This window comes from Streptomyces sp. CA-210063 (assembly GCF_024612015.1).
Classification (GTDB): Bacteria; Actinomycetota; Actinomycetes; order Streptomycetales; family Streptomycetaceae; genus Streptomyces.
In genome coordinates this window covers 4,944,038-5,059,380 of sequence record NZ_CP102512.1, presented here as the reverse complement: position 1 = coordinate 5,059,380, position 115,343 = coordinate 4,944,038, and the positions used below count along the sequence as shown (strand labels likewise).

The window sequence follows — 115,343 nt, the reverse complement described above, 5'->3', positions numbered from 1 at the left end:
CAGCCGGGCCCGGCCGGGCGCTCCGGGCGCGGTGAGCGAGGGGTGCAGGACGGAGGCGACCGTGTCGAAGAGCCCGCCGCCGCCCTGGTGCGGGGCGGCGGTGTCGGAGACGGCGACCGGGGCCATGGAGTCGGCGAGCGAGACGCGCCGGGCGGTGTCCGCCGGGACGGGCCGCGGCGCGCGGGGTGCCTGCGTGCCGGCCGGGACCAGGTGTTCGGTCGGCACGCGCTGGGTGAGGGTGCCCGAGCCGGCGAAGGTCTGCGCGTCCGCCCGGTCGGGTCCGCGCTTCTTGACCCGTACGCCGTAGCGCACCTTGCGTGGCACCTCGACCGAGCCCTTGTCGCTGCGCAGCACGCGCGGTTCGGCCACGTTCCGCTGGCTGCGGGACTCCCGTGAGGACTGCCAGGGCTGCACGTTGGCCATGCCCGCGGCGCCCGCCCAGAAGCCGGGCACGACGGGCGCGAGCCCGAAGGCCACGCCGCCCAGGCCCTTGCTCGACGAACCGCCGGCGGTGGTCGCCACGGTCGCGGCGGTGTTGTGGTGGGCGTCGACCTTGGTCTCCATGCCCTCGGCCTCGTCCACCTCGGCGAGCGGCGCCCCGCCCGGGTCCACGGTGTTCGCGAGCACGTCCTTGGGATGGAAGACCGGCGGCCTGTCGTCGGAGGCCCGGGAGAGGGTGACGGTGACGTCGAACCACTCCTTGCCGTCCTTGCCCTGGACCGCGAAGGCGCGGCCCTGCCCGTAGAAGGACTCGGGACGTCCGGCCAGTTCACCGGCGATGTCGGCGACCGTGCCGTCGCCGTGCCCGACGACCGCGGCCACCGCGTTCCGGACGAACTCGTGCCCCGTCAGCCCGTACACCGTGGACAGCCCGGCGGCCTCCAGGTCCATCAGGTACGGCGGCAGGACGAGCCCCGGCTCGGTGCGCTCCTCCTCGATGCGGGGCGGTGGCGCGGAGAGCTGTCTCCGTCCGGCCGGCGGCCGGGAGATCCCTTCCCCGCGCCCCAGTGCCCGCGTGGTGGCCGCGTTCCCCGCGGCCTGCTGCATGGCGAGCAGGGCGTGCGGAGCGGGGTTGCTCCCGGAGACGGGCGGCCTGCCGGTACGGGGTACCCGGGAGCCCTCCTGAGAGGCGCCGGTTCTGCCGTCCCCTGCCTGCCGCTGCGTCCGCACGGATTCAACCTACGCACGGACGGGGCCGCCGGAGGACCGTACGCCCCCTCCGTTTCCTTTCGTCGCTCCTGCCACATCGGAACGCCAACTCCCGTACATCCGGAGGTCGCTCGTCCCTTCGGGTTCTCCTGCGCGGGACACGTCCGCCTCGGGGCGGCGCGGGTGGCTAGGCGGTGTCGTTCCAGTCGTACGGTCCGCCGCCGCGCCACTCGATCAGTTCCGGGTCGTCGACGGCCCGGCCCTGGACCGGCAGGTCCGCGTCGTGCAGGAGGTCCAGGACGTCGAAGAGGCTGTAGGCCGTACCGACGTGCTCACCGTGGATCGTCACCCGCCGTCCACCGTCCGACGCGGGCGGCAGCACCACCACAGGAGGCCGCGTGTCCATGGCACCACGATGCCCTTACGACGGTGGACGCGCAGCTCCACCCTCCCTGAGCGGCCCTCCCGGTGCCCTCCCCGTGCCCTGTTCGGTCAGACCAGCTGGGCTTCGGGGGCCGGCTGGTCCGTGGTGCCCCGGCGGAGGCCGCGCCGGTCGGCGATGAGGATCAGGGCGAGGCCGAGCAGGACCCAGCAGCCCAGGGTGAGGGCGGGGCTGCCGGCGCCGGTGCCGTCGAAGAACGCGTTGGCGCGCAGGAGGCTGCCGGAGGCGCCGGGCGGGAGGAACTGGCCGAGGGTGGCCCAGCCGTCGGGCAGCCAGTGAGGTCCGCCGGCGAGGCCGGAGAGCGGGTTGCCCAGCAGCATGATCACTGCCGCGCCGAGACCGAAGCCGGCCATTCCCCTGAGGGACTCCAGGCCGAGGAGGGTGAGGGCGAGGGCCGCCATGCCCAGCGACAGGCCGAGGCTGGTGAGCCAGTAGGTGCCGCTCAGCGATCCCGTGCCGTACTGGAGCATGGCGGTGACGGCGAAGCCCGCCACGACGGCGAAGGCGACACCGCCTGCCAGGCGCAGTCGCAGTCCGGCGTGGCCCGGGAAGAGGCGCGAGAGGATCACGGCGGGGATCATGCCGCCGAAGATCATGGGCAGGGCGGCGGAGGAGAATCCCGCGCCCTTGGGGTCGTCGGCGGGGAACGGCTTGAGGTCGGTGACGGTGACCTCGGCCTGTTGCTGCTTGGCCAGGGCAGTGACCACGCCGGTCAGGGAGGCCGCGGACTGTGCTCCTGCGGCGGTGGCCGTGTAGACGGTGATGCGGCCTTGGGCCAGCACGATGCCTCCCATGACGTCGCGATCCTCGATCGCGGTCTTCAGGGCCTTCTCGTCGTCGTACGTGGTGACGTCCCACTCCTCGCCCGCCAGGGCCTTGCCCACGGCCGCGGTGGCGGCCTGCGGACCGGTGGCCCCGACGGGGATGTCGTGAGGGCCGCTGTGGATCGAGGGCAGGGCGAAGGCGCACAGCATGGCGACGACGACGGCGGCCAGGCCCACCACGACGACCGCGAGTGTGCGGCCCTGTCCGGCCCGGTCGGGTGTGATGGCGCTTTGGGTCATGAGGGGGTTCCTCGCAGGTGTGTGAGTCCGGGACTGGGGCTCGGACGCCGACGTCAGGACGGGGGAGGGGGCCGACTCGGATTCCTCAGGGCATGAGGTGTGCCGCGGTCGCGGGGAGGCGCCACGGGCGTGGCAGCCTCCGATCCAGTGGCTTGATACACGATTACAGGGTAGATTGAATCGCGTGTCAAACAGTGAGTATCCCGACCCGGTTCCCTCCGACCCCGTTCCCTCCGAGCTCGTTCCCTCCGAGCTCGTCCAGGCCGCGCTGCGTGTGGCCCGGGCCCGTGAAGCCGCCGTCGCGGATGTGCCCCTGCAGGCCATCGCGCGGGAAGCGGGCATCTCCCGCAGCACGCTGCTGCGCCGCCTGGGCGGTGGCCGCCGCGCTCTCGACGACGCGGTACGAGCCGCCGGCGTCGACCCGGGCGGCCAGAAACCCGTGCGCGAACGCGCCATCGAAGCCGGAGCCGCACTGATCAGCGGCCACGGACTGGCATCACTGTCCCTCGAGCGCGTCGCCTCGTCCGCCCAGTGCTCGGTCCACAGCCTCTACGCCGCGTTCGGCGGCCGGGAGGAGATGCTCCAGGCCATCTTCCTGCGCTACAGCCCGATGGTGGACGTCGAAGCGGTCGTGGCGACGCAGCCGGCCGACCTGGACAGCACGGTCCGGAAGATCTACGCGCTCATGGCCACGGCCATCGGACGCGAACCCCGCGTCATGCCGGCCATCCTCGCTGAACTCCTGGCCCGCCCGCAGGACGAGTCCCTCCAGCCCCTCGTCCAGTACATCTACCCCCGCCTGTTCGCGGGCGTCGGAAAGTGGCTCACCGCCGAAATCGCGGCAGGCCGTATCCGCGACCTGCCGCCGCTGCTGCTCCTCCAGCAGATGTCGAGCCCCCTCGTGATGCACCTCCTCCTCCGGCCGGCCACGCGACAGGTCCCCGACCTGCCGTCCCCGTCCATCGAAGAGGTCTGCGACACGTTCGCCGACGCCTTCCTCCGCGCCGTCGCCCTTCCGGCCCCATGAGGGCCGCCGCTGGGACAGCCGCACCGGCCGGGTGGTGACCGTGGCGTGCGAGGCGCCGTAAGGACCCTCCCACGCGCCAGGAGCAGAGGCTCGGCGTGACCCGTAGGTGACCCACGTCACATCCGGTTCCTGTCAGCAATCGGGGCGCCGTCTCGTTCAAGGGGTCCGCGAACGAGATGGGAGCAACGCCATGAAGCACCGCATCGTCGTCCTCGGCGCCGGATACGCCGGGGCCTTCGCCGCCGGGAACCTGGCCCGTCGGCTCTCCCCCGCCGACACCGAGATCACCGTCGTCAACGCCGTGCCCGACTTCGTCGAGCGGATGCGGCTGCACCAGCTCGCGAGCGGCCAGGACCTGGCGTTCCGCAAGCTCGCCGACGTATTCGCGGGCACGGGGGTGCGGCTGCGCCTGGCGCGCGTCACCGGCGTCGACCCCGAGCGCAGGACCGTCGCCGTGACCGGTGAGGACGGTGACGGCGAACTCGCGTACGACACGCTTCTCTACGCACTCGGCAGCTCGGTCGCCCACCACGGCGTCCCCGGCGTGGCCGAGTACGCCTTCGATGTGACCGGCAGGTCCTCGGCGCTGCGTCTGCGCGAGCGTCTGGCCGGCCTGGGCGGGGGCGGCACCGTGCTGGTCGTCGGTGAGGGGCTGACCGGCATCGAGACCGCCACCGAGTTCGCCGAGTCCCGGCCCGACCTCTCGGTGGCGCTCGCCGCCCGCGGTGAGCTGGGCGCCTGGCTCTCCCCGAAGGCCCGCCGCCACCTGCGCCGGGCCTTCGACCGGCTCGGCATCACCGTCCATGAGCACACCGGCATCGACGCCGTCGAGCCGACACGGGCGATCGCCGCCGACGGCAGGTCCATCCCGGCCGACGTGACCGTGTGGTCGGCCGGGTTCGCCGTGCACCCCATCGCGGCCGCGAGCGGCCTGGAGGTCGCCGAGACCGGCCAGATCGTCGTCGACCGCACCATGCGCTCGGTCTCGCACCCGGACGTCTACGCCGCCGGTGACTGCGCCTACGCGATCGGCGAGAACGGCAGGCCGCTGCCGATGTCCTGCGCCTCGGCCGGCTTCACCAACATGCAGGCGACCGCCGCGATCATCGCGCGCCTGACGGGCGGCGAGATCCCGACCGTCGGGCTGAAGTACTACGGCAACCACATCAGCCTCGGGCGGCGGGACGCGATCTTCCAGATGGTGGACGGGGACGCCCGGTCGAAGCCCTGGTACCTGGGCGGCCGGAGTGCCGCGCGGCTCAAGGCGGGCATCCTCAAGGGAGCCGAGTGGGGCATCGCCTACCCGACCTTCGGCATGCCGAAGCGCAGGCGCCGCCTGGCCACCGCACCGGACCCGGCCGGTGTACGGGTCGCCGCATAGCCTGTTCCGCATGGACAGCGTCGCCATCGATCGGTTCGAGGCCGGCCGGGGCCGGCTGGCCTCGCTCGCGTACCGTCTGCTCGGCTCGGCGGCCGACGCCGAGGACGCCGTGCAGGACGCGTTCCTGCGCTGGCAGGCCGCGGACCGGGAACGTATCGAGGTGCCGGAGGCCTGGCTGACCAAGGTCGTCACCCATCTCTGCCTCGACCGGCTCCGCTCGGCGCGGGCACGCCACGAGCGCGCTGCCGGAGACTGGCTGCCCGAGCCGCTCCTCGAGGGCGACCCCATGCTCGGCCCCGCCGACACCTTCGAGCAGCGTGAATCCGTGTCCCTGGCCGTACTGACCCTCATGGAGCGCCTCGCGCCGGTCGAGCGGGCCGTCTACGTCCTGCGTGAGGCCTTCTCGTACAGCCACGCCGAGATCGCCGGGATCCTCGACATCACCGAGTCCGCGAGCCAGCAGCATGCCCACCGGGCCCGACGCCGGGTCGCCGCCGAGCGCCGCGGCGGCGACGAGGTGGACCCCGCGTCCGCGCGCCGGGTCGTCGAGGAGTTCCTCGCCGCCGCCACGTCGGGGCGCACCGAACGGCTGGTGGCGCTGCTCACCGCCGACGTGACGATGGTCTCGGACGGCGCCGGACTGGCCAGGCGGCTGCTGCGGTACGACACGCCCGAGCGGGTCGCCTCCTATGTGCGGGCCGGCTTCAAGCCCACGCCGGCGAAGCGGCGGCTGGCCGGCGGCTCGCCCGCGCTCCACATCGCGCTGGTCAACGGCTCCCCGGCCGTCCTCGCCGTGGTCGAGGACCGGGTCGTGGGAGCCGTGGCGTTCGAGGTCAGCGACGGCAAGGTCGCGTCGCTGCGCGGCATCGCCGCGGCGGACCGGCTCACGCGCGTCAACGAGGCCTGGCGGCGGCACGAGCCCGACGCGCCGGTCATCGACGCGTGGTGACCGTGAACCACCGGAATCCAGTGACGTGGAAGTGACGTAGAGGGGCCAGGCCACGGCGACGTAAGCGTTCCGTCATCTTTCGCGGGGTTCATGACACCTTCCCGGCCCGTTGAATGGGGAGCGACCGGAAATCCTCTGGAGACGGGGCGGGCGGGCATGGGACGCGTGCGGAAGGTGCTGGGCAGGCCGTTGGCCATCGGCGTACTGGTGATGGCGGTCGTCGGCGCCGGTCTCGGGCTGTACTGGTTCCAGCCGTGGAAGCTGTGGCAGGACGAGACGGTCCGGGAGGCGCTGCCCGGGGCCACGGGGACGTCCGCTCCTCCCACGACGGTGCCGTCCCCGTCGGCGTCCCCGGCATCCGGGCCGCGGACGCTGGCGAGCGGGCAGTTGATCAGCCATGAGCACGCCACCTCGGGCACGGTGAGGCTCGTACGGCTCGCCGACGGCTCCCACGTCGTACGGCTGGAGAACCTCGACACCAGCAACGGCCCGGACCTGCGCGTGTGGCTGAGCGACGCGCCGGTGAAGGAGGGCACGGCCGGCTGGCGCGTCTTCGACGACGGCGAGTACGTCAGCCTCGGCAGGCTCAAGGGCAACAAGGGAAGCCAGAACTACACCGTGCCCGCCGACGTCGACCTTTCCCGCTACACCAGCGTCAGCATCTGGTGCGACCGCTTCGACGTGTCCTTCGGCGCCGCCCGGCTCGCCCGCACCTGACGGCGGTCCGGGCGCATGATGCCGCGCGCCCGTCGACCCTTTCCGTAGCCGCAGGTGAGCGCCGACCGGGCGGTATTCGGGCGCGCTGCGCGTCGCCTACCGGACGGGCGGCCATCGATGAGCGACGCTGTGGGCGCTCCATGCGTTCCGCTTTCGGGTGGACCGCCCACCCCTTCATCGAGGTGCGCCGACGGAGAGTGGCGATTCGGCAGTTCAGATGATCCTTCCGCGACGATCAACCGTTCGACGGCGTCTTGCGCATCACGTGTTCACGCGTGGTCGGATCGGTCCAAGGGTCAGAACGGCGCGCACTGCGCACCTCATCCACACGGCCGGGTAACTCCGGCGGACATGAGGATCGAGAGTCACGTGAACATTCCCCCTACGGCGCGCCGGGGCAAGGCCCCTCTGGCACTGACGGCGGCGCTGCTGCTGGCCGTGAGCGCGTGCGGCGGCGATTCCGACGCGAGTTCGAACAGCGGCAGCGGCAGCGAGGACCTGTCCGGCTCGGTCCGGGTGGACGGCTCCAGCACGGTGGCCCCCTTGACCACGGCGGCGGCGGAGATCTTCGCCGAGGAACAGCCCAGGGTCCGGGTCACCGTGGGTACGTCGGGCACCGGCGGTGGCTTCGAGAAGTTCTGCAACGGCGAGACCGACATCTCCGACGCCTCCCGGCCCATCGACGACGAGGAGAAGAAGGCCTGCGACAGCAAGGGCGTCGAGTACAGAGAGTTCGTGGTCGCCAACGACGCGCTGACCGTCGTCGTCCCCAAGTCGAACGACTGGGTGGAGTGTCTGACCACCCGGCAGCTGAAGCAGATCTGGGACGAGGGTTCCCAGGTCGACAACTGGAACGAGATCGACCCGAAGTTCCCCGACGAGCCGCTGAAGCTCTTCGGACCCGGCACGGACTCGGGCACCTTCGACTACTTCACCGACGAGATCAACGGTGAGGAGGGCAGGTCCCGCACCGACTACAGCCCCAGCGAGGACGACAACGTGATCGTCCAGGGCGTCGCCGGGTCCCCGGGCGGCCTCGGCTACTTCGGCTTCACGTACTACGAGGAGAACACCGACAAGCTGAAGGCGCTGAAGATCGACAGCGGCGGGGGCTGTGTCGCGCCGAGCGTCAAGGCCGCGCAGGATGGGACGTACACGCCGTTGGCCCGTCCGCTGTACCTCTACCCGTCGGTCGAGGCGGCCGGGCGGCCCGAGGTGATGGGCTTCCTCGAGTTCTACGTCGACAACCACAAGAGCATCGCCGAGGACGCCCAGTTCATTCCCCTCAACTCCGAGCAGGAGAGCAGGCTCAAGACCGCCCTCGACGACCTGAAGGCCGCAGCGGGATGATCTCCCCGACTCATCAGGCCCCCGGAGGGACCGTGGACCGGTCCCTCCGGCGGGCCAGGCCGCGTTACGCCGAACGGGTGATCCAGGGGCTGCTGCTGGTGGCCGCCCTCGTGTCCGTCGTCACCACGGTCGGCATCGTGGTCTCGCTGATCCCGCCCACCGTCGACTTCTTCGAACGGGTGAGCTTCGGCGAGTTCCTCGGCGGCACGGAGTGGACGGCACTGTTCAGCTCCCCGAGCTACGGCGTGCTGCCGTTGCTCGGCGCCACCATGCTGATCACCGTGATCGCGCTGGTCGTGGCCGTTCCGGTGGGCCTCGGCGCGGCGATCCACCTCAGCGAGTACGCCGACCGGCGCGTGCGGGCGTTCCTCAAGCCCACGCTGGAGGTGCTCGCCGGGGTGCCGACGGTCGTCTACGGCTTCTTCGCGCTCAACTTCGTCACCCCGCGCCTGAGGGAGTGGTGGCCGGGCGGGACGGGACCGGACTTCCAGAACGCCCTGTCCGCGGGCCTGGTGATGGGCGTCATGATCATCCCGACGATCGCCTCGCTGTCCGAGGACGCGATGTCCGCCGTGCCACAGTCGCTCAGGGACGGGGCGTACGCGCTCGGCTCGGGCAAGCGGGTCGTGTCCGTCCGTGTCGTCGTGCCGGCCGCGCTCTCCGGCATCGTCGCCGCCTGCGTCCTCGGTGTCTCCCGGGCCGTCGGCGAGACGATGATCGTCGCCATCGCGTCCGGCAACCAGGCCGTGCTCAGCTGGAACCCGCTGGACGCGATGCAGACCATGACGGGCTTCATCGCCCAGGCCGGCTCCGGTGACGTGCCGGTCCAGTCGTTCGAGTACAAGACCATCTTCGCCGTCGGCGCCCTGCTGTTCGTCATCACCTTCGTGATGAACCTCATCAGCATCCGCCTGGTGCGCAGGTACCGGGAGGTCTACGAATGACCGGCATCCGGGTCACCGAGCCGCCGGCGCCGGCCGCGCCCCGCAAGCTCTCCGGGCCACGCTTCCGGCCGGGGGAGACCGCCTTCCAGGTGCTGCTGCTGTGCTGTCTGGCGGTGGGGATCGTCTTCCTCGGCGTGCTCCTCACGTACATCGTCGTCGAGGCCTGGCCGCGTCTGGACTCCCGGCTGTGGGAGAACTTCCCGTCCATCCGCCGTCCCGAGCGGGCCGGCGCCCAGTCGGCGATCTTCGGCACGATCTGGGTGATCGCCTTCACCGCCCTGTTCTGCCTGCCCACGGGCATCATGGCGGCGATCTACCTGGAGGAGTACGCCAGACCGGACCGCTGGTACAACCGGCTGATCGAACTGAACATCCAGAACCTGGCCGCCGTGCCCTCGATCATCTACGGCATCCTCGGACTGGGCCTGCTGGCAAGAGAACTCGCCCTCGGCACCACGGTGCTGACGGCCTCGCTCACCCTGTCGCTGCTGGTGCTCCCCGTGGTCATCATCGCGTCGAGGGAGGCCATCAGGGCCGTACCGCAGTCGATCCGGCAGGCGTCCCTCGCGCTCGGCGCCACGCGGTGGCAGACGATCTGGCGCCAGATCCTTCCCGCCGCCATCCCGGGCATCGCGACCGGCTCGATCCTCGCGCTGTCCCGGGCGATCGGTGAGGCCGCGCCGCTGCTGCTGCTCGGCGCGGTGACCTATGTGGCGTTCAACCCGGAGGGCCTGGACAGCCTGTACACCGTGCTGCCCATCCAGATCTTCGGTTGGACCAGTCAGTCCCGCGAGGAGTTCCGCCACCTCGCCGCGGCCGCGATCGTCATCCTGATGGCCATTCTCCTGATCATGAACGCGGCCGCGATCTGGCTGCGCAACCGCTTCACTAAGCGCTGGTGATCCCATGACCGACGACATGACCGACGACATGACCGATGACATGACCGACGACAGCATCCCCTCCGGCTCTCACGACGAGGCCCGCTCCCTGGGCCTTTCGATCGGTGACCGCCGCCGTCCCGGCAGGCCCGTACCCTCCCTGGGCGATCCGGTGTTCCACGTCTCCGACCTGGACATCTGGTACGGCGACCACCAGGCCGTCCGTGATGTGAACCTGACCATCGGCCGTCGCCAGATCACCGCGATGATCGGCCCGTCCGGCTGCGGCAAGTCCACGGTGATCCGCTGCTTCAACCGGATGAACGACCTCATCCCCGGCGCCCGCGTCACCGGCAAGGTCGTCTACCTGGGGGAGAACCTCTACGACCCGGTGATCGACCCGATCGAGGTGCGCCGCCGTATCGGCATGGTCTTCCAGAAACCCAACCCGTTCCCCAAGTCGATCTACGACAACATCGCCTACGGGCCGCGGGTGAACGGCATGAAGGGCACCATGGACGACCTCGTCGAAGAGGCACTGACAGGCGCCGCGCTGTGGGACGAGGTCAAGGACAAGCTGAAGGCGAGCGCGCTGGCGCTGTCGGGCGGGCAGCAGCAGCGGCTGTGCATCGCGCGGGCCATCGCCGTCAAACCCGAGGTGATCCTGATGGACGAGCCCTGCTCGTCGCTCGACCCCATCGCCACCGCCCGCATCGAGGACCTGATGGCGGACCTGGCGACCGACTTCACCATCGTCATCGTCACCCACAACATGCAGCAGGCGGCCCGCATCTCCGACTACACCGCCTTCTACACCTCGGACATCGACGAACAGGGCGTACGACACGGCCGCCTGGTCGAGTACGACATCACCGAGAAGATCTTCGAGAACCCCGCCGACCAGCGCACGGAGGACTACATCACCGGCCGCTTCGGCTAGCGTGGGCCCGGCACTCGGGGCCACCCGTTGACGCCCGACAAGGCGTGCGACTCCTTCCTGACCAACGTCCACATGCCGCAGAGTTACGAACTGCGGCTCACCTCCGCCTTCACCGGGGCACCAACGTCATGTTCCCTTCCGCCCGCACCCTGTGGGACGCCCTGTCGGGGCTGACGCCGTGACCGCACGCTGGAAGAGCCTGCCCAGCGCCGTCATCCCGGACGTGGTCGAGGCCGAGCCGCTCGCCGGCGGCGCGGTGAACGACGTCTGGCGGCTGACCCTCGCCGACGGGACGGCGTACGTCCTGAAGGGATCCCTCGACGCGCCGGCGGACCTGTTCCCGCTGGAGGCGGCCGGCCTCGGGGTGCTCCATGAGCGGGCGGGCATCCGGACTCCCCGGGTGTTCGAGGTGAGTGCGCACCACGTCCTCATGGAGGCGCTGCGACCACGGCCCGACACCGACGCGTTCTGGGAGGCGGCGGGCCGGGCCTTCGCCGCACTGCACGCGGTGCGCGGCGACCGGTTCGGCTGGGACACCGACGGACGGCTGGGCCTGCTTCCCCAGGAGAACGGCTGGGCCGACGACGGCCACGCGTTCTTCGCCGAGCACCGTATCCGCCGCTACCTGCGCGAACCCAAGGTCCGCCGCGCCCTCGAACCGGCGGACCTGGCGGGCCTGGAGCGGATCTGCGAGCGCCTTCCGCGGCTCGTCCCGGCGGCCCCGAGCGTGCTCAACCACGGCGACCTCTGGCGCGCCAACATCGTCGCGGACCCGGCCGGCGAACCCGTGTTCCTCGACCCGGCGGTGTGCTGGGCGTGGGCCGAGTCCGACCTCAGCATGACGTACTGCTGCGACCCTCCGCCGGACCGCTTCTTCCGCGCCTACGAGGAGATCTCCCCCCTGGCCGACGGCTGGCGGGACCGCATGCCGCTTCTGCATCTGCGCGAACACCTCAGTGTGCTGGCCCACTTCGGCTCGTACGGCGACACCGTGGCGCGCGTCCGGGACGTCGTCCGTACCTTCTCCTGAATTCCAGGGGCTTCGGCCCCGGCCGCCTCGTCCGCGCACTCCAGGACCACCTCTCCGGTACGCCCGGCGCGGCCCAGGACACCGACACCTGGTGGTCCGCTCCAGGCTGCGGCTGCTCTTCGTCCCGCCCGAGCAGGCCGCCCATGAGGCCGCGCGGGGCCTGGAGTTCCCGGCCCGGGTGCGGGAGACCGAGACCCGGCTGCTGGAACAGGTGGTGCGGACCGTCGGGTTCGGGTGACGAGAAGCGCACCCGCGCACTCAGCTCCGTTCGCGTTGTGGACGTCTTTCCTCCGGGACGGCGCGGCCGAGGGCGGTGCGATGCCGTCTCGGTCGTACGGATTTCCGCTCGGCCTGTAATAACTCGGCTGTCACGCGCATTCCTCGGTGACAGAGCCGATACGAGGAGACGGCGCGTGACCCAAGCACAACGCTTCCGGGATGTCTACGAGGAGTGCTATCCGCGCGTACTCGCCTATGCCACGAGCCAGGTGGGACGGCAGGTCGGTGAGGACATCACCAGCGAGACCTTCACCGTCGCGTGGCGGCGGATGCGGGACGTTCCGCAGCCCGCGCTGCCCTGGCTCCTCGGCGTGGCCCGCAACCTGGTGCGGGAGCTGCGTCGCCGGGACAGCCACCAGTACGCCCTCGCCGCACAGGAGGCACAGCGCATCATCACCGGCGCCCGGACCGAGGCGCAGGACGTGGCCACGGGCGTGACCGACCGGGAGGCGGCGCTCCAGGCCCTGGCGAGCCTGTCCGGCGCCGACCGGGAACTGCTGACCCTGATCGCCTGGCACGGGCTGAGCCCCAAGCAGGCCGCACGCGTCCTGGGCTGCACCACCGCGACCCTGACCGTCCGGCTGCACCGGGCCCGCCGCCGGCTGGAACGGGCCGTGGAGGCCGCGTCCGTACCCCCCGCACCGGCAGTGCGCCGCACTGATGGCCGCACCGACCGCGAAGGAGCACTCACATGAGCAGGAAGAAGACATACGGAGGGGCCGCGCGGCGGCGCGACGTCATGGAGACGCTCGCGGACGCCCGGCCCGCCGAGCTGGACCCGTCCCTGTTGGCGGGCTCCCGGCGGCAGCGCGAGGACCTGGCCCGGATCACGGCCGCCACGCGGGAGAGGCCCATGGGCGGCCCCCTGGCATGGCTGCGTCCCCGGCTCCTGCCGCTCGGGGCCGTCGCGACCGTCGCGGCGTCCGCGATCGTGGCGGGCACCCTCGTCCAGCAGGACTCCCGCGGAACCACCGGCGCACAGCCGGGCAACCGCCCGCCGTCGGCCACCGCCACGCGGCTGGACGGCCGTATGGAACTGCTCGGCGCGGCGAAGGCGGCGGAGGCTTCGGCCGCCGAGGGAACGTACTGGCAGGTGACCACGCGGTCGGAGAACGTGGACGTCGTCGGTGAGCCGGGACGGCGCTTCGCCGTGCGGAGCACCGAGACGCAGGAGTGGTCGGTGGGTGTGCGCCCGGGAACCCGGAGCCTGATGGTCACCGGCCTGGACGCCGGGACCGAGCCCCGCACCCCGGCGGACGAGGCACGCTGGCGGGCCGCCGGCTCACCGCGGCAGGTGGAGAGCCCGGCAGACACCGAAGGCCGGATGAGGGTCGCGATCACGATCGGAGCCCCCGGGCGGCCCACGGTCATGCGCACCGACAGCGACAACAAGATCTACGCCCTCGGCCCGGACAACGTCTCCTACCAGGATGTGCGGAAACTGCCCACCGACAGCGCGCGGTTGCGCCAACAGTTCGAGCGGCTGTACGAGCGGGACAGCGGCTCCGAGATCAGCGGCGACCGTACGGCCTGGATGCTGCGCCAGGCGGCCAACGTCATCACCATGCCGGTGAAGCCCGGCACCCGTGCCGCCGCGTACCGCCTGCTCGCGGACCTGCCGGGCATCCGCGTCCAGGGCTCCGTCACCGACCCGCTGGGCCGCGAGGGCATCGGCATCACGCTCCCCGACCACGCGGAGACCCCGCTGGGGAGTGTGGAGCAGCGGCTGGTCGTGGACCCGTCCACCGGCGCGCTCCTCGCCGAGCTCGTCGTCCTGGCCGAACCGTCGGCCGCCGCGCGGGAGGCGGGGCTGGACGCGGGCACGACGGTGTCCTCCTCGGCGACCACCCGGATGGAGTGGGCGCAGCGGCAGATCACCGTGCCGGAGAACGCCCGGCACTGAAGTCCCCCGTGACGGGCCCGGCACGGCCGGGCCCGTCACGGAAACACCACCGCTGGAAACACCCCCTGGAAACACACCCCTAGAAGGAGCGACTCGATGAGAACCCCCGCACAAGGCTCCACTTCACGCGGCATCCGCGTGGCCACCGCACTCGCGGCCTGCGCCCTCGCCCTCATCCCGTGGGCGGCCCAGGCGCAGACCGGGACGAAAACCCAGGCGCAGACCGGGACGGCGGCCCAGGCCGCGACGAAGGCACGGGCCCAGACGCCCTGGAAGCTCGCGTTACCGCTCTCCGAGGCGGCTTCGATCGACTTCATGGATGTCGACGCGAGGAACAGGACCGACGCCTGGGCGGTCGGCAGGAAGACGGATGACTCCTTCTCGGCGGTCCCGCTGGCCAAACGCTGGGACGGCAAGCGGTGGAGCGACGTCCGGCTCGCGGCGACCGGAGGCAGGCCCGCGCAGTTGGAGGCGGTGGCCGCCTCCGGCCCCGACGACGTCTGGGCCGCCGGGACATACACCGACGTGGAGATCCCCTCCGCCGCCTCGGCCCGGCTGCCGGACCGCCTCGCGGACCGTCTGCCCGACTCCCCGTCGGCCCGGTCCCGCGACGGCGCCGCGCGTCCCGCGACGGCCAGCCCGATCGTGCTCCAGCACTGGGACGGCACCCGATGGAAGCAGGTGCAGCGTCCGGCACCCGCCGAGGGCTGGATCCGCTTCATCGGTGAACTGACCTCGGTGGGCCGGGACTCCGTATGGCTGACCACCGTGGACTGGAACCCGGTGACCGGCGCGTACACCGGTCAACTGGAGCAGTGGGACGGCCGCACATGGCGGCGGACGGCCCTTCCTCCGGCGCCGGACGGCAGCCCGGTGGAGCCCTGGGACATCACCGGCACCGGCCCCGACGACGTATGGGTCACCGCCGAGTCCGGCACCGACGGCACCGCGACGCCCCTGCTCTACCACTTCGACGGCCGGCGCTGGACGGTGGACACCATCCCCGTCCCGGACGAGTACGACGCCGGCTGGGTGGCCAACCGCATCGTGACGACGAAGCGCGGCACGGTCCATGTGTTCGGCAAGACCAACGACCCCGGGGTGCCCGGCGCGCTGCTCGCCGCGCGATGGGACGGCCGCACATGGCAGCCGGTCCCCACGCCCGACATCGAAGAGGTGAACGCCGCGGGCGTGGACGGCTCGGGAGCGGTGTGGATCGCGGGCTGGCCCGCGGGCGGCAACCACGCGGTGCTCTCCCGCTGGGACGGCGCCTCCTGGACCGAGGAGGAACTTCCGGAGGAGATCTCCACCACCGTGGGCAGTTCACTCCTCGGCGTCGACGGCGTTCCCGGCACGCGCGCCGTACTGGCCGCGGGAAACGTCGCCTGTGACAGCACGACGGGCGCGTGCGGTCTGGTGGTCTCGCGCGGGATCGGCTGACGGCGAGTGGTTTCGCGCGGGACCGGCTGACAGCGAGCTGATCGGCTGTGGGGGCTGCCCGGCACGCTGACCGGGCGTCACCGAGTGCGCGACGGGCCGGTCTGGCACTCGGCGGCGTCGCCTCGCTGGCCACCGTCACGCTGGTCGCCTGGGCGGGTGCCGCACCCGCCCAGGCGTAGGTCCTCGGGTTGAACGCGCACTCCGCGTCGGCCGTTGTGTCCACCGAGCGGGCATCCCTGCCCTCGACGGACGACCCCAGCTCGTGGATCGATGAGTTCTTCAAGCCCGGTAAGCACCACAAGCACGACGGCACGCCTGTGCCGCCGAACGGCGGTGACGGCTGCTTCGAGATCGACACCGTTCTTCAGGAGGGTGGCAACGCCTTCTACGCGGCGACCGCGGAGGGCCAGACGTTCGTCGGAGAGGACGAGGGTCCCGAGACGAACATCTACTGGCGGAACCTCTCGGGCGAGCCCGGCTACCCCGGTAACGCCTGTGGGGTGTCCATCGACGTCCAGGACCCCGACATCAACGTCGACATCATCACCACGGAAGGCGAGGTGTTCGGCATCGTCTGCACCCGCGAGATGGGCGACGAAATCGGTGACTGCGGCAGCTGGACGGACCGCGGGGCGGACCTCCCGTAAACCGGTGGCGGATGCCCACCGGAAAACGCTCCTGACTCCCTCGAGAGCGTGAAAGCGATTGCCGTGCCCCGCCTTTGGCCGGGCACGGCAATCCTGCGTTCGGCCGCCGTTCCCTGGGGCTCCGAAAGGCAACGTCCACATCGTGGAACGGTTGCCGTATCCGCCGGTCAAGCACCCGGGTGCGGTGCCGTCTTGACACGCTGGGGAGGCGCGAGTAAGGCTTGATATTTGTAGGAGTTCGGGCGAACGCCCGATACTCGGAGTGGGTGTATACCCCCCTACCCCGTACCGGGGATCAAACGACCGATGCACTTCTCGTGGCATCCGCGTTCCGCGCCCATCGTTCATCGGGCGGTGCATTCACTGCCGATTCCGCCAGAGGTTCTGATGGGCAATCAGGTGGTTTCCTGAGGCCCACATGACTTCCGTCATTCAGGGGCGCGGCACAGCGTCTCCCGACGGTGGTGAATCCCACGGTCGAAAAGGCAATACGAGGAAGACAGGGAGAGCCTCATGAGCCTCCGCAAGATTGTCCGGGCCTGGGAGGACCCGAAGTACCGTGACAGCCTGAGCGGCCCGGAGCTGGCCGACCTGCCGGACAACCCGGCGGGCGTCATAGAGCTCACCGATGCCGAGCTGGGGCAGGTTCTGGGCGGCGCCCAGAGCGGAAACAGCTTCGGCTGTAACACGAAGACCTGCGTCTCGACTCGCGGCAACTCGGCAAACCCCTGCCGCAACTGCTGACGGCGAAGTGCCGGGGGGAGAACCGCCGCCGAGGCACGTACGGCGACGAGGCGAAGCCCTGACGCCGGAGGTCAGGAATCGACGCAACGAGGAACCAACGCAACTAGGCGAAGGCTGCTAGGCGCTGTCCAGCAGCCCTCGCCGAGTTGGCTGAGCAGAGGGGGAAAATCGAGGGGACGGCCAGGACATGAGAGCGGAAGAGGTGTGGCAGGCTCCCGAGTGGTACCGGGCCTTTTCCCTCCTCGAACGCGATGGCACACGGAGCGCCCGCCCGACGGAGATGTCCTTCGGCGCGGACCTTTTTCTTGAAGAAGCGTCAGGTCGTCTGGAAGACTGGAAGAGTCAGACGCCCTTCGGGCGGCGGCCGTTGTTCGCTCAGCGGCTGGCTCTGGACTCTCTCTCGGAAAGTGATCTGCTGGCTCTGCTGGCGGAGCCCGCGGAAAGTCTGAAGGCCCGCATCCAGGCCACCCCCGACTGGCTGGTTACTCTCCGGCAAGCGTTCGCGCATCCCGATCCCTCCGACGATTTGGCGCCTCTGCTGGAGAGGACCGAGGCCGATCACCCCCTCGCTGGAAGCCTGTTGGCGATCAGCCCTCTTCTGGGACACTTTTGCGATCGTCTCCGGGAAAGGGTCCGTGGACTGCGCGGAGAATCCGAGTTCCTTCCCTTCGAAACGAAAATGCTCCCAGGCGTGTTCCTGGCCAATCTCGCACCCCTCATCCTCTTCCAGCTCAGCAAACCGCTCCTGCTCGAGTTGCATATCGCCCGCTTGGAAGGACACTTGAGAGGCGAGACAGCGGAGGAACGCTTCGAAGACTTCATCCGGCGACTTCGGCAGGAAGGCTCGATCGTGGCCCTTCTCGCCAAGTACCCCGTGCTCGCACGCCAACTGGTGCTCACGACGGAACAGTGGGCCGACTACCTGTACGAGTTCCTGACGCATCTGTGCGCGGACTGGCAGTCCATCCGCACGACCTTCGCCCCGGGCGGCGATCCTGGACCGCTGGTCGACGTGGAGGCCGAAAAGGGCGACCGGCATCGCCGGGGCCGCAGTGTGCTGCTGCTGCGGTTCGGTTCGGGGATGAAGCTGCTGTACAAGCCGAGGTCGCTGGGTGTGGACGCGCACTTCCAGGAGTTGCTGTCGTGGTTGAACCACCGGGGGGCTGAGCCCGGTCTGCGGCCGCTGAAGGTGGTCGACCGCGGCGACCACGGCTGGTCGGAGTTCGTCGACGCGGCCCCCTGCACCTGCGAGGAGGAGGTCGTGCGTTTCTACGAGCGTCAGGGAAGCTACCTGGCGCTGTTGTACGTCCTGGACGCCGCCGACCTGCACAACGAGAACCTGCTCGCTGCCGGTGAGTATCCGATGCTCGTGGACCTGGAAGCCCTGTTCCACCCTCACGTCCACGCCGAGGAACCGGCCCTCGTGAACCTTGGCGTGGGAGAGCTGGATCGTTCCGTGTGGCAGGTCGGGTTGTTGCCGCGGCGCGTGTGGTCCGACCGGGACTCCATCGGCGTGGACATGAGCGGCCTGGGCGGGCAACCGGGGCAGACGAACCCGCATCGGCTTGTCAGCTGGGAAAGACTGGGGACGGATGAGATGCGGGTGGGCCGACGGCGTGCCGAGCTACCCGTGAGCGAGAACCGGCCCCGTCTGGGTGACCAGGACGTCGAGGTCTTGAAGTACCAGGACGCCGTCCTCGCGGGTTTCACCGGAATGTACCGTCTGATCTGCGAGAACAAGGCGGCTCTGCTGGCGGAACAGCTCCCGCGCTTCGCATGTGACGAGACACGCGTCGTCCTCCGCTCGACGAACGTGTACGGCCTCCTGTGGTACGAGAGCTTCCATCCGGATCTGCTGCGTGACGCGCTCGAACGTGATCGCTTCTTCGACCACCTGTGGATCGAGGCGGCACAGCGTCCCGGTCTCGTTCCCCTCATCCCGGTGGAGCGGCGGGATCTGTGGCACGGTGACATCCCGCTGTTCCACACCAGCCCGGGCAGTCGGGCGGTCCTCACCGCGGAGGGGGAGCGTTTCGAGGACTTCCTCGACGCGCCCAGCCTCGATCTGGTGCGGCAACGAGTGGAACGGCTCGGTGATGACGACCTGGCCAAGCAGAGCTGGATCATCAAGGCGTCGCTGGCCACGCTGCTGATGGATTCCGAGGACAGGATCAGCCGGCCGGCACAGGCTCCGTCGGTGAGCCGGCCTTCCCTGGCGCCCCGGCGGGTGGCGCGCGAACAGTTGCTGGCACTGGCGAGGTCCGTCGGGAGGCGTCTCGACGAGCTGTCTCTGCGGAACGAAGCCGGACAGAACCAGGGCGGACAGAACGAAGGCGGACAGAACGAAGGCGGACAGAACGAAGGCGGCGCGTACTGGCTCGGCGTGGGCCCTCTGGACGAATCGACCTGGGGCCTCTTCCCTTCGGGCAGCGACCTCTATTCCGGGACCAGCGGAATCGCACTCTTCCTGGGCCACCTCGGGGCGATCACCGGCGAGCCCTCCGCCACGCTCCTCGCACGCCGGGCACTGACATCGGCGCGCACCCAAGCGCGGGAGTGGCTCCGGGAGCAGCCGGATACGAGCGGATCTCCTCCGCCGGTCGGAGCGTTCGACGGCCTGGCCTCGGTCGTGTACGCCCTCACCAGCCTGGGCGTCCTGTGGGCGGAGCGGGACCTCCTCGACGAGGCGGCCGAACTGGTCGAGAGACTGCCACCCCTCATCTCCAGGGACCTGTCGCTGGATGTCGTCCACGGTTCGGCCGGGTGCCTCCTCGTGCTGCTCAGCCTGCACACGGTCCGTCCCTCCCCACGGACCTTGGACGTGGCGATCCGCTGCGGCGAGCGGCTCCTGGCCACGGCGCAGCCCGTGCATCGAGGGATCGCCTGGACCACGCTCGACGACCAACCGCCGCTGGGCGGGTTCTCGCACGGCACCGCCGGCATCACGTTGAGCCTTCTGCGGTTGGCCGCCCGCAGCGGCGACAACCGCTTTCACCAGGCTGCCCTCAGCGCTCTCGACTACGACCGCAGCCTCTTCGTCCCCGACCTGAACAACTGGGCCGACCTGCGTGTCTTCCCACCCCGGAGCATCGAGGCCGACCCGTTCGACCCGGCCGCCGGGCCACCTCGAAAGAGCATGGTGGCCTGGTGCCACGGCGCCCCGGGGATCGGCCTGGCACGCCTCGCCGCCCTGGATCTGCTGGCCGACGCGACGGTACGGGAGGAGATCGACATCGCCCTGAGCGCCACGGAACAGTACGGCTTCGACATGGGCCACTCGCTCTGTCACGGCGCGCTCGGCAACCTCGAGCTTCTCCTGACGGCAACGCGGATCCTCGACAGATCCGAAGACCATGACGCTCTGGAACGAGCGACGGCGTCGGTCGTGGCGAGTATCGAGGCCGATGGCTTCCTGACGGGAGTGCCGCTCGGGGTGGAGACGCCCGGACTCATGACCGGACTGGCGGGGATCGGGTACGAGCTGCTCAGACTGGCCGAGCCCGACAAGGTGCCGTCCCTTCTTCTCCTGGCTCCTCCACGGTGGCAGGCCCAGAGCTGAGAGAAAGGATCATCGGCCGTGGCCCAACGTGTGATCTTCCGGGAGACCGCCGTCCAGGCCTACCAGCGAGGTACGGCGAAGGACATCGTGCCCCGCCTCACGCGGCGGCCGGTCATCGTCTGCCTCTGGCTGCTGCTGGCCGTGCTGATCGCCACCGCGGCAGTGGCCTGGTCCGTACGGGTCCCGGCCTACGTCGGCGCCCAGGGCACGATCCTCTCGGACGGCGCCCGGGCCGGACCCGGCGGCGGAACGACGGATGCCGCACTGTTCCTGCCGGCCGATCAATCCGCGCACGTGCGCGCCGGCCAGCCGGTCCACGCCCGGATCGGCTCCTCGGACCTGCCCGCGTCAGGTGCTGTCAGCAGGGTCGAGCCCGGCATGATCGGCCCGGACACGGCACGAGCCGAGTATGGATTCGAGCCCGCGGCCGGCACCGTTCGGCAGCCCTGGACCGTCGTGATCGTACGGCTCGAACAGTCGCTGCCGCCGGCCGCCTACGACGGGAGCTCGCTGACCGCCCGGGTCGAGGCCGGGTCACAGCGGCTTCTGACGCTCTTCCCCGGACTGGGCTCGTCCGCCGGCGGTGCCTCGTGATCAACCCGTTCTCCTGGCTCGGCAACCACCGATCGCCGACCCGCAAGAGGCACCGCAGGAGGGTTCCCGACGTCAGACAGCTGAGCGAGATGGAATGCGGCCTCGCCTGCCTGACGATGATCCTCAACTACTTCGGCTCCGGGACCTCCTTGGCGGAGCTGCGGGCGCGCGTCGGCGTCGGCCGCGACGGCCTCTCCGCACTGGAGATCGTCAAGACCGCCCGCGACCACGGCATGCGGGTCAGGACGCTCTCGCTGCCACGGAACGATCTCCGTTTCGTCCGCCTCCCCGCGATCGTCCACTGGGAGTTCACACACTTCCTCGTCGTCGAACGGTGGAAGAGCAAACACGTCGATGTGGTGGATCCCGCCAGGGGACGCTGCCGGCTGACGGAGGACGAGTTCGACGCCGGGTTCACCGGGGTGGTCATGCTCCTCGAACCGGGCGCCACGTTCGAGCGTCGTGCGGTCGCCCCGCCTCGCGCGACCTTCCGGGGGTACGTCGGGCAGTTCGTCCGGCAGTCGCCGGGAACCTCACTGCAACTGCTCGGGGTCTCCCTGCTGCTGATCCTGCTCGGGCTGGTCCTGCCGGTGCTGACCGCGGTGGTGCTGGACCAGGTCCTCCCCTACCGGATGAGCAACGTCCTGCCGGTCCTCGGGATCGGCATCGTCGCGACCTTTCTCGCCCAGACCGTCGCGACGCTGCTGCGGGAATGGCTGCTGGTGTTTCTCCGGGCCCGCATCGACGTGAGCATGATGCTCGGCTTCGTCGAGCACCTGCTCGCACTGCCCTACAAGTACTTCCAGCAGCGGTCGACCGGTGACCTGCTGGCCCGGGCGGCCAGCAACGCCATGCTGCGCGACCTGCTGAGCAACCAGCTCCTGTCCAGCGTCATGGACAGCGGGCTGGTGATGCTCTACCTGCTCCTCCTCTTCTGGCAGTCCCCGCCGTTCGGCCTGCTCACCCTGGGCGTCGGCATGCTGGGCGCCATCGTGCTCCTGCTCACCAAGGGCATGATCCGCACGTTGTCGGGCCGGGAGCTGACCGCGTTCGGAAAATCCCAGGGGTATCTGGGCGAGGCGATCGTCGGCATCGGCACGCTGAAGGCGGCCGGCGCCGAAGCACAGGCCTTCGACCGCTGGTCGAACCTGTTCTTCGACCACCTCAACATCTCGCTGCGCCACAACTACGTCTCCGGCACCGTGGCCTCGGTCCTGGGCTCACTGCCGCTCTTCGGACAGCTCGGGCTGCTGTGGGTGGGCGCCACTCAGGTCCTCGACGGATCGATCAGCATCGGCACGATGGTGGCCCTCCTGGCGCTGGCCGCCGCTTTCTTCGCCCCGCTCAGCACGCTCGTGGACAGCGCCCAGCAGTTCCAGCTCGTCGGTGCCAACCTCGACCGCATACGTGACGTGACCGAGGCCGACCCGGAGCAGCCGCGGCAGGTGTCCCGGCCGACGCCGCGGCTGTCGGGGCACCTGCGGCTGGACGGGGTCGGTTTCCGGTATGCGAAGGCGGCCCCCCAGGTACTGCATGACGTCGACCTGACCGCACGCCCCGGAGAGAGGATCGCGATCGTCGGCCTCTCCGGCTCGGGCAAGAGCACGCTGGGGAAACTGCTGCTCGGGCTGTACCTCCCCACACAGGGGGACATCTTCTACGACGGCGTCTCGCTGCGGAACGTCACCTGGCAGGAGCTGAGACGTCAGTTCGGCGTCGTCCTGCAGGAGAGCGCCCTGTTCAGCGGGTCGATACTGTCGAACATCGCGCTCAGTAACCCGTCGATCGAGCGCGCGCGAGTGGTCGAGGCCGCCGAGTTGGCCGCCATCCACGACGACATCATGGCCATGCCGATGCAGTACGACACCTTCGTCTCCGAGGGCGGGAGCGCCCTGTCCGGCGGTCAGCGACAGCGGCTGGCCATCGCACGGGCGATCGCGCACAGACCGGCCATCATCATGCTCGACGAGGCCACGAGTCATCTGGACGTCGAGACCGAGCGGAGAGTCGCGGAGAACCTGCGCACCCTGGCCTGCACCCAGATCATCATCGCCCATCGCCTGAGCACGATCCGCGACGCGGACGTCATCCTGGTGCTCGACCAGGGAACCATCGTGGAGCGGGGAAGCCACCACGACCTGCTTCGGCGAGCCGGTCACTACGCGAGACTCGTCCGCCAGCAACTCGAGTCGGGCGACGAGGCCCAGCCGCTCCCCGGTGCCCCTGACCACTGATGAACCGCGGGCACGAGGTGATCGTCGACGAGCGGCATGTCACGCCGGGCCGGGACTGGGCGACCGGATACACCAAACTCCAGTGCCGCGACGGCCACTTCCTGACCGGCTACAGCGTCCGTGGCGCGGCCGTCTCCGCCGCCCTGTGCGTAGCCGCCCCGCCCGGCTCGATCGTCGGCACGAACGGCCGCACCGTCTGGTTCGACCGCGGCGACAACAGGGGTTCGGCTCCCAAGGGCGGCGACTTCGTGCACGGCCACCACAAGGGCCAGTGCGCCAACGACGAGTACGCGGCCGGGATCGCCTTCACGGCCCGGGTGGGCTCGTCGCGCACCCCCGACGCGCTCTACTGCCGGCAGCGGAGCTGATCCGCCGCGCACCTCGCTCCGGCCTGGCGGTGTCGTGTCGAACGGCAGGCTGCGCGCGGTGTTCACCGGCGCGGAGGTCGGCACGAACCCTTCCGGGACCGCGCCGACCTCCTGCCGACCGGTGTCATCCGCCTGTCGGCATGGGCGTCGTGGTGGAGTTCCGGCGTCAGGCGGGGCGGAGGGCCTGATGCCCGTCTCGAGTGCCGAGTGGTTCGTCACCCCCGTCACCCCCGGCTCCATGCCGGGCGCGTCGGCGGTGACGGACCAGAGCGAGGGCCCGGGCGGTGATGACCGCGATGGAGGCGATCCCCCCGGTTGCCGCGCACACGACAAGGGCCGGCCAGGCGTAGGTGGTCTGTGCCAAGGTTCCGGAGCGGTTCATCAGCAGGCCGAGCAGCGAGGCGAGTTGGGTGAGGAGGAGGATCGGGAGCGCCTGGGGCAGCAACCGCAGGGCCGTACGCCACCATGGTCGCCGTGCGGTGTGCCGCGCCCATCGGGGCGCGCGCAGGACACCACGGATGCCGAGGCCCGCCGCCAGCAGGGTCAGTGCCGCCAGGACCCAGTCGGCCGTCATCGAGAAGGGCTTCGCCACCTCGGCGTTCTTGCCCCGCGCGAGGTCGACGAGGCCCGTCGAGATCTGGGCGGCGTCGTCCCCGGAGATCAGGCCGGTGTTGGTGACGACCGCGATGCCGATCCCGCTGTCGGGCAGCAGGACGGCCATGGAGTTGTGGGTCAGGAGTTGGCCGCTGTGCTGGATCTGCTCGGGCCCGTCCCCCTGCTGGTGCCGCCACCAGCCCATCGCGTAGTCCGTGTCCTTCGGCGCCTTCGGTGGGGTGTGCGTGAGCTCGATGGTGCGTGCGGTGGCGATACGGCGGCCCTCGGCGGACACACCCTGGTTGTTCTGGGCGATGAGCCACTGGGAGAGGTCGTCGGCCGTGGTGACGACACCGTGGCCGCCCGCGGTGAACCAGCGGGGGTGCGGACGGGAGAAGACCGTGCCGTAGGCGCGGACGTAGCCGCGGGCCCGGTCGGGCATCTCGGCGGTCGTGTCGACGGACGCGGTGCGCGTCATACGCAGAGGCTTGAAGAGCTCGGCTGACAGGTAGTCGGCGAAGGGCTGTCCGCTGACCACCTCGACCAGGCGGGCCGCGACGAAGTAGTTGGGGTTGTGGTAGCGGTGCCGGGCGCCCGGCGCGGTGGCGAGGGGCGCCTCGCGCATCGCGGCGACGGCCTCTTCGAGGGTGTGCGGTTGCGCGCGGGTCAGATCCGGGTAGGCGGAGTCGGCCATACCGGAGGTCTGGGTCAGGACCTGCCGGACGGTGATCTCCCGGGAACGCCGGTCGGCCAGGGTGAACTCGGGCAGGTAGCGGTGCACGGGCTGGTCCAGGTCGACTTCGCCCGCCTCGACCAGTTGCATGACGGCGAGTGCGGTCATGGACTTCGACAGCGACGCCACGGGCAGGCGCGTCCGCTCCGTCATGGCCTGCCCGGACGCGGTGTGCCCGTACCCCGCGGTGTGGACGACCCGGTCGCCCTTGGTCACGGCGACCACCGCACCCGGCAGACGGGTCTGCTCCAGGTAGTCGCGTACGAATCGGTCGATCGAGGCCGGATCCAGGGCGGCGTTGGACCGCGGGGCCGAGGAGGCCGATACGGCCGGTACGGCGGTGGCCGCGACCGCGATACCGAGCGCGGCCAGCACAGTGCCGAGTCGGCGACGCGTGCCGGTGGGGACGGTGATCAGCTTCATGGAGCCCAGTGCACCGGTCCCGCCCCCGTCGGCGCACTGGCGCACACGCGAGTTCGGAGGTAGTGCATGCACTACTGCCCCGAGATCCCCGGCTCGGTAGGTTCGAGGGATGCGACATCGGACCGCCTGGCAGGCGCTCGGTCAGAACCCGCTGAAGGTGCTCGGCTCCAGCTGGCCCTGGCGGTCCTTCGCCTATCTGCTGTCCGGAGTGGTCTTCGGTGCCGTCGCCGGCGCTGTCCTCGTGGTCGCGCTGGCCGCCGGGGTCGTCTCGCTGGTGGTGTTGGTGGGCGTGCCGATCCTGCTCGGTGTGGCACTGTCCGGCGTCGCCGTCACCCGCTTCGAGCGGTGGCGCCTGCGCCTGGTGGACCTCGACCCGGTGCCGGACCCGCACCGGGCCCCCGCACGCGCGGGACTTCTCGGATGGGTACGAACCCGGCTGCGAGAGCCCGCGACCTGGCGTGAGCTGGGCTTCACGGCGGTGTCGGCGACCGCTCTGTGGTGGATGGACTTCCTGGTCCTGGGCTTCGCCCTGGTCGTCCCCGTGCTGGTGATCATGTCGCCCCTCGACGACCCCGGGGCCTGGCCGCTGGTGATCGTCGGTCTCAGCCTGCTCGCCGCCGCGCCGTACACCATCACTGCCTGGGCCGGCGCCAGAGCGGCCGTCACACGTCTCATGCTGGCGCCGCGCGACAACGAACTCGGCCGTGAACTCACCGACGTACGGGCCTCCAGGGTGCGGCTCGTCGATGCCTTCGACGCGGAGCGGCGCCGGATCGAGCGGGACCTGCACGACGGGGCGCAGCAGCGGCTGGTCTCCCTCAACGTGATGCTCGGGCTGGCCGCCCTGGACACCGAGCCGGACTCACCGCTGGCCGACCGGCTCGCCATGGCGCAGGAACAGGTCGGGCTCGCTGTCGACGAGCTGCGGGAGCTCAGCCGGGGTGTCCATCCGAAGGCTCTCACCGATCACGGTCTGGCCGCCGCGGTCGAGAACCTGGCGGGGCGCTCCGCGTTGCCCGTCACGGTCGACATCCGCCTGCCTCGTCGCCTTCCCCTTTCCGTGGAGACCGCGGCGTACTTCGTGGTCGCCGAGGCTCTGACCAACGCCGTCAAGCACAGCAGGGCAACCCGGGTCGAGGTGCACGCCCGCCTGCACACCGACGTGCTGGCTCTGTCGGTCAGCGACGACGGCATCGGCGGTGCCGCACCGCAGGCGGGTACCGGCCTCGTAGGCCTGGCCGACCGCGTCGCCGTGGCGGACGGCAGACTCCGTATATCCAGCCCTCAGGGCGGGCCCACCCTGATGCACGTGGAGCTGCCGTGCCGCTGACCGTCGTACTCGCCGAGGACTCCCCGCTGATGCGGGACGGCCTGGTCGGCGTGCTCACCCGCTTCGGTCACCAGGTGCTCGCCGCCGTCGGCGACGCGGACGCCCTGACGGCCGCCGTTCGGGAACACCGTCCCGACATCGTCGTCACCGACGTCCGCATGCCACCGGACAACACCGACGACGGCCTGCGCGCCGCCGTCACCCTGCGCCGACAGCACCCCAGCCTGCCGGTCCTGGTGCTCAGCCAGTACATCGAGCAGTCCTACGCCGCGCATCTGCTCGACCTGGGCAGCGACACCGGGGTCGGCTACCTCCTCAAGGACCGCGTCAGCGCCGTCAGCGAGTTCGTCGACGCGGTCGCCCAGGTCGCCGCGGGCGCGACGGTCGTGGATCCCGAGGTGGTCCGCCAACTCCTCAACCGCCGCCGCGATCCCCTGCGACGCCTCACCCCCCGAGAGCGCGAGGTCCTCGCCCTGATGGCCGAGGGGCGCGCCAACGCCGCCATCGCCCGCGAGCTGTACGTCACCGAGGCCGCGGTCAACAAGCACGTCAGCAACATCCTTCAGAAACTGGAGCTCCACCTCGACGGCCACGGCCACCGCCGCGTCCTCGCCGTCCTCACCTACCTCCGCGGATGACCGGCGACGGGCGGTCGCCAGACGTTCGGTGAGCGAAGGCGCCTGCCGTCGTTCGGCCTTGAGCCCGGGTCATCGCGACAGCGCTTCGCCTCTCGTGGACGTTGGGGACTCCACGGCGGCAGCTGTGCTGTGAAGGTTGAGGCGCACGATCACCGGTGCAGGGTCGCTTCCCCGTGGACCCGGATGCCGGTCCGCTCACCGGGCCGTACGGAGAGGGGCCCGGCCGCGCGGATGTCGACGGGGTCGTCCAGGCCGTCGACCGCCACGGTCACCATGGCGTCGTGGCCGTAGAAGCGGACGTCGGTGACGGTACCGCCGGCCGCGCTCGAAGCGGGCTCGGTGAGTTCCAGCTGCTCCGGGCGCAGCAGCACCGTGCCGGAACCCGCGCCCGCGCCCACGTCCGCGTCCGCGTCCGCCTCCGCTTTCGCGCCCGCGTCCGTGACGAGCGGGATGATCCCCAGGGCGGTGTCCGCGGTGGTGCCGTGGTGCGCGGTCGCCGGGAGCAGGACGGCGTCGCCGACGAAGCCGGCGACCCAGGGGTCGGCCGGGCGCCGGTAGACCTGCTGCGGGGTGTCGCACTGGGCCACGCGGCCGTCGCGTACGACGGCGACGAGGTCGGCGGTGGACAGGGCTTCCTGCTGGTCGTGGGTGACCAGGACGGCGGTGGCGCCGCTGAGTCGCAGGGCCGTGCGGACATCGGCTCGGACTCCCGCGCGCAGGGCGCTGTCCAGGGCGTTGAACGGCTCGTCCAGCAGGACCAGTGCCGGACGCGGTGCCAAGGCGCGGGCGAGGGCGATGCGTTGCTGCTGTCCGCCGGACAGCTCGTGGGGCATCCGGTCGCCGTAGCCGGCCAGCCCGACCAGGTCCAGCATCTCCTGCGTACGGCGTCGGCGGGCGGTCCGGTCGAGGCCGGTGAGGCCGAAGGCGACGTTCCGGGCGACGCTCAAGTGCGGGAACAGGGCGCCTTCTTGGGGGACGATGCCGATGCGCCGCCGCTCGGGAGGCAGGTGCACTCCGGGACCGGTCAGCGGGCGTCCGCCGACGGTCACGCTGCCCGCGTCGGCGCGCAGGAAGCCCGCGATGACGCGCAGCAGGGTGGTCTTGCCGCAGCCGGAGGGGCCGAGCACCGCGGCCAGGGCGCCGCCGGGGACGGTCAGGTCGAGCCCGTCGAGGACGGGCGGCGTGTGCGGGCCGTAGGACTTGGCCAGCCCTTCGACGCGCAGTTCGGTCATGTGAGGTTCGGCCGTGTGCGGCTCGGTCATGTGCGGTGCCTCCCGAGGAGGTAGGAGGGGATCGCGGCCAGCAGGATCAGCGCGGCGGCGTACGGCGCGGCGGCGGCGTAGGAGCCGGTTCCGGTCTCCGTCCACAGGCGGGTGGCCAGCGTGTCCATGCCGGTGGGGCGCAGCAGCAGGGTGGCGGGCAGTTCCTTCATGCACACCACGAAGGTCAGCGCGGCGCCCGCCGCCACACCGGGCGCCGCCAGCGGCACGGTGACTTCCCGCACGACCTGCCAGGGCCTGCGGCCCAGCGAACGCGCCACGTCCTCAAGGCCGGGCGGCGCCTGGAGTACGGCGGCGCGCGTGGCGGCGACCGCGACGGGCAGGAACAGCACGGCGTACGCGCCGACCAGCAGGGGGAGTTCCTGGTACAGCGGGTGGGCGTAGCGCACGGCGAAGAAGACGAGCGACAGGGCGATGGTGATGCCGGGCAGGGCGTGTCCCGCGTAGGCGGCCTGTTCGAGCAGATGGGCGGCCCGGCCCCGGTGCCGGGCGGCGATCACTCCGATGGGCAGGGCGAGCACGGTCGTCAGCGCGGCGCCCGCGGCGGCGACGCCGAGGGTGGCCGTGGCGGTCTCGGTGAGGCGGGCGGGGTCCCAGGTCGCGGAGTTGCCGACGGTCAGCCAGTAGCCGAGCGTGGCGAGCGGGAACGCGACGGCGGCGGCGGTGACCGCGCCGCACCAGCTCAGCGACGGCACCAGCCACTTGCCCAGGGGGGCGGGGTCCGCCGGGCGTGCGGTGCCGGTGCCGGTCCGCGCGTATCCCGCCCTCCCCCTGGTGCGCGCCTCGGCGGCGACCAGGGCCACGGTGAGCACCACCAGGACGACGCTGAGCGCGGCGGCCGGGGTCCGGTCGAAGGACGCCCGGTAGGAGGTGTAGATGCCTCGGGTGAAGGTGTCGTAGCGCATCAGGGAGACCGCGCCGAAGTCGGAGAACACGTACAGCGCCACCAGGACCGCGCCACCGGCCGCCGCCGGGCGCAGTTGGGGAAGGGTGACGCGCCAGAAGGTGCGCAGCGGTCCGACGCCGAGCGAGCGGGCCGCTTCCTCCTGGGCGGGGTCGGTGCGGCGCAGCGCGGCGGCGACGGGCAGATGGACGTACGGGAAGCTCACCAGGATCAGTGACAGGGCGGACCCGGTGAACCCGGCCAGTCGCGGGGCGGCGGACAGCCAGGCGAAGGCGGCGACATAGCTCGGCACGGCCAGCGGCAGCGTCACCAGCACCGCCCAGCCGCGCGCCCACGGCAGGGCGGTCCGGGTGGTCAGCCACGCCAGTGAGACGCCGAGGACCAGGCAGGCCGCCACGACGACCGCGGCGAGGGCGATGCTGCGGCCGAGCAGCATCGCGGCGCGCTCGGTGGTGACGATGTCCCAGGCGTAGCCCGGCCCGTGTTCGAGGGCGCGCACGCAGAGGTACACGAGTGGAAGCAGTGCGAACACGGCGGCGACCGCCGCCGGAAGGCCCAGCACCCAGGGGACCCGCCCGGCGGGCGGGAGCCGTGGAGCCGGGCGGGTGCCGGGGCTTTGGCTGACGGACGTGCCCGTCTTCATGACTGACCGGGCCTCAGACCAGTCCGGCTTCCTGGAGCATGGTCAGCGTCTCCTTGAGCGAGTCGAGCTCGCCGAGGTTGATCTCGGGCGCCTGAAGCGAGTCGAGCGCGGGCAGGCCCTCCGCCGGAGCGACGCCCGCGGACAGCGGGTACTCCTTGGTCTCCTCGGCGAAGTAGGTCTGGGCCTCCTCGCCGAGCAGGAAGTCCGCCGCCTGCTGCGCGTAGTCGGCTTCCTTCTTGTCGGCGCCCTTCAGCAGGCCCACACCGGCGACGTTGACCAGACCGCCCGGGTCGCCGGCGGGCAGGAAGTGGAGCTTGGCGGTGAGCTTGTCCTCGCCCTCCTCCGCGGCCTTCTCGTACCAGTAGTAGTGGTTGATGAGCCCGACCGAGACCTCCCCGGAGTCCACGGCTTCGAGGATCTCGGTGTTCTTCTCGTACGACTTCGGGGAGTTGGCCTTCAGGCCCTTCAGCCAGTCGCGGGTGGCGTCGTCGCCCTCCAGGACGCGCATACCGGTGACGAACGCCTGGAAGGAGGCGTTGTTCGGCGCGTACCCGATCTTCCCCTTCCACTCCGGCTCGGTCAGCTCGTGGACGCTGTCCGGGGGCGTGGAGACCTTGCCCGGGTGGTAGGCGAGGACGCGGACCCGCCCGGAGACGCCGACCCAGTCGCTCTCGCCGCCCCGGTAGGCCGCGTCGACCTTGTCGAGCGTCGGCTGCGGGAGCGCCGTCAGCACGCCTTCCTTCGACAGGGCACCGAGGGCACCCGCGTCCTGCGAGAAGAACAGACCGGCCTCGGTCTTGTCGCCCTCCTCCAGGATCTGGGCGGCCAGTTCGGCGCTGTCGCCGTAGCGGACCTCGACGTTGGCGTCGAGGTGCTTCTCCAGCTTCTCCAGCAGCGGTTCCACCAGGTCCTCATTGCGCCCGGAGTAGATGACCAGGTCGGCCGGCTCGTCGCTGCACGCCGCGAGGGCCGGGGCGAGCAGGCCCAGAGCGAGGAGCGGTACGGCGAGACGTCTGGCCGAGGGGCGTCGCATGGTGAAGCCTTCCTGACATGGCTCAACTCCGGTGCCGGAGAACGCGCCGTGGGACGGCGAAGGAGAGCGAGCGGGGGAGCGGTGCCGCGAAGTAACCTGTGAACGTCCTATGAATAAGGTAAAGCTAACCTCATCGTCAAGAACGGCTTGATAACGGGTGGCGCTTACCGCTCCGGGCGCACTCCAGTGAGCCTGCCACGCACCCCTTGTGATGTTTCTGTGTCTTTCCTTTGAGGTTAGGCATACCTAATACTGCGCCTGTGCTCACCCCCTCTGACCTGCTCTCCGGCGTGCCCGGCGCCACCTCGCCGCTGTTCGCCGGACGCCTCGCCACGCACGGCGACCGCGCCGCCCTGCTGACCGCCGACGGCGAACTGTCCTACCGCGAGCTGGCTGAAAAGGTCGCCCAGGTGGCCGCCCGCCTGGGCGTCCGGCGGCGACTGGTGCTGCTCGCCGGCACCAACACGGCCGACGCCCTCATCGCCTATCTCGCCGCACTCGCGGCCGGCCACCCGATCCTGCTGGTCCCCGGCGACAACGACGAGGCCGTACGGTCCCTGACCGCCGCCTACGACCCGGACGTCGTGATCGGCGCCGACCGCTCAGGACGGTGGCGCCTCGACGAACGACGGGCCGTCTCGGTACACGAACTCCACCCGGACCTCGCCCTGCTGCTGAGCACCTCCGGCTCGACCGGATCGCCCAAACTCGTGCGCCTGTCGTACGAGAACCTCCAGGCCAACGCCGAGTCCATCGCCACGTACCTGGAGATCGGCGAAGCCGACCGCGCCGCCACCACCCTGCCCATGCACTACTGCTACGGCCTGTCGGTCATCAACAGTCATCTGCTGCGGGGCGCCGGCCTGATCCTCACCGACCTCTCCGTCGCCGACGACGGCTTCTGGGACCTGTTCCGCTCCGCACGCGGCACCACCTTCGCGGCGGTCCCCTACACCTTCGACCTGCTCGACCGGACCGGCTTCGCCGAACTGCACCTGCCCCACCTGCGCTACATCACGCAGGCGGGCGGCCGACTCGCCCCCGAACGGGTCAGCCACTACGCGGAGTCGGGACGGCGCGACGGCTGGGACCTGTACGTGATGTACGGCCAGACCGAGGCCACCGCCCGCATGGCCTACCTGCCCCCGCACCTCGCCGCGACCCGCCCCGAGTCGATCGGCCTCCCCATCCCCGGCGGCTCCTTCCACCTGGAGCCCCACCCCGACTGGCCGGACCAGGACACCGGTGAACTCGTCTACTCGGGCCCGAACGTCATGCTCGGCTACGCCGAACACCCCTCGGACCTCGCACTGGGCCGCACCACCGAGGACCTGCGCACCGGTGACATCGCCCGGCGCGCCCCGGACGGACTGTACGAGATCGTGGGCCGCAGCAGCCGGTTCGCGAAGATCCTCGGCCTTCGCATCGATCCGCAACGCGCCGAGGCACTGCTGCACCGTCACGGCTTCACGGCTCTCTGCGCGGGCGCCGACGACGAACTCAGGGTGGCCGTGGTGGGCGACGGCGACACCGACGCGGACCGGGTGCGGCGCCTCGTGACCGGCGAGTACGGGCTCCCGCCCCGAGCGGTCACCGTCCACGTCCTGCCCGAACTGCCCCGGCTGGCCACGGGCAAGCCCGACTACGAGGCCGTACGGAAGCTCGGCCCCGGACGGGTGCCGAGTGAACAACCGTCGGATCTGTGCCAGTTGTACGCCGCGATACTCGACCGCACGGACGTCACCGAAGACAGCAGTTTCGTCTCGCTGGGCGGCGACTCGCTGTCGTACGTGGAGATGTCGCTCAACCTGGAGCGGACGCTCGGCCGGCTGCCGCCGGACTGGCACACCAGACCCATCCGCGACCTCCGCCGACCGGAGCCCGACGGGCCGGCGCCAGGGAAGGACTCGCGTCGGCGACGCACCCTGGAGACCGGCATCGCGCTGCGCGCCGCCGCGATCGTCCTCATCGTCGGCTCGCACATCCACATCTTCTACGTCAAGGGCGGCGCCCATCTGCTGCTGGCGGTCGCGGGCTACAACCTCGCCCGTTTCCACCTCACCCCCTCCGCCGAACGCCGCGAACGCGTCCGCCACGGACTGCGCGGCATCGCCCGGATCGCCCTGCCCAGCCTGGCCTGGATCGCCCTGGTCGTTCCGCTCACCGACGACTACGGCCTCACCAACCTCGTCCTGCTGCACAGCGTCCTCGGACCGCACGACAGCGAAACGGCCATGCACTTCTGGTTCGTCGAGGCGCTCACCTACATCCTGGTCGCCGCCGTCGCCCTGCTCGGCCTGCGGACCGTGGACCGCGCGGAGAGGCGTTTCCCGTTCGCCCTCCCCATGACGATCGCGGCCCTGGGGCTCCTCACCCGCTACGACCTCCTCGGCCTGCGCGACCGGATCCACATCCCGTCGGCGGCCGTGGTCTTCTGGTTGTTCGCGCTGGGCTGGGCCGCGGCGAAGGCGGACACCACCCGACAGCGCGTGCTGGTGACCGTGGCGGCGGTGGCCACGATCCCTGGTTTCTTCCCGGGCGAACCGTTCCGTGACGCGGTCGTCACGGCCGGCTTCGTGCTCCTGGTATGGGTACGCACCCTGCCGACCCTGGGCCCCGTCAACAGCGTGGCCGGCGTACTGGCGAGCAGCTCGCTCTACATCTACCTGACCCACTGGCAGATCTACCCCCTGATCGACGGCTTCTCCGGCTGGCTGGCACTGCCCGCCTCGCTTCTGTTCGGCATCGGGTACGCCGCGGTGGTCAACCGGGGGATGCGGCACCTGTCCGGTCTGCGAGCGCGGCGCCGACACCGAGGAGCTGCCTGAGCCGGCACGCACGGTCGCGTGGGCCAGGCCCGCGAGTAGGGTTCGATCATGCCTCTGAACCGCCATATCCTCCGATGCTCGATATGCGGCGCGAAGCTGGAGGGCAACAACCTCGAACTGGTCAAGGACGAGGTCAGAAGACACAAGTTACGGAATCACCCCCCGTCTTTGTCCGGGAGTCGCGCGTTCTCCCACGACAAGGCCAAGCCACAAGGTGTGCGTTCCACCAGGCAGGCGAGTGCCGGCCCCGCATCCTCGTCGTCCGGCCGAAACCGGAAGACCCGCATCGCGCCCATCGTTGCTTACGCCGTGGCCAGTACCGCGATCGTCGCCGCATCGCTCTTCGCCGCGGCCTCCGCCGATCCCGGATCCGGCCCCAGCACCTCCCTCGGCGTCGGTCCCACTCTCCACACGCCCACCCCCACCTCGACTCCGTCCCCGTTCGAGCTGCGCAGCCTCGTGGGCGACAACTGGGATCACGCCTTACGCACGCTGGACGCGGAGACCACCGCGGGGGGAGAAGTCCTCCCCGAATCCGTCGCGTTCGGCACCACTCTGAAGTTCCTCGGCCTGAACGACCCTCGTTACGACGACTGGACGGTGTGCGGCGCCGAGCTGACCAAGGGGACCCTGAGCGAGCCCGGATGGGTGGTGACCATCGCCTTGGCCGACCCCGCGGACGGCTGCGACGGCACCACCGTCCCGAGTGACGAGCCCACAGCCGAAGAGGAGGCCCCGACCTGGGATACCGGCGACACCGAAAGCCCGGACCCGGGAGGGAGCGGGTACACCTCAGGTGACACCACGAGCCAGGAAGTGCGGCCCGGGGCATGGTGCAGCGGCTCCGGAACACTGGGGAGGACCAGCGCCGGGACTCTCATGGAATGCAGGTACGGAGCGGGTCAGGACCTCCGTTGGCGCCGCGCCTCCTGACAACTCCGGTGTCGTCGCTGCCCCTTGGTCACATTGAGCCTCGTTCGACGGTCACCTTCGAACCACAGGTCATCGGGGCTGTTGTGAGTCAGCGATCTCTCGTTCTTCGGCACGACGGCGAAGTGCCCGAGGACGCTGCGATACCCTGGGTGGGTATTGCATCATCGTCGTGTCCACTCCGATGGCGCCCAGGACACAGGGGACCCATGATCCGTGCCTACGATGAGGCGGTGACCCGCCTCGGACAGCGCAAGCGACCGCGACCGCGGTCCTTTGGGCTGCTCGTGTGCGCGCTGCTGCTGGGTCTGCTCGGCATGCACGGCCTCGGACCGGTCCCCGCGCTCCATGAGCCTGTCGGGCACGATCGCCCAACGGCGACCTCTCACGCGGGTGTCGTGGTGTCGATGCCGGGCGAGTGCGGCCACGACGCGGGCGGTGGATCCGGGCACGTGCATCACGCGGACCCGACCTGCGCCTCGGCATCCGTTGCCGGGGCCCCTGCCGTGGTGCCGGTGCTGGTGCCCGACGTGGTGTCCTCGGCCGAGCCGACGGACGTACGTACGCCCTCGGCCGGCAGCGGCCCCGACGGCGGCCGCGCGCCACCCTCACTCTCCGAACTCCAACTCCTGCGGATCTAGAGCGGCCCGCACGCCGCCGCACACCCCTCAAGCGGGCGCGGCGCCGTGCTTCGGCATGCCCTTCTCCAGATCCGAACGCAGGAGTTCCACCATGACCGCACACCGCAGGTTGTTCCGTCGTACCGCCCTCACCGCCACCGCCGTCGCGGCCGCCCTCGTCCTGACCGCATGTGGCGGCGACAGCGACAGCGGCGGCCACGACATGGGGTCGATGAACTCCGACTCCAGCCCGTCCGCGTCCGCCTCGGCGAAGGCCGGCGACCACAACGACGCGGATGTCTCCTTCGCCACGGAGATGATCCAGCACCACCGCCAGGCCGTCGACATGGCCGAACTGGCTGACGGCCGTGCCGCTTCGCAGGAGGTCGAGGACCTCGCCACGAAGATCAAGGGCGCTCAGGACCCGGAGATCAAGACGATGTCCGGCTGGCTCACCTCGTGGGGTGAGGAAGTCCCCGAGGCCGCGGCCGACATGGGCCACGACATGTCGTCCGACATGCCCGGCATGATGAGCGGCGAGGACATGGCCGAGCTGGAGAAAGCCTCCGGTACCGAGTTCGACAAGATGTTCCTCGAGATGATGGTCGAGCACCACGAGGGCGCCATCGAGATGGCCAAGACTGAGAAGGCGGACGGCAAGTACGGTCCCGCCACCAAGCTCGCGGACGACGTCATCACCGCCCAGACCGCCGAGATCGAGCAGATGAACAAGCTGCTCGGCAAGGGCTGACACATGTGCCGGGAGGTGGTGCGGTCGTCGGCGCGCCACCTCCCGGTGGCCCGGGGTCGGCGCTCAGATGGTGGGGATGGCCGCGGTCCGCTCGCGTCGGTCGCCGTGCTCACGCCCGGGGTTCCGGCGAGATCTCCTTGATCAGGCCCTCGACCAGCACCTTGATCTCGTCACGGATCGGGCGGACGGCCTCGACGCCCTGGCCCGCCGGGTCCTCCAGCTGCCAGTCCAGGTACCGCTTGCCGGGGAAGACGGGGCAGGTGTCGCCGCAGCCCATGGTGATGCAGACGTCGGACTCCTTGACGGCGTCGACGGTGAGCATCTTGGGGACCTCGGCGGAGATGTCGATGCCGACCTCGGCCATGGCCTCGACGGCGGCCGGGTTGACGCCCGCGCCCGGGTTGGAGCCGGCGGAGCGGACCTCGACACGGTCCCCGGCCAGGTGGGTCAGCCACGCGGCGGCCATCTGCGAACGGCCGGCGTTGTGGACACAGACAAACAGCACGGAGGGCTTGTCGGACATCAGAGGTCTCTCTTGTCTCACGACGGCATCAGGTATGAATGACTTCAGTACCCGGTGGTGTCAGCCACCACTGATGTGAGAGTATCAGCCCATGATGACGTCAGTCGACAGTGATTTGATCCGGGTCCTGGCCGACCCGCTCAGGCTCCAGATCGTGACCCTGCTCGCCCGCGAGACGCTGTGTACCACCCACCTCGTGGAGGAGACCGGTGCCAAGCAGACCAACCTCTCCAACCACCTGAGAGTGCTGCGGGAAGCCGGTGTGGTGGAGACGGAGCCGTGCGGCCGGTACACCTACTACCGGCTGCTCCCGGACGTCGTCGCCCAGCTCGCCGGCCAGTTCGCCGACCTGGCCGAGTCCGCTCGTACCGCAGCCGAGAACAAGAGGGCCTGCCCATGACCCCCGCCGAAGCCCCCGCGACCGCGGAGTCCGTGACATCCGCCGCCGAGCCCGGGTCCGCCGGGTCCGGGCGGTCCGCCGGGTCCGTCGAACCGGCGCCGGGTGCCACCCCGCCGCGTACGCCCCTGGTCGCCAGGGCCGCCGCCGAGCTCGTCGGTACGGCCGCCCTGGTGGCGGTCGTGGTGGGCTCCGGCATCCAGGCCACCGAGCTGACCCAGGACGTCGGCGTGCAGCTGCTGGCCAACTCCCTCGCCACCGTCTTCGGCCTCGGCGTCCTCATCCTCCTGCTCGGCCCGGTCTCGGGCGCGCACTTCAACCCGGTCGTCACGCTGGCCGAGTGGTGGAACGCCCGGCGGGGCGGCGCCGGAGTCACCGCGCGCGAGGTGGCCGTGTACGTCTCGGTCCAGGTCGTGGGAGCGATCGCGGGGGCGGTGCTGGCCGACGCGATGTTCGCAAAGCCGCTCGTGGAGTGGTCCACGCACGACCGCTCGGCCGGGCATCTGCTGCTCGGTGAGGTCGTCGCCACGGCCGGGCTGATCCTGCTGATCTTCGGCCTGGCCCGCGCCGACCAGCTGCGCTTCGCGCCCGTCGCCGTCGCGTCGTACATCGGTGCCGCGTACTGGTTCACCTCGTCCACGTCGTTCGCCAACCCGGCGGTGACCATCGGCCGTGCCTTCACCGACACCTTCGCGGGCATCGCGCCGGGATCGGTCGCGGGGTTCATCGGCATGCAACTCATCGGCGCGGTGGTCGGGTTGGCGCTGGTGGCGCTGATCTTCATGCCGAGCCGGTCCGCTGAATGACCCGCAGGACGCAGGTGGTGGTGATCGGCGCAGGCCGGTCCGGGCTCGCCGCCGGCTTCCATCTGCGCCGCTCGGGCCTGGAGTTCGTCATACCCGACGCCCGCACCGAGCCCGGCGGCGCCTGACGACACGCCTGGGAATCGCTGCACTTGTTCCTGCGGGTCGGGACCGTGCACGCAGTGGTTCAGCCCTTGCCGCCGAGGATCCCGCCGAGCGCGGCCACGACGGACGGCTCGACCTTGTAGTACACCCAGGTCCCGCGCCGCTCGGAGGTGAGCAGCCCGGCTTCCCTGAGCTTCTTCAGATGGTGGGAGACGGTCGGCTGGGAGACGCCGACGTCGGAGATGTCGCACACGCACGCCTCGCCCCCCTCGTGCGAGGCGACCAGCGAGAACAGTCGCAGCCGTACCGGGTCGCCCAGAGCCTTGAACATACGGGCCGTCCGCTCGGCTTCTTCGGCGGTGAAGGGGCGCTCGGTCAGCGGCGGGCAGCAGGGCACCGCGGACTCCGGGGCTTCGGGCTCCAGCAGCGGCAGTACCTCGACATTCGACATGCATCTATGTTGACACACGTCGAACCAGTGGCCCAGGGGTGCCGGCCGCGGGGCATCTCCAAGGTCACCGGACGTGGATGTGCTCCACGCTCGACCTCTTTCGTGCCTTCTGATTCGATGAATGTCTATGTTGAAGTTCGTCGAATCAGGTGCCATGCTGGCATTCAAGAGATTGACGGATGTCGAAACAAAGGGGATCCCCGTGAGCGCGTCCACCATCGACCCCGGCCGGCTGCCCGTCGTGGTCATCGGCGCCGGCCCGGTCGGCCTGGCCGCCGCCGCCCACCTCGTCGAGCGCGGCATCGAACCACTGGTCCTGGAGGCCGGCCCCGCAGCGGGCACCGCCGTGCGCGACTGGTCGCACGTGCGGCTGTTCTCCACCTGGGCCGAGCTGGTCGACCCGGCCGCCGAGAAGCTGCTGGCTCCCACGGGCTGGGCCCGCCCGGACGGTTCCACGTACCCCACCGGCGGCGACTGGGCCGAGCGGTACCTCCAGCCCCTCGCCGACGCCCTGGGCGACCAGGTCCGCTACGGCGCCACGGTGACCGGCGTCGCCCGCGCCGGCCGGGACCGGATCGTCGACTCCGGCCGCGACGAGCAGCCCTTCACCGTCCACCTCCGGACCATGGACGGCCGCGAGGAACGCCTCACCGCCCGCGCCGTCATCGACGCCTCCGGCACCTGGACCGTCCCCAGCCCGATGGGCGCCGACGGCCTGCCCGCCCTCGGCGAGAAGACCGCCGCCGACCGCGTCACCTACCGCGTCCCCGACCTCGACGACCCGGCCGTACGCGCCCGTTACGCGGGCAGGCGCACCGCCGTCATCGGCTCCGGGGCCTCCGCCTTCACCGCCCTCGCCCTCCTCGCCGGCCTGGCCAAGGACGAGGACGGCACACACGCGGTGTGGATCCTGCGCCGGGGCATCGGCGCCGGCACCTACGGCGGCGGCGAGGCCGACGAGCTCCCCGCCCGCGGCGCCCTCGGCCTGCGCGCCAAGGCCGCCGTGGAGGCCGGCCACGCGAGCGCGGTCACGGGATTTCGTACACAGGCTGTGGAGCACGACGGCGAGCGGCTCGTCCTGGTCGCGGAGGACGGCCGCCGCCTGGACCCGGTCGACGAGATCATCGTCCTCACCGGCCTCCGCCCGGACCTGTCCTTCCTCTCCGAACTCCGCCTCGGCCTCGACGAACGCCTCCAGGCCCCGACCGCCCTCGCCCCGCTCATCGACCCCAACGTCCACTCCTGCGGAAGCGTCTACCCGCACGGCGTGAACGAGCTCTCCCACCCCGAGAAGGACGTCTACCTCGTCGGCATGAAGTCCTACGGCCGCGCCCCGACCTTCCTCGCGATGACCGGCTACGAGCAGGTCCGCTCCATCGCCGCCGCGCTCGCCGGCGACCGGGAGGCCGCCGAACGCGTCGAGCTGACCCTCCCGGAGACGGGTGTGTGCGGCGGAGCGGGCCTCTTCGACGACCCCGACGCCGCACAGTCCGGCGAAGGCGGCGGCTGCTGCGCCGCACCCGCCACCCTCCAGATCGGCATCGGCGCCCCGGCCTCGTCCGGCGGCTGCTGACCCCGCGACCGACGTCGACCCTCGCGGCGGCGCGACCGGAACCGCAGGGAACCGGCCGCGCCCTCATGTCGCTCTGCCCGCCCTGTGCGCGACGCCAGATCACCAGCTGGGGCGTCGTCCACTACGCCTTCCCGGTCCTGAGCGCCCGCGTCACCGCTGACACGGGCTGGTCCGCGATCGCCACGACGGCTGCTTTCTCCGGAGCCCTCCTGGTCTCCGCCCTCGCAGGCATCCCGGCCGACCGCATCCTTGACGAACGCGGCCCACGCGCCGTGATGACGACCGGTTCCCTGCTCGGCGTCGGGGCCGTACTACATCCGCAGCACCAACTCCCCCTGTCACAGCAGTTGGAGGGGCATGCGAACAGACGACTGCGCCGTTGTCGACCGGTACCCATCCGAAGCGTCGGTTTTGGCTTGGATCGGCGCCCGGCGCGGGTGATGACGACTGGCGGGGCTTCGTGTTCCCGTTGGCGTTCTCGACGTCGGTCACGGGGCCAGGGCGGCGGTCAACGCATTGACGAGCTGGGCGAATTCGGTACGTTGCCGGTCGCCCAGCGTGGCGTAGAGCGGCGCCTGCAGCTCGTCGGTGAGGTGCTCGGCACGCCGCCATCGCGGGATCAGAGTTTCGGCAACGGGATGTGGCTCTTGCCAGCCGTAGTGGGTCGCCGGCCCGACGCCGAGGTTGATGACCATTGCCTCTCGGGCGCTCAGCCCGCTCAGGCGCACCGCCGCCAGATGGCAGGCGCCACGGTGTTCGCGCAGTACGTGTATGCGCTGCATGGCCGCACCGACCGGGTCGTCGGTGGGGCAGGGCTGTGCGCGCCAGCCGGCGAACAGAGGCAGCGCGTCGGCGTCGGCGGCGTCGATCAGCCGCTGCGCCAGGCGGTTGAAGTGTTCCACGTCGACGTCTGCGGGGATGTGGGCGTGCCCCCACGTCCGGACGGCCTGTGCGTACCAGCCGGCGGCTTCCTCCGCCGGCATCACGGGCCGTCCCGCCAGCCAGCCCGCGGCGACCAGGCCGGGCCCGAGGAAGCCCTGCACCGCTTGGACCACGTCGACCGATGCCTCGCCGAGCACCCCGAACCGGCCGCGGCAGTAGAAGCCGCGCCCTGCGGGAAAGCCGGCACGCAGACCGACGGCGGCGGTCGCCTCGTCGGACATGAACTCGTCACCGAAATCGTGAAGGGGCCGGGCAACCGCGGCGATGCAGTCGAAGATCTCCATGGGCTGAAGGTCGCTCACCATGACTCAACAGGTCAAGGGGGTGATTTCTGACGGAACCCTTTAGGTAATCTATCGAGTCATGCTGGATGTCCGCCGTCTGCACATGCTCAAGACCGTCGCCGCTCGCGGCTCCATCACCGCGGCCGCCCAGTCTCTGGCGCTGTCCCCCGGGGCCGTGTCCCAGCAGCTGTCCGCGCTGCGCCACGACGTGGGAGTCGAGCTGCTGCGCCCCGACGGGCGAACCGTGGCACTGACGGAGGCGGGCCGGGTGCTCCTCGAACACGCCGACCGGATCCTCGCCGCCGTGCAGGAGGCCGAGAGTGCCGTCGCGGCGGTCAAGGGCACGGTCGGCGCCACCGCCACGCTCGCCGCGTTGCCCTCGACCGTCGCCCGGATCGTGGCCCCCGCACTGACCGCGCTGGGATCGGACCACCCGCAGCTCACCGTGACCTGTCTCGTCACCGACCAGGCGCAACTGCGGGAACTCACCCTCGGCACCGTCGACGTGGTGCTGGGACAGCGGTATCACCACCTGCCCGATGCCACACCCCGGGGCATCGAGGTCTCCCCGCTGCTCGACGATCCGCTGCTCGTCGTCACCGCGGCCGGCCAGGGCGACGAGCGGCCCGTCGCCCTGCGGGAACTGGCCGTGCACAGCCTCGCCGTGCCGCCGCCGACCACGGACTGCGGACAGGCCATCCTGCACGCCTGTCACCAGGCCGGCTTCACCCCCACGCCGCGCTACGTCACCGCCGACATCGCCGCCCAGCTCGCCGTCGCACGGGCCGGCCTCGCCACCGCGCTCGTCCCCCGGACGGCCATCGACCCGGCCACACCCGGAATCCGCACGGCGCCCATCGAGGACCGCCCTGTCCGGCGCCTGCTGTTCGCCGCGACGCGTCGCACCGAGACCGCGAACCCGACGACCACGGCCGTCGTCGCAGCGCTGCGCGCAGCCGCCGCGCGGGAGAACCGCACCCCGCGCCTTCGGCCGGCCTAGGACACGCCGTCGAGCGGTCGCAGGAAGCGGCGCTCGTACCGCTTGATGCAGCGGGTGTCACGGGCCAGTTGGAATGCTTCCTGGCACTCCGGGTCGGACATGCTGTCCGTGCGGTACTGCTCGTACGCGGCCAGGCTGGGAAAGGAGAACAGGGCGTAGGCGATGTCGCTGTCGCCCTCACTCGGCAGGAAGTAGCCGTGGTGCGTCCCGCCGAAACGGTTGACGAGTCGGACCCAGCGGCGGCCGTATTCCTCGAAATCCTCGAGCTTGTCGGCGTCGATCTCATACTTCAGATGAATGGTGATCACGCCTGCATGATGCCGTGCGACGGTTCGGGCTCGATGAGGGGCTGAGACCGGGATCGTCCGGGAGCAGCGAGATCCGGCACGCACTCGTGCTGGAGGGTGGGCCGGCCGAGGTCCCTCAACCATGGCGGGGACCGCAGGCCGTTGTGCCCGCGGTCCCGCCCGGGTGTGGGGTCAGGACGGGTCGCCGTACTGGAGGCCGCGTCCGTTGGTGCCGACATAGACGCGCCCGTAGGTGTCGGGGTCGCCGGTGATGACGCCGCCGCCGCCGATGGCGCCCCACTGGTGGGCGTCGTCGTTGACGCGGAGCCAGGTGGCGCCCTTGTCGGTGGAGCGGAAGACGCCGGTGACGTCCTTGACGGTCCCGATCAGGTACAGGGCCTGGTAGGAGGCGCCCGGCGCGGCCTTGCCGAAGCCGAGGGCGGAGGCGGACTTCACCGTGGTGAGCGTGGTGAAGGTGCGGCCGCCGTCGGTGGAGTGCAGCAGCCCCTTGCCACCGTCGGCGATCCACAGGTCCCCGGCGATGCCGGGGACGGCCGTCAGCCGGCCGGTGGGCAGGTTGGTGGCGCGGGCGGTGAAGGTCGCGCCGCCGTCGGTGCTGGCGTAGAGCGTGCCGCCGGACAGTGAGTAGAAGGTCCTGGCCGAGGAGCGGTCGGCGACGACCACGGCGCCGTTGCCCAGGCCGCTGACCTTCGACCAGCTCGCCCCCTTGTCGGTCGAGCGGTACGGGGCCTGACCCTCCTCGGTCCAGACGATGGCGGAGCCGTCCGCCGCGAGCGCGACCTGGCCGCTGTCGGCGCTGCCCACCGGCTCGGCCCTGAAGCCGCTCCAGCTGCTGCCGCCGTCGGTGGAGTAGGCGCCGTCCTGATCGCCGCCACGGCCGACGCGGACCATCACCGACGGGTTGGACTGGGCGAAATCGATGTCGGTGCTGGTGATCATCATCGGGTTCTTCAGCCGCCCGGCGGGCACCTCGGTCAGGGAGCTGGAGGAGCTGTAGTGGAAACCGCCGAGGTCACCCATGGAGGAGATGACGGTGGCACCGCCGGGCGGGGCGACCGCGTCCAGCACCGCGGTCTCCTCCAGCCCTCGGGCCCCCACGGTCCAGTGGCTGGTGCCGCCGCTGTCGGTGGCGCCCGCGTCCTTGCTGCGCCAGATGCCGCTGCCGGTGCCGTACAGCACGTGCCCGGAGTCGAAGGGATCGATGGCCAGGGCGGTCATCCAGTGCCCGGTGCCGGTACCGACGTAAGGAGCGCCGGAGGCGTCCCGCTCCGACTTCGAGGCCAGTGCCTTCCAGGTCGTGCCGCCGTCGGTGCTCCGGTAGATCTCGTCCTCGGGCCACCAGCGGTCGAGGGTGGTCACCATCACCGTGGACGGCTTCCGCGGGTCGACGGCCAGACCGGAGAACCCGTAACTGCCCTGGGACGGCGAGACGTTCTTCCACGCCCCGCCGGACGGCGTGTACTTCCACACCGAGCCCGCGGTCACGCCGTTGGGTCCGACGACGTCGGTGTACGTCAGGTACAGCGAGCCGTCACCGGAGAGCACGCCGTGCTGCGGCATCTGGCCGGTGGGCTGCCCGGAGACGGCCTTCCAGGTGCTGCCGCCATCGGTGGAGCGGTACAGGGAGGTGGACCTGTCGGCGACGCCGACATAGACCGTCTTGCTGCCGGCCGGGCCGTACGTCACGAAGGAGATGCCCGCGCCGCTGCTCGCCCCGTCCTTGACGGGGAACGAGGAGACCTGACTCCATGTCGCGCCGTGGTCGGTGCTGCGCCACAGGCCGTTCTTGCGGGTGCCAAGGAGCAGGGTGCCGGGGTCTTCGGGGTTGATCACCAGCCGTTCGCCCGCCCCGCGGCCGTCCTCGTTGGCGCCCAGCTTGAAAGGCAGGTCGGTGCGCTTGAAGGTGCGGCCACGGTCCGTGGAGCGCAGGATCGCGCCGTTGCCGGCCCAGCTGTTGGTGTAGGTGCCCGCCCCGAGGTAGAGCCGGTCGGGGTCGACGGGGTCGGTGGCCACCGAGTCGATGCCCAGCAGGTTCCAGTCCTTCTCGCCGGCCCAGTCGGTCAGCGGGATCCACTGCTCGGCCGCCACGTCCCAGCGGTAGGCGCCGCCCATGTCGGTGCGCGCGTACAGCAGGCCCTTCTCGCGCGGGTTGAACACCAGCCCGGTGACATAACCGCCGCCCACCACCTGGGCGTTCTTCCACATGTACGGTCCGGCCGCGGCCGTGGTCTGCGCGGTGCCGGTCCCGGCCGCCTGGGTCTCGGCCGTCTTCACCAGCTTCCACTGCTGGTTGGTGCTGCCCCTGCCGGGATACTGGATGACTGCCGCGCCCTCGGCCGTGGAGCCTCCGGAGACGTCCAGGACCTGGCCGCTCCTGCGGGAGGTCAAGGTGACGGCATCGGAACCGCTCACCTCGTCGATCCGCCACTCCTGGGCGGCGGAGGAGCTGTCGGTCTGCTGCTCGGCGGCAGCCGCCCGGGCGGTCGAATTACCCGCTATGCCCAGCACTTTGCCGCTGTTGCGGTTGACCAGCTCGTAGTAGCCGTCCCCGGCGGGTCTCAGCTTCCACTGCTGGTTGGCGGTGCTCTGGTCGGTCCACTGCTGGATGCGGGTGCCGTCGGCGGTGGAGAACGCGTTGACGTCCATCACCTTGCCGCTGCGTACGGAAACCAGCCGGTAGTAGGCATTGCCGTCGACCGTCGCCGCCTGCGAGTCCTCCTGCGCGAACAGCAGATACGGCACGACGATGGCGGGCACGCCGAGCAGCAGACCGGTCGCGGTCCAGCGACGACGGTGACGTCCGCGGCGCCCGCCGTTCGTGGGGTTGTTCATGGGGAGGTGCTCTCCTTGCATGCCGTTCACCAGAGGAAAGGGGGATCCAGCTACCGATTGGCCGGATCCGACTCCTTGTGGTCACAGGAAACGCAAAGGGTTGCCTTGAGCCGGGAACTTTCTTCAGATCACCTCGTGGTGCGGCAGGCGTTGATCAGCGGCGTCCCGGCGTCCCGGCGTCCCGGCGTCCCGGCGTCCCGGCGTCCCGGCGTCCCGATGTCCCGATGTCCCGGCGTCCCGGCGACCGGGGCGGCGACCACAGTCGTTCGTGTACGGCTGATCGACCCCCGCCCATCGGCGGGGGTCGATCAGCCGACCGGCGGGGCACCTCCCGAAGCTCGTCGGATGGTGTGCCGCCCCTGCCTGGGCAACGTTGGCACAGTGACTGACGTCGAAAGCGCCAAGAAGGCGCATCCCCGGCCCGCACCCGCACTCGCACCCGCACCCGCACTCGCACCCGCACCCGCACCCGCACCCGAGGCCGCCACCACAGCGACGGAACGCCCAGCGCCGATGGCGCGGCTGGTCGGGGTGGACTTAGCCCGGGCACTGGCCGTGTTCGGAATGTTCGCCGTGCATGTGGGCCCCTTCCCCACACCCGGGGGCGGCGTCGGCGACTGGTTCCTGGGCCTGGCGAGCGGCCGGGCTTCGGCATTGTTCGCCACCCTCGCCGGGTTCTCGTTGATGCTGATCGCCGGCCGCCGCGAGCCGAGGACCGGCCTGGCCGGCCGGCAGGCGAAGGCCAGGATCGTGATCCGGGCCGTGATCCTGCTGGTGCTGGGCACCGCGTTGGCGATGACCAGCTTCGGCGGCGCCGTGATCCTCAGCTTCTACGGGGTGTACTTCCTGCTGGCCCTGCCCCTGCTGCGGTTGCGGGCCCGGACGCTCGCGATCATCGCGGTCGCGCTCGCGGTCGTCACGCCGCAGGTGGCGTTCGGCCTCCGGGCACTGCTCACCGAGCCGATCGTGAACACCATCGACACGTACGACCCGATCGCGCGAATCTCCGACGTGGGCGTGCTCGACCTCCTGCTCACCGGCCTCTACCCGGCGATCACCTGGATGACGTTCGTGGTCACCGGCATGACGTTGGGCCGGCTGGATCTGACCTCCGGCGCGGTGCGGCGGCGGCTGGCCGTGGTCGGTCCCGCGCTGATCGCGTTCGGATACGGCGTCTCGTGGCTGGCGCTCCGGTTGTCCGGCGGCGCTCAGAAGATCGTGGTCCGGTCGCCTGAGATGAAGGACCCCGGTGCCATGAAGGACCCCGGCATGACATCGGGATCCTTCGACATGCCGGTCGGTGGTGGGCTGGGGAGCCCCGAGGCATGGGGTTTGCTGGCAGCCGAGCCGCACAGCGGTTCCACGTTCGACCTCATCGGCAGCATCGGGATCGCGATCACCGTGCTCCTGTGCCTGACCGTGGCGATGGACCGACTGCCGTGGCTGCGGCGGCCGGCAACTCCGATCATCACCGTCGGGACCATGTCCCTGACCATCTACGTGGGTCACATCCTGGCCATCCTCGCCCAGCCCGGCGAAGCGGCCGCCCCGCCGCAGTCCGCCTCCGCCGCGCTGCTGCTCTGGTTCGTCCTCGGGGCCATCCTGTTCGCGGTGATCTGGTCCCGCTTCTTCCGCCGCGGACCCCTGGAGTACCTGCTCAACGGCGCCACCAAACTGGCGAATTCCGTCCGATGAGCCTCGGGCGGCGCTGCGGTGTTGTCCGCGCTGGGTGAGGACCTCCTCGGCAGCGCCAGCGCCGTGCCCCTACGCCACCTGTCGCGCGGGCACGCCGCCGTACCCGCCACTCCGGGGGAGTGAACAACCCTCGCGGGCGCGGACGTTGGCTCACCGACAGGCCAACTGCCCCTGGCTGCACGTGTTCTGTTGTCCAGAAGGGACGGGAGTTGTGCGAATGCTGTGCGAGGGGGTGACAAGGTGATCGGACGTGCTGCATTTGATGCGTCGGGGGAGCCCGGGGCCCGTGGGGTTCTCGGGGCACTGACCATGAGGAGGAACAGAAGTGATCCGTGTCTCGCGCGTGACGGCCGCTGTGGCAGCGGCCCTCGCGCTGGCGCTGGCGTCGCCGGGGGCGGCGCAGGCCGCGCCAAAACCGGACCCCGGGCGGCCGTCCGCTCCCGCGTCCGCAGGGCTTCCCGAAGGCTGGCGGACCACCGGTTCCGGGGAGTCGGCGGAGCTGGTGTGGCGCTCGCCCGAGAAGGTGCCGGTGGGCGATGCCCAGGTCGAGTTCCGCAGCGGGGAACGCCTGTTGGGCACCCCCAGACCCGCCGCGGACGGGCGCACCTTCCGGCTGCCGCTCGACGGGGTGCGCCTCGGAAGGACGGACGACCTGCGGGTCGAGGCCGCAGGGCGCCGTCTGGACGCGGCCGGAGCGAACGCCGCAGCCCGTGAACGCCGCGGACCCGACAGCTCATCGGATCCGTCGCGCCTGCCGCAGACGGCGACCGTGAACAAGGTCGACCCCGGCGTGGCCGGCTCGTTCCGCACGACCAGCGGCGAGTACTCCCTGCCATCGGTCCACCTGCCCGGTTACGACACCGAGGTGGAGATGAAGGCCGTGGTGGTCGCACCGGAGGGCGCCACGGGAAGCCGCCCGCTGGCACTGTTCCTCCACGGGCGCCACGCGACCTGCTTCAAGGGCGACGACCTGACCCTGGAGTGGCCGTGCCCGGCCGATCACGAGCCGGTGCCGAGCTACCGCGGTTACCTGCACGACCAGCGACTCCTCGCCTCCCAGGGCTATGTGACGGTCTCTATCTCGGCCAACTCCGTCAACGCCCAGGACTGGCAGGCCGACGACGCCGGCGCGCAGGCCCGCTCCTCGCTGATACGGCTGCACCTGGCCCACTGGGCGGACTGGGCCGCCGACCCGTCCACGGCCCCCGAGGTCGTACGACGGGCACCCCGCGCCGACCTCGGCCGGGTGCTGCTGGTGGGCCACTCCCGTGGTGGTGAGGGCGCCGACAGGGCCGCGCTGGACAGCCTCACCCCGCCGCCCGCCGACCAGGACGGCTACCACGGAGAAACCCGCTGGACGATACGCGGAACCGTCCTCATAGGCCCCACGATCTTCGGCCAGAACCCCGCACCCGACGTGCCGTCCGTGACGATCCTGCCGGGCTGCGACGGAGACGTCATCGACCTGCAGGGCGAGTACTACGTCGACGGCACCCGAGGGGTCAGCCGCGGCAAGGCCCTGCACAGCGCGGTCTACATGACCGGCGCGAACCACAACTACTTCAACAGCGAGTGGACCCCCGGCCAGGCCACGGCACCGGCCGACGACGACTTCTCCTACGGCGGCGACGAGCACGACCCCCTCTGCTCGCCGGGCACCGCCACCCGGCTCACCGCCGAGCAGCAGCAGAAGGCGGGCTCGACGTACATAGCCACCGCGGCCCGGCTGTTCGTCGCCGGTGACGACCGGGCCCGCCCGCTGCTCGACGGGTCCCCCGCGCGCGCCGCCTCCGCCGGACCCGCCCGCGTCCTCACCCACGCCGTCGGCGCCGCCCGCTCGGGGGCGTTCCTCCCCGCTCCCTCCGCCACGGTCAGTGGCGGCCGGCTGTGCGCCCAGGTGGACCCGGACCCGAACGTCTCCTGCCTGGACCCCGACCTCACCACCGCTTCCCCGCACTTCACCCAGTGGCGCAGGGTGACCCCCGGCAAGGAGCCGGACCGGTACGCGCTGGCCATGACCTGGAGCCGCTCCGGCACCGCCACCGAGCTCAGCCCCGCCCGCCCGGTCTCCCTGTCCGGCGCGAAGTCGCTGAGCCTGCGCGTGATCGTCCCGCCGAACACCACCGGCACCGAGCTGGACGTCGCCCTCACCGACACCTCCGGCAAGCGGGCGGACCTCGGCCGGGTCCGCGTCGACGGCCTGCCGGGCACCTCCCGCACCTCCTCCTACTGGGCGCGTGAAGTCCGCGTACCCCTGTCCGCCGAGACCCGGGAGCGCATCGACCTCGGCCACGTCAAGACCCTGCGCCTTACCCCTCGTACCGGGTCCGGGACGGCATGGCTGATGGACGCTCACGGCTGGCGCCCCGGCACCCCCGTCGTCGAGCCCGCGCGGCTGGCGCGCGTGGACGTCGGCCACCTGACCGTCAAGGAAGGCGACTCCGGCACGCGCACCTACCAGGTGCCGGTACGGGTCTCCGGGTCGGGCGGCGGCGAGGTCCGGCTGTTCGTGGACGAGCCGGGCAGCGACCACCCGGTCGCGCGCACGCTGAAGGTCCGGCCGGGCACCCGCGTCGACGTGCCGGTGACGGTCGAGGGCAACACCCGCTACGGCTCCGACGAGGCCCACCGGGTGGCCGTCAAGACCGTACGCGGCGCGGTGGTCGGCTCCTACCTGGGCGGCGTCACCGCGCAGAACGACGACCCCCAGCCCACGGTGACCGTGACGCCGGTCGCCGACCAGGTCACCGAGGGCCGGCCGCTGGTCTGGCGGATCAGCCTCTCCACGGTCGCCGATGTCGTCATGTGGACGGACCTGCGACTGCTGCCCGTCTCCGACGGCACCGAACTGTCCACCAAGGACGTCCCCGCGACATGGCTGGACGAGACCCTCGGGACCTCGCCGGATCCCGAGCGACCACTGTCCGCACTGCCGGACGGCGCGCTGCTCATGTCCGAAGTGCCCGCGGGTGGCCTGAGCGTCGACGTGTCCGTGCCCACCGTCACCGATCAACTGAACGAGGACTCGGAGTCGCTGCGCCTGCGCCTGTTGACCTACGACGCCGACGGAGCGCCCGTCGAGGGCCCGGAGTTCACCGGCACGGTACGTGACGCCTCCTAGCGGAGCGCCCGTACCGTACGAGGCTCCATGAGGTGCCGTCGGCCCTCCCGCTCCCCGCGGGAGGGCCGACGGCACCGCTCGGGGCCGGCTCACTTGCCGGCTTCGGGCCCGTACCACTGGTGTGCCTGGCCGGGGACGGCGGCGACGCACTCGAAGTCCCGGTCACGGTGCGGGAGGGCGGACGGCCGCTCCCGGCCCGCGCTCAGCCGGTTCGCCAGGCCGACCCGAGGGCCGCCCGGTTGGCGCGCAGAAGATCGTCCAGATCCGTCTCGTACAGCGAGTCCGGCACGTTGTCGGAGAAGATCTCCAGGACGCAAGGGCCGCGGTAGCCGACGCTGTGGGCGGCGTGCAGCAGTCGGCCGACCGGGATGTCGCCGGTGCCGACACCGCGCCGGTCCATCCGCGAGCGGGGTGTGCGCCAGTCGCTGACCTGGAGCAGGAACAGGCGGTCGGGAGCGTCGGCGAGGCGGGGGACGAGATCCGGGTCCTGCCACAGGTTCCACAGGTCGAGGCAGACGCCCACGTTCTCGCGGTCGACCTCCTGGACGATGTCGAGCGCCTGCCGGTAGGTCCAGATGGCGGTCTCCGCGTTGAGCAGGACGGGGTTGAGGGGCTCCAGCGCGATCCGTACGCCGTGGTCGGCGGCGATCTCCGCCAGTTCGCGGTGATGGGTGACGACCTGGCGGATCGCCTCGTGCAGGTTCCCGTCGGGCGCCGGCCCGGTGTTCGTGACGAAGGCCGCGCCCGGGGCGAAGGGTGCGATGAGTTCCACGCTGCGGCGGAAGCGGTCCAGCCGGTCGCGCCGGCCGGCCGGGTCCGGCTGGGTCTCGCTGGGGAACACGGTCCGTACGACGGGCTGGACCGAGCTGACCGGCAGTCCCGCCTCGGCGACCGAGGCGAGTTGCGCCTTGGCGCGGTCTTGGTCGTCGTGGAGCTTGGTCTCACACAGCTCGATCGCTTCGACACCGAGGCCGGAGTAGTGCGTCAGGTCCTCCTCGAAGGACCAGGGCATGGTGGTGAACTGGTTGACGCCGTAGGGGAAGGGGAACGGAGGTGTGGGACTGCTCATACGAGTACTTTCGTGTCGTTCCTGCTGTCGTTCCTGCTGTCGGTCAGGAAGCCGGTGACCGTGCGGTGGAACTTCTCCGGCTCGTCGAAGAACAGCGCGTGGCCGCTGTGCTCGAAGAAGACGGTCCGGGCGTCCGGGAGCACCTCGCCGACCCAGGCGGGGCCCTGCCAGGGGAACACCTGATCCTGACGTGCCACCAGGACCAGGCTGGGCAGCCGGGTCGTGGGCAGCAGGTCCCGCCAGTCGTGGCGGGTGTGATCGGCCATCAGGGCGTTGCGTGCGTACGGGGGTGACTTGGCCATCTCGGCCAGCAGCAACTCCCGCTCCTGCGGGGTGGGTTCGGTGGCGAAGACGGTGCGGATCTGGTCCTCGTCGAAGGCCGGGGGATCGCAGGTGAGCTGCGTCTGCAGGGCGGCCAGGGAGGGTTCGTCGTAGCAAGTGGCGTGTGCGTGCGGCCAGTCCGGTGCGTAGTACTGGCGGGGTGCCTGCTCGACGTACACCGCGCGGGCCAGGCGGTGGCTGCCGAACAGTTCCAGATGGCTCCAGATGACCGGGCAGCCGAGTGACCAGCCCAGGACGGTGACCTCGCGCAGGTCGAGTGCTTCGAGGAGGTCGAACAGGTCCTTGGCCAGCCTCGACACGCGATAGCCGTGACGGGGTTTGCCGGAGTCGCCGTGGCCGCGCAGATCGACGGTGATGACGCGGGCGTGTTCGGCGAGGGCGTCCACGTTGCGGGTGAAGAAGCGGCCGCTGAAGCCCCAGCCGTGGATCAGGACGAGAGGAGGGCCGGTGCCCTGTTCCTCGTAGTGGAGGGTGACGTCGTCGCTGGTGGTGATGGTGCCCATGGATCTCCTTCTACGTGCCTTCTACGTGCCTTCTACGTGCCTTCTGCGTGCCTTCTACGTGAGGGGGCCGGCGAGGCCCTCGCCGAGCGCGGCCACGGCGGCGGCCCCGTGCCCGGCCGCGAGCAGCGGCGTGCGGATGTCGTGTTCCAGGTCGGGCAGGTAGCCGAGGAGGACATCGGCGGGTCCCGGGATCCGTACGCGGCCCAGCGCGGCCGGCAGCAGCAGGCTCCGCGCGCGCCCGAGCCGCTCGGACCGGCCACCGGACTCCACGGTGACCGGGGCACCGGTGTTGCTGACGACCAGCGCGGTGGAGAAGTCGTGCACCAGTGGGGCCGTGGTGCCCGCCTGCCACCGCTCCAGGGCGAAGTACGGGCCGGCGCACAGCACGGTGCGTTCCACCCCGCCCCCACGTTCCCGGACCGCGCACCGGATGCGCGCCGCCGGGTCGTGGAGCGAAAGCGGGGGACCAGGGTGTCCAACACCGTTCGGGGCACCCGGCTGAGCAAGGGTTCTGGCAACAGGACTCACTCCCGCTCAGTCTGTAGGACCGGTACCAGTCCACGGTCACTCCTAATTCCTGACGTAGTGTCAGAGAATGGGCTGGCCGCCGGTGACGGCGATGCGCGCACCCGAGACGTACGCGGCCTCGTCCGAGGCGAGCATGACGTACACGGGAGCGAGTTCGGCCGGCTGCCCGGCCCGCCCCAGCGGTGTCCGGCCGCCGAAGTCCTCGACCTGCTCGGGCGGCATGGTGGAGGGGATCAGCGGCGTCCAAATGGGCCCCGGGGCGACGCTGTTGACCCGGATGCCCCGCTCGGCGAGCGACTGGGACAGCGAGCCGACCATGTTGGCCAGGCCCGCCTTCGTCGCGTTGTAGGCCAGCAGGCCCGGCGGCGGCGTGTCGGAGTTCACCGAGCTGGACGCGATGATCGACGCACCCGGCTTCATGTGCGGCACCGCCGCCTTGCAGAGGTGGAACATGGCGCTGAGGTTGGTCGCCAGCGTGTGGTCCCACTCCTCGTCGGGGATCTCCTCGATCGAGTCGCGGAACATCTGGAAGGCCGCGTTGCTGACCAGGACGTCGATGCCGCCGAACGCCTCGACGGCCCGCGCCACCACCTCCCGGCAGTGGGCGGGATCGGACAGGTCGCCCCGCACCAGGACCGCCTTGCGGCCGGCCTTCTCCACCCAGCGCGCCGTGTCGCGGGCGTCGTCCTCCTCCTCGTTCAGGTGCGAGACGAGGACATCGGCGCCCTCGCGGGCGTAGGCGATCGCGACGGCCTTGCCGATGCCGCTGTCGCCCCCGGTGATCACGGCTGCCTTCCCGGCCAGTCGGCCCGATCCGCGGTAGCTGTGCTCACCGTGGTCGGCCTGGGGCCGCAGGGCCGCCTCGGTACCCGGAGGCTGTTGCTGCTGCGCGGGCGTGGGCATGGGGAAATCCCCCTCTTTTCTCTCATCGTGGGGATCGCTGCACCAGCTGGAGGCGGTAGCGCCGCCGTACCCGAACGAAGGGCCGCGTCAAAGTGCGGCAAAGGGGTGGGCGCCGGTGCGCCTGTCACGCCGACCGGGGTACCCGGGGTGCCTGGCAGGAAACCATCCCTACGACAGTCGTACGACGCAAGGAGAGCCGATGGCCCCGCCCCGCAACCGTGCACAGGACGACCACCAGGGGAGGGGGAAGGGACACACCGCGAAGGGCCACCGCGGGCAACCGGACGGGCGCGCGCTGCTCGCGGACCCGTTGAGCAACAAGGGCGTCGCCTTCACCCAGGAGGAGCGGGAACGGCACGGCCTGGTCGGGATGCTGCCGCCCGCGGTGCTGTCCCTGGAGCTCCAGGCACGGCGAGCCTGGGAGCAACTGCGCGCGCAGCCGGACGACTTGGCGAAGAACGTGTACCTGGAGCAGCTCCACGACCGCAATGAGGTCCTCTATTTCCGGCTGCTCTGCGACCACCTCCCGGAGCTGCTGCCGATCGTGTACGACCCGACCGTGGGCGAGGCGATCAAGCGCTACAGCCACGAATACCGGCGGCCGCGCGGTGTCTACCTGTCCATCGACCGCCCGCAGGACGTCCGCCCCGCGTTCGAGGCGCTCGGCCTCGGCCCCGACGACGTCGACCTGGTGGTGGCGACCGATGCGGAGCAGCTCCTCGGCATCGGCGACTGGGGTGTCGGCGGCATGCAGATCTCGGTCGGCAAGCTGGCGGTCTACACCGCCGCCGCGGGAATCCACCCGGGGCGGGCCATCCCGGTGATGCTCGACGTCGGCACCGGAAACCAGGCGCTGCTCAACGACCCGCTGTACGTCGGCAACCGGCACAGCAGGGTGCGCGGCGAGGCGTACGACGCGTTCGTCGCCGCCTTCGTGGAGGTGGTGGGCGAGCTGTTCCCGCGGGCGCTGCTGCACTGGGAGGACTTCGGCCCCGGCAACGGCCGCCGTATCCTCCAGCGGTACGGCGAGAAGATCCGCACGTTCAACGACGACATGCAGGGTACCGGCGCGATCACGCTGGCCTGCGTCATGAACGCGGTACGGGTCACCGGCACGCCCATGCGGGATCAGCGGATCGTGGTCTTCGGCGCCGGGACGGCGGGCGTGGGCATCGCCGACCAGTTGCGTGACGCCATGGTCCGCGACGGACTGGACCACGAGGAGGCCACCCGGCGCATCTGGTGCGTGGACCGCCAGGGTCTGCTGCGGCAGTCCACCGAGGGACTCCGCGACTACCAGCAGCCCTACGCGCGGCCCGACGACGAGTGGCCCGACGACAGGCCGGCCGACCTGCCGGGCGTGGTGGACCAGGCGCGGCCGACCGTGCTGGTGGGAACGTCCACCCAGCACGGGGCCTTCACCCGGGACGTGGTGCGTTCCATGGCCCGCCACGTGGACCGGCCGGTCGTCCTGCCGCTGTCCAACCCCACGGAGAAGATCGAGGCCATGCCGGCGGACGTGCTGCGGTGGACCGGCGGCAAGGCCCTGGTCGCCACCGGCATCCCGGTACCTCCGGTGGAACTGGACGGCACCACGTACGTCATCGGCCAGGCCAACAACGCCCTGCTCTACCCGGGGCTGGGGCTGGGCGCCGTGGTGGCTCGCGCCGAGCGGATCACCGACGGCATGCTCCAGGCCGCGGCGGAAGCCGTAGCCGGCCTCGCCGACCTGTCGGAGCCCGGCGCCGCCCTGCTGCCGGAGGTGGAGAACCTGCGCACCTCCTCGGCCGTGGTCGCCGCGGCCGTCGCCCGCCGCGCGGCTGAGGAGGGCGTCGCCCGGGCCCGTCTTGACGACGTGACACAGCAGATCCAGGACGCCATGTGGCAGCCCGAGTACGGCTGACAGGAGGAGGCGGCGTATGCGACGCACGCGGCGTATGCGACGCACGCGGCGTATGCGACGCACGCGGCGTATGCGACGCACGCGGCGTATGCGACGCATGTGGGGAGATCGCCAAAAAGAACTGTTTCTCCCGCTCTCCCGCTCTCCCGCTCTTCCGCTCTCCCGCTCTTCCGCACAGTGCTCGGATGCGTTGCCACCAGTGCGGCCGATCAACCGTCTTAATCCTGCGAGCTCAACCTCTTGATCTGACGAAGCTGGAAGGACGACGTGTGAGCGGGAATTTAGTCCGGGAATTCGTGGTGGCCTCTGCCGCCGCGGTCACCACTGTCGGTGCCGTTGCGGGAGTTGGCCAGAGCAGCACCGGCCAGGCGGTGAACGACGCTGAAACGACGGCGAGCGGCTCGACGCTCCTCGCAGACATACCCATGGGGCAGCAGGCTCGGATACAGACGGCCTCCTTGACCCAACAGGCCGACGCGCAGTCCATCGCCGCGGACAACAGCGCGAGGGAAACCGCGGCGGAGGCGGCCCGTAAGCAGGCCGCCAAGGACGCGACCGCCAAGCAGAAGGAGGCCGAACGGAAAGCCCTTCAGGACGCCAGGGATCGCCAGGAGGCGCAGCAGAAAGCCGAACGCTCGTCGACGATCTCCTCCGGTGTCGCGCCGCAGTCCTCGTACACCGTTGCCCAGGTCCAGGCCATCGCACGGCAGATGGTGCCCGGCGATCAGTTCCAGTGCTTCAGCAACATCGTGGACCACGAGTCCGGCTGGAACCACAAGGCGGTCAACCCCTCTTCCGGGGCCTACGGTCTCGTACAGGCCTATCCCGGCTCCAAGATGTCGTCTGCCGGAGCCGACTGGCAGACCAATCCGGCCACGCAGATCAAGTGGGGCCTGAACTACATGAACGACCGCTATGGCAGCCCCTGCGACGCATGGGCTTTCTGGCAGGCCAACGGCTCCTACTGAGCCGACGCCGGGCGCGCTGAGGCCGCTCGACCCTGCGCGGTTCCTCACCGTTCCACGGTGAGGAACCGCCCCGTGCGGGTCGTGCGGATCTCACTCCGGCCGGACGGCCGATTCGGCGCGGGGCAGGTCGGCTTCGGCCGACCCACCGGTCGGCCGTTCTTCCCTAACCTTCGACCGTGAACACCAAAACACCGTTACCCGCACGGCGTGCCCGGGTCCCGCGCCTGCAACGGGAGCTGCCCGCCGACGACCAGGAGATGGTCCGCCACCGGATTCCGCCTGATCCTGAACACTCAGCCCGGCATCGAGGTCGTCGGCGAGGCGCAGGACGGCGCCGAGTGCGTGGAAATGGCTCGCCGGCTGCGCCCTGACCTGTCTGGTCGACATCCGGATGCCGAAGCCGGACGGCCTGGACGTCACCCGGGCGCCGGCCGGACCCGGTGTGCTGGACCCGCTCCGGGTCGTGGTGGTGACCACGTTCGACCAGGACAACTACGTCCACACCGCACTGAGCAACGGCGCCTGCGGCTTCCTGCTCAAGGACGCCGGTTCCGCGCTGCTCATCGAGGCGGCACGAGGCGCCGCACTGCTCTCACCCGCCGTGACCCTGCGCCTGCTGGAGCAACTGCAGGACCGGCGGCCGCCCTCGGCGCACGGCGCCGGCGCGGGGTCCCACCCGCTGACCGACCGAGAGCTGGATGTCGCGCGACTGGTGGCGGTCGGCCGGACCAACCAGGAGATCCGCGCGGAGCTGGTCCTGTCCCTGTCCACGGTGAAGGCGCACCTCACGAACATCCAGACCGAACCGGGCGTGCGCAACCGCGTCGAGATCGCCGCCTGGGCCTGGGAGAACGGCGCGGTCCGACCACCCCGCTGACGCCTGGCCATTTCGGCCGTCGCCGCGGCGGGCGGTTTGATCAGCCGTGTACGCTGACGGCCATGGTGCGCCCGTTACTGCCGCAACCGTGGATGCACAGGGCCTACGACCTGGCACTCGCGGTGCTGGTGGCCTACACGACGTTGTTCTATGACACGGGCTACGACCAACTCATCGGGCTCTCCATGGCGTTGGCCGTGGTCTTTCGCCGTCGCCACCCCCTGACCGTCATGACGGTCGTCGCCGTCCTTGCCCTGACGCAGTATCTGCTGGCGTCCCTGGCCGAGCCGTTGGCGGGTGAACTCACCGGGTACGACATCGCCCTCCTCATCGCGATGGTGACGGTGGTGATCCATGCCGAGGAGACGTGGAAGGCGTACACCGCCGGGGGCATCGTCGTCGTGGGCAACGTGCTGGCCTTCGGCGGGATCTCCTCGCTCAGCTCGGCGGCCGACTGGGACGAGTTCAACGAGAACCTGACCTTCACCGGCATCTGCGCGGCGGTGTGGCTGACCGCGTACGTACTACGGACCCGTCGGCTGTTGGTGGCGGCCTTGGAGGAGCGTGCCGCCGGCGCCGAGCGGGAGCGTGCCCACCTCGTCCGGCTGGCCGCCGTCGAAGAGCGCGCGGCGATCGCCCGTGAGCTGCATGACGTGGTGGCGCACAGCCTGGCCGTGATGATCATCCAGGCGGACGGGGCCAGTTACGCGATCGCCGCGGATCAGGACAAGGCGCGCAAGGCGATGCGGACGATCGCGGGCACCGGCCGGGACGCGCTCGAGGACATGCGCGGCATCGTGGAGGTGCTGCGCGGCACGAAGAGGTCCGGCACCGACGGCGATGGCGATGGCGACGGTGCCGATGACCGCCGCCGGGTCGGGCTGGCCCATCTCGAACCGCTGGTGGAGCGGGCCCGCGCCGCCGGACTCCGGGTGGACCTGCGCGTGGAGGGGGAGCCGCAGGGGCTTTCGGCCGCCGAAGAGCTGACCCTCTTCCGCATCGCACAAGAAAGCATGACCAACGCGCTGCGGCACGCCGGACCCGAGGCCCACGTCACCGTCACGCTGGAGTTCCGCGACGGCACCGCCGTACTGGAGGTCCTCGACGACGGGGCCGGGAAGCTGGCCGGCTCCGCTCCGGTGCTGCCAGGGTCGGGTGGCAACGGCCTGGTGGGCATGCGGGAGCGGGTGGATGTGCACGGCGGCCGGTTCACCGCGGGCCCCCGGCTCGGCCCGGGCTGGCAGATCAAGGTCGAACTTCCGGCGAAGGCGGCGGCATGAACGGCGGCATGAACGGCGGCGCGAACGGCGGCACGAACGGTTCGGGTGCTGCGGCGGGACCGATCCGGGTGGTGGTCGTGGACGACCAGCCCCTGGTGCGCGCCGGGTTCGCCATGGTGCTGGACGCACAGCCCGACATCGAGGTCGTCGGAGAGGCGGGGGACGGGGCGGCGGCGCTGACGCTGCTGGACAGCACCACGGCCGATGTCGTCGTCATGGACATCCGCATGCCCGTCATGGACGGGGTGGAGGCCACCGAGCGGATCGGCGAGCGCCCGAACCCGCCCAAGATCCTTGTCCTCACCACGTTCGACACCGACAACGACGCGTTCGCCGCGCTCCAGGCCGGTGCGAGCGGCTACCTGCTGAAGGACGTGCCGCCCGAGGATTTCCTCGCCGCGATCCGCGTGGTGGCGGCGGGCGACTCCGTCGTGGCCCCCCGGGTGACCCGTCGGCTGCTCGAACGGTTCGCCGGACAACTGGTACCCGCCCCGGAGCCGCAACGGGAGGACGACCGGCTCGCCGTCCTGACCGAGCGGGAGCGGGACGTACTGGAACTGGTCGGCCAAGGGCTGTCCAACTCCGAGATCGCGGCTCGCCTGCACGTCGCGGAGACGACCGTGAAGACGCACCTCGGGCGGATCCTCACCAAGCTGGAGCTGCGCGACCGGGTGCAGGCCGTGGTACTGGCGTACCAGACCGGGCTGGTCCGGCCGACCGGCTGATCCTTCCGGTGTAGGAGGCGGTCGCGCATCGGCGTACGACCCGGGTCGTACGAGCGGGTGCACGGAGGTCGTTTCCCGATCGGATGTGCGTGAAAGCCGCCTCCGCAAGGATTGTTGACGAACCGAAAGCACGTTTCGCCGACAATTCTCCGGGGGCATCCGATGGTTATCACCGTTCAGAGCGACAGCCGCAGCAAGAAAGCGCTGGTATTCGGGATCTCCCTCGCGGTCGTGGTGATGGCGGCCGTGGGAATCGGCGGCGCCTATTGGTGGCAGCAGCGCGATGCGCCGAGCCAGGCGTCGGCGGCCGACTGCGCTCTCGCCCAGAAGATCATCGACGAGGCGCAGGAGCTTCCCGCGGACGAGGCCGCGGTGGCGAAGTGGCGGAAGGACACGCGTGACCTGCGCATCGCGGAGATGAAGGACGGCTACCTCGGGCTGCGGATCGCCACGTACGAGCAGTGGGCCGCCGATCACGCGACGGGTACGGCCGAGGCGCCGACGAAGCAGGAACTGGCCGACATGACGAAGACGGCCAATTCGCATTGCACCGAGGCCGAACGCACCCTCGTGGTTCCGCCGATCGCGTCCTGACGTATTTCAACGCCACGCGGCAACTCCACGCGTCAAAGCCACGCGGCAACGCGGCCGAAACAGCTACACAGGGGAATCAGACCATGGGTATCCGCGCCAGCGCGCACAGAACTGAAAGCATTTCCGGCCACGTCGGCGATGACACCGCCGTCGGCGCGGAAGACCTCGTCAAGGTCTACGGCCATGGTGACACCGGAGTACGAGCCCTGGACGGAGTGACCGTCGGCTTCGCACGCGCCCGCTTCACCGCCATCATGGGCCCGTCAGGTTCCGGCAAGTCCACCCTCATGCACTGCCTGGCCGGCCTCGAAACCGCCACCTCCGGGCGGATGCTGATCGACGGTACGGACCTGACCGGCCTGTCCGAACGGGCGCTGACCACCGTACGGCGCGACAGGATCGGCTTCGTCTTCCAGTCGTTCAACCTGCTGCCACAGCTGACCGCGAGGCAGAACATCACCCTGCCGCTCGACCTGGCCGGCCGGCCCGTCGACCGGGAGCTGCTCGACCATCTCATCGGCGTCCTCGGCATCGGCGACCGGATGACCCACCGGCCCGGTGAGCTGTCCGGCGGCCAGCAGCAGCGGGTCGCGCTGGCCCGGGCCCTGGTGGCACGGCCCGCCGTGGTGTTCGCCGACGAGCCCACCGGCAATCTCGACTCCCGCTCCGGTGCCGAAGTGCTGGGCTTCCTGCGGGACTCGGCGCGCGACCTCGGGCAGACGGTCGTCATGGTGACCCACGACCCGGGCGCCGCCGCCTACGCCGACCGCGTCATCGTCCTCGCCGACGGCCGCGTCGTCGAGGACCTGGACAGCCCCGGCCCGGCGTCGGTCACCGACGCGCTGCAGAACCTGGTGGTCACCCGATGAGCCGGGAACCGCGTCCGCGTACGGTCCCGGGACCGCGTCCTGAAAAGCATCCGGGACCGCTGGCCGCCGTGCTGCGCACCCAGCTCGCCGGGGCGCCGGCCCGGCCCGGCCGACTCCTCATGACCGGACTGTCGGTGCTCGTCGCCGCGTTCGTCGTGTTCGGCACCGTGATGGCCCAGCAGATCACCGAACAGACCACCGTCGACCGGTTCCGCGGCACCCCCGAGGCCGTCGACCTGGTCGTGCTGGGGGACGACGACGTCATCACCGACGCGCAGACCAAAGCCGTCCAGGCGGTACCGGGAGTGGCCGAGGTCGCCACCCGTACGGAGAACGGGGTGTCACTCGCCGAGGTCTCCCGACGCTATCTGGAGCTTCAGGGCGACCCCGGCAGCGGACCGCTGTCGCGGGTGCGGCTCGTGGCGGGCGGTTACCCGGACGGCCCCCTCGAGCTGGCCGTGAACCGGCAGGCCTCGCAGCGGCTGGACATCGAGCCGGGCGACCGGGTCGGCCTGCTGGTCCCGGTGGCCGAGGATGCCGAGACCGCCGAGGGGACTGGGGAGACCGAGGGGACACAGACGGTCACCGTGACCGTCACGGGCGTGGTCGAGGTGAACTCCGACCGGGAGGCCACCGGTTACGCCCCCGCCGCCGCCCTCAACGCGATGGGACACATCGAGGGCTATCCGCGGCTCGACGTCCGCGCGGAACCCGGTGTGTCCGCCGAGGCCCTGACCGAGCGGCTGTCCGCGGTGCTCCAGCGCACTTCCGGTGCGGAATTCGACTTCGTTCCCGGTGACACCGTGCGCGGCGAGGAGGCCCGGGCCGCGGTGGACCAGTACGCGGACGTCTTCCGGCTCATCGCGATGTTCCTGGCGATCGCCGTGGTGGCCGCCGCCCTCGTCGCGACCTCGACGTTCCGCGTCGTCTTCGCCCAGCGGCTGCGCCAACTGGCGCTCCTGCGCACCATCGGCGCCCACCGCGGACAGCTCGTCCGGGCGCTCGCCGTCGAGGGAGCACTGGTGGGCCTCGTCGCCGGTACGGCCGGCGTCCTGCTGGCGCTCGGCGCCGGATACGCCGCCCCGGTGATCGCCGACGCGGCCGGACTGAGCCTCTCGGCGCCCGCGGTGCCCGTGGCCGCGGCTGTGGCGGTGGTGCTCGGCGCCGTACTGGTGACCGTCGGCGCGGTGCTCGCTCCCGCGTCGTCCGCCGCCGGGGTCTCCCCGCTGCAGACACTGCGCAGCGCCGGCACCCTGGCGGGCGAACGCGGCATCGGCCGTGCGCGCCTCGGCGTCGGCCTGCTCCTCGCTGCCGGTGCCGTCGGACTGGCCGGTGTGCTCCTCAGGGACCTGCCCGAACCGGGCGACCTGAACTACGACTCGGTCGCGGGCCTGATGCTGACGGTCCTCTCGGGCACCCTGGCGTTCCTCGCGCTGATCACCCTCGGCCCGCTGCTCGTACGCCCGCTGCTGGCGGTCGCCGGGTGGCCGCTGCGCCGGCTCGGGCCCACCGGGACACTCGCCGTCGGCGGCATCGGCGGTGCCCCGCGTCGCGCGGCGGCCGTGTCGGTCGTCGTCGCGCTCGGCGTCACCCTGGTCTCCGGCACCCTCGTCGGCATCGCGACCCTGCGGGGCCACATGGACCGGGAACTCGCCGTCCAGGCCCCCGCGGACTTCGATATGAGCGGCACCGTGAGCACCGGCGAAACCCCGAACGGCACCATCAGCGGCCTCAGCGCCGACCTCGTACGCCGCCTCAAGGCCGTACCCCAGCTCACCGACGCGACCGCATACCGGCAGACCGATGTCGCCGTCGGCAGCATGGAAGCGTCCGCCATCGACCTGGACCTGACCGCTCTGCCCTCCTCACGGCTGCTTCGCCCGATGACCGGCACACTGAGCGAACTCGGTCCGGGTGAAGTGATCGTGAGCAGCAGACTCGCCAGGGGCCTCGGCATGGCGGCCGGCGACAGCATCACCTTCTCCACGGCGAAGAAGGGCACCCTCCGGATGTCCGTCGCGGCCACGCTGCCCGACGAAGGACCCCTGGGCGCCGACGCGATCGTCACGCCGGGCGACCTGGACAGGATGGGCGCCTCGCCGCTGCCGGCCGGTGTCCTGGCGAATGCCGCCGAGCCAGGACAGGCGGCCCGCAACGCGGCGGAGCAGGCGATTCGCGAGACCGTCGGCCCGGGCAGCGCGATGGAGCTGAGGATCCTCGCGGAGGAGCGCGACGACAGCGACGCCGACATCGAGATGGTGGCCACCCTGTCGCTCGGTCTGCTCGGGCTCACCGTACTCATCGCCGTCGTCGGCGTCGGCACCACGACCGGCCTCACCGTGCTGGAGCGCACCCGCGAGTCAGGACTGCTGCGTGCGCTGGGACTCGGCCGGTCCGGACTCCGCTTCCTGATCGGCATGGAGGCCGCTTTGTACGGCGTCCTCGGCGGCCTCCTCGGTCTGGCTCTCGGCGTGCCCTACGCCTGGCTGGCGGTCCGGCTGCTGAACATCGGAGCGCCGCTGCTCCTGCCGTACGGCCAACTGCTGACGGTCTTCCTGGGACTGGTGCTCGTCACCGCGCTCGCCGGACTGCTGCCCGCCCGCCGCGCGGCCCGGGTCAGCCCGGTGGTGGCGCTGGGCGCCACCGAATGAGTCCGGAGCACCACCGCATGAGTCCGGAGCGCCACCGCATGAGTCCGGAGCGCCACCGAATGAGTCCGGAGCGCCACCGAATGAGTCCGGAGCCGAGAGAGAAACGAACCCATGCCGACGAGCGAACTCAACCACTGGATCCAGTACGCGATGGATCTCCTGGGAATCTTCGCCTTCGCGCTCTCCGGAGCACTGCTTTCCGTCCGCAAGGACTTCGACATCTTCGGAACGATCGCTCTCGCCGAGGCGGCCGGCCTGGGCGGCGGGCTCTTCCGCGACCTCGTCATCGGTGTCACCCCCGTGGCGTTCGCCGACCTCGGCTACTACCTGGCGCCCCTCGGCGCGGCCCTGATCGTCTTCTTCGGCGCGACCAGCCACCACGACGGCTCCCTGTTCGACGGGTTCGACGCGGCGGCACTGGGACTGTTCAGCGTCACAGGAACGATCAAGGCCCTCACCCATGGCTTCGGCCTCACCGCGGCGGCAACGCTCGGGGTGGCCACGGCCGTCGGCGGCGGTGTCATCAGCAGCCTGCTGGCGCTCGAAGTGCCGCCCCTCCTCCGCTGGAACCGTGATCTGTACGCACTGCCCGCCCTCGTCGGCGCCGGCGCCGTGGCACTGCTGCACGCCGTCGAGGTGCTGAACGTCTTCACCGCGGTCGGTGCCGCCCTGGCGGCCTTCCTCTTGAGACTGCTCGCCCTCCGCCGCCGCTGGCGCACCCCTCGCTCGCGTATGTGGCGCGATCCCTTTGCCGGCATGCGACAGCAGCCAGGCTCCGCGCAGTTGGAGGGTGCGGCCGCGGTCGACGGTCAATACGCGCCGCTGGAGGACACCCTCCGCATCCGGCTCCCCCATCGGCACACGCGGTCAAGGCAGCCGAAGTGATCAGAACCGGATCCGCCCGCCAGGCAGAACGGCCGAGCGGTGTGTCGGCCGAATGGCCGAGATGCGGTGCCCGGAACCGGCTCCCGGGCCGAGGGAAGGACCTGCCGTCGGGCGGGATCGTCAAGGCGGATGCCGACCGGCGTGACCGTGGCAGCGGCGGCCATGGCGGTAGTACTGAGCGGCCGCCGCTGCCCACCCGCCGCCCGGGCGCGGCTTTCCCCGAGCAGTGCTGACCGAGGGCCGCCCCGTCGAGAAGACCCCTCGCACCGGAGAAGAACGAAGAGACATGGAAGAACACGGAGGTCTCATGAGGTCTGCCACGCCGACGGCCGCCCGCCGGCCCGCGGGCGGGGACAACCCGGCCGGACAGGCCGGCGCCGCCGGCATGGACACGCCCTCCGGGCCGTGTGTGATGATCTCCCTCGACCGGGCGCGCAGCGGGCCACTGTTGCGCGAGGCGCGCAGAACTCAGCTGCTCCCTCCAGTGGTCCACCCCTGGGGGGCACTCCACGCCTACGGAGAACTGCTGACCGGACGACCGCGACCGCTGGCGGTTCTCGACGTGCCGGACGAGAGATGCGCCTACGTTCTCGGACACCGCGTCGCGCTGCTGCGGCGGCTGGCACCCGTGACCGTCCTCGTGCCCGAGGACACCTGCCCTGCGGCGCTGCTCGAAGCGGGTGCCACCAACGTTCTGGCGCGCAGCATGCCGGTCGAGGAACTGACCGCCCGGCTGGTGGCGGATCAGCGCTGGCTGGCCAGGAAGGAAGCACGCACGCCCCGGTACCAGGGGCAGGAGCAGGGCCAGGAGCTGTCGTCGTCCCACCTGCCTGCCCACCAGGCTTCGCAGAAGGTTCTTCTCGGTCTCTTTCTCACCGATACCCAGCCCTGGTGCTGCCACGATCTGACACGTCTGCTGGGCTCAGCCGAACAGCCGCTGGCCCGGGCCGCCCTCCGCGCCCGGATGCTGCGGCTGACCCCTCTCCTCGACCGCCTGGGACTGGCTCTGTGCAGGACCGGCCGCTGGGGCCGTTTCTCCTACACGGTCGTGTCCTCGGCCAGGCTCAGCCAGGACACGCGACGCGCGGCCTGAAGCGCCACAGCGCTCACCCTGCCGCCCCTGCCCGTGCACGGGCTTCCGCCCGCTTGAAGGGTCACGGGCGAACAGAAGGGAAATTCCACAGTTCACTCACGCGACGATTGAATATTCAGATCGGATTCTCACCTTGCGCATCAATAGGCGAGGCCGGACGGGTGACGGTGACAAGGTATTTTGTCCGCCATGAGTTCGACCTCCGAACATGAGCAGCCCGCTCGGCGTCTCGCAGGCAAAGTCGTCGTCGTCACGGGAGCGGCCCGCGGGCAAGGGGCGGCCGAGGCTCGGGCGCTGGCCCGAGCCGGTGCCACCGTGGTGGCCACCGACGCGCGTCCCGAAGGCGAAGGATGCCGACGACTCGACATCAGCGGTGAGAGCGACTGGGACGAACTGGCCGCCGAACTGAAGGAGACGTACGGCCAGGTCCACGGGCTGGTCAATAACGCGGGGATCATCGAGAGGAAGCGGCTCGCAGACGTACGCCCCGAGGACATGGCACACGTGCAGGCGGTGAACACCACCGGCCCACTGCTGGGTATCCAGCGCCTGTCCCCGCTCATGCCACCCGGCTCGTCCATCGTGAACATCGGGTCGGCCACCGCGCTCACCGGCTATTACCCCGTCGCCTACACCGCGAGTAAATGGGCCCTGCGTGCCGTGTCGAAAATCGCGGCCACGGAACTGGGACCGAAGGGGATCCGGGTCAACACGGTGCTCCCCGGTTACATCGAGACCGAGATGACCGCCCAGGCCACGAAGGCTTTTCGTGACGCGACCATCGCAGAGACACCGCTGGGCAGGAGCGGGACGGTCGATGACATCGCCCCGCTCGTGGTGTTCTTGCTGTCCGACGAGTCGTCGTTCATCAGCGGTGCGGAGATTCCGGTGGACGGGGGACTCACTGCGCACGGCGGCGTCAAGTCCATCTCGGACGCCCTGAAGCATTGAGCGATCTGACGCCCGACAGCAGCCAGGGGCGGGTGACGAGAATCGAACTCGCGCTCTCAGCTTGGAAGCGACGGCGCTTGGTGGTACCTGCCGGACTCGGGGTTGTCCTACTTGCCTCTGGATGGCTGGGCGCGGCCGCCCGGTCGTCCGCTGGGCGGGAAGACGCGGGCGGTGCCGCGGACGCGCACGGCGACCTCGTCCCCGACGGCGGGTGGAAGGGCGGCCGGGTCGAAGACCCGCGCGGCCACCAGCGTGCCGTCGCTCAGACGCAGGGCGAGCACCGCGTCGTGGCCGTAGAAGTCGCGCCGCACCACGGTCGCGGCGACCGCGTCCCGGGCCCCCGGCGCGGCGAGCGTGATCTGTTCGGGCCGTAGCAGCACGCGCGTCGGGCCGATCGGCGCACCGCCTTCGTGCGGTGTGAGTCCTACCGTGCCCAGAGGGGTGCGAGCCCGGTCGCCGTCCATCACACCGGGCAGCCATACCGCCTCGCCGACGAACCCGGCCACCCACGGGTCGGCCGGTGAGGCGTAGAGGAATTCCGGGGGGCCCATCTGGACGATACGGCCGTCCCGCATGACCGCGATCTCCTCGGCCATCGACAGCGCCTCCGCCTGATCGTGGGTGACGAGGACCGCCGTGGCGCCGTCGGCGTGCAGTGCCTGCCAGACGTCCCGTCGCACTTCGGCGCGCAGCGCGGCATCGAGAGCGTTGAACGGCTCGTCGAGCAGCACGACCGGCGGGCGCGGCGCGAGTGCTCGGGCGACCGCGACGCGCTGCTGCTGCCCGCCGGAGAGGTGGTGCGGCATCCGGTCCTCGAAGCCTGCCAGCCCCACCAGGTCCAGTACGGCAGCCGCTCGGCCGGCCCGCCGGGCCGCCCGGCCGAGCCCGTAGGCGACGTTGCCGAGGACGGACAGGTGCGGGAAGAGCGCGCCCTCCTGGGGGACCACCGCGATCCGCCGCCGCTCCGGCGGCACCGAGGCGTCGGGGGTGGCGACACGGCGGCCGTCGATCCGGATCTCTCCGGCGTCCGGCGCCTCGAAGCCCGCGATGCAGCGCAGCAGCGTGGTCTTGCCCGAGCCGGAGGGGCCGAGGACGGCGACGAGCGCTCCGGAGCGGACTCTGAGGTCCACGCCGGACAGTGCCTGGACGCGGCCGTAGGCTTTGTGGACGTCGGCGATGCGCAGTTCCGCCATGTCAGCCGCCTGTACGGGTGAGGACGCCGGTGCGTGCCGACAGCCACCACGTGGGCACGGCGGCGATGAGCACCAACAGGGCCGCGTAGGGTGCGGCGGCCGCGTACGCGGCGACCGAGGTGTGCTTCCACAAACCGGTGGCGAGGGTGTCCATTCCTGTGGGGCGCAGCAGCAGCGTGGCGGGCAGTTCCTTCATACAGGTGAGGAAGACCAGTGCGGCGCCGGCGCCGATGCCGGGCGCCGCCAGTGGCAGGGTCACCGTGCGGAGTACGTACGCCCGTCGCCGCCCGAGTGAGCGGGCCACCTCCTCCAGGCCGGGTGGGGCCTGTGACGCAGCCGCGCCGACGGCCGCGACCGCGAGGGGCAGGAACAGGGCCGCGTACGCGAGTGCGAGCAGCCACACGCTCTGGTACAGCGGGTAGGCCACGTTGATGCCGAAGAACACCAGCGACAGCCCGATGACCAGACCGGGCAGCGCGTGCGAGAGATACGCCAGGCGGTCCAGAGCCACGGAGAGCAGGCCAGGAGCGCGGGCGGACAGCAGTCCGACCGGCATCGCCAGCACCATGGTCAGGCCCGTGCCGAGCAGGGCGACCTGCAGCGAGTTCCCGGCTGCGGAGGCGAGTTCGCCGAGCGACCCGGGCCGTGAGACGCCCTCCCCGAACCACCGGCCCAGACTCAGCGCCGGCACGCCGAGAGCCGCCCCGATCACACCGGTGAGCCCGAGCACGGCCGGCCACCGCGACCGGCCCAGGCGCAGTCGGATCGGCGGCCGGGGTGCCCCGCCGCCGAGGCGGGCGTAGCGGGCCGCACGCCGTCGACTGAGCTGCTCGGCGAGAAGCACCAGCGCCGTGAGGGCGACGAGGGCCGTGGCGAGCACGAGCGCCCCGGTGCGGTCGAAGCCCAGGTTGATCGAGGTGAAGACGGCACGGGTGAGGACCTCCACCCGCAGGATCGAGACGGCGCCGAAGTCGGAGAGCACGTAGAGCGCGACGAGCAGCGCTCCCGCCGCCACCGCCGGCCGTACCTGGCGCAGCGTCACGCCGACAGTCGTGTGCCACGGGCCGCGTCCCAGGGACCTGGCCACCTCCTCCTGCGCCGGATCCACACCGACCAGCGCGGCGGCGACCGGCAGGTAGACGTACGGGTACGAGACCAGCGTGAGCACGAGGGCCGCGGCCCAGAAGCCCTCGAAGTCCTCCACCGTGGACACCCAGGCGAAGGCGGCGACGTAGCTGGGAACCGCGAGGGGAAGCGCGGCGAGCACCCCGAACAGCCGCCGGGCCGGTAGGTCGGTGCGGGTGACCAAGAACGCCGCGACCACGCCCAGGACCGCGCAGGCCGCGGTGACGACCGCCGCCAGCGCCACGCTCCGGACGATCAGTTCCCCGGTGCGCTCAGTGAACAGTTCGTCGGCGATCCGGTCCCAGCCCGCCTCGCCGACCCGTATCCCCAGATAGGCCAGCGGAACGAGGGCGACGCCGATGGCGAGCATCGCCGCGCAGGCCAGTGCCGGACGCGGCACCAGCCGCCGCGCCCGGCGCAGCACGAGGAGCGGCGTGATGGTCAGACGAGCCCCGATTCCCTGATCATTTGGACGGTGGCCGCCAGGTCGTCCAGGTCGTTGAGGTCGATGTCCGGTGTGTTCAGCGAGGAGAGCCGGGGCAGGCCGGGGGCGGTGGCGACGCCGTCGATCAGCGGGTACTCGTACGTCTGCTCGGCGAAGTAGGTCTGGGCCTGGGTGCCCAGCAGATAGTCGACGAACTCGCGGACGTCGGCATCGTCGTCGGCCTTGTCCAGCACGCCCACACCGGAGACGTTGACGAGGCTGCCGATGTCCTTGTCCGGGAAGAAGTGGTTCTTCGCCTTCAGCGCGTCGACGGTGGCGCCTTCCTCCTTGGCCAGCTCGTACACGTAGTAGTGGTTGACCAGCCCGGAAGCGAGTTCGCCGGAGTCGACGTCGGCGACGATCGGCGCGTTCCCCTCGCGGATCTGCGCGTCATTGGCCTTCAGCCCCGCGAGGAAGTCCTCGGTCTTCTCGTCGCCGTGCTCCACCCGCATCGCGGTGATGAACGCCTGGAACGAGCCGTTGGTCGGTGCGATGCCGACCTTGCCCTTCCATTCGGGCTCGGTCAGCTCGAACACCGACTTGGGCAGATCGGCCTCGGAGACCTGGTCCGTGTCGTAGACCATCGTGCGCACGCGGCCCGTCACACCGACCCACTCGCCGTCCTCGTCCCGATAGGCGGTCGGCACCTTGTCCAGCACCTCGTCGGGCAGCTCGGCGAAGAGACCCTTCTCGGCCACGGCCCCCAGGGCCCCGGCATCTTGGGCGAGCAAGACATCCGCCGGGCTCCGGCTGCCCTCTTCCTGCAACTGGGCGGCCATCTGCGCGGTATCGCCGTAGCGCACCTCGACGGTGATACCGCTGGCCTCCTGGAAGTCCTCCAGCACCGGCTCGACGAGCGACTCGCTCCGACCGCTGTACACGGTGATCTTCTTGTCCGAGCCCGCTTGGGCCTCGGCCCGACCCGCCTCGGTCTGCGCGGCCTCGGTCCGCGCGGCCTGTTCCGAGCCGCAGGCCGTGGCTCCCAGGGCCAGCAACCCGCCGAGGGCCGACGCCAGCAGGGGCCTCATCCCGGGGATACTCACGATGCCGCTCCTCCGTCGCCGGTCATGCCGGGGCCATGGTTAGGTCAGGCTAAGCTTCTTTAAGTATGCCCACTTTTATCCGGCATTCGGGTCGACGCCCGTGATGAGTAGACGCCCGTGAGTAGAGGCCGTCGGTGACAAGTCGCACACGCGGCTCAGCCGCCGGGCAGGCCGTGCCCGGCAGCGGGCGTTTCGCCGTCAGCTCGCCGTCAGCTCGCGATCAGCTCTCCGGCTGCTCGACCACCTGGGCGATGTAGAGCGGCTCGCCCAGCTTCTCGATCAGTCCGAGCTGCGTGTCGAGGTAGTCGATGTGGTGCTCCTCGTCGGCGAGGATCGACTCGAAGATGTTCGCCGAGGTGATGTCGCCCTTGGAGCGCATGACCTCGATGCCGCGCCGGAGACGGTCGATCGCCTCGACCTCGACCTCGCGGTCCGCCTGGAACATCTCGGTGACGGACTGCCCCACGCGCACATGGAAGAGCCGCTGGTAGTTGGGCAGGCCGTTGAGCAACAGGATTCGGTCGGTGAGGGTCTCCGCGTGGTTCATCTCGTCGAACGACTCGTGTCGCGTGTACTGCGCGAGCTTCGGCCAGCCGTTGCTCTCCTGCATCTTGGCGTGCAGGAAGTACTGGTTGATCGCCGTCAGCTCCGCGGTCAGTTGCTCATTGAGGAACTCAAGCACCTCGGGGTCGCTCTGCATGGCAAGCCGTCCTTCCCGAGACAGGCAGACTCGACGCCACGCATCCATTGCCACCAGTGGCCGACCCAGTAAGCGAACGCTTACCGCACACACACGCTCTTCGCGGCCGGACGACCCATCCGATGCGGTCAGGACCTGTCGATGGCGCCCGTTTCTTCGACGATAGCGCGCTTTCGCGTGTGGTGATCGGGTCGCGATATCCGCAGTCGGCCTCGCTTTCCCTCGGAACGCCAAGCCCCAGTCGGCGCCCATGCCGGCAATCCTCGGCCTGCTTGTCACAGAGGCCCACTTGCCCGACGTCCCCGCCCGCGCGGCGGCGAGGCCGGTGCCCCGGGCGTCGGCGCGGACGGCCAACTCGTCTGTCTCTCGGGCCCCGCACAGCAAGTCGACGGTGCGTTCGGGGCCGAGGCCCGCGGCGGCCTGGGGGTACAGCCGTCGGTGGGGAAGGGGGAGAGGGTGGTCCAGGCGGTGACGAAGCCGATGCCCTCCGGACCAGTGGCCTCGGTCCCGGCGAAGGCGAGCGCGGCGGTGAAGCCCGGCCGCTGCACGTTGGGCACCAAGCGCCTCACGAACTCGACCGCCTTCGCCTCGTCCTCGCTCCAGGGCGGGCAAGCCGGGCACCGGCAGGCGGCCGGCAAGTCGCCCTCCGTGTACACGACTTCATCGCTATTCGCTCAGGGCATGACGCAGGTCACCGATAACGCGTCCGGGCACGCGAAGGGCACGCCACCCTCAAGTTGGACTGGACAACAAACAACCCCAGGCCATCGACCTGGGGTTTCAATGTGGAGCGGGTGACGAGAATCGAACTCGCGCTCTCAGCTTGGGAAGCGACGGCGCTTCGGCACCCATGCGGCTTGTGACCTGCATAGATTCGTCATGCCAGAGCAGGCGTGAGTGCTTGGTGGCACCTTTGTTGACCGTGGTTGTCCGCTCTGAAGGGCACGCTATGGGCACGGCGCCGTGAGGTGGGCGCGTGGCGTGCCTGTGCCGTTTCCTTCCGAGCTGGGGGCCGCGTCGACGTGAAGGCCGACGGAGGAGGCGTTTCGGCTGCACATGGATGCGCTCCCGGCTCTGGTCTGCGAGATCACTCAATGCCGGTTCTGCGCCGCGGGCTTCGATTTCCATGACGGGGGGCGGGTGTGCAAGGCGGTGCGCGCGGCGCGATGCGGCCACTTGGGACGAGGGATCTGCCTTTGCATGCAAAGACTTCAGCCCTCGCGGTGAGGACCCTGCTGTCCGGGGCGAGGAGGCAGCTCACTCGCAAGCGATGACCGCTCCCCGCCCCGGCAGTGGTGCAGCCGGGGCGGGGAGCGGTCGGTTGTGGTGCGAGCTCCGCAGAGTCAGTCCTCGTGGACGCGGAGCGAGCCGCAGATCACGAAACCGTCGTCCGAGCCGTCCGAGACGAGCAACGTGGTGAATTTGGACCGATGTCTGGCCGGGATGGCCACGAACTCGTCGATGCCGGTGGTGACCGTGTCGGGGGCGGCGGAGACCCGGAGCTCGGAGTACTGGGACTTCAGCTTCATGCCCAGGACGTCCAGAAACTCGATCTCCACCGTCCCGTCCACTCCGCCTCCCGGGCTTGCCCGCAACACGAGGCGGCGATGGGACGCTTGGTAGGACCAGACCAGGAAGGGCCGCTTGAAGTGGAGAGGAAGCTCCTCCCGGCCCACGACTTGCGGTTGCACAGCGTTCACCCTCCGAAAGGACTGGAGACGACGTCCCCATATTCGTCGTACCAGGTGACCCGGGCCTGCACGGAGGCCGGGGCGTTCTTGATCTGTGACAGTTCCCATGCGGTGTAGTCGCCGCCACTCGGGGAGGCCACACCGTCCATGGAACGGGCGAGTCCTACCGGGTCGTCGATGCCTTCGAGGTTGAAGTGGATCTGCACGGTGCTTTTCGGATCGTTGGCTTCCTTAAGGGTGGATGTCCAGTTTCCGTCGCTCCAGTCCCGGTACATCTTGGCCCCGGTCCGGTCGGCGAAGTCCGCGAGCGCGAAAGGGTTGTCCGCCGTCTCCGCGAACCCGAGCGCGATGGACGGGGGCACTCGTTGTGCACCAGGTCGGGTGTCGAGCCCGCCAGCACGTAGTACGTGTGCAGGTCGTCGACCGTGACCGAGGCTTTTCCGCTCTTACGGGCACACTGTGGGCACGGCACCACGAGCAGTCGGGCGATACGGGCGGGTGACGCTTGCGCCGACCGAACCGCAGCGTCTCGCAGGCTGATCTGGAGTGTCCGTTGCCACTGCACATACCTGGATTCGGCATGCGGACGTGGACCTACGAATGTTGGTAGCGTATTCTTCTATGTACATCACCAACATGCGAGCGGGAGGTGCCGGATGTCAGTGACCCAGATCGACATCGACGACGACGCCCTGGAGCGCGCCATGGCCCTGTCAAAGGTCAGGACCAAGAAAGAGGCGGTCAATCTCGCTCTGCACTTCTACGCCGAGCAGCAGGAGCGTGCGGCGCGCATCAGCCGTCACTTCGAGCGTGCGCGTGAGTGGGGTGCCGTCGAGGACGCCGAGCGTCTGCACGAGGCGGAGAAGCGCAGCCGGTGATCTACTTGCTCGACACGTCCGGCCTGGTGCGGCTGCTCCGTGATCCCAAACTGCAATCGGCCTGGTACGACGCGATCGATGCCGGGGCCATCGCATCCTGCTACGTGCAACGCGCCGAGTTTCTTCACAGCGCCCGGAACGGTCGCGAGTACGACGAGATCATGGAGATGTTCACCGACCTCTACCCAGATGTGTCGGTGCCGAAGAACGCGGGGCGCTGGATCGGCACGGTGCAGCACCGCATGGCCCGGGCCGGGGAGCATCGCAGCGCCTCAGCGGTCGACCTCGTCATCGCTGCCACCGCGGCTCACCATGGCCTGACTGTCCTCCATGACGATGCCGAATACCGTGCCGTCGCTCGGCACGCATCCGACTTGACCGAGCACAGCGTCCACGACATCGCCTGAGAGATTTCCGCCGAGCCTGCGTCAGGCGAGGGTGGAGGCCCGCGTCGTCATACCGGAGATGGCGGAGCATCACCTCGGTGCCGCCGGGTCCCTCCGTGTCCACCGCGGCGCACTCGTTGAAGTCTTGTCTCGTCGGTAGGAGTTGGGCAACCAATAGTGCTGCGGCGTCCGCAAACGCCATACGTCTCTCCGAGGGGAAGGGCAGGCTGAGGGCTCACGTGTGTGACCGATGTGGTTGATACAGCGAAACCGCAGGTCACAGGCACCGTTCGATGCCAGGGCCGGGGAGCCTGCCACGGCCGCCGAGAACTCGTGCCCTCCACGTGCCCCATCTTCGTGCGCCTCGGAGGGCGGATCCTGCGGAAAAATCCCCGCCAATGTACAAGCCCCAGGCCGCTGACCTGGGGCTTCAAGAAGAGCGGGTGACGAGAATCGAACTCGCGCTCTCAGCTTGGGAAGCTACGGCGCTTGGGCCGCCGGGTAGCTTCTGACCTGGGCATATATAGCCGGGCGCTGCGCCCGAAAGTGCAGGATCGTACCGCTGTTGACCGTGGTTCACCGGTCTTACGGGCACGCTATGGGCACGCCGTCCGATCGGAGTTGCAGGGAGCCCCTCTTGGCGGCTGAGGAGTTGCCGAGCCCTGGAAGTGAGCGCTGGGCGGAAGGGCGCCATTGCAGGAGCGCACGGAGGAGGGTTCAGCGGCGGCCGAACAACTCGGGGCGGAGAGGGGTCGGAGAGGCTTTAGCAACGCGGGCCTGCTCGGGGTGGACACCGCCGAGGCGGAAAAGCGGGCCGACTTCAGGGAGGGGTATCGAGAGGAGGTGTCGGTCATCCGGTCAGGCCGCAGTGGCGGGGCGTGGAGTGCCGTGGAAGACCTGGCTGGTGTGCCAGGCGCGGTGGTCGGCTGCGACTGGGCGTATGCCTGGTTGTGGGCCGATGAGGGGACGGCCCGCGAGGGCGACGACGTGTTCGCGGGCGGCGGGGCTGTGGCCGACGAAGTGCTGGGAGACGAGTATGCGGTGGCCGTCGTCGACTCCGAGGACGCCCTTGTCGAAGAGCTTGTGGTGCAGCGAGCAGAGGCACAGCCCGTTGTCGACGTCGTCCGGTCCGCCGAAGGCCCACCAGCGTACGTGTGCGGCTTCCAGTCCGACCGGGACCGTGCCGATCCTGCCGTCGTAGCCGCAGAAGGCGCACCGGTACTCGTAGGCGGTGAGGACCAGTTCGCGCATGCGCCGGTCCCGCTGTCTGCGCGCGGGCACGAGGTGCCCGGTGTGCGCGGGTTCCAGTTCCAGGCCGGCGGCTTCGCACAACTCGCTGTGGAGCGAGGGCGGGAAGTGCAGGTCGAGCAGTAACCGCGCCATCTGTCCCAGCAGTTCGGGTTCGCCGCGCAGGGCGGTTCGGAGTTCCGGTGTGAGCCGGCCGGTGGCGCCCGTCTCCCGGAGAACCCGTACCCCGGTCCCGGGGCTGCCGGGCCCGAGGTCGGTACGCACTTCCCACACCCCGTCGCTGACGAGGTGGTGGAACGGGTAGGCGGGCGTTGTCCTGTTGGGCGGGCCGTACTCGGTCAACAGACTCTGCAGGTCCTTCTCCACCGCGCTGTAGCGGAGTTCGCTGTCGGCGTCCTGCTGGAACCGGCCGAGGGCGTGCAGGAGCAACAGCGGCTTGTGAGGGGCGCGCGTTCCGCTCCTGGTCCACTGCCTGAGCTTCGCGATCCGCCCGAGCCAGTCCATGGCCGGTGATCGTAGTGAGGTTTTGAGTTGAGTGTGTCGGAGTCCCGATCGAGTGTCGCTGGAGCACGTGGGCCGAGGACGAGGCAGGGGAGGAGGCCAAGCCGGCGTACTCCTTAGAGCCTGTGTCTGAAGTCAGGCAGTTCGCGAGTGAGGTGGTCGTGCGCGTGCAGCATGGTGACTCGTTGGTGAACCTCTCAGCCACGGGCTGACAGGGAATCGGTCATTCCCCACCAATCGCTATCGAAAGTAATCACCCCATGCCTACCGTTGCGTCGCTCAGGTCACTTCGATGCAAGGGACAGGAGAACGATGAAACACGGCAGTAGAGCAAGGATGCTGGCTCGTACGGGCGCCGTCGTCCTGTTGGCTCCCGCGTTTGCTCTGGCGATAGGCAGCGGGGCCATGGCCGAACCGGCTCCGCCGTCCGAACAGATCGGCAACCCTGAGGTCACTCTTCGCGTGGAAGAGAGCCCGGACGCCGCTGAAGCGATCACGTGCCAGATATTCGCCAACAAACCGAACTACAGTGGTGGAAAGATCACCGGCACAGGAGGCTTATCCTCCTGTGCCGGTGGCACACCGCTGGCCTGCAACAGCGAGGTGGACCTCCAGATCTATCTGTCGGGTCCTGGCTGGACCACTGCGGGGGCGAGCCCGCGCCAGCACAGGTGCCCGCCTCCCGCCCGGTCGACCACCGCTTCGGTGAGCTGCGAATCCACATCTCAGACGTACTCCTACCGTTCGCAGACGCTCGGCACCATCACTGCGGGAAGTACAGACTCCGACACCGCCACCAGCTCCACACTCAACGTCAAGTGCCTGTGATCCGGCGCTGACCGGGTGCCTCCGGCGGCACCCTGTATTCCCTCACTGCGCCGGAGGCGCCCATGCCCACTCTTCGCTTGCGGGACCAGATCGAACAAGCCCGCCGACTCATCACCGACCACCTGAGTGACCCAGCTGTCCAGCGACGCCAGGAGCAACGCTTCGTCACCTGGAACGAATCGGCCGAAGAATTCCTCGAAACTGCCGGTCTCGTTCTGGCTCTCGCGATGTATCAAGCGCGGCGCGAGGCCATCGGTAAGCCTGGCCCGGAATCCGGCTCGGAATTCTGGGAAAAAGTCACTCAACTTCTTGCCGCTGACGCTGCTTCGGAGAATCTCTTTGCTGGGCTACCGGCCGATCTGGGGCCAGAGTCCCAACACCAGATCCAGGCCCTGCGTCTCATATCCGTCGGCATCGCTCCGACCACAGGCATCCGCTGGCTTCGCCTGCGGCAGACAGCACGCGACGTTGCCGGACTTCAGCCATAGTCTGCCCTTCACCTGACCTGGTCGCCGCGCGATTCGATGCATCGCAGCATGGCCGGAGCGTCGACGCATTGCTGGGGGAGGGCGGATCAGGCGGCCTGCGCCAGGTAGTAGGGGGTGATGTCGCGCCGTTCGGCGGGGCGGGCCTTGCGGCGGGTGAGCCGCCTGGTCATCAGTGTGATGGCGGCCCACGTGATGAGGGATTCACTCATCACGGGCAGGCGTTCATGGTCACGGCAGTGGCGCCGCGCGCGCATGATCCACGACCAGGAACGCTCCACCACCCACCTGCGTGGCAGGACCACGAAGCCCTTGGCGTCCGGCGGGCGCCGCACCGTCTTGATGGTGATGTCGAGGTACTTCTTCGCCCAGGTCACCAGCTTCCCGCCGTAGGCGGAGTCGGCCCAGACGATGGAGATCTCGGGGTGAGTGAGCGCGAGCCGGAACAGCAATTCCTTCGCGGGAACGCTGTCGTGGACGCCGGCGGTGGTGACCATCACCATCAGCACCAGGCCGCGGTTGTCCACGATGAGATGTCTCTTCCTCCCGTTGATCAGTTTGCCGCCGTCCCAGCCGCGGCTTTCCTTGCCGACGGTCTCGGACGCCTTGACGCTCTGGGAGTCCACGACGACCGACGCGGCGCGGGGTGTTTTCCCGGCGGCGAGTCGGATCTGGCGGCGGAGCTGGTCGCGGATGATTCCGACGGCGCCGGCGGCGGCCCAGCGCCGGGCGAAGCCGTAGATCGTCCGCCAGGGCGGGAAGTCGGACGGCATCGCGCGCCATTTGATGCCGTTATCGACGAGATAGCGTATGCCGTCGACGATCTCCCGCCGGGGATGGGCTTCCGGACGGCCGCCGGAAGGTGTCTGGCAGGCGGGGACCGGGAGAAGGGGTTCGAGCAGTGCCCATTCGGCGTCCGTCGTGTCGGACGGATAGCGGCGCTGGCGCATGGCAGAGACAGACCGGCCCGATAGCCCGGGTTGTCCGGGGCGCCGGGCCGGTCCCGGCCTCCTGCTCTGGCGGTGGGCGCCCCGGCCCAGAGCTGTCAGCGCGGTGGCCGGGCGGCCAGCGCCAGGTTCGACTCGATCGCTTTCATCTGGTCGCTGAGGTAGCCGGCCCAGACGCTCTTGGGGAACAGGGCCAGGTGCGGGCCGATGGTGCCGGTGAGCATCCGGCGGAACTGGGTGAGTTTCTCACTCAGCCACGCCCGCTCCCATTCCTCCAGTTCGTCCTCGCTCGCGCAGAAGTGATAGCCGAGGTCACGGTTGTAGATGACCGGCGGCCAGCTGCGTTCGGCGCATAGATCGCGCAGCGTGGCCAGTCCCCGCCTGGTCTGCCAGCGGCTGAGCTCGCACGAGGCCATCAGGCGGATCAGCGTCATGCCGGCGGGCGCGACTTCGAACAGGGCGGTACGGATCAGGTCGGCGTGGCGCTCCGCGGTCGGGGAGCGCTTGGCCACGGCTACTCACCCCGCAGGAGGCGGGCGAGCTCCTCGTCCACGTCGACCTCGCCGGTTTCGGCGGCAGTCTCGATCCAGTCCAGCGTGGCCCGGCAGCGGGCGACGTTCTGCGCGAGGACGGCCTGTTCGTCATCCGACAGGTGCCGGTCGCGCAGTTTGGGCACGGTCTTTCCGCAGGCCGCCACGAAGCGGTGGCAGGCACCGACGAGGTCCAGGAACTCCGCGGTCCGCTCGATCTTCTTCACCGCCCGCCCTGCGGGTGTCTCCCGGCGGAAGTGTTCGGCCTGCTGACGGGAACGGTCGGTCTGGGCCCGGTTGACCGCGTGCCGGGCGGTGTCGTCGGCGACCACCCTGGCCGCAACCTCCGGACGGCGCAGCACATCGGAGGCGACCTGGGCCGCCACCGTGTCGTCGTCGATGAGGTCGTGGACGACCTCGGTCCGGTGCTGCGTGGTCTGCGCCTTGTTGACCATGTGCCGGGCGGTGTCGTCGGCGACCACTTTGGCCGCGACCTGCGGACGGCGCAGCACGTCCGTGGCGATCTGCGCCGCGACCTCGTCGTCGTCGGCCAGGCGGTGAATGGCCGCCACTTTCTGCGCCGGCGTCTCGGGACGGTCCGGGCGCTGCCCGACGTGCTTCTTGGCGAGGTCCGTCGTCCAGCGCCGGGCCCGGGCGCGCTCGTCCAGCGGAGGGGCGTCGATCGCCTCGAAGCGTTCGGTGTCGTCCGGGATGGACGCGAGGATGTAGTGGACCTTGTGGGAGATACCGTGCCGACGCTGGCCGGCGGGCCAGCGGTGGGCGGCGAACCGGTAGCTGCGGACCGTGCTCAGTGACAGCCCCAGGTCGTCGGCGTAGATCTGTAACGAGACGTCGACGCCGAACAGGTCCTCGCCGGGGGCCGGGCGGGCGCCTCCGATCTGCTGCATCGGCTCGATCTCCAGCGCGTGGTCCCCGATGGTGAACTGGATGCGCTGCATCTGTCCGACCAGTTCCCGGTCGGTGGCGATGATCTGCTCGTAGCGCTCGCGGGTGACATGACCGATCGTGGCGGTGGGCATGGTGGCCACCATCCCTCGCGGTCGGGGCCCGGCGGACCGGACCGCCGGCGACAAGCCCCGGCCCTTCCGTCAGAGTCCGCCCGCCGTCAGATCGTTCGCCAACCATGGCTGGAAATGGGAGGAATTGAACGCTCCGGCCGTTGCCTCGGTTCGTGAACTGTTCGCTCAAGCGTCAGCCGGACGCTTCGGCGAACGCTGCCCTGCGGCGGCTCCATGCCTTCTTCCGGCACCGCGGCGAGCAGTAGACCGCGTTGCTGCGGTGATCCACCCCGGCCACCCAGACGGCCCCGCACTCCGGGCAGACCCGGCGGCCCTCGCCCCGTTCAAGCGCCGCCACCCGCAGCCGCAGCCGCCGTATCCGGCGCCACTGCCTGCACCGACACACCCCCGAGCAGTACACCGCCCGAGGTGCAGCCTCCGGCCCCAGCCATGAACCACACCCAGGACAACGCCGATCACGACCAGGCCCGTTGACCCCAGACACGCCGCCAGCCTAGACCCGCCCAAAGATCCAAAGCGAGGTTCAGACACAGGCACTTATAGATATCGATGATCGTCGCGGGACTTCATGGCAGGAACGGCGCTCGACTCTGAGGAATCACCTATCAGGGGAAATCAGCTGATGTGCTGTCAGGCGCGCTGCTAGCGTCACGATCGTCACGTGGGCACTCATATGCCCCTCCCGCCTCAAGCGCACAGGACGACCGTGAAGATCAAACGCGTTCGCATCGAGAACTTCTGCTGTCTGCACAAGGTGGACGTGTCCTTCGAAGACATCACCTCCTTCATCGGGCCGACCGGGGTCGGCAAGTCCACCGTGCTGCGTGCGCTCGACTGGTTCTTCAACGGCGAGAAGGGTGTCGCCCTCAGCGACGACGATATCCACTCGGCGGCCGAGGGCGGCCGTATCTCCGTGGAGGTGGAGTTCGACGGACTCACCGATCGTGATCGCCAGACTCTCGGGCGGTACGCGCCCGACGGCGTCGCGAGCGTGAGCATCTGGCGTACCTGGCAGAACGGCGAGGACAAGATCACGGGCAAGGCGCTCGCGTACGGGCCGTTCGAGGAGGTGCGCAAGAACGAGAAGGCCATGGAACTGCGGCGCGCCTATGACCAGTTGAGGGCGAGCGACACGAGCCTGGGGCTGTCGGCCGCCGGGACCAAGGACAAGGTTCTGGAGGCGATGCGCACGTGGGAGTTGGCCAATCGCGACCGTCTCACCGAGGCCGAGGTCGAGGACACGCACTTCTTCGGCTTCGCCGGGCAGAGCAGGCTCGCCCAGCTGATCGACTTCGTGTTCGTCTCCGCTGATCTGCGGGCGTACGAGGAGGCCGACGATCAGAAGGCGACCGCGCTCGGCCGCATCCTCGACCACGCCGTGGACCGCTCACAGGTCAACGAGCAGCTCGGCGAGATCGAGGAGAACGCTCATCTGGCCCGGCAGGAAGTGCACAGCAAGGTGTACGGCCCCGTGCTGGACGAGGTGTCGGCCGCGCTCTCGGCGGAGGTCGCCAAGTTCACCACCGGGCGCGAGGTGGTTGTGACTCCCACTGTGCAGGCTCCGAGGCCCGCCCGGACAACCTTCCAGGTGAGCATCCGGGACGGGGCTGCCCATACCTCGGTGCACCGGCAAGGGCACGGCTTCCAGCGCGCCCTGATCATCGCGGCGCTGAAGTACCTCGCCGACCGAAGGCGCTCGGCCGACGGCATGCGGACGCTGTGCCTGGCCATCGAGGAGCCCGAGCTTTTCCAGCACCCGCCTCAGGCGCGGACCTTCGCGAAGGTGCTCCGCGAGCTGGTCGCCACCTCGCCGCAGGGGCGTACTCAGGTCATGTACGCCACCCACAACCCGGTCTTCATCGATCCGAAGGGGTATCACCAGATTCGGCGCCTGGGCCGCGCTGCCGGCGAGGGGCATCCCGTCACCCAAGTGTGGCAGGCCACGGAGGAGGACCTGTGCGGGGCCTTGGACGGCCTCGTCGACAAGAAGGTGATCAGGAGCAGGACCGAGGGCACGCTGAGCGGTGCGCTGGCAGAGGGCTTCTTCGCCCATGCCGTGGTGCTGGTCGAGGGGCGCGGGGACGAGGGAGTGATCACCGGTTGCGCCGACCGGTCGGGGATCAACCTGGGCGCGGAGGGCATCAGCGTCATCGAGGTCCACGGCAAGGACAACCTCATGATCTCTGACGCCCTCTTCAGCGCCCTGGGCGTGCCCTGCTACGTCGTGTTCGACGGCGACGCCGGCATGGAGGAGCGCAAGCGGGCGTCGGTGCAACACCTCATCCCGCAGCAGCGACAGGACAAGGAGCAGGAGTTCGAGCGCCAGGCACGGAACAACCGGACCAAGAACGCGAATCTTCTCCAGTACCTGGGTGCGACGCCCAATCCGCAGCCGGCCGACGACTCGACCGGCCGCTACACCGTGTTCGAGGACACCCTGGAGACCCATCTCGACCAGCACTGGCCGACCTGGGAGGAGCGCAGGCGGGAACTCGTTCGTGCGGGCGAGGGCATCGACGGGAAGAACGCGGCGACGTATCTGGAGACGACCCGCACGGTCGTTACGGAGCCACCGTTCTTGCTCCACGCCTTGCTGGAGAACGTCCGTTCGCTGATCGGGCGCCGGTAGCCAGACCGTTGCCTCACGCGGGCTTGCAGTTCTACGCCAGCTGCAGCCCTGATGCTTGTGGAAAGGGTTGCGATTTGGTGACGGCGGCCACCTGTAACCAAAGCCGTAAACACAGCAGGTGAGGACCTGTCGTGGCGATTTGTCCAAAACGGTCGGCGGCTGGGGGCTACGAGATTCCACCCCTGGAGGGGCTGCGCCCAACACGCTTTCCAAATGTTCGTCTGGGGGTTCGGGGACGCTCGGGGCCGTTCTGACCTGCGATGGAGCATGTCGATGGGTGCGTAGCGGACCGTGCCGGACGCCGGTGAATGCAACCAGAACTGCAACCAGATGGTCGGCGTCTCGCTGCCCGGGGGGCGCCACAGTGCCGTGGCCATGGCTGCCTCAGATTGTGTATGCGGATTGTCCCCTCGGAGTGTCAGTGGTGCCCGGTAGGTTCTGCTGGGGCACGTCACCACGAACGGGGAGACATCTCGATCATGTACGACGCCGAATTAATGGCCGTGGCCACTGGTGCGGCCGGCACGCTCGTTGCGGCCATAGCCACGTCGGGTGCCGAGAAGATGCGCTTGAAGGTCGCGCACTTCTTCCGTCGGGCCACTCCGGATCAACAGAGAGCGGCGGATCAGGCAGTGGATGACACCGCTGCGCAGCTCACCTCGACCTCTCCAGAGGCTCAGGCGCTTGCAGCGACCGCCTGGGCGCAGCTCATCGCTCAATACCTTGCCGAGCACCGCGACGCCATGAGCGAGGTGGACGAACTCACGGTGCCCACCCCGTCGGCCTCGAAGGTCTGGAACCAGCACAACACCGGCACTGGAACGTTCATCGGTGGTGACGTCCACGGTGGCCTGACCTTCAACTACGGCGGGGCGTCAGATGGCCGACGCTGAGCACCGGGAGCAGCACAATCACGGCTCCGGCACGTTCGTTGGCGGCGACGTCCACGGCGGCTTCTGGCAGGTCTTTCTCCCGCCCTATGGGAACAAGACCTCCGGCAATCCGGCGCCGTCGAAGCGACAGCCCGAGCAGGACGACGAGGAGGAGGATGACTACGAGGGAGTCCTGGGGTCTGTGATCGTGACTGCATGGATTTCCGCTTCGGCTGGTCTGGCCGTCGTCTATGCGGTCATGGGCTGGCCTTGGACCGACCGTGAACCGGCTCCTGGCATCGCTGCCCGCATCGGCGGAGGGCTCGTCGCTTTCTACGCCTGCTTGGCTGCGGCGGCCGCCTTCTTCGCGCGTCTCGCTCAGGTCTTCGAGCTCTGGTCGGAACAATGTGCCATCACGGCAGCGCAAAGCCGGGGGAGATTGGTGGCTAGGCCCCCTGCGTCTATGTCCAGGGCTATGGCTGGCTTGACGGCAGCGGCGTCTGTAGCAGCCGAACTGCTTGCGTCTCTGTACGGCTGGTCCTCTTACGGGGGTCAAGTATCGCAACGTGCGCACCTGGCCCGTCTCAACGCAGCCGCCAACGCGAATTCGGCTCGCGCCGCGACGAAGAAGCCCAAGGCATAGCCACGGGCTGGCGGGGGCTCACCTGTAGCTGCTGGCGGATGCCTCCAGCCCGGCCGGAAGCGCGTCGAGGCCCACTGTCTTGACGAATAGCGATACGAGATGAGCTCAGATAGCGGGCCTTGTTCGTGGACCTTTCTCCCTGCCGCCACTCGTAATAACCGGCGAGGGACATCCTCAGGACGGGACCTGCGGTGACGTCGACCGCATTCGTGCAGGTTGAAGACCTCCCATGCGTATGGCGCACGTAAGGCCGGGGTGGAACGCTGCCATCCGGTCAATCCGCCAGCAGCGCATCACTGAGCACGTCGAAACGAAGGGCTTCTTGCGGAATCGCCTGGCCGGTGACCAGGAGGCCGAATGCCTGATTGCGGACTGCGTCGGGAAGCCATGCGACCAGCTCCCGAGCCTTGGCCTCCGTGGTGGGACGAGTTGGGCGCCGGGGCTGGGTGACGAGCATGGCCCAGAGGCGTGCGGCCGGTCCTGCTGGGATACCGGCACGCTCGGCCGTCGCGCAGGCCGTCGCGGCGATCTGGAGGCCGGCGGCATCCAGATCGCCGAGGTAGTCCAGACGTGTGACCGGGAAGGGCAATGCCGCAAGGGACTCCAGGGGCGCGGTGTTGCGGCCCTGGACCCAGGCGACGGCAGCCCAGGGCGGGACGGCGCGGGTACGCAACACGCGGAGGAGCGTGCGGAAGGTGGCGTGGTTCTCGACGCAGACGACAGCGCCGGATTGGCCGATCTCCGAGGTGACCGGCTCCCAGACGAGAGGAGTCGGCAGCCGCTCGCAGCGCAGCAGCTCGAACGTCAGCCGGTCGGGCGCCCAAAGGGTGCTTCCCCCGCGCGGAGGGTTGGCGTCGAATGCCTTCTCGTCGAGGAGGAGTTCGTAGGCCCGTTCGGCGACGGAGGCGACCGGGACCTTTCCGCCGTCGGTACGCCGGAGCCAGTCGTTGACGGCCAGAAGGAGCTGTCGCTGTGTCGCGGAGAGACGAAGCGTGGCTGCCCAGCTGGCCAGTTCACCGCGTAGGGGTACGTCGACAGGCAACAGCTTGTCGGAGGGGCGGGCCGCCCCCAGCAGGGTTACGGCTTTGGGTAGGACCGTTCGTCCCCGGCGTACGGTCGTGGTCCGGCTGGCCGACCACAGTCCTTCCTGCTCCCCGCGCTTGATCGTGTCGTGGACGACTTCGGGCAGCGCGGACGCTTCGATCCCGGGGTTCTGCGCTCCAATAGCGGCGGCAATGTCGTCGGTGTGGCGGCGGCCCCCGCGCCCGCCAGGGTCAAGTGCGGCGATCAGCGAGGTCAGATTGACGGAACTCATTCTCCGAGCACCGCCCTGACATCGCGTTGCACGAGGACCAGGTCGGTCAACTCGCGAGATTGGTCATCGACAACCACGACTTTCTCGCCCGAGGACGGGCGGGAGCGTCGGCCGAGCATGATGGTGCGGTCAAACATCGACAGCGCCCCTTTGTCTTTGGGCGCGGCGGTGAACAGCAGCTGCAGGCCAAGTTGGTCGGCGGCGCGTCGCATCGTCCGGACGAACTGGTCTGCGGATGCCTGCCCGAATGGGTTGTCCAGCCATAGCCAGCCGACCGAGGTGGTGTCTGAGAGGGCTCGGACTTTCGTCATCGTGGCGTACAGGAGGACACCCGCGGTAACCCGCTGCCCACCAGAGAAGTTCTTCAGTTCGGCGACGTCGACCCGGTCGAGGGAGAGGTCGATGTGCGGTTTGAGAAGGCGGACCCTGAAGGGCGCGTCGACCAGGGCTCGGGTGGCGGCGAACAGAAGGGACTGAGCGTCCGACCGGCCGGCGCCGGGCGTCAGCAGAGCGTGGACGATGCGGGCCACGCGGTCGATGGCGACGGATTCGTCGGCCGGAGCCTTTTCATGCTCGATGACGACGAAGCGCCGTTCGGACCACTCGCCCAAACCGTCCGGGAGTCGGGACTGGTTCTGGTAGGCGCGAAGCCGGTCGAGTGCCCGCGATGCCTGCACGTGCAGCATGACCGCGCAGGTGTGGACGTCGCGGTCATGTCGATCCAGGTCGTCCCGCAGCGAAACAGCTCGCTGTTCGAGCTCTCCCGCGATGCGTTCGGCCTCTGCGGGAAGCTGTTCGTCGCCGCGCAGCCGTGAGATCAGGTCGATGACGCGGGAATCCTCTGCGGCCTCGACCTTGCGTGCCTGCGGGCTGTTGGCGTGTGCGCGGACTGCGCTGGCTTCCCTCTGCCGGGCTTGCTCGCTGTCCGTCAGGTGTTTCCGTGACTCGCGAACGCGCTCGGAGACAGCCGAGATCCGGGTGGTGAGTGCGGCAATGTCGTCCGCGCGGCGGCCGGTCAGTACCGGGTCGGTGAGATAGCGCAGCGCGCCCACGCTTGCCTCGACGAGCTGGGCTGATTGGCGGGCCGCGGTCGCGGCGTTCTCCGCGTTGCGGGCGAGCTGTTCCGCGGAGCGCTGGGTGAGTAGGGACTGGGCCGCGAGTTCGTCGAGTTGGTCGGCGAAGCCATCGGCTTCGTCGGCCTCGGCAACCAGATCGGCCGACGGGAAGCCCTCGATGTCCGGGGAGGAGCGGTCTGCGCGTTCTTCGGCCTGCCTCTGGTGTTCCCGCTTGGCGGTTTCTGCGGCCTGCGATGCTTTCGCGTACTCCTCGCGCGCTTCCGCTTCTCGATGCTCGGCCTGGCGGGTCGCTGTGGCGAGCGCGACAGGATGGCGTGTGTCATCGGTGCTGGCGAACCGTTCGGCCAGATGCCGCAGGTCGATGTCGGCGTCCAATTTCGCGTCCAGGTCTGCGACGAGTTGCCTGGCGTCGGTGGCTCGCTGGCGCAGTTCTGGGTCGACCGCCGCGTCCTCCAGGGCCGATGTGACGCTCTTCAGGCGTGCTCGGATGGTGGGCGCGTCATCGGTGGGGATGGTGCCGTCAGTGGTGGCTGACAGCCCTGCGCTGCGTAGTTCGTCGGCTGCGTCGTCCCGGCGGCGTGCGTGGACGCGTACCTGGTCGCGCGCCTGTTCGGCAGCGGTGGTGAGGGCCGGTATCTCTTTGCCGAGCTGGTCGACACGGCGGCGGTGTTCTGCCTCGGCCGTACGCAGACCCGGCAGCTTTGCGCGGACACCGGAGAGGGTGTCCGCAGCACTGGTCACGGGGATGAGGAGTCGTCGCTTCTCGGTCGCGCGGTCGATGAGTTCTTGCGCGGCGTCTCGTGCGGCTTGGTGCTCCTGCTTGAGCTGGGTGAGGTTCTGGAGCGCGTCCGCTGCGGTTTGTTCATCGCTTCGAGCTGCTTCTCTCCGTACCTGAGCGGATCGGATCTTCTCCTGGACAGCGGTACGCGGGTCCTCAGGGAGGTCTTTCCAGAACTGGGTCAGGGCCGCGAGGGCGCTACGGGCGTCGGTGGCACGCTGACCTGCTTCATGGAGGCGCAAAGTCGCCGAGGTCAGCGCGTTCTCGGCGGCGGCGATCATGTCACCCGCGGCCTCCCGGTCGTAGGTACCAGGGTGCGGGAGCAGGACTCGGGCGAGTGTTCCGTCGGAGTGGTCGCCCGCACTCGGCGATACGGCGGCCTCTGAGTCAAGGACGGCACCGACCCAGACCGCCGTGTCGGTGTCGAGATCGTCGATAGCGTCGAGGGCGCGATGGAAGTGGTCAGGGTGGGAGACCACCACGCCGGACGCGATGTCGGGACGTGCCGATGCGAAGGATTGGGCGGCTTGAGGGGACATCGTGTCCGCCAGCCACCGCCATCCCGGCCAGGCCGGCACATCGGCGTCCTGGCAACGCCGGACGGCTTCTTCGACCAGAGCAGATGCCGGAAGTAGACCGTCGGCACCGACCGCGTCGAGGGTACGCCGGGCCTCACCGACCGCAGTGCGTGCCTCGGCGGCGTCCCTGTCGGCCGTCTCGGCTCGTTGGCTCAATGCGTCCGTGAGTGCCGAGCGGGCGGTCCACAGCTCGATGCCGCTGTCGCCGACGGCGTCCTGTACGCGTTCGTCCTCCTCCAGGGCGCGGACCCTGTCGTTCACCTGTTGGAGCTGACGCTCTCCGTTCTCGACGTCGTGCTGGGCGGCGACGACCGCGTTCTGGGCTTCCGTCATGGTCTTCTGCTGGGCATCAGCCTGTTTGTCGGCGGCTTTGAGCGCTTGGTCAGCAGCCTCGCGGTTCCTCAGTGCCGTAGCGGCTCTCTCAGTCCATCCGGCTTCCACCATTACCGGATCGGCACCTTCGCGAAGCAGACCGGTGGTAACTGCTTCGGAGAGGATCCGTTCGGACTCGGTGATCTGTTCAGCGACGCGCCGAAGCTGCTCTCCAGCTGTCGCGTGGGCCGCCACGGCCTTCCGTTGTTCGTCCTGGGCCGTTGCCAGGGCAGTGGCGGCCCGTCCCCGTTGCTCCTTCGCAGCACGGTGGTCGTCGGCGGCACGGTCGCGGTGGTCAGTGAGGAGCCGCGCGAGGGCGTGCAGGTGCCGCTGTTCCTCCTCGCGAAGCTCCGAGGTGTGCTTTTCGGCAGCCTCCAGGCGCGCCTTGAGCCCGGCCAGATGACTTCTGGCCGTGTTGGCGTCGAGTACGTCCTGGACGAGTCGCCAGCCGGCCAGTTCGCGGACCATCCGGTCGCGGTCCGAGCGGCGCTTGTCCGCGAGGGCTGCTGCGACGGTGGCCCTGAGTTCGGCCGCTCTCAGCCGCATACGCAACCGGTGTGCCTGCGCCCTCCGCGCGGTCGCGCCCGCCTCCCGGCGCAGGCGTTCGTGCTCCTCGTGCTTCTCGCTGGCATTGGCCTCCTCGACATCCAGTGCTGCCAGGGTGGCCTCGGAGTCGGCCACAACAGCCGCGGCGTTCACCTCGGCGGTGGCCACCGCCCGTCGGTGAACGGCTACCTGGTCATGGGCGATCGCGAGGCGGAGCAACGGTTCGGTGAGGCTCTCCCACAGGGTGAGTTCGTCGGACCATCGGGGACGGGCGGCGGCGTTCGCCCGTAGGACCTCGATGCTCTTGCCGATCTGCTCGACGGTCGTGGTCGGGGTTGTCGCGCCGATGAGCCACCGGACGCAGGCGTCGGAGTCAGGAAAACGCATCACGTGGTCGACGCCGCCTTCGGAGGCGTTCATGTCGGACTGGAACCGCAACTGCTCCACATCGACTCCGGCGGCGGCCAGCCAGTCGCCCCATGCCCGTTGGTGGTCCGACGGGCGATGCGGCGGGAGCGCGCCGCCGTTGGGCAGCATCCCTCGCACTGCCTCCACAAACTGGGCGTGAGTCGCACGTCGACCGACGCTGGTACGGAACGGCAGGTCTTGGATAGTCGGACCTGACCCGTAGGTCACCCATCCGTAGAAGTCGCGCTGCAATCTTCGAGGGTTGTCGACGTCCTGAGTGCCGCCGTCTGCCCAGTCGGTAACCATGCCCATGACGATGCGCTGGAGTTCGCCGTCCACGACTCGGGTGGCCTGCTCGACCACATGACAGACGTCGCCCGAGCGCACCAGCTTCGCCAAAGACCGGTCGGATTCACCGCGGATGAAGTCCCGCGCGTGCGGCAGGTACAACCCGAAACGCAGAGCCGTGATGGTCGTCTTTCCCGTGCCGTTGTCGGCCCACAGCGCGGCATGCCCGGTCGGCTCGAAGGGATCCGACCAGTTGATGCTGAGCCCCTCCAGCCGTGACTCGGGGAAGCCCGCGCCGGTCAGGTAGGTGCGCTCGAGGCGCCAGCCCGTCTGCATCACTCGCCCCTCTCATCGAACGGCTCGCCGTAGTCGGTATGCGGGGACTGATCGCGACTGTCCTTTCGGTGTTCTTCCGGTGCCTGCGAACCGATGATCGTCTGCCACACGAGAGGGCCTCCGGCGGTCGCGACGTGGGCGCGGAAGCGGTCCGTGGAACGCCACACCTTCAGCTCAGCGCGCGGGGGCGGAACCGTCCTATCGACCATGACCAGCCCGAAAGCCGCGAGCATCAGCAACACGTCCTCGCACATCCGCACCGTGCAGTCCCGCTTGAGGCGGCCACTCGATGTCAGAGCGACCTGTTTGCGGTTGGTGGCGTACTCGCGCCATGCCTCGCCGAGCCCGCCGTCGAGCGTGATCTCTTCCGTTTCGATAGTCGCCGCATGTTCGCGTACGAGGCGGTCGACATCCAACGCGGTGACGCGCCGCGTACCCGGCTCACGCACCGCACGAGCGGTTGGGTAGCACCACGCCGTCGCACCGCCGAGGGCCAGCCCGTACACCGCCCGATCACCCGTTCCCCGGATGCGGAGCCAGTGGCTGGTGTCCGTCACCGCCAGCGGCGACGTGGGTTCGGCGATCAGCACGAGGCCCGCTGAGCGATCGGCTGTCAGCACCCGCAGGCCGAGGCCGTCGGCCGTCTCGTCGAAGGCGGTGCGCAGGTCAGGGTCGGTGTGGAACCGGTCCAGCAGTCGGCTGTAGAGGTCATGGCGGGCTGGGGACATGGCGGGGTCGAGACCGTACCTGAGAAGGAGGCCGACATCCCTAGCGTCGTCACGAGCTGTCATCTTCGTCCTCTTTCCGGCAGACGAGCACATCGGGAACGTCCAGGTCCGCGAACACCCCTCGTATCCCGTCGTCCAACGCCCACCACTCGTCCGAAGCGTCGGGCCAGCCGTCGGGCCGCCAGAGCATCATCGCGTCGAGCGCGAGCAGCAGCCGCAGCCTGCGGCGGGCGGTGTCACGTGAACCCCCGACGACGGCGACCAGCCCGTCGACGACGGCGGACGGCCCCTCGGCGGCGAACAGCCGGTCGGCATCGGCCAGCAGGTCGGTCAGACGAGCCTTGGCGCCAGGCATGATCCGATGAGCCCGCAGTACATGGGCCACATCATGGAACTGCTCCGGGAACTGCTCGTACACCCCGTCAGCGTCTTCGAGCGGCTCGTCCACAATGGGCGCAGCATCCGGCTCCGGCACCTGCTTCGGCGGTACGGCAAGTCGGTCCGCGAGCGCCGCGACATCCAACAGCACCCGTGGAGCCGGTGGAGACAACTCAGCACCACGGGGCAACGGTAGGCCGCCCAGCAGCGCCGACAGTACGTCCGCTGTCGGGTCGATCTCGCTCACCGGCACAGCGCTGAAAGCCTGCGCGGCCTGGGCCTCACGCCAGCGCGGAGCGGCCCCGATCACATCGGTCTGCAGCACAGCCAGGGTTTCCACCGCGTCACCAAGCCGCGACGCGGCCACGGACAACTGCCGCACAGCCACAGGTTCCTGCTCCTCGGAGGCGTCGGCCCGTAGGTTTTCCAGGTGCCGCAACAACGTGCCGTCGACGCTGATGCGCCGCTCCAGATGCGCAGCCGCAGCTACCAGCTCGGGCCGCAGGACTCGCAGGTAGTCGACGCGGGTGACATCCCGCTCGGCCTCGGCGATCATGCGCCGGACGTTCGCCGCGTAGGTTCGCGACAGCGTCAGGGCGTCCTCCGCCGAGTCGATCGCCGCATCCAGACGCCCGCTCTCGGCCTGCGCTCGCATGACCGCGATCACCGCCTCGTGCTCGTCCTCCAACGACCGGTTGGTCGCGATGAGCAGCAGAGTCACGGCGGTGTTGTCGGCGTTGACATACAGGGCGCGCCCGTCGGCGGCCAGCGTCTCGTACAGCACGCGTACCTGAAGGGGCACCGGCTGCCAGCTGGAATCCGGATCCGCGTACTCGACATTGAAGTACGGGGTCGGCTCGGCGTGGCGGAGAAGGTGGTCGAGGAGATGCCGGGCAACGTGCGCGTGTTCCTCAGCAGGGCGGTGTGGGGCCATGCTCCCAGAGACACGGGCCATGTCGGCGAGCACCTCGTCACGTGGCGCGCCAAGATTGCCCTCCAGCCCAGAGGACAGAGCGATCATGTCCACGCACGACTGGATCAAGGCGACGAAGTCATACGCCTCCCATTGCACACTCGACGGGTTCCTCGCCCGGTTCAGGTGCACCTCGAAAATTGGCGAGAGGTGCGCAAGTGTTCGACGGCGGCGCGCGGCAGTGCTCGTCAGCGGAGAACCGGTGCTCTTCACGCGCACCTCCTCAGCCGGTTGGGCTCAGCCGTCGACTCCCTGATGCAAAAGAGTATGTCCAGCCGCCGAAGCCGCGACCCCTCCGGCGTGCGGGGCTCCCAGTCTGGCAGGTGCAGAGCAAACGAGAAGACCTTTTCCGACTATATGTGGCGCCGTGCACTTTCCCAGCAAAGACTGGATTTACTCAATTTCCTGGCGAAAGGAAGCATCGTGGTGCCCAATTCGGATCACACAGTCACGGACAGCGCCCGAGTCTGACGAGAAACAGCCTGCTACCGGCGCGCCGCGCTCATCTCCCTCGGTGACAGAGCAAGCAGCATCGCCGCTGCGGGCGCATGACGCGTGGGCTCTGCCGGTCGAGGTCCTGGGTGACATCCTGGGTGTGACGTTCTCCGAGAGGGAGCTGATCGACGACCATCAGGCATGGCTCATCGCCCTCCGCGGCCGGATCCTCGTCATCACGGTCCCCGGACTGTCCGAGGAGGCGAAGAAGCACCGAATCCGGCGGCTCTTCGCCGAACACATCGGTCATGGCTGGGCCGCCATCACAGTGGACTCGGAGGAAGAGGTGACCTTCGCCGAGACCTTCCTGGAGGAGGTCGACCCGGAGGACGTTCCAGCAGTCGATCCACCCGAAGTCCGCACGAAGCAGAGCAAGGAAGTGCGCGAGCTCTACGAAGGATCTGCCTACGCGCCACTGCACGGCTGGCGCAGCGACGAGGAGTCGATCGCGGCACTGCGCACGCTGATCACCGACGCACTCGCTGGCACGGCCGAGGACATGCCGGAGGAGGTCTATCCGCTTCCCGACGGCGTGGGGGCTATGGTCGCGATCGGCTACGACGACCAGGGAGTGCTGCACCCCCTGGTCTGGGTCCGCACGGACATCCCCAGCGGGCTGCGAGCGGACCTGTGGGGGTACTGCGCCGCGCTGTCCGCCAGCCTCGACCGCGTGGATGCCGAACCCGACGAGAACGGGATCTTCTACGTGGGAATGGAACGCTCGCCGGTGACCGGTCCGGGGGTCGCGCTGCTCGCGGCGGTCATTGCGCAACGGATGGGCCGGCGCCCAGAGGACTGTGCCTTCCCCCTCCTTGCGCCCCCCGCGCAGGCAGAGGAGGCACCGCCGCTGGCTGCGTGACGGGGGAGAACGCCGCCCGACAGCCAGAGAGATGGTCTGTCTGAGCCCCGGCCGCTTTTCCCACCCGCCCTCATCCAAGGCCCCCTGTAGCCGGTCCCACCACCGGGTACAGGGGGCCGACGGGTTCCTGCTGCTTAGGGGGCCTGCGGCACCTGGATTTGTTGCGCGCATCAGTTGGGAATGCCGCGTCCAAGGCGCGGCGTCATTCGCTGGCCGCGCCGGGAGCGCTGCTCTTGCGGGACCGAGGTTGACACAGTGATGCGCCGTGGACGCACCCACTCACGCATTTCATCGGGAGCCGATACGCGGCCGCAGCTGGAATGGGACACGGGTCACTCCGTCCTGCTCGCTCCACAGCCGCATACCTGACCGCGTGAGCGCCCAGCCGATCTTCTCGTAGGGCATGAGCTCACCGACGCCGAGTTGCCCTATGAGGTGGGTCAGTTCGTCGGCCATTCGGAGATCATGCTCCTGCTGGCGCTCGTCCGCGTTGACGAACCCGTCGGCGCGAGCGGTGAACTCCTCGTAGGTCAATTCCCCGAGGGTGCGCCGATGGGCCAGCAGCGCTTCACGGTCGACGTAGGCATCGGAGTACTCCTTGCCGAATAGTCGTCCATACTCACGAACCCTCACTCGCTCCTGCTCCAGCGATTCGGGACCAATCCTCTTCTGACGGGCGGAGGCGACTTCATCAGCGCGGGACAGAAGCCAGGACAGAGGCGATGGGCACAAGAAGATCCCGAGTCTTCCGTATCCCTGCCACTCGCAATGGGCGTAACCAACGGCCTGGGTGACCCAGCCGTAGCGGTGTCCGGTGCTGGTGTTCGGGGTGGGATTCTTGAACTCAACACCGAACGCGGGGGCATCATCGTGCCACCCTTTCGGATCTCTGGGCCTGAGTACTGCGTCTATGCGCGTCTCTTCGCCGGTCCAGTAGCGCCCTGGTATCTGCTCCTCGATGTGGAACCACCGGTCGAGCTTGCCTAGGACAACAGCAGAGAGCGCCTTCTCATCAGGGAACGCTCCAGGTTGAGGCATCAATGGCCTTTGCTCGTAGCGCACTTGGGGACTGTACGTTGCCGCCGCGCCGGTGACGAGCCCGACTCCGGCTCGGCCAACACCCCTCTCCTGGGGGTAACTTGCGATGGGGCGCGCCCCACGAAGTTTCAGAGGGGGAGAACGTGTCGAAAGCCGAGCTTGGGGCGGTCATCTTCGCTGCTTGGACAATGTCGGTATGGGCCCTGACCATGACGGCAACGTCGCAGCGCCGAGGTACCAGAACACTCTTGGAACGGATCTGCTGGGCTCACGCGCGGGCACACGCAAGACGCCGCCGCGCTTACCTGGTGCGCCAGGTCCGTGACAGCTCCTTGGCGACCCGTCCAGACCGTCCAACGCTGGACTACTTGCAGCGCGAAGACGTCCTCTATCAGGTGGCCAGGAGGGCGCTCGCCATCAAGATGATCGTCCCCGTCGCGACATCCGTCTCCGCGGGCGGCGCTCTTGCAACAACCATCGAGCGCACAACCTGGCACGTCTGGCGCGACGCGCTCGCGATCGGGGCCCTGATGGCGCCCTTGTTGATCACTGCCGTGGTCGCCTCACTGGTCACGAACCAAGGCATGCAACGGTGGACAACCGAGGCTGTGACGGTCACGGCACGGAGGGCCTACGAGGCTCTTCTCCAGCCTCTGGAGGTAACGGGGAAGGAGCCTCCGACAGCAACACCCTTCAACTCCCCGCACGTTGCAGCCGTCCGGGCTTTGGAGGACTTCGCCATCGCACTGGAGAGGTATGCCGTGCAGCGGGCGCTTCCCGACGGCCGTAACCCCATGCCTCAGGTCATCGCCCGGTTCTCAGCAGCTGCTGCCCTTGTACGTGAGCTTCGCGACGGGGTTGAACTTGATCGGATCGACGGTGCGAAGCGTACTCTGCTCGAAGTGGAGCGAATCCTGAAAGTCCTCTCCAGCGGCCGTCTGTACGATCTCGCACCCGGGGGCGAATCCGGTGACGGACTGTTGCACAGTCACCGAGAGCGCAAAGCATGGCGGCAGCAGGTGCTGCGAGGGGCCGCGTTCACCCTCTGTCTCGCTGGCATTGTGTTTGCCCTGGCTTCATCTGCTGTGGGCGTTGCCCTGGCCACAGCCGTCGCTGCAGGGCTAGTGGTTACTTGGGACAAGATCCTTCGTCTATCCACCAGCGGGGACGCGAGTGGGACAACGAGCAGCTGAGTGGAAAGGACTGGGCAACCGTACGCTCGTCTATATCCGCCAACGCCAGGTCGACGCCGTCGTGGTCACGCTCGCCGAGGCCATCGGAACCGGAGTAGACCCGGGGCGGGGGAGGAATGAACGTGGCCTTCAGCGCCGCGAGGGAGCTGCGGCCCTGGCGGCAGGGCCCGATCTTCGCCGAGTGCACTTCGCGGCCGACCCGGCCGTGTTCGTGACGACCACGCGCCTCAGCCGTCCCTCGAGCCGTTCGCGGTGCAGCACAGCATCCTCGCGGTGCACCGCGATTATCTCGGCCTGTGGAACAACGGGGCCTCCCTGTTGTCGCTGAGTGAGGTGAACGGCCGCGGCCAGGGAGACTCCCGGCCACCGAGAATCGTCTCCCTGGCTGCTCTGGAGTAGATGGCCTGTTGGCGGGTGGTGAAGCCCATCCGATTCCAGTGGAAGAGGATGTGCCGGGCCAGGATGCCGCGCAGGCCGAGCTGAAGCGTGCCCGCGCGTGCCGCGTCTACGAGGGCTTGACCGGAGCGCTCCACGCCGGTCACCCAGTTCCCGAGCGGCGCGAGTGGGCCGTCGGTGAGTGCGGAGCCGGCGTCGAGCGTCAAGAGTCGCTGTACCGGGGCCACCATGGTGCTGACCTGGTCGGGGTCTACGTCTGTGGGCAGTGGGCGTCGTGCTTCGACCTGCCCCCATACGTCTCCCTGTTCGCCCCACTCCAACCCGGCGGCCCGCAGCATCAGAGTGGTGACGAGGAGGGAGGTCTCTTTGGGGCCGGGGAGCACGCTGGTGCTGTGGGTCAGGTGCTGGTGGTAGTCGAGGACTCCGACGCTGTCGGTGTGGAACAGGGTGTGGGCGAGCGTCATGCCGTGCGGGCCGCCGAAGGCGATGGTTTCCGGCTCGTACAGGAAGGGCCACCACCGCATGGCGACGCCCCAGGACAGGGCCCTGTCGAGTACTTCAGTGAGGTGTGCGACGGCGTCCTCCACCCGTGTACCCGGGCCCGGCTGGACGCGTAGACGCCACCAGGGGTACTTGCGCACGAACCACCACGCTCCGATTGGCCCGGTGCGCAAGGCGGGCAGGAGGTAGGCGCCGAAGGTTCGTTCTGCCGTGGGGTAGTCGGTGAACTCGATGTTCACCTGGTGCCAGCCGCTGAGTTGGGGGTCGAGTGCCGACCGGCCGGCGTCCCGGTAGCGCTCGGTGGTCTCGGCGAGATGCTCGGGCGACGTCTGCGCTCGTCCGGCGGCCTCCGTGAGCGGGGTGCCGGTGAGGACGGCCAGGATGGCCTGCTCGAGCATGCTGCAATCGGGCAAGTTCATCCCGATCCCTTTCGGTGGCGGGGTCAGATGAGGAGGAGGCAGGCGTCCCAGTCGCTGGTTGGGAGGGCGCCTTCTTGGATGTTCTGGACTGCGAGGGTCGCGCCGACCGAGCCGTTGAGGAAGCCGGTCTCGGTTGGAGGTTCGGTGGTCAGGAAGCGTTCGCTGAGCTGTGGCAGGTGGTGGGCGAAGGCTCGGGGTTCGTCGGCGTCCTGGGTGACGCGTTGGACGACGCGGAGCAGCCCGCCGAGGCCGTGGCACAGGCCGCGGCTGGTGAGTTGGTCGAGCTGGGTGGGGTCGGCCAGGCAGTAGAGGAGTGCTCGTTCGGCCATGCGTTTGCGGTCGGGGTCGTTCAGGGCGAGGGCGGCGAGCTGTTGGGCGCGGGCCAGGCCGGGGGTGCCGTAGCACCAGGAGGGGGCGGCCAGGTGCGGCGGCACAGGTGTGGTTTCGGTGATCCAGCGTGGCCAGCGGGTGCCTCGGTGGTCGTTCACTCGTATCTGGTCCAGCCAGCGGCAGATCCGCAGCATCGCCGTCTCGTGGCCGGGCACGGTGGTGCCGCGGATTTTGGCGAGTGCGAGGAGGGCGAGCGGGCCGGTGATGCCGTGGGCGAGGCCGGCGTTGGCGTGGCCGTCTGAGGCGGGAGCAGTGAGGTTGACGGGGCTGTGGCTCACCCACCAGCCCAGGCGGGTTCGCCCGTCGGCGGTGTGGAGCGGCTCGGTCAGGCGCACCAGATACTCCAGTACGCCCTTGAGCTCGTTGCCTTTGGGGGCGCGGCGTAGGAGGAGGGCGCCGAGGCCGGTCAGGCCGCGCAGGAGGTCGTACTCGGCAAAGGTGGTCGGCTCGCCGCGGTCGATGCGGGCGTGTGCTGCTGCCAGTCGGCGTTGGATGTGGGCGGCGACGATTCGGTCGAGGGTCTGCAGGGCGCCGGTGTACCGGTTGCTGTCGACGGTGGTCCAGTGCAGCACGTACGCCATCGCGGGCGCGCCGAGGAACAGGCCGGTCTCATTGCCGTCCAAGAGCGGTCCGATGTCGGTGAGTTGCTGATGGGCGGTCTGCCAGGATCCGGTGCCCTGGCGAGCGCGTTCGACGTGGAGCAGTGCGATGCCGAGGGAGCCTCGGGCGAGGGACTGCCGGAGGGTGGCGTCCGTGTCCAGGGCGGGCGGAGCGGTGGTCACCGCAGGGCTCCTTCTTCTCTTGCGGTCCAGGAAAGGGCGGCGGCGCGGGCCAGGCGGCGGCAGATGGCTTCGCTGTCGGGGGCGATGCCGGCGGCCCGGTTGTGGTGCATGTGCAGAAGGGACGGCAGAACCGTGGCGGGGTCGGCACCGTGCGCTTCGAGAGCCTGGCGGTAGGCAGTCAAGGCGGTGCGGCGCAGGGCCCACGTCGTGGCGAGGTGCTCACCGTGGGGCAAGGCTTGCAGGGCCGCGTGGTCGGGACCCGGGGCGGAGAGGTGGACGGCTGCGGAGAGTACGTCGCGGGTGGTGGCTTCGCCGTCGTTCTTCAGGAGGTTCGTCGTAAGCCATGCCCGTCCGTCCGCTGGGGAGCCAAGGAAGGCGTCGGCGATGTCGACGAAGCTGCTGGCGGTGACGGCGGGCCGGAGGCTGTCGGGGATGGGGAGAGCCATCTGTGCGAGGGCGGCGGCGGAGTCTGCGGCGAAGACCTGTTCGGCTGCGGTGAGGGCGGGGCCAGTGCCGTAGCGGCCGGTCTCCGGCTCGTCGGTATCCCACTGGACACGTTGGAGCAGGCCCTCCGTGCGCAGCTCACCTGCCCAGGCGGCGACTTGCTGCGCCACCGCACCGAAGGTGTTCGGGTTCGGGAGGCGGAGTCGCAGCCGGAGGTGGCTGTCAGGGTCGTTGTAGCGGGTGAACCACCACGTCGGTGCGTCGGCGTCCCAGCCGTGGAGAAGGCTCGGGAGGTGCGCGGTCAGCAGTTCGGGTGCCCGGTCGGCGTTGCCGTACAGCTTCAGGTAGGCCCACTCGCCGGCGCCGGGCAGGCGGCTGGAGTCGTGGCGGACGACGGTTGCCGTGCGGTTGATCGGCGCGAGGGAAGGCGGTTGGTCGGAAGCGAAGGACGCGGTGATTTCGTGGGCGTGGCCAACCCAGCCGAACGCCGCCTCGTCGGGCGCTTCGTGCAGGGTCACCGTTCCGTGGCGGTTCAGTTCGGCGCGCAGGAGTTGGCGGTGGGCGCTGATGTCGAGGTCGAGGCGGAGCCGTTGGTCGTTGCCGCCGACGTACACGGTGCGGGGCACGCCGTAGCGGATGCGCCAGTCGGTGAAACGGAACGTCCAGTCGCGACTGTCGCCGGAGAGGTCGTGTGCGTTCAGCCGCCAGCAGGCGGCGGACAGGATGGTGCGGCCGACGCGGACTTCGGGCAGAAACGGCAGCCGGGCCGCCGCGCCCCAGGCGAAGGGGGTGAGGATGGCGGTGTGGGAGCGGTGCAGTTCAGTGACGAAGCGGACGAGGGGGTGGGTGGCGCTGCTGAGTTCCACGGCGTTCATGACCGAGGGCTCGATGAGCTGTCCGGTGGAGAGGGAGAGCAGGTAGAGGCGTCGGGAGTCGGCGACGACGCCGAGGTCGTCCAGGTCGAGGGTGGCGTCCGGGTTGTGCTCGCTGACCGAGAGGACGTGCGGGACGACGGATGGGGCGCGGCCGACGTTGCGGGTCGGGATGCGCAGGGGTGGGCTGGACACCTGCCCGCGTACGGCTCCTGCGGCCAGCGTTGGCAGGGCGGCGTACTCGGCGGTCATCCGCTCGCGGTCCGACTGGTCCAGCATCGTCAGGAAACGGCCCGTCGTGGTGCCGGCCGCGAGGGACAGACCGGCGGTGACCAGTTCGAACCGGCCGTGCTCCAGGTCCTCCAGTGAGGGGGACAGCACGGTGAAGCACAGTTCGACGTGAGCGGGCGCCTGAGTGGGTTCCCCGAGTGACATGGCCTCGATGTCCTCCTCGGTGAGGACGACTTCGCGCCGATCGTTGAGGGCCGCCGACTGGGCGAGGGCGAGGAGGTGGTCGTCGCGGCGGGTCGTGGCCAGCACCGGCCGCTTCAGGACCGTGCCGCGGTAGCCGACGGGGAAGCCGAGGCCGGTGTCCGGGTCGGTGAGGTCGCGCAGGGGGACGATGGCGCCCATGCTGTAGCGCTCCAGGAACCGTGCGCGGTAGTCCTGCCACGCCGGAGAGCCGTTCGGGTACGGCGAGATGCGGGAGACGACCTCCAGGGCACGCTCCGCCTCGCATGTGACCGCTGTCGGCAGGACGATGTCGCAGTCGGGGCGCACATTGACGACCAGGGTGTGGGTGGTGGCGTCGGTGAGGGTGTTCATCCGAGCAGCCGCCTGGACGCGTAGGGCCTGCTGCTCACCCTGGGCAGCGATGTCGTGCAGCGTGAGGAGCTGGTGGATCTTTCGCAGCTCCTCGGCTGTCTCCGCCCCACCTGATGTGGCGGCGGCACCCGTGGCGTCGAGCTGCGCGATGAGATGTCCGAGCGCGTCGTCGCACGTCATGGGGGCGTGGAGGCTCGTCAGCAGGACGCGATGGGCGACGAGGCTGGACACCATGTCCTCGATCACCGCGGTCGGCGTATCCGGGTAGTCGCCGTGGAGTTTGACCACGAGGTCGCCGACCATGATCGGCGTACGGGCCAAGGTCAGCACCGCTTCCACAGCTCGGGTTCGTCGCAACGTGGTGTCGGTGGGGCCATTCGTGCAGGACTGGTGCGGTACTGCCACCCGAGTGCCTCGTACCGTGCAGGTCGGATCTGCCATCGCCGGCAGGCGCCGCAGCACCTCCCGGTTGCCTTCCAGGGCGGTGATGGCGGCGTTCAACCACTCGGCATCGGCCCGGGCGAAAGCACGGTGCTCCTTCCCCCATTTCACCCGAGCGGTGCCGCCGATGCTCACGGGGGCGGGGCCGGCGAACAGCCCGAACGGTGTGGCGCGGTGCTGCATGCGCAGCAGGTAGCGGGCGAGCGAGGCCGCGGTGCGCCGGACGGGGCGCGGCCGTTGCCGCTTTCCGTCGAGGACGTCGCGGATTGCGGCGGCGAGTAGCGGCGCGGCGAACTCGATTGCGGCAGCCCGGGTGTCGTCCGACCAGACCTGGGCGATCCAGTCGCGCCAGCGCTCGACGTCGGCGGGGGTTTCGCCATCCAAGTCGGGCCAAGGAGGAAGCGTCGCGGCCAGCGGGAAGACTGATGTGCGGATCATGCTCGCGTCGAATGCGTGGTACATCGCTGTGCCTCCTTCTTCGTCACGGCGGTGCGCGGGGCCGGGCGGGTCAGGTTCCGCCCGGCCCGCGGTGGGGTCAGCCGCCGATGCAGGTGCTGTTGGTGCAGGCGGACTGGCAGGTGGAGGTGCAGTTGTCGCTGGTGTCGTTCAGCAGTGAGCCTATGACCGGGGCGGAGGCGAGGGTCTCGATGTTGAGGTCGAAGTCCGACCCGGTGTTGGTGCTGTAGTCGGTCGCGGCCTTCAGCGTTGTCGTGGGGTTCTGCTGTGCCATCACGTACTCCTCACGGGAAAAGGCGGGTGGGATGTGCTGTGCCGGCCTGACCGTGGCGCCGCCGACGGCGTCACGGCCAGGTGATCGTGACCCGCGTGTGGGGCCGGTCGACGAGACGGCCCGCGGGAAGCCGGTCGTCCGGCGTACCTGCCGGGTGGACCTCGATGTACGCACGGTGGGCCCGGTGGTCGCTGTGCCAGACCTGGATCCCCTCCGCCAGGCGGTCCGCGACCTTCTGTCCCTGCGGCCCGTGGCCGATCGCCCCGAGCTCGTACCGGTCGGGTTCGTCGGTGGGGCGCGCGGTGCGGTAGGCGAAGCTGTCACCGTCCACCAGCGTGGGGACGCCGATCGGCGACGCGGAGGCGACCAGACCACGCTTCCGTGCGCCGACCTTGGCAGCCATCAAGGGGAGATTGTCGAGGGCGGTCGTCAGCCACAGGTCCAGGTGCTCGACGGACTCGTCGCCGGCCACGGTGACGCCCGACCACGCCTCGACACGGGGCATGCCCAGAGCCACACGCAGGGCCTCGGCGTCTGGCTCGGGATGGCCGTCCAGGCGGAGGGCGATCTCCTCCCCTTCCACGTCGTGGAGCAATACCAGGCGCACGCGGTTCTCCCCGACGCCCTGCATCGGCACGAACCCGCACAGCTCGAACCCGTCACTGACGAGCCGCTCCCTGTCGCGGACGAACGCCACCGTGCGGGTCATGCCACGCATCCGCAGCGGCACCACGAGCCGACCACCCTCCTTCAGCTGGTGGACCCAGGCGGGCGGGATGTCGGCGGCCTGCACGGTGACGACGATGCGGTCGTACGGCGCGTGGCCGGGCACGCCGTGCTCGCCGTCGGCTGTGATCACCGTGACGATCCGGTCGTAGTCGGTCGCCTTGAGGAAGTCCTTCGCACGCTGGGTGACGTCGTGGTCGATGTCCATCGTGACGACGTGGCCCCGCTCGCCCACCATCTCGGCGAGGTAGGCCGCGTTCACCCCACCGGAGCCGATCTCCAGGACGTTCATCCCCGGCTGGATGTCCGCCTGCTCGATCTGCATGGCCTGGATGCGCGGGGCGGACACCGAGCTGATGTTCACGCCCGTCGCATCCGTCTTCGTGACCGGGGCGAACTCGGCCTCGTAGGTCTTGGCCATGTCCACTTCGGGGGTGGCCAGGTGCCGGGGTACCGAACGGAACGCGGCCACGACGCGGCCACTGCGCGCGGCCCCCAGTTCGATCAGCCGCTCCACCATGGCACCACGCATCTGCTGTTCGGATGCGGGGGCGTTGTGCTTCTCGGACGTTGGGGCGGGAGTGTCATTCACAAGCATTCTCCTTCTCGGCACTACGTCGTCTTCTTGAACTGGGCCAGCCTGTCCGCGGTGTTGTCGGCCAGGTCAGCGGCGAGTTCGCGCACGTCAAGGGGAAGGCCCTCGTCCTTACTGGCATTGATTCCGGCGCCGACGGCGCCGATCAGGTCGAACAACGTGTCGTCGTCTGGTTCCTCGGTTGCCAAGGCGGCTCTCTCTTCTTGTGGCGGTGCGACCCGCTCCCGCTGTGACCTGTCCTTCTGAGGTCGGGGATACCTCCAGCTCGAACAGCGGGAGCGGGGTTGAAGGCCCGCCCAGGACGCGGCCGTTCTCCTACGCGACGTGGGCGGGCGGTCTGTTGAGTGGCGCTTTGGTGGGCCACTGGCCGAGGGGAGTGGGCTGTCCGGGAGCCGGGGCATTCCGCAGGCGGGCGGCGCGCTCGCTCATCGTCCAGTGGAGCTGTTCGAGCCTGAAGACGCATCGCTGGCAGGCGCAGAGGGGAAAAGCCGTGCCTGCCATCGCGATCTCGCCGACCTCGGCCACGGGGACGTTCGTCTGCTCGCACCTGAAGCAGTTGCCGGTCGCCAGTCGAAACGGCTCCACAACTCTCCTGGCCTCACTCCCATGGCGGGCCTCCTCCCGGGAGATGGGGCATCGGGTTACCGCCGACGAGGGGCAGAAAGGCGACGGGGCGCGCATGCCACACGAAGGAGCACGACCCCGCTGCGAGCGGCAGCGTGAAATCCACACCTTGTTGAAGAGCTGAGACGGCGTCCCGCCAGCTCTGGGCACGTCGGTCCACGAGAAGGTCGATGAAGGCCGGCTCGGCGGCCGAGGCGATGACGCGGACTTGAATGCGTGCCCATCGGACAGCCGAAGCGGCGGTCGGCTGTGCAGCACAGCTGATGCGCCGCCCATCCGTATGACGCCACTCGCACCAGAACCCGGACTCAGGCCCGCAGACGGCGCGTGCCGGCGTGGGAGAGACATGAAGGAGCACGGGGTGATCAGGGCGCATGGCCGCCTGCCTCCGGGCAGACCCACAGCAGTCGGCGGGTGAGACTGGCGACGTCGCGCATGTAGAAGAAGGCGCTGAAGGCCGGTGTCTCCTTCGTAGGACGCTCTGACAGATCCAGCAGCTTGTTCGCCCGTCTGACCAGATGCCTGATGTCGGGGTCCTCGTCCGCGCCCAGGTCCATGCCGAGAAGCCGGTTCAGCTGCTCGATGACGGCCGTGGTCCTGATGTCGATGCTTTCTCGGGTGGAGGTGCCCAGCTTCATCCTCAGGGCGGCGTCGGTGCTGTCCGCGATCAGCTCCGTGTCGATGGGCTGGTTGTCGACGGCTGGAGCCTTGCGTCTGTCCGTCACGGTGGTCACCACGCATCTCCCCTCGGTACCGCAACGTGCGGCGGCTGCCTCGGTTGCTCGGGTTCGGAGACGAACGTAGAGCGGCCGTCACCCAAGTCCCAAGCAGATTGCGCGAGTTTGCAGCAATCCGATTGACGGCCCACAACAGCCCATCGACCATCGTCATGTCGCGCAATCCCAAGCAAGGCAGCAGACAGGAGAACCACCATGAAGCTACGGTTCCTTGGTAAGAACTCCACGGTCGGCGACTGCCCGACCCTGTACGCCACAGACCGGGACACCTACCTCGTCCAGGGCTGGAAGATCTTCGCGAACGACCTGCTGATGCAGCTTGAGATCCCGGAGGGGGAGACAGCGGTGGAGGTGCCCACAGAGCTGTTCGAGCACCTCACAAAGGACGGCCTGGCGGTCGGGGAGATCAGGCGTGTCGAGGATCCGATCATGATCCTGACGCCGAGCGGTACGTTCGTCGTCCAGGGCCGCGAGGTGACCGACCCCGAAGCGCTGGCCCAGATGGAGATTCCGGACTACGAGACCGTGGTCGAGGTCCCCAAGGCCGCGATCACCGCCCTACTGGAGGAACCGCGTGGAGCTGATCTCCAGCGCCGAGCGCAACCAGCTCTTTGAGAGCTTCGCGCAGGACGCATTCCATCTGGAGCTGAGGGACGACTACTCCGTCCCCGACGAGGACAGCCCGTTCACGAGCTGGCTCCGCGGCGAGACCGTCGACTACTCCTACATGGAACCCTGGACGCGACTCATCAGGCGTGTCACGGGTGAAGGGAAAACCGTCCGACGCGTCCGAGTGGTCACAGAGCCGCACACCCCCTACATCCAGTGGGAGCACGCCACCACCGCCCTGAACGAGGAGGCCGGCGAGGAGATCCGCTGGCTGCCCCGGCACCGCCTGCCGGAGAACATCACCTTCCCCGTGGGAGGCAACGACTGGTGGCTGTACGACGACCGCCTGCTCGCCGTGGGCCACTTCGCACCCGACGGCAGGGTGCTCGGATCGGAACTGATCGAGGACCCGAACACCGTGGCTGAGTGCGTACGCCTACGGGACCTGCTGTGGTCCGCCGCCACCCCGCACCCCGAGTACAAGCCCTGACCGACCAGTGAGCACCCAAGTACAAGAGGCACTGCAAGCGCTCGGTGCCCGGCTGCGCGGCTTCCGCAAGGACGCCGGATTCGCCAGCGGCCGGGCATTCGCGCGCGCCACCACGTGGCAGGAGTCGAAGGTCTCCCGCATCGAGAACGGCAAGCAGCGCCCCAGCGAGGACGACATCCGAGTCTGGTGCGAGACGACAGGGCAGGGCGACCAACTCGGCGACCTGGTCGCGATCGTCCGCCACGTCGACGAACTGTGGCTCGAATGGCGCCGACAACTCCAGACCGGCGTCGAGAAACGACAGCGCCAAGCCATCCCGGTGTACGCCAAGACCAAGCTCTTCCGCATCTGGCACCCCACACTCATCTGGGGAACCCTCCAGACCGCGGACTACGCCGCCGAGGTCTTCCAACAGGGCGTCAGCTACTACGAGATACCCAACGACACCGAAGCGGCCGTGGCCAAGCGCCTCGAACGCCAGCAGTACCTGTACCAGGGCGAGCGCATCTTCAACGTCCTCCTCGGCGAACAGGCCCTCTACACCAACTTCGGCGGCCCAGAAGTGATGAAGGGCCAGCTCGACCGCCTCCTGGCGGTGATGCGCCTTCCCCGCCTCAGCCTGGGCATCGTCCCCAAGTCCGCCCCGACCCTCATCTGGCCGGGCAACGCGTTCTCGATGTTCGACAGCCGACTCGTCCTCGTCGAGACTTACTCGGCGGAGTTCTCCGTCTCCCAGCCCCGCGAAATCGAGCTGTACACCAAGGCGTTCGCCCTCCTGAAGCAGTCAGCGGTCTATGGCACCGCCGTCCGAGACCTCATCTCCACGGCGATCCAGCACTACGACCAAATCCCGAACGACTAGGAGAGCGCACCGTGCAGCCGATGACCCCGAACTGGCGAACCAGCTCCTACACGGAAACGCAGAACTGCATCGAAGTAGCAGACAACGACCTGACCACGGTGATGGTTCGGGACACCAAGGCACGCGGCCGGGGAACGATCGAAGTCCAACGGGCCACGTGGACGGCTTTCGTGGAGCACACCAGGCGGAGACAGCACTGATGGCGTTCGCGTAGGGCCCTGTGAACGGTGCCGACGAGGAGAAGTGGAGCCAGCTGCTCACCTTCACCGTCGGCGGACGCAGCAGCGTGGTCAAGCAGACAGCCGTCCGTACCGGGACGGTGGTCGTGGTGGTCTCTGGCAGCGTGGCCCTGCTAGACGTCCAGGTGGCGAAGGCCGTCGACAAGGCTCATGGCGCGGGCTTGCCTGTTTTTTGGGCTATCGCATGCAGCTGCCCCACATTGCCGGGGCTGGCCCCACGGGCAAACGGTGAGCGCATGAGCACCGCCGCCACGGAAGTGCGTCGGACATCGCTGATCGTTCTGCTGTCGCACGACAGCTGAACGATCCTCCTTGAGCGGCTGCCCGGTAGGACCGCCTGGCGCCCGCTGAGTATCGACGGGCCGTCACACCGCACGTACGCGCGCGTCCTTCATCGCTCGCGCCGCCGGGCATGCGCCACAGAGCCCGCCAACCGCAGTACTTGCCCGCTCCCGCGCCACGTCCCGGCGGTAAGTGGCAGACCGACAGCGCCTACCTCCGGTGCCGTCAGCGGCCTCGGACCTGTTTGGCCACCCCAGTGGTGTTGTACCGGTACCGGGCCATCTCTTCGGTCACTCCGTAGTGCTCGGCGATCTGCGCCGGCCCCCACTGGCGGCGGACTGCGCCGAGCAGCAGGGGGCGGGGAAGCATGAGTGTTCCGCCAAAGGCAGTGGCTTGTTCTTCCTCGTCGGGGCGGCAGGTCCTGAAAGGCATGCCATTGACTTCGCGGATCTCGGTGAGGTCGTGCTTCAGGACGAGGTGGGAGAGCTCGTGGGCCACGTCGCTGGCCCTGCGACCCGGGGTTCGGAGCGGGTTGGTGACGACGACGTTCCTGCCGGAGACCTGGAAGGTCGCGGCGGAGAAAGCGTACGCCTGGACCCGTTCGAGTTCTTCGAGGCGGGTGTGGCTGACGAGCTTCTCGGCGCTGACGATCTTGACCTTGAGGTGGGCGGCGAGGTCGTCGACGTTCAGGGCGTCGGTGTCGCTGAGGTCGAGTTCGCGGCGCAGTCGGAGTGCTTCTCGTTCGGCGTTGGCCTTGAAGCCTCGGGGGAGGGTCACAGTTCGCCTGCTTCGACGAGTCGTTCGAGTTCGGTGTTCATGTCGGTGAGCAGGTCGGCGAGCCGCTGGGGGACGCCAGGGCGCAGCACCGAGGCAGCCCGGAGGTGGCAGGCAAGGGCGGGTACGGCGGGGACCGCCTCCTTCGCGAGGGCGTCGTAGAGGTCGCGCAGAACAGAGCTGATCTTGTTCGCCGCGTCGTCGGTGAGCCGAGGGTCTGCGTGGAGGTGGGTGATGGCCTGGTCGAGGGGCGACACCTGGCGGGTGGCGGTCGGGGTGAAGAAGCGGCTCGGGGAGACGCCGAGCCAGGCGCAGAGGCGAGTGAAGGTGGCGAGGTCAGGCTGAGCGCCGGCTTCGACCCGGGTGAGCGTGCTGAAGCTGACGCCCGCTTCGGCGGCGGCCTGCCGGAGGGAAAGGGGGCCGCGGTGTTCCTTCAGCAGGCGTCCGAGTTCGGCGATGTCGAACTGCTCGACAGCGTCCGGTCCGGTCATTTCGGGGTCCGGGAGGGGGAGCTGGCTCCGGTCGGGGCTCATACGGGCAGCGTAGCGCGCAGCGATGCGGCGTTGAAGCTTGACTGCATCGGGGAGAGATGATCACACTGGACTCACTGACGCTTTGCTGAATCAGCAGAGTGCCCCTGTGTCACCCGAACGCTTTAGGAGATCGGTATGCCCCAGCCCCACGAGATCAAGATCACGGTGACCTCCGCCCTCGCCGAGCACCCGTACCAGCACGACTACGACCCGCAGGTAACCGCCACGAGCGTTCTGTCCGACAGCCTCACCGCCTTCGGCTTCACGAGCGACGGCACCACCCGCTACTACCTGTTCCACGACGGGCACGAGGTCCCGCCCGAGGCAACGGTGGGCGAGCTGGCCGGGCACGCCAAGGCCCTGCACCTGAAGCTGCGCACCGAGACCACCAACGGCTAGAGCCGGGGAGTCAGTCGTGGATCTCGAGAGCCGTCTGCGGCTGGCGGGCGACATCCCGGCGGTCGAGGAGTTCCTCTCCTCGGCCGCCGGCCGCCTCCACCACCGCAAGCAGGACACCGACGGCCTGTTTTGGGCCGAGATGCAACCGAACAACGGTGAGCGCGCAGCGTTCATCGCCCGGATCGAGTGGACGGTCTACCCGGACCGGCCGCCCTCCCTAGTCTTCGTCGAGTCGATCGGCGCATCCGGAGTCGGAGCGCCCAGTGCCTGGCCGGGAGCGAATGGCTACCGCTACGGCTCCAACGACGTGTGCAAGCCGTTCACCGCCGAAGGTCAGAGGCTCCACGCCGAGTGGAGCAGCGGGCCGCACTCCTGGAGGAGCACCGGCAATCCCTTCCTGTACGTGGTGGAGAACGTGCAAGACGACATCGATCGCGTTGACGGGAGGCGTGCCGGATGACCACCGCCACGAGAAGGCTGATGCTGCCGGCAGGCGCGGCCGACCCGGTACTCCAGGAGATTCGGCGCCACGGGCTGGCCGACCAGGAGACCGGCGCGCTGCTGCTCACCGGGCAGTCGGACATGCATGTGCTGGTCATGGCGGTGGCCGGGACGGCGGGGATCGTGCGGGGTCCGGGTCTGTTCACGGTGAGCGCGGTCGCGTACGACCGGCTGTTCACCTTCGCCGAGGAACGGTTCTACCGAGTGCGGGCGATGATCCACTCGCACCCCGAGGAGGCTTTCCTGTCGCGGACCGACCGCGCGTACTCGTTGCGGGTGCCAGGGTTCGTTAGCGCTGTCGTCCCGACCTACGCGGCGCCGCCCACCGACCCGGCGTCGTGGGGGTGGTGGCGTTTCGAGCAGGACTGGGTGCCCTGCACCGCTCCGGTTGTCGACCCGGCGCTGCCCCCGGTGCGAACGGTTATGTTCGACGAGGAGGGCGTCCGTGAGTACTGACTACAGCCGCAGCGTACGCCTGGGCGGCCTGGCCGCCGGCGTGGAAGAGAGCACCCTGCGGGAGCGGATGGACGGCATCTCGATCCACCTGACCGCGGACGGGCACCTGCCCGCGGCCGCCGAGACTCTCGAAGTACTGGTGGCGGACCTTCGCCGGTGGCCGGTCCGGCTGAGTCTGGACCCCGGCCGCGGACCGGCACGGCTCGACGACGAACTCATCCGCAGGCTGGTGGAAACGGCGGCCGGGATCGATCCGGACCGGCCTCTTCGCATCGGTGAGGCCCAGGGCAAGGCGTCGCTGCATCTCCACGTGGGAACAGCACCACCGCTGGGGACTGCGGTGGCCGGTACGCCGGACGGGCACGGGGTCCGTCTGCGGCACACCGGTCATCCTTTCCCCCGGCTCAACGCGCCCGGCACCGGGCTGGGCGCGGTCCTCACTGCGGCGATGCTGGCCGGCGAGGCGTTCAAGGTTGTTGCCGGGCTGCCGGAGGGGAAGTTTCAGGTGATCCCGGTGGTGGACTTCTGCCCCGTCCTCCCCGGTGAGCAGCCCGGGATCGTCGTCGCCCCGCTGCCTGCGCTGGAGCGGGTGCTGCTGGGCGGGGGCGGTGCGATCGGTACCGGCATCGCCCTGGTCTTGGACCTGCTGCAGGTTTCCGGCGAGTTGACGGTGGTGGACAGGGAGGTCTTCGAGAAACCGAACGTCACCTCGTACAGCATCGGTACCCTGGCCGACGCGGCTGCTGGCCTGCCGAAGGTGGGGTTGATCGACGCACGCCTACGGCGGATCGAGGTGACCCCGTTCCACGGGACGATCCAGGCTTCCATCGAGGCCGTCGATGCGGGCACCCTGCCGTGGCCCCGGATCGTCCTCGGCGGGCTGGACAGCGTCGAGGCCCGGCACGACCTGCAGCGGCTGCAGGTGGATCTCATCCTGGACGGGAGCACTGGCGGCCCGGTCGGCACCACTGTCGCCCTGCACGAGGCACTGCCCACCGGCCCCTGTCTGCGCTGCTACTTCAAGGCCAACCACACCGGGAAGAGCGCGGAGCAACGACTGCATGAACTGACCGGGCTCCCGCTATCCCGAATCGCCCGCGGGCAGGAGCCGCTGACCGAACGGGACCTGGAAAGCCTGGACAATCAACAGCGGGAGCTCGTCGGGCAGTTCCTCGGACGGCCGGTGTGCGGGCTGGTCAACTCGGCTGAGCTGACCGGTGGAACGGAGGACGGGTTCCGTCCTTCGGCCGCGTTCGTGGCCCAGCAGGCCGCCTGCCTGGTCGTCGGTGCCTGGATCGCACGGAGCACGGGCCTGGTCAGCGGGCCTCCACGACGCATCGAGTACGACACCCGCTTCGGCCCCCGGCCCGACCAGATGATCGACCACCGACTTCCCACCCCCGGGTGCGTGTGCCAGAAGGACGCTGCTCTCATCAGCCTCATCCGAGAAGCCCGACGCACCCGCCGTTGACGCGCGGCTGGAGGTGGCAGCAAGGGGCGGAGTGTGCAGGTGGTGACGGGCCCGACCTTGGTGCGGTCGGGCCCGTCATCTGTTTACCGGGAGCTATTCAGGCACCCTCAACGCGTTCGTCGTGCCGTGATCAACGGCGCCGTGTCCGCGATGTCGGTGATATCGGCATTGTCTGCGCGGCAGGCATGTGATCGTTGGGGCGGTCGGCCTGGGTGGCTTCCTGGGGTGGGGCGTACAACGGGAGATCTGCGGTGCGGCGCAGACGCCAGACGAGAACGTCGCTGACGGAATCGGCGGTGTCCAGTTCCCGGTCGGCGGCGGCCTCGGCGAGCAGGGCGCGGGGATTGTGGCCGGTGCGTTCGGCGTCGGCGAGGGTTGCGGCCAAGGCGTCCCAGCCGGTTTCGGCCAGGATGGTCTCGGCGAGGTCGGGAAGGGCGGCGCGCACGGTGGTGGCGTGGTGGCGGCGCAGAGGCGGGGCGATGTAGCGGCCACGTTCGCGCAGCACGGAGAGCGGTTCGGTGGCTGCCTGCTGGTAGGCGGCCCGCAGGTGCGCGGCGGTCCGGCGCGCTGCTTCGGCCTGCTGGGCGTGCTGACGTTGGGCGTGCCAGTGGGCGGCGGCGATGGCGAGGAACACCAAGGTGTCCAGGACCATCGCGGTGCTGGCCCCGTCTTCGCCCCGGCCGAATGCGGGCCCGCTGTAGACCAGGTCGCGGGCTGCCCGACGCAGGTCCTGCGCGTGGCGGAACTCGGCTCGGGTGTGGGAGCGGGAGGCACGCTCGAACTCCCATGCTGCCTGGCGCAGTTCGTCGCGGGTGTGGAGGGCCGAGGTCTTGGCGAGAGCATCGAGGACCTCGCCGGTGGCGGCGATCTGGGCGGCAACAGCGCCTTCGTCGCTGCTGTGGTCGAGGACGAGTACTGCCGCCCAGGCCGCGTGGGCGGTGGTGCGCCGAGCCGCGGCGGGTGCCGAGGACGCGGTAGAGCGTTCCGGCCGCTCGCTATCGGCGATCCCCAGGGGGGTGGAGTCGGTGGTGAAGCGTGCCTGGATCCGGGGCAGGGACAGGTCAGGGGCGAGCGTAGAGCCGGCGTAGTAGATCGGCTCCTTGTCCCCGTTGCGATCACCGGGCAAGGCGACCTTGTAGCCCTTCACGTCACCGGAGGGCAGGACCCTGGTACGCACAAGAAGCCCGGCGTCCTTGAGTCGTTCGAGGAACTCGTCGGTGGAGGCGGCACCGGCGACCGCGCGGCGCACGGTCTCGCGTAGCTCCTCGCGCGCAGCGCGGTCCCAGCCCAGGCGATCGGCTTTGTGCCGCTCGGCGCTGGTGGTGCGCTTCGCCGCAGTGCCGTCGCCAGGGGCAACACGATGGAGGTCGTAATCGGCTTCGATGAGGCGGGCTTCGGCCTGGGCGCGTTTGCCGGAGCGGTGGTGGTCGGGGCGGAGGCCGTCTTCGCGGACGAGGGTGGCGATGATGTGGATGTGGTCGTCCGCGTGGCGGACGGCGGCCCAGCGGCAGCCGGCGCCGTCGCCGGGGTCGATGCCGGTGGCCGCGACGATGCGGCGGGCGATGTCGGCCCACTGGTCGTCGGTCAGGATCGGGTCGTCGGGGGCGGCTCGCACCGAGCAGTGCCACACGTGCTGCTTCGGTCGCTGGTCTGCGTCGAGCAGGTGGAGGGGTTGGTCGAGGAGGTGAGCGAGGTCCTTCTTCGTGGCCGAGGGGTCGCGGCCGGGGTCGGGGGCCAGATGGTCGAAGGAGGCGACCAGGTGCGGGTCGACGTGCTCCTCGTGCGTGCCCTTGCCGTAGAGGTAGTGGAGCAGACCGAGGGTGCTGCTGCCCTGCCGGTGGATGCTGGGGATCAAGCCGCCTCACCCTCCTGCTCCCGGCGGTTGGCGACCCGGTCGACGGCCTTCTTCGCAGCATTGGCCGCGCGGTGGACGTCGGCGAGCACTTCCTTGAGGTAGGGCACATCGGCACCGGAGTTGAGCACCTTGGCCACCTGGTTGAGGTTGCTGCCGGCCCAGCCGAGCTGCCGGCGCATGGCGAACAGCTCCGTGAGCACATCGCGTTCGGTGGCGATGGTGACGGCGGTGCGGGACTGGTCGCGGGCTGCGGCCAGCGCGGAGTGGGCGAGGAAGCCGGCCACACTCATGCCGACGGCATCGGCGCCGGCCTGGATGATGGCGTGCTCGTGATCGCTGAGGCGGACGCTCTGCGCAGGACGCTGCTGCTTCTCGCGCAGACGCGCCTTCCCTTTGATCTTGGTCCGGCCTGTACGGCCGGCCTTTCCCGGCTGCGATCCGCCCTCGGTCGCAGCCTTCCCGTCCGGCGCCTCCTGGTGCCGGACGGGCCCCGCCACCCCCGGGGCGGGGTCGGGTTCGTGTGCTCCCCCTGCGGAGGAGTGTCCGAACCTCCAACTTGCTGCGCGGTTGTCCGGGGCGATGGGCGTCTCCTGCTGGTTGGTGTCTTCGTGGTGTCGGTCGTGCACGTGTGGTTCTCCGGGGTGTGGTCGGTAGAGGAGCTGAGCCGCCGAAGCGCCGAGCGATGGCAGATGAGGCCAGTGGCCGGAGCGATTCGGCGGTCGTGGGAGCTGCGGTAGGTGCCGTCAGGGGCAGGGCTGTGGTTGCGAGGAGCGCAACGGGGACCGGTCCCCAAAGCGCTGCGGTGCACGGTCCCCAGACTTGGGGACCGGGGCGCGACGCGCATCGGGGACGGTCCCCCTGGCACGTCGTCACGGGGACCGTCCCCCTTTCACCGCACGGTCCCGGTCCCGGCAGGGACCGAAGGGGCTGCTCCGGGGACCGCAATGAAAGTCCCTCTGAGCTGCGGTTTCAGAGGGGACCGGTCCCCGGCAGCCGTCGGCACGGTCCCCGGGACGCGGTCCCCGAAGTTCGTCGGGCCCGCATACGACCGGTTCGGGACTGACGTTCGTAACCCACGAAGCTGCGCGAGAAGCGAAGCCGGACCGCGTCACGCAGCTCGGTGTCGGTCCATCCGGGCAGCGGCGAGGTCGACGCGCGATGGGTGGGGAGTCGCACGTACGGCATTGCCCCGGGCGGCTCCGTCAGGGCTCGCTCTGCGTTGACGACACGGGGAGCCCACGGGGGCGCGGCACCAGTCGCACCGGACACCGAGCGCATCGGGGACGCCCTCGGCGACGGCGGCTTCGCGCGCAGCGCGGGTCGGGCGGTAGCGGGCCAACTCGGTACGAACGGCCGGCGGGATGCACGACCCGATCTCGCGCAGGCGCTCCTCGACGTCCCGAGGCCGGCCATCGCTGGTGATCTGCCGATGCGTCGACGGGGCGGCCATGCCGGCGGCGACAGCGTTCCGGGACCGGAGCAGCTCGGCACGCCAGGCGACCGGATCGTCGGGGTCGGCAGTGGGCGTGGGGTCGGTGTGTCGGTCGAGGCGGTCGCGTCGGTGGGCACGCCATCTGCGGGCGACGTCCACGGGCAAGATCGGGTACGGCGAGTCGAGGATGTGGGACCGTATCGCTTCGCGGACGTCCCAGCCGTGGTCCGTGGCGAAGGGCACGTCGTCGAGCAGTTCCTGCCACTGGGCGATCTGGTCACGGGCGTCGCCCGTGCCGGTGCGGATGGTGCGGGGGTCGAGGCGTCCGATGAAGGCGAGGACGGCGGCGACTTCGCGTCGGTTCAAAGGCGGGTTACTCCGTTCCTGTCGGTTCGTCGAGGGCGGCGAGCAGGGCGGCCATGTGCGCCTCGGAGCGCGTCATGCCAGTGGCTGCGCTGGGCGTGCCGCCGGGCAGGGCGTAGAGGTTGGGGCGGCCAGGGGTGGGGGTGTGTTCCCGGGCGATCCACGCGCGCCAGTCGGCGGCCCACGCGGCGGCGGTGCGGGGCGCCCATGGAGCCCGGTAGGTGCGCCACTTCTCGTCGGCGGCGTACAGGGCGTGCTCGCCGAGTCGGTCGAGATGGCCGTGGTGCTGCAGCCAGGAACGGGTGTCGTCGTCGATGTGCCACTCGGTGGCGGAGATGAGCGGGGCAGAGCTGCTGCTGCTCTTACCGTTCACCTTCGGTTCTCTTCTGTTCTGGGGGCCGGAATCTGCACCCCCATCGGGTCGGAATCCGTACCCCTCGGGGGCCGGATTCCGTTCCCCGGGGTCGGATTCTGATCCCCTCTCGAAGTGTTCGGCAGGGTCGGATTCCGGTCCCCCGAGGGTCGGATTCCGCCCCCCTTGGGGGACCGGATTCCGGTCCCCTTCCCGAGGCTGGTCCGCGAGGAACCGGGCGGCAACCGGGAGGAGGTAGTACGTCTCTCCCCGTGGCCCCTTGCGGTCCGGGAGCTGCACCAGCTCGCCGCTGGCGATCAGCTTGGTCAGCGCGTCGCGCACGGCGGTGCGGGAGGCGTTGGCGCGTTTCATGAGGGTGGGCACGGACGCGTACGCGATGCAGTGCCGGTCGCGGCACCGGTCGGCGATCAGGGCGAGGACCATGCGGGCGGTGCCCTTGCTGCGGCTGTGGTCCCATACCCATTCGCGGGCGTCGTAGCTCATCGGGCGGCGGCTCCTAGGTCAGGACGGGGAGGTGCGATCGACCCTCGTCGGGCGGTGCACAGGGAGGGGGTTGCACACAGCCCCGGTCCGAAGGCGCGGGGGAGGGCTGGTGGCGTCGTATAGCCAAGACAGCCACACCCATGCCGCACAAGTCCAGCATTCCGCCGGGAAATCAGACAGCTGACGGCGAACGTGTGCTGCGAGGCAGGAACAAAACCATAAACCCGGATCGCCGGTTGCCGAAATAATGCACCGTCAGGTGAAGCCAGAAGCATCACATCGGGAACCCGTTGACTCCCGCTGAGAGTGCAAGCTACAACACAACACCCCACGTCAGAGCATGTCATCGGGCTGGTGAAGGCACCGCCAACCGGATACTCGGAACCCAGCCCAGAGGTAAGCCCCGCCCGTTCGCCGGGCGCAACATAGCCGACGATCGCCGGTTAACCAAACCGGCGAATGGAAGCTACAAATGGAGCCATGGCAGCACGATCCCTGGAAATCGGTCCGGCCGGAATTCGGACCGCTCGCACCATCGAAATTCTCCGCACCGAACGCGGCCTCGCCCAGCGCGAGCTCGCCGCCCGCGTCACCGCCCTCGGCCGTCCGATGACCAACACGATGCTGTCCC

104 protein-coding genes and 4 pseudogenes (2 of these 108 running past the window's edge) are annotated in these 115,343 nt (G+C 69.7%); 63 read left to right on the top strand and 45 right to left on the bottom strand.

All coding sequences use genetic code 11. The annotated features are described in order from the left end of the window. The 3 genes from JIX56_RS21945 to JIX56_RS21935 all read right to left on the bottom strand — a co-directional run. On the bottom strand, positions 1-1,170 hold the 5' end (the start) of the coding sequence (locus JIX56_RS21945; protein ID WP_257542907.1) for a hypothetical protein. It extends 4,041 nt beyond the left edge of the window; 1,170 of the gene's 5,211 nt are visible here — the first part of the coding sequence; the start codon lies at positions 1,168-1,170; its stop codon lies off the left edge, out of view. A gap of 166 nt (positions 1,171-1,336) precedes the next feature. Beyond that, complete coding sequence (locus tag JIX56_RS21940) at positions 1,337-1,555, bottom strand: hypothetical protein (protein WP_257542906.1); 219 nt, start codon at positions 1,553-1,555, stop codon at positions 1,337-1,339. A gap of 86 nt (positions 1,556-1,641) precedes the next feature. Continuing rightward, positions 1,642-2,655, bottom strand: coding sequence for a hypothetical protein (locus tag JIX56_RS21935; protein WP_257542905.1), 1,014 nt, complete (start codon positions 2,653-2,655; stop codon positions 1,642-1,644). Positions 2,656-2,839: 184 nt separating this feature from the next. On the opposite strand from JIX56_RS21935, the gene JIX56_RS21930 reads away from it, so the two are divergent. From JIX56_RS21930 to JIX56_RS21860, 15 genes are all read left to right on the top strand, one after another. After that, complete coding sequence (locus JIX56_RS21930; protein ID WP_257542904.1) at positions 2,840-3,682, top strand: TetR/AcrR family transcriptional regulator; 843 nt, start codon at positions 2,840-2,842, stop codon at positions 3,680-3,682. A gap of 190 nt (positions 3,683-3,872) precedes the next feature. Next, on the top strand, positions 3,873-5,063 hold the full coding sequence (locus JIX56_RS21925; protein WP_257542903.1) for an NAD(P)/FAD-dependent oxidoreductase: 1,191 nt from the start codon (positions 3,873-3,875) through the stop codon (positions 5,061-5,063). 10 nt (positions 5,064-5,073) lie between these two features. Further along, on the top strand, positions 5,074-6,012 hold the full coding sequence (locus JIX56_RS21920; RefSeq protein ID WP_257542902.1) for a sigma-70 family RNA polymerase sigma factor: 939 nt from the start codon (positions 5,074-5,076) through the stop codon (positions 6,010-6,012). Between the two features lie 156 nt (positions 6,013-6,168). Beyond that, a complete protein-coding gene (locus tag JIX56_RS21915) occupies positions 6,169-6,729 on the top strand; it encodes a DM13 domain-containing protein (RefSeq protein WP_257542901.1) in 561 nt (186 codons plus the stop codon). A 369-nt stretch (positions 6,730-7,098) separates the two neighbouring features. Further along, a complete protein-coding gene (locus JIX56_RS21910) occupies positions 7,099-8,079 on the top strand; it encodes a PstS family phosphate ABC transporter substrate-binding protein (protein WP_257542900.1) in 981 nt (326 codons plus the stop codon). Positions 8,080-8,111: 32 nt separating this feature from the next. Then, entirely contained in the window at positions 8,112-9,023 is a 912-nt protein-coding gene (gene pstC, locus JIX56_RS21905; RefSeq protein WP_257542899.1) for a phosphate ABC transporter permease subunit PstC, read from the top strand. Beyond that, a complete protein-coding gene (pstA, locus tag JIX56_RS21900) occupies positions 9,020-9,925 on the top strand; it encodes a phosphate ABC transporter permease PstA (protein WP_257542898.1) in 906 nt (301 codons plus the stop codon). The genes pstC and pstA overlap by 4 nt, the downstream gene beginning before the upstream one ends. Positions 9,926-9,929: 4 nt before the next feature. Further along, positions 9,930-10,844: a phosphate ABC transporter ATP-binding protein PstB gene (gene pstB, locus JIX56_RS21895; protein WP_257542897.1), complete on the top strand. Its 915-nt coding sequence runs from the start codon at positions 9,930-9,932 to the stop codon at positions 10,842-10,844. A gap of 178 nt (positions 10,845-11,022) precedes the next feature. Further along, positions 11,023-11,874 (top strand): fructosamine kinase family protein, encoded by an 852-nt coding sequence (locus JIX56_RS21890; RefSeq protein ID WP_257542896.1) that lies wholly within the window; start codon positions 11,023-11,025, stop codon positions 11,872-11,874. A gap of 91 nt (positions 11,875-11,965) precedes the next feature. Beyond that, complete coding sequence (locus tag JIX56_RS21885; protein ID WP_257542895.1) at positions 11,966-12,112, top strand: hypothetical protein; 147 nt, start codon at positions 11,966-11,968, stop codon at positions 12,110-12,112. A 175-nt stretch (positions 12,113-12,287) separates the two neighbouring features. Then, complete coding sequence (locus JIX56_RS21880) at positions 12,288-12,848, top strand: RNA polymerase sigma factor (protein WP_257542894.1); 561 nt, start codon at positions 12,288-12,290, stop codon at positions 12,846-12,848. Continuing rightward, positions 12,845-14,056, top strand: a complete 1,212-nt coding sequence (locus JIX56_RS21875) for a CU044_5270 family protein (protein ID WP_257542893.1) — start codon at positions 12,845-12,847, stop codon at positions 14,054-14,056. The genes JIX56_RS21880 and JIX56_RS21875 overlap by 4 nt, the downstream gene beginning before the upstream one ends. A 96-nt stretch (positions 14,057-14,152) precedes the next feature. Continuing rightward, entirely contained in the window at positions 14,153-15,496 is a 1,344-nt protein-coding gene (locus tag JIX56_RS21870) for a hypothetical protein (RefSeq protein ID WP_257542892.1), read from the top strand. A 188-nt stretch (positions 15,497-15,684) separates the two neighbouring features. After that, positions 15,685-16,143 (top strand): hypothetical protein, encoded by a 459-nt coding sequence (locus JIX56_RS21865; protein WP_257542891.1) that lies wholly within the window; start codon positions 15,685-15,687, stop codon positions 16,141-16,143. Between the two features lie 513 nt (positions 16,144-16,656). Further along, entirely contained in the window at positions 16,657-16,887 is a 231-nt protein-coding gene (locus tag JIX56_RS21860) for a mersacidin/lichenicidin family type 2 lantibiotic (protein WP_257542890.1), read from the top strand. Positions 16,888-17,203: 316 nt separating this feature from the next. Here JIX56_RS21860 and JIX56_RS21855 read toward each other — a convergent pair whose 3' ends face one another. After that, the gene (locus JIX56_RS21855; RefSeq protein WP_257551562.1) at positions 17,204-17,647 is read right to left on the bottom strand and encodes a hypothetical protein; all 444 of its coding nucleotides are present in this window, start codon (positions 17,645-17,647) and stop codon (positions 17,204-17,206) included. Here JIX56_RS21855 and JIX56_RS21850 point away from each other — a divergent pair. The 4 genes and pseudogenes from JIX56_RS21850 to JIX56_RS21835 form a co-directional block, all read left to right on the top strand. Then, a complete protein-coding gene (locus tag JIX56_RS21850; RefSeq protein ID WP_257551014.1) occupies positions 17,528-20,446 on the top strand; it encodes a type 2 lanthipeptide synthetase LanM family protein in 2,919 nt (972 codons plus the stop codon). The genes JIX56_RS21855 and JIX56_RS21850 overlap by 120 nt on opposite strands. 18 nt (positions 20,447-20,464) lie before the next feature. After that, complete coding sequence (locus tag JIX56_RS21845; protein WP_257542889.1) at positions 20,465-21,040, top strand: hypothetical protein; 576 nt, start codon at positions 20,465-20,467, stop codon at positions 21,038-21,040. Next, positions 21,037-23,274 (top strand): peptidase domain-containing ABC transporter, encoded by a 2,238-nt coding sequence (locus tag JIX56_RS21840; RefSeq protein WP_257542888.1) that lies wholly within the window; start codon positions 21,037-21,039, stop codon positions 23,272-23,274. Before JIX56_RS21845 ends, JIX56_RS21840 begins: the two co-directional genes overlap by 4 nt. Before the next feature lie 8 nt (positions 23,275-23,282). Beyond that, positions 23,283-23,642: pseudogene (locus JIX56_RS21835) on the top strand (glycoside hydrolase); the annotation flags it as partial. Between the two features lie 166 nt (positions 23,643-23,808). Here the strand turns inward: JIX56_RS21835 and JIX56_RS21830 are convergent. Then, complete coding sequence (locus JIX56_RS21830; protein WP_257542887.1) at positions 23,809-25,392, bottom strand: serine hydrolase domain-containing protein; 1,584 nt, start codon at positions 25,390-25,392, stop codon at positions 23,809-23,811. Positions 25,393-25,501: 109 nt separating this feature from the next. Here JIX56_RS21830 and JIX56_RS21825 point away from each other — a divergent pair, with 109 nt between their 5' ends. Both JIX56_RS21825 and JIX56_RS21820 read left to right on the top strand, forming a co-directional pair. Then, positions 25,502-26,722, top strand: a complete 1,221-nt coding sequence (locus JIX56_RS21825; protein WP_257542886.1) for a sensor histidine kinase — start codon at positions 25,502-25,504, stop codon at positions 26,720-26,722. Beyond that, positions 26,713-27,360: a response regulator gene (locus JIX56_RS21820; protein WP_257542885.1), complete on the top strand. Its 648-nt coding sequence runs from the start codon at positions 26,713-26,715 to the stop codon at positions 27,358-27,360. The genes JIX56_RS21825 and JIX56_RS21820 overlap by 10 nt, the downstream gene beginning before the upstream one ends. Before the next feature lie 149 nt (positions 27,361-27,509). Here JIX56_RS21820 and JIX56_RS21815 read toward each other — a convergent pair whose 3' ends face one another. From JIX56_RS21815 to JIX56_RS21805, 3 genes are read right to left on the bottom strand one after another with little or no spacing between them, the layout of a single operon-like run. Beyond that, entirely contained in the window at positions 27,510-28,592 is a 1,083-nt protein-coding gene (locus JIX56_RS21815; RefSeq protein ID WP_257551012.1) for an ABC transporter ATP-binding protein, read from the bottom strand. A 26-nt stretch (positions 28,593-28,618) separates the two neighbouring features. After that, entirely contained in the window at positions 28,619-30,187 is a 1,569-nt protein-coding gene (locus JIX56_RS21810) for an ABC transporter permease (RefSeq protein WP_257542884.1), read from the bottom strand. Between the two features lie 13 nt (positions 30,188-30,200). After that, positions 30,201-31,220, bottom strand: a complete 1,020-nt coding sequence (locus tag JIX56_RS21805) for an iron ABC transporter substrate-binding protein (protein WP_257542883.1) — start codon at positions 31,218-31,220, stop codon at positions 30,201-30,203. A gap of 260 nt (positions 31,221-31,480) precedes the next feature. Here JIX56_RS21805 and JIX56_RS21800 point away from each other — a divergent pair, with 260 nt between their 5' ends. The 4 genes from JIX56_RS21800 (at position 31,481) to JIX56_RS21785 (ending at position 36,349) form a co-directional block, all read left to right on the top strand. Further along, positions 31,481-34,048 (top strand): AMP-binding protein, encoded by a 2,568-nt coding sequence (locus JIX56_RS21800; RefSeq protein WP_257542882.1) that lies wholly within the window; start codon positions 31,481-31,483, stop codon positions 34,046-34,048. Between the two features lie 309 nt (positions 34,049-34,357). Further along, positions 34,358-34,981 carry a hypothetical protein gene (locus JIX56_RS21795; protein ID WP_257542881.1) on the top strand — a complete coding sequence of 208 codons (624 nt, stop codon included), beginning with the start codon at positions 34,358-34,360 and terminating at the stop codon, positions 34,979-34,981. A gap of 230 nt (positions 34,982-35,211) precedes the next feature. After that, positions 35,212-35,619 (top strand): DUF6153 family protein, encoded by a 408-nt coding sequence (locus JIX56_RS21790; RefSeq protein ID WP_257542880.1) that lies wholly within the window; start codon positions 35,212-35,214, stop codon positions 35,617-35,619. A gap of 91 nt (positions 35,620-35,710) precedes the next feature. Continuing rightward, entirely contained in the window at positions 35,711-36,349 is a 639-nt protein-coding gene (locus tag JIX56_RS21785) for a DUF305 domain-containing protein (protein WP_257542879.1), read from the top strand. A 109-nt stretch (positions 36,350-36,458) separates the two neighbouring features. Here JIX56_RS21785 and JIX56_RS21780 read toward each other — a convergent pair whose 3' ends face one another. Beyond that, complete coding sequence (locus tag JIX56_RS21780; RefSeq protein ID WP_257542878.1) at positions 36,459-36,872, bottom strand: arsenate reductase ArsC; 414 nt, start codon at positions 36,870-36,872, stop codon at positions 36,459-36,461. A 91-nt stretch (positions 36,873-36,963) separates the two neighbouring features. Between JIX56_RS21780 and JIX56_RS21775 the strand changes: the two genes are divergently transcribed. The 3 genes from JIX56_RS21775 to JIX56_RS21765 are packed head-to-tail and all read left to right on the top strand — an operon-like array spanning position 36,964 to position 38,200. After that, entirely contained in the window at positions 36,964-37,272 is a 309-nt protein-coding gene (locus JIX56_RS21775) for an ArsR/SmtB family transcription factor (RefSeq protein WP_257542877.1), read from the top strand. After that, positions 37,269-38,075, top strand: coding sequence for an aquaporin (locus JIX56_RS21770; RefSeq protein ID WP_257542876.1), 807 nt, complete (start codon positions 37,269-37,271; stop codon positions 38,073-38,075). The genes JIX56_RS21775 and JIX56_RS21770 overlap by 4 nt, the downstream gene beginning before the upstream one ends. Next, the gene (locus tag JIX56_RS21765; RefSeq protein WP_443031852.1) at positions 38,072-38,200 is read left to right on the top strand and encodes an NAD(P)-binding protein; all 129 of its coding nucleotides are present in this window, start codon (positions 38,072-38,074) and stop codon (positions 38,198-38,200) included. The genes JIX56_RS21770 and JIX56_RS21765 overlap by 4 nt, the downstream gene beginning before the upstream one ends. A gap of 59 nt (positions 38,201-38,259) precedes the next feature. Here JIX56_RS21765 and JIX56_RS21760 read toward each other — a convergent pair whose 3' ends face one another. Beyond that, positions 38,260-38,628, bottom strand: coding sequence for an ArsR/SmtB family transcription factor (locus tag JIX56_RS21760; protein WP_257542875.1), 369 nt, complete (start codon positions 38,626-38,628; stop codon positions 38,260-38,262). Between the two features lie 202 nt (positions 38,629-38,830). Between JIX56_RS21760 and JIX56_RS21755 the strand changes: the two genes are divergently transcribed. Continuing rightward, positions 38,831-40,201 (top strand): FAD-dependent oxidoreductase, encoded by a 1,371-nt coding sequence (locus tag JIX56_RS21755; protein WP_257542874.1) that lies wholly within the window; start codon positions 38,831-38,833, stop codon positions 40,199-40,201. A gap of 73 nt (positions 40,202-40,274) precedes the next feature. After that, positions 40,275-40,500 (top strand): annotated as a pseudogene (locus tag JIX56_RS21750) (MFS transporter); the annotation flags it as partial. Between the two features lie 189 nt (positions 40,501-40,689). Here the strand turns inward: JIX56_RS21750 and JIX56_RS21745 are convergent. Beyond that, complete coding sequence (locus JIX56_RS21745) at positions 40,690-41,427, bottom strand: SCO6745 family protein (RefSeq protein WP_257551560.1); 738 nt, start codon at positions 41,425-41,427, stop codon at positions 40,690-40,692. 79 nt (positions 41,428-41,506) lie between these two features. On the opposite strand from JIX56_RS21745, the gene JIX56_RS21740 reads away from it, so the two are divergent. Continuing rightward, positions 41,507-42,427, top strand: a complete 921-nt coding sequence (locus JIX56_RS21740; protein ID WP_257542873.1) for a LysR family transcriptional regulator — start codon at positions 41,507-41,509, stop codon at positions 42,425-42,427. On the opposite strand, the gene JIX56_RS21735 is transcribed toward JIX56_RS21740, so the two are convergent. Together JIX56_RS21735 and JIX56_RS21730 are read right to left on the bottom strand one after the other, a co-directional pair. Then, positions 42,424-42,735: an NIPSNAP family protein gene (locus tag JIX56_RS21735; protein WP_257542872.1), complete on the bottom strand. Its 312-nt coding sequence runs from the start codon at positions 42,733-42,735 to the stop codon at positions 42,424-42,426. The two genes, JIX56_RS21740 and JIX56_RS21735, sit on opposite strands and share 4 nt — an antisense overlap. Before the next feature lie 171 nt (positions 42,736-42,906). Next, positions 42,907-45,567, bottom strand: a complete 2,661-nt coding sequence (locus JIX56_RS21730) for an RICIN domain-containing protein (protein ID WP_257542871.1) — start codon at positions 45,565-45,567, stop codon at positions 42,907-42,909. Between the two features lie 381 nt (positions 45,568-45,948). On the opposite strand from JIX56_RS21730, the gene JIX56_RS21725 reads away from it, so the two are divergent. Together JIX56_RS21725 and JIX56_RS21720 are read left to right on the top strand one after the other, a co-directional pair. Beyond that, positions 45,949-47,262: a DUF418 domain-containing protein gene (locus tag JIX56_RS21725; RefSeq protein WP_257542870.1), complete on the top strand. Its 1,314-nt coding sequence runs from the start codon at positions 45,949-45,951 to the stop codon at positions 47,260-47,262. 325 nt (positions 47,263-47,587) lie between these two features. Beyond that, a complete protein-coding gene (locus JIX56_RS21720) occupies positions 47,588-50,383 on the top strand; it encodes a hypothetical protein (protein ID WP_257542869.1) in 2,796 nt (931 codons plus the stop codon). A 202-nt stretch (positions 50,384-50,585) separates the two neighbouring features. Here JIX56_RS21720 and JIX56_RS21715 read toward each other — a convergent pair whose 3' ends face one another. The 4 genes from JIX56_RS21715 to JIX56_RS21695 all read right to left on the bottom strand — a co-directional run bounded on the left by JIX56_RS21715 (position 50,586) and on the right by JIX56_RS21695 (position 53,728). Beyond that, positions 50,586-51,452: a sugar phosphate isomerase/epimerase family protein gene (locus JIX56_RS21715; RefSeq protein WP_257542868.1), complete on the bottom strand. Its 867-nt coding sequence runs from the start codon at positions 51,450-51,452 to the stop codon at positions 50,586-50,588. Beyond that, the gene (locus JIX56_RS21710) at positions 51,449-52,297 is read right to left on the bottom strand and encodes an alpha/beta fold hydrolase (protein ID WP_257542867.1); all 849 of its coding nucleotides are present in this window, start codon (positions 52,295-52,297) and stop codon (positions 51,449-51,451) included. The genes JIX56_RS21715 and JIX56_RS21710 overlap by 4 nt, the downstream gene beginning before the upstream one ends. Positions 52,298-52,351: 54 nt before the next feature. Continuing rightward, on the bottom strand, positions 52,352-52,696 hold the full coding sequence (locus tag JIX56_RS21705; protein ID WP_257551558.1) for a hypothetical protein: 345 nt from the start codon (positions 52,694-52,696) through the stop codon (positions 52,352-52,354). A 189-nt stretch (positions 52,697-52,885) separates the two neighbouring features. Beyond that, a complete protein-coding gene (locus JIX56_RS21695; protein ID WP_257542866.1) occupies positions 52,886-53,728 on the bottom strand; it encodes an SDR family oxidoreductase in 843 nt (280 codons plus the stop codon). A 199-nt stretch (positions 53,729-53,927) separates the two neighbouring features. On the opposite strand from JIX56_RS21695, the gene JIX56_RS21690 reads away from it, so the two are divergent. The 11 genes and pseudogenes from JIX56_RS21690 to JIX56_RS21640 all read left to right on the top strand — a co-directional run bounded on the left by JIX56_RS21690 (position 53,928) and on the right by JIX56_RS21640 (position 66,524). Further along, on the top strand, positions 53,928-55,631 hold the full coding sequence (locus JIX56_RS21690; protein WP_257542865.1) for an NAD-dependent malic enzyme: 1,704 nt from the start codon (positions 53,928-53,930) through the stop codon (positions 55,629-55,631). Between the two features lie 269 nt (positions 55,632-55,900). Further along, entirely contained in the window at positions 55,901-56,599 is a 699-nt protein-coding gene (locus JIX56_RS21685; protein ID WP_257542864.1) for a lytic transglycosylase domain-containing protein, read from the top strand. Positions 56,600-56,856: 257 nt separating this feature from the next. Further along, positions 56,857-57,476, top strand: a pseudogene (locus tag JIX56_RS21680) (response regulator). 62 nt (positions 57,477-57,538) lie between these two features. Further along, positions 57,539-58,756 carry a sensor histidine kinase gene (locus JIX56_RS21675; RefSeq protein WP_257542863.1) on the top strand — a complete coding sequence of 406 codons (1,218 nt, stop codon included), beginning with the start codon at positions 57,539-57,541 and terminating at the stop codon, positions 58,754-58,756. A gap of 8 nt (positions 58,757-58,764) precedes the next feature. Then, entirely contained in the window at positions 58,765-59,481 is a 717-nt protein-coding gene (locus JIX56_RS21670; protein WP_257551010.1) for a response regulator, read from the top strand. Between the two features lie 162 nt (positions 59,482-59,643). After that, positions 59,644-60,075, top strand: coding sequence for a hypothetical protein (locus tag JIX56_RS21665; RefSeq protein WP_257542862.1), 432 nt, complete (start codon positions 59,644-59,646; stop codon positions 60,073-60,075). An 83-nt stretch (positions 60,076-60,158) separates the two neighbouring features. Next, entirely contained in the window at positions 60,159-60,944 is a 786-nt protein-coding gene (locus JIX56_RS21660; protein WP_257542861.1) for an ABC transporter ATP-binding protein, read from the top strand. A 68-nt stretch (positions 60,945-61,012) separates the two neighbouring features. Next, positions 61,013-63,595, top strand: a complete 2,583-nt coding sequence (locus tag JIX56_RS21655; protein WP_257542860.1) for an FtsX-like permease family protein — start codon at positions 61,013-61,015, stop codon at positions 63,593-63,595. A 111-nt stretch (positions 63,596-63,706) separates the two neighbouring features. Then, the gene (locus JIX56_RS21650) at positions 63,707-64,480 is read left to right on the top strand and encodes a trimeric intracellular cation channel family protein (RefSeq protein ID WP_306819868.1); all 774 of its coding nucleotides are present in this window, start codon (positions 63,707-63,709) and stop codon (positions 64,478-64,480) included. A 307-nt stretch (positions 64,481-64,787) separates the two neighbouring features. Next, a complete protein-coding gene (locus tag JIX56_RS21645) occupies positions 64,788-65,573 on the top strand; it encodes a hypothetical protein (protein ID WP_257542859.1) in 786 nt (261 codons plus the stop codon). Positions 65,574-65,762: 189 nt separating this feature from the next. Beyond that, positions 65,763-66,524, top strand: a complete 762-nt coding sequence (locus JIX56_RS21640; protein ID WP_257542858.1) for an SDR family NAD(P)-dependent oxidoreductase — start codon at positions 65,763-65,765, stop codon at positions 66,522-66,524. A gap of 107 nt (positions 66,525-66,631) precedes the next feature. On the opposite strand, the gene JIX56_RS21635 is transcribed toward JIX56_RS21640, so the two are convergent. From JIX56_RS21635 to JIX56_RS21605, 6 genes are all read right to left on the bottom strand, one after another. Further along, the gene (locus tag JIX56_RS21635) at positions 66,632-67,717 is read right to left on the bottom strand and encodes an ABC transporter ATP-binding protein (protein WP_257542857.1); all 1,086 of its coding nucleotides are present in this window, start codon (positions 67,715-67,717) and stop codon (positions 66,632-66,634) included. 1 nt (position 67,718) lies between these two features. Continuing rightward, positions 67,719-69,266 (bottom strand): ABC transporter permease, encoded by a 1,548-nt coding sequence (locus JIX56_RS21630; RefSeq protein ID WP_257542856.1) that lies wholly within the window; start codon positions 69,264-69,266, stop codon positions 67,719-67,721. A gap of 17 nt (positions 69,267-69,283) precedes the next feature. Next, on the bottom strand, positions 69,284-70,369 hold the full coding sequence (locus tag JIX56_RS21625; protein ID WP_257542855.1) for an iron ABC transporter substrate-binding protein: 1,086 nt from the start codon (positions 70,367-70,369) through the stop codon (positions 69,284-69,286). Between the two features lie 220 nt (positions 70,370-70,589). Further along, positions 70,590-71,069: a bacterioferritin gene (gene bfr / locus JIX56_RS21620; RefSeq protein WP_257551008.1), complete on the bottom strand. Its 480-nt coding sequence runs from the start codon at positions 71,067-71,069 to the stop codon at positions 70,590-70,592. A 1,343-nt stretch (positions 71,070-72,412) separates the two neighbouring features. Further along, entirely contained in the window at positions 72,413-72,760 is a 348-nt protein-coding gene (locus JIX56_RS21610; RefSeq protein WP_257542854.1) for a hypothetical protein, read from the bottom strand. 5 nt (positions 72,761-72,765) lie between these two features. Further along, positions 72,766-73,122, bottom strand: a complete 357-nt coding sequence (locus JIX56_RS21605) for a hypothetical protein (RefSeq protein WP_257542853.1) — start codon at positions 73,120-73,122, stop codon at positions 72,766-72,768. A gap of 294 nt (positions 73,123-73,416) precedes the next feature. On the opposite strand from JIX56_RS21605, the gene JIX56_RS21600 reads away from it, so the two are divergent. Next, positions 73,417-73,638, top strand: a complete 222-nt coding sequence (locus tag JIX56_RS21600; RefSeq protein ID WP_193479418.1) for a type II toxin-antitoxin system VapB family antitoxin — start codon at positions 73,417-73,419, stop codon at positions 73,636-73,638. After that, positions 73,635-74,045 (top strand): PIN domain-containing protein, encoded by a 411-nt coding sequence (locus JIX56_RS21595; RefSeq protein WP_257542852.1) that lies wholly within the window; start codon positions 73,635-73,637, stop codon positions 74,043-74,045. Before JIX56_RS21600 ends, JIX56_RS21595 begins: the two co-directional genes overlap by 4 nt. A gap of 837 nt (positions 74,046-74,882) precedes the next feature. On the opposite strand, the gene JIX56_RS21590 is transcribed toward JIX56_RS21595, so the two are convergent. Further along, on the bottom strand, positions 74,883-75,776 hold the full coding sequence (locus tag JIX56_RS21590; protein ID WP_257542851.1) for a phosphorothioated DNA-binding restriction endonuclease: 894 nt from the start codon (positions 75,774-75,776) through the stop codon (positions 74,883-74,885). Positions 75,777-76,085: 309 nt separating this feature from the next. On the opposite strand from JIX56_RS21590, the gene JIX56_RS21585 reads away from it, so the two are divergent. Together JIX56_RS21585 and JIX56_RS21580 are read left to right on the top strand one after the other, a co-directional pair. Continuing rightward, positions 76,086-76,601 carry a hypothetical protein gene (locus JIX56_RS21585; protein ID WP_257542850.1) on the top strand — a complete coding sequence of 172 codons (516 nt, stop codon included), beginning with the start codon at positions 76,086-76,088 and terminating at the stop codon, positions 76,599-76,601. 62 nt (positions 76,602-76,663) lie between these two features. After that, the gene (locus JIX56_RS21580; protein ID WP_257542849.1) at positions 76,664-77,089 is read left to right on the top strand and encodes a hypothetical protein; all 426 of its coding nucleotides are present in this window, start codon (positions 76,664-76,666) and stop codon (positions 77,087-77,089) included. Here JIX56_RS21580 and JIX56_RS21575 read toward each other — a convergent pair. The 3 genes and pseudogenes from JIX56_RS21575 to JIX56_RS21565 form a co-directional block, all read right to left on the bottom strand. Continuing rightward, positions 77,090-78,036: pseudogene (locus JIX56_RS21575) on the bottom strand (IS5 family transposase); the annotation flags it as partial. A 95-nt stretch (positions 78,037-78,131) separates the two neighbouring features. Continuing rightward, on the bottom strand, positions 78,132-78,545 hold the full coding sequence (locus JIX56_RS21570; protein ID WP_257542848.1) for a RacP protein: 414 nt from the start codon (positions 78,543-78,545) through the stop codon (positions 78,132-78,134). A gap of 2 nt (positions 78,546-78,547) precedes the next feature. Beyond that, positions 78,548-79,603, bottom strand: a complete 1,056-nt coding sequence (locus tag JIX56_RS21565; RefSeq protein ID WP_257542847.1) for a DUF6192 family protein — start codon at positions 79,601-79,603, stop codon at positions 78,548-78,550. Positions 79,604-80,309: 706 nt separating this feature from the next. Here JIX56_RS21565 and JIX56_RS21560 point away from each other — a divergent pair. The 3 genes from JIX56_RS21560 to JIX56_RS21550 all read left to right on the top strand — a co-directional run bounded on the left by JIX56_RS21560 (position 80,310) and on the right by JIX56_RS21550 (position 83,747). Further along, positions 80,310-82,232, top strand: coding sequence for an ATP-dependent nuclease (locus JIX56_RS21560; protein ID WP_257542846.1), 1,923 nt, complete (start codon positions 80,310-80,312; stop codon positions 82,230-82,232). Positions 82,233-82,711: 479 nt separating this feature from the next. Then, the gene (locus JIX56_RS21555) at positions 82,712-83,125 is read left to right on the top strand and encodes a hypothetical protein (RefSeq protein WP_257542845.1); all 414 of its coding nucleotides are present in this window, start codon (positions 82,712-82,714) and stop codon (positions 83,123-83,125) included. Then, positions 83,112-83,747, top strand: coding sequence for a hypothetical protein (locus tag JIX56_RS21550; protein WP_257542844.1), 636 nt, complete (start codon positions 83,112-83,114; stop codon positions 83,745-83,747). The genes JIX56_RS21555 and JIX56_RS21550 overlap by 14 nt, the downstream gene beginning before the upstream one ends. 274 nt (positions 83,748-84,021) lie before the next feature. On the opposite strand, the gene JIX56_RS21545 is transcribed toward JIX56_RS21550, so the two are convergent. From JIX56_RS21545 to JIX56_RS21530, 4 genes are read right to left on the bottom strand one after another with little or no spacing between them, the layout of a single operon-like run. Further along, on the bottom strand, positions 84,022-85,062 hold the full coding sequence (locus JIX56_RS21545; protein WP_257542843.1) for a hypothetical protein: 1,041 nt from the start codon (positions 85,060-85,062) through the stop codon (positions 84,022-84,024). Then, a complete protein-coding gene (locus tag JIX56_RS21540) occupies positions 85,059-89,444 on the bottom strand; it encodes a hypothetical protein (protein ID WP_257542842.1) in 4,386 nt (1,461 codons plus the stop codon). The genes JIX56_RS21545 and JIX56_RS21540 overlap by 4 nt, the downstream gene beginning before the upstream one ends. Beyond that, positions 89,444-90,172, bottom strand: a complete 729-nt coding sequence (locus JIX56_RS21535; protein WP_257542841.1) for a hypothetical protein — start codon at positions 90,170-90,172, stop codon at positions 89,444-89,446. The genes JIX56_RS21540 and JIX56_RS21535 overlap by 1 nt, the downstream gene beginning before the upstream one ends. A gap of 49 nt (positions 90,173-90,221) precedes the next feature. After that, the gene (locus tag JIX56_RS21530) at positions 90,222-91,736 is read right to left on the bottom strand and encodes a hypothetical protein (RefSeq protein WP_257542840.1); all 1,515 of its coding nucleotides are present in this window, start codon (positions 91,734-91,736) and stop codon (positions 90,222-90,224) included. Positions 91,737-92,037: 301 nt separating this feature from the next. Between JIX56_RS21530 and JIX56_RS21525 the strand changes: the two genes are divergently transcribed. Then, positions 92,038-92,877 carry a hypothetical protein gene (locus JIX56_RS21525; RefSeq protein ID WP_257542839.1) on the top strand — a complete coding sequence of 280 codons (840 nt, stop codon included), beginning with the start codon at positions 92,038-92,040 and terminating at the stop codon, positions 92,875-92,877. A gap of 288 nt (positions 92,878-93,165) precedes the next feature. Here the strand turns inward: JIX56_RS21525 and JIX56_RS21520 are convergent, their stop codons facing one another. Further along, entirely contained in the window at positions 93,166-93,939 is a 774-nt protein-coding gene (locus tag JIX56_RS21520; protein ID WP_257542838.1) for a hypothetical protein, read from the bottom strand. 344 nt (positions 93,940-94,283) lie between these two features. On the opposite strand from JIX56_RS21520, the gene JIX56_RS21515 reads away from it, so the two are divergent. Continuing rightward, a complete protein-coding gene (locus tag JIX56_RS21515; RefSeq protein WP_257542837.1) occupies positions 94,284-95,108 on the top strand; it encodes a hypothetical protein in 825 nt (274 codons plus the stop codon). A 284-nt stretch (positions 95,109-95,392) separates the two neighbouring features. Here JIX56_RS21515 and JIX56_RS21510 read toward each other — a convergent pair whose 3' ends face one another. The 7 genes from JIX56_RS21510 to JIX56_RS21480 form a co-directional block, all read right to left on the bottom strand. Then, positions 95,393-96,403: a thiopeptide-type bacteriocin biosynthesis protein gene (locus JIX56_RS21510; RefSeq protein WP_257542836.1), complete on the bottom strand. Its 1,011-nt coding sequence runs from the start codon at positions 96,401-96,403 to the stop codon at positions 95,393-95,395. 44 nt (positions 96,404-96,447) lie between these two features. After that, entirely contained in the window at positions 96,448-97,596 is a 1,149-nt protein-coding gene (locus JIX56_RS21505; protein WP_257542835.1) for a lanthionine synthetase C family protein, read from the bottom strand. Continuing rightward, positions 97,593-100,640 carry a lantibiotic dehydratase gene (locus tag JIX56_RS21500; RefSeq protein WP_257542834.1) on the bottom strand — a complete coding sequence of 1,016 codons (3,048 nt, stop codon included), beginning with the start codon at positions 100,638-100,640 and terminating at the stop codon, positions 97,593-97,595. Before JIX56_RS21500 ends, JIX56_RS21505 begins: the two co-directional genes overlap by 4 nt. A 73-nt stretch (positions 100,641-100,713) precedes the next feature. Continuing rightward, positions 100,714-100,908 (bottom strand): FxLD family lanthipeptide, encoded by a 195-nt coding sequence (locus tag JIX56_RS21495; protein WP_220647796.1) that lies wholly within the window; start codon positions 100,906-100,908, stop codon positions 100,714-100,716. A gap of 70 nt (positions 100,909-100,978) precedes the next feature. Then, positions 100,979-102,226, bottom strand: a complete 1,248-nt coding sequence (gene fxlM, locus JIX56_RS21490) for a methyltransferase, FxLD system (protein WP_257542833.1) — start codon at positions 102,224-102,226, stop codon at positions 100,979-100,981. Positions 102,227-102,246: 20 nt separating this feature from the next. Continuing rightward, on the bottom strand, positions 102,247-102,417 hold the full coding sequence (locus JIX56_RS21485; RefSeq protein WP_172638966.1) for a hypothetical protein: 171 nt from the start codon (positions 102,415-102,417) through the stop codon (positions 102,247-102,249). An 801-nt stretch (positions 102,418-103,218) separates the two neighbouring features. Continuing rightward, entirely contained in the window at positions 103,219-103,587 is a 369-nt protein-coding gene (locus JIX56_RS21480) for a hypothetical protein (protein WP_257542832.1), read from the bottom strand. A gap of 198 nt (positions 103,588-103,785) precedes the next feature. Here JIX56_RS21480 and JIX56_RS21475 point away from each other — a divergent pair, with 198 nt between their 5' ends. Genes JIX56_RS21475 through JIX56_RS21455 form a run of 5 tightly spaced genes read left to right on the top strand, consistent with a single transcriptional unit; the run spans position 103,786 to position 106,092 of the window. Continuing rightward, positions 103,786-104,205, top strand: coding sequence for a hypothetical protein (locus tag JIX56_RS21475; protein ID WP_257542831.1), 420 nt, complete (start codon positions 103,786-103,788; stop codon positions 104,203-104,205). After that, on the top strand, positions 104,165-104,689 hold the full coding sequence (locus JIX56_RS21470; protein WP_257542830.1) for a DUF6879 family protein: 525 nt from the start codon (positions 104,165-104,167) through the stop codon (positions 104,687-104,689). Before JIX56_RS21475 ends, JIX56_RS21470 begins: the two co-directional genes overlap by 41 nt. Before the next feature lie 7 nt (positions 104,690-104,696). Continuing rightward, positions 104,697-105,551, top strand: coding sequence for a helix-turn-helix domain-containing protein (locus JIX56_RS21465; protein WP_257542829.1), 855 nt, complete (start codon positions 104,697-104,699; stop codon positions 105,549-105,551). 20 nt (positions 105,552-105,571) lie between these two features. Continuing rightward, complete coding sequence (locus JIX56_RS21460; protein ID WP_257551006.1) at positions 105,572-105,751, top strand: DUF397 domain-containing protein; 180 nt, start codon at positions 105,572-105,574, stop codon at positions 105,749-105,751. A 20-nt stretch (positions 105,752-105,771) separates the two neighbouring features. After that, positions 105,772-106,092 (top strand): hypothetical protein, encoded by a 321-nt coding sequence (locus tag JIX56_RS21455; protein WP_257542828.1) that lies wholly within the window; start codon positions 105,772-105,774, stop codon positions 106,090-106,092. 205 nt (positions 106,093-106,297) lie between these two features. Here JIX56_RS21455 and JIX56_RS21450 read toward each other — a convergent pair whose 3' ends face one another. Beyond that, positions 106,298-106,849 (bottom strand): ImmA/IrrE family metallo-endopeptidase, encoded by a 552-nt coding sequence (locus tag JIX56_RS21450; RefSeq protein WP_257542827.1) that lies wholly within the window; start codon positions 106,847-106,849, stop codon positions 106,298-106,300. Then, positions 106,846-107,379: a helix-turn-helix domain-containing protein gene (locus tag JIX56_RS21445; protein WP_218780775.1), complete on the bottom strand. Its 534-nt coding sequence runs from the start codon at positions 107,377-107,379 to the stop codon at positions 106,846-106,848. Before JIX56_RS21445 ends, JIX56_RS21450 begins: the two co-directional genes overlap by 4 nt. Positions 107,380-107,514: 135 nt before the next feature. Between JIX56_RS21445 and JIX56_RS21440 the strand changes: the two genes are divergently transcribed. Genes JIX56_RS21440 through JIX56_RS21425 form a run of 4 tightly spaced genes read left to right on the top strand, consistent with a single transcriptional unit; the run spans position 107,515 to position 110,206 of the window. Then, positions 107,515-107,778, top strand: a complete 264-nt coding sequence (locus tag JIX56_RS21440) for a hypothetical protein (protein WP_257542826.1) — start codon at positions 107,515-107,517, stop codon at positions 107,776-107,778. A 16-nt stretch (positions 107,779-107,794) separates the two neighbouring features. Further along, on the top strand, positions 107,795-108,238 hold the full coding sequence (locus tag JIX56_RS21435; RefSeq protein ID WP_257542825.1) for a hypothetical protein: 444 nt from the start codon (positions 107,795-107,797) through the stop codon (positions 108,236-108,238). Continuing rightward, on the top strand, positions 108,235-108,735 hold the full coding sequence (locus tag JIX56_RS21430; protein WP_257542824.1) for a Mov34/MPN/PAD-1 family protein: 501 nt from the start codon (positions 108,235-108,237) through the stop codon (positions 108,733-108,735). Before JIX56_RS21435 ends, JIX56_RS21430 begins: the two co-directional genes overlap by 4 nt. Beyond that, a complete protein-coding gene (locus JIX56_RS21425) occupies positions 108,725-110,206 on the top strand; it encodes a ThiF family adenylyltransferase (protein WP_257542823.1) in 1,482 nt (493 codons plus the stop codon). The genes JIX56_RS21430 and JIX56_RS21425 overlap by 11 nt, the downstream gene beginning before the upstream one ends. A 130-nt stretch (positions 110,207-110,336) precedes the next feature. Here JIX56_RS21425 and JIX56_RS21420 read toward each other — a convergent pair whose 3' ends face one another. The 4 genes from JIX56_RS21420 to JIX56_RS21405 form a co-directional block, all read right to left on the bottom strand. Further along, positions 110,337-112,061, bottom strand: coding sequence for a relaxase/mobilization nuclease domain-containing protein (locus JIX56_RS21420; RefSeq protein WP_257542822.1), 1,725 nt, complete (start codon positions 112,059-112,061; stop codon positions 110,337-110,339). Further along, positions 112,058-112,687 carry a plasmid mobilization protein gene (locus JIX56_RS21415; protein ID WP_257542821.1) on the bottom strand — a complete coding sequence of 210 codons (630 nt, stop codon included), beginning with the start codon at positions 112,685-112,687 and terminating at the stop codon, positions 112,058-112,060. Before JIX56_RS21415 ends, JIX56_RS21420 begins: the two co-directional genes overlap by 4 nt. 482 nt (positions 112,688-113,169) lie before the next feature. Then, entirely contained in the window at positions 113,170-113,859 is a 690-nt protein-coding gene (locus JIX56_RS21410; protein ID WP_257542820.1) for a zinc finger domain-containing protein, read from the bottom strand. A 7-nt stretch (positions 113,860-113,866) separates the two neighbouring features. Beyond that, the gene (locus tag JIX56_RS21405) at positions 113,867-114,712 is read right to left on the bottom strand and encodes a helix-turn-helix domain-containing protein (RefSeq protein WP_257542819.1); all 846 of its coding nucleotides are present in this window, start codon (positions 114,710-114,712) and stop codon (positions 113,867-113,869) included. Positions 114,713-115,192: 480 nt separating this feature from the next. Between JIX56_RS21405 and JIX56_RS21400 the strand changes: the two genes are divergently transcribed. Continuing rightward, positions 115,193-115,343, top strand: partial view of a helix-turn-helix domain-containing protein gene (locus JIX56_RS21400; protein WP_143640031.1) — the 5' portion only. The gene runs 107 nt beyond the window's last position; the window shows 151 of its 258 coding nt (coding positions 1-151); it begins with the start codon at positions 115,193-115,195; the stop codon falls past the right edge of the window.

What these genes read in the sequence shown, in the direction of transcription:
- JIX56_RS21940 (WP_257542906.1), bottom strand. Translation starts at nt 1,555, where the DNA reads ATGGACACGCGGCCTCCTGTGGTGGTGCTGCCGCCCGCGTCGGACGGT.
- JIX56_RS21935 (WP_257542905.1), bottom strand. Translation starts at nt 2,655, where the DNA reads ATGACCCAAAGCGCCATCACACCCGACCGGGCCGGACAGGGCCGCACA.
- JIX56_RS21925 (WP_257542903.1), top strand. Translation starts at nt 3,873, where the DNA reads ATGAAGCACCGCATCGTCGTCCTCGGCGCCGGATACGCCGGGGCCTTC.
- JIX56_RS21920 (WP_257542902.1), top strand. Translation starts at nt 5,074, where the DNA reads ATGGACAGCGTCGCCATCGATCGGTTCGAGGCCGGCCGGGGCCGGCTG.
- JIX56_RS21915 (WP_257542901.1), top strand. Translation starts at nt 6,169, where the DNA reads ATGGGACGCGTGCGGAAGGTGCTGGGCAGGCCGTTGGCCATCGGCGTA.
- pstA (WP_257542898.1), top strand. Translation starts at nt 9,020, where the DNA reads ATGACCGGCATCCGGGTCACCGAGCCGCCGGCGCCGGCCGCGCCCCGC.
- pstB (WP_257542897.1), top strand. Translation starts at nt 9,930, where the DNA reads ATGACCGACGACATGACCGACGACATGACCGATGACATGACCGACGAC.
- JIX56_RS21875 (WP_257542893.1), top strand. Translation starts at nt 12,845, where the DNA reads ATGAGCAGGAAGAAGACATACGGAGGGGCCGCGCGGCGGCGCGACGTC.
- JIX56_RS21870 (WP_257542892.1), top strand. Translation starts at nt 14,153, where the DNA reads ATGAGAACCCCCGCACAAGGCTCCACTTCACGCGGCATCCGCGTGGCC.
- JIX56_RS21860 (WP_257542890.1), top strand. Translation starts at nt 16,657, where the DNA reads ATGAGCCTCCGCAAGATTGTCCGGGCCTGGGAGGACCCGAAGTACCGT.
- JIX56_RS21855 (WP_257551562.1), bottom strand. Translation starts at nt 17,647, where the DNA reads ATGCAACTCGAGCAGGAGCGGTTTGCTGAGCTGGAAGAGGATGAGGGG.
- JIX56_RS21830 (WP_257542887.1), bottom strand. Translation starts at nt 25,392, where the DNA reads ATGAAGCTGATCACCGTCCCCACCGGCACGCGTCGCCGACTCGGCACT.
- JIX56_RS21825 (WP_257542886.1), top strand. Translation starts at nt 25,502, where the DNA reads ATGCGACATCGGACCGCCTGGCAGGCGCTCGGTCAGAACCCGCTGAAG.
- JIX56_RS21815 (WP_257551012.1), bottom strand. Translation starts at nt 28,592, where the DNA reads ATGACCGAACTGCGCGTCGAAGGGCTGGCCAAGTCCTACGGCCCGCAC.
- JIX56_RS21810 (WP_257542884.1), bottom strand. Translation starts at nt 30,187, where the DNA reads ATGAAGACGGGCACGTCCGTCAGCCAAAGCCCCGGCACCCGCCCGGCT.
- JIX56_RS21805 (WP_257542883.1), bottom strand. Translation starts at nt 31,220, where the DNA reads ATGCGACGCCCCTCGGCCAGACGTCTCGCCGTACCGCTCCTCGCTCTG.
- JIX56_RS21785 (WP_257542879.1), top strand. Translation starts at nt 35,711, where the DNA reads ATGACCGCACACCGCAGGTTGTTCCGTCGTACCGCCCTCACCGCCACC.
- JIX56_RS21780 (WP_257542878.1), bottom strand. Translation starts at nt 36,872, where the DNA reads ATGTCCGACAAGCCCTCCGTGCTGTTTGTCTGTGTCCACAACGCCGGC.
- JIX56_RS21775 (WP_257542877.1), top strand. Translation starts at nt 36,964, where the DNA reads ATGATGACGTCAGTCGACAGTGATTTGATCCGGGTCCTGGCCGACCCG.
- JIX56_RS21770 (WP_257542876.1), top strand. Translation starts at nt 37,269, where the DNA reads ATGACCCCCGCCGAAGCCCCCGCGACCGCGGAGTCCGTGACATCCGCC.
- JIX56_RS21765 (WP_443031852.1), top strand. Translation starts at nt 38,072, where the DNA reads ATGACCCGCAGGACGCAGGTGGTGGTGATCGGCGCAGGCCGGTCCGGG.
- JIX56_RS21760 (WP_257542875.1), bottom strand. Translation starts at nt 38,628, where the DNA reads ATGTCGAATGTCGAGGTACTGCCGCTGCTGGAGCCCGAAGCCCCGGAG.
- JIX56_RS21745 (WP_257551560.1), bottom strand. Translation starts at nt 41,427, where the DNA reads ATGGAGATCTTCGACTGCATCGCCGCGGTTGCCCGGCCCCTTCACGAT.
- JIX56_RS21740 (WP_257542873.1), top strand. Translation starts at nt 41,507, where the DNA reads ATGCTGGATGTCCGCCGTCTGCACATGCTCAAGACCGTCGCCGCTCGC.
- JIX56_RS21730 (WP_257542871.1), bottom strand. Translation starts at nt 45,567, where the DNA reads ATGAACAACCCCACGAACGGCGGGCGCCGCGGACGTCACCGTCGTCGC.
- JIX56_RS21715 (WP_257542868.1), bottom strand. Translation starts at nt 51,452, where the DNA reads ATGAGCAGTCCCACACCTCCGTTCCCCTTCCCCTACGGCGTCAACCAG.
- JIX56_RS21710 (WP_257542867.1), bottom strand. Translation starts at nt 52,297, where the DNA reads ATGGGCACCATCACCACCAGCGACGACGTCACCCTCCACTACGAGGAA.
- JIX56_RS21695 (WP_257542866.1), bottom strand. Translation starts at nt 53,728, where the DNA reads ATGCCCACGCCCGCGCAGCAGCAACAGCCTCCGGGTACCGAGGCGGCC.
- JIX56_RS21690 (WP_257542865.1), top strand. Translation starts at nt 53,928, where the DNA reads ATGGCCCCGCCCCGCAACCGTGCACAGGACGACCACCAGGGGAGGGGG.
- JIX56_RS21675 (WP_257542863.1), top strand. Translation starts at nt 57,539, where the DNA reads ATGGTGCGCCCGTTACTGCCGCAACCGTGGATGCACAGGGCCTACGAC.
- JIX56_RS21670 (WP_257551010.1), top strand. Translation starts at nt 58,765, where the DNA reads ATGAACGGCGGCGCGAACGGCGGCACGAACGGTTCGGGTGCTGCGGCG.
- JIX56_RS21665 (WP_257542862.1), top strand. Translation starts at nt 59,644, where the DNA reads ATGGTTATCACCGTTCAGAGCGACAGCCGCAGCAAGAAAGCGCTGGTA.
- JIX56_RS21660 (WP_257542861.1), top strand. Translation starts at nt 60,159, where the DNA reads ATGGGTATCCGCGCCAGCGCGCACAGAACTGAAAGCATTTCCGGCCAC.
- JIX56_RS21650 (WP_306819868.1), top strand. Translation starts at nt 63,707, where the DNA reads ATGCCGACGAGCGAACTCAACCACTGGATCCAGTACGCGATGGATCTC.
- JIX56_RS21645 (WP_257542859.1), top strand. Translation starts at nt 64,788, where the DNA reads ATGAGGTCTGCCACGCCGACGGCCGCCCGCCGGCCCGCGGGCGGGGAC.
- JIX56_RS21640 (WP_257542858.1), top strand. Translation starts at nt 65,763, where the DNA reads ATGAGTTCGACCTCCGAACATGAGCAGCCCGCTCGGCGTCTCGCAGGC.
- JIX56_RS21635 (WP_257542857.1), bottom strand. Translation starts at nt 67,717, where the DNA reads ATGGCGGAACTGCGCATCGCCGACGTCCACAAAGCCTACGGCCGCGTC.
- bfr (WP_257551008.1), bottom strand. Translation starts at nt 71,069, where the DNA reads ATGCAGAGCGACCCCGAGGTGCTTGAGTTCCTCAATGAGCAACTGACC.
- JIX56_RS21600 (WP_193479418.1), top strand. Translation starts at nt 73,417, where the DNA reads ATGTCAGTGACCCAGATCGACATCGACGACGACGCCCTGGAGCGCGCC.
- JIX56_RS21590 (WP_257542851.1), bottom strand. Translation starts at nt 75,776, where the DNA reads ATGGACTGGCTCGGGCGGATCGCGAAGCTCAGGCAGTGGACCAGGAGC.
- JIX56_RS21585 (WP_257542850.1), top strand. Translation starts at nt 76,086, where the DNA reads ATGAAACACGGCAGTAGAGCAAGGATGCTGGCTCGTACGGGCGCCGTC.
- JIX56_RS21580 (WP_257542849.1), top strand. Translation starts at nt 76,664, where the DNA reads ATGCCCACTCTTCGCTTGCGGGACCAGATCGAACAAGCCCGCCGACTC.
- JIX56_RS21565 (WP_257542847.1), bottom strand. Translation starts at nt 79,603, where the DNA reads ATGCCCACCGCCACGATCGGTCATGTCACCCGCGAGCGCTACGAGCAG.
- JIX56_RS21555 (WP_257542845.1), top strand. Translation starts at nt 82,712, where the DNA reads ATGTACGACGCCGAATTAATGGCCGTGGCCACTGGTGCGGCCGGCACG.
- JIX56_RS21550 (WP_257542844.1), top strand. Translation starts at nt 83,112, where the DNA reads ATGGCCGACGCTGAGCACCGGGAGCAGCACAATCACGGCTCCGGCACG.
- JIX56_RS21545 (WP_257542843.1), bottom strand. Translation starts at nt 85,062, where the DNA reads ATGAGTTCCGTCAATCTGACCTCGCTGATCGCCGCACTTGACCCTGGC.
- JIX56_RS21540 (WP_257542842.1), bottom strand. Translation starts at nt 89,444, where the DNA reads ATGCAGACGGGCTGGCGCCTCGAGCGCACCTACCTGACCGGCGCGGGC.
- JIX56_RS21535 (WP_257542841.1), bottom strand. Translation starts at nt 90,172, where the DNA reads ATGTCCCCAGCCCGCCATGACCTCTACAGCCGACTGCTGGACCGGTTC.
- JIX56_RS21510 (WP_257542836.1), bottom strand. Translation starts at nt 96,403, where the DNA reads ATGCTCGAGCAGGCCATCCTGGCCGTCCTCACCGGCACCCCGCTCACG.
- JIX56_RS21500 (WP_257542834.1), bottom strand. Translation starts at nt 100,640, where the DNA reads ATGTACCACGCATTCGACGCGAGCATGATCCGCACATCAGTCTTCCCG.
- JIX56_RS21495 (WP_220647796.1), bottom strand. Translation starts at nt 100,908, where the DNA reads ATGGCACAGCAGAACCCCACGACAACGCTGAAGGCCGCGACCGACTAC.
- JIX56_RS21475 (WP_257542831.1), top strand. Translation starts at nt 103,786, where the DNA reads ATGAAGCTACGGTTCCTTGGTAAGAACTCCACGGTCGGCGACTGCCCG.
- JIX56_RS21460 (WP_257551006.1), top strand. Translation starts at nt 105,572, where the DNA reads ATGACCCCGAACTGGCGAACCAGCTCCTACACGGAAACGCAGAACTGC.
- JIX56_RS21445 (WP_218780775.1), bottom strand. Translation starts at nt 107,379, where the DNA reads ATGAGCCCCGACCGGAGCCAGCTCCCCCTCCCGGACCCCGAAATGACC.
- JIX56_RS21440 (WP_257542826.1), top strand. Translation starts at nt 107,515, where the DNA reads ATGCCCCAGCCCCACGAGATCAAGATCACGGTGACCTCCGCCCTCGCC.
- JIX56_RS21430 (WP_257542824.1), top strand. Translation starts at nt 108,235, where the DNA reads ATGACCACCGCCACGAGAAGGCTGATGCTGCCGGCAGGCGCGGCCGAC.
- JIX56_RS21405 (WP_257542819.1), bottom strand. Translation starts at nt 114,712, where the DNA reads ATGAGCTACGACGCCCGCGAATGGGTATGGGACCACAGCCGCAGCAAG.